This window comes from Bradyrhizobium sp. 154, from assembly GCF_023073875.1.
GTDB lineage: Bacteria > Pseudomonadota > Alphaproteobacteria > Rhizobiales > Xanthobacteraceae > Bradyrhizobium.
This window is the reverse complement of the sequence record NZ_JADPKG010000114.1, coordinates 1-111,922: the sequence shown is the minus strand read 5'-3', so window position 1 is coordinate 111,922 and position 111,922 is coordinate 1. Positions and strand designations below refer to the sequence as shown.

103 protein-coding genes and 4 pseudogenes (1 of these 107 cut by a window edge) are annotated in these 111,922 nt (G+C 64.4%); 56 read left to right on the top strand and 51 right to left on the bottom strand.

The features are described 5' to 3' along the window. From minC to IVA92_RS30620, 4 genes are all read left to right on the top strand, one after another. On the top strand, positions 1–585 hold the 3' portion of the coding sequence (minC, locus tag IVA92_RS30635; protein WP_247277291.1) for a septum site-determining protein MinC. The gene continues 114 nt to the left of window position 1, outside the view; 585 of the gene's 699 nt are visible here — the last part of the coding sequence; its start codon lies beyond the left edge, outside the window; it ends in the stop codon at positions 583–585. Positions 586–604: 19 nt separating this feature from the next. Beyond that, positions 605–1,420 carry a septum site-determining protein MinD gene (gene minD / locus IVA92_RS30630; RefSeq protein WP_247277290.1) on the top strand — a complete coding sequence of 272 codons (816 nt, stop codon included), beginning with the start codon at positions 605–607 and terminating at the stop codon, positions 1,418–1,420. Then, positions 1,417–1,701 (top strand): cell division topological specificity factor MinE, encoded by a 285-nt coding sequence (gene minE, locus IVA92_RS30625; protein WP_247277289.1) that lies wholly within the window; start codon positions 1,417–1,419, stop codon positions 1,699–1,701. The genes minD and minE overlap by 4 nt, the downstream gene beginning before the upstream one ends. A gap of 172 nt (positions 1,702–1,873) precedes the next feature. Next, on the top strand, positions 1,874–2,059 hold the full coding sequence (locus IVA92_RS30620; RefSeq protein ID WP_247277288.1) for a hypothetical protein: 186 nt from the start codon (positions 1,874–1,876) through the stop codon (positions 2,057–2,059). Positions 2,060–2,079: 20 nt separating this feature from the next. Here IVA92_RS30620 and IVA92_RS30615 read toward each other — a convergent pair whose 3' ends face one another. Together IVA92_RS30615 and IVA92_RS30610 are read right to left on the bottom strand one after the other, a co-directional pair. Beyond that, complete coding sequence (locus IVA92_RS30615) at positions 2,080–2,328, bottom strand: hypothetical protein (RefSeq protein ID WP_247277287.1); 249 nt, start codon at positions 2,326–2,328, stop codon at positions 2,080–2,082. A gap of 113 nt (positions 2,329–2,441) precedes the next feature. Continuing rightward, a complete protein-coding gene (locus IVA92_RS30610; protein WP_247277286.1) occupies positions 2,442–2,834 on the bottom strand; it encodes a hypothetical protein in 393 nt (130 codons plus the stop codon). A gap of 128 nt (positions 2,835–2,962) precedes the next feature. Between IVA92_RS30610 and IVA92_RS30605 the strand changes: the two genes are divergently transcribed. Then, positions 2,963–3,748, top strand: a complete 786-nt coding sequence (locus IVA92_RS30605; RefSeq protein ID WP_247277285.1) for an SDR family oxidoreductase — start codon at positions 2,963–2,965, stop codon at positions 3,746–3,748. Here the strand turns inward: IVA92_RS30605 and IVA92_RS30600 are convergent, their stop codons facing one another. Beyond that, on the bottom strand, positions 3,749–3,979 hold the full coding sequence (locus IVA92_RS30600; protein ID WP_247277284.1) for a hypothetical protein: 231 nt from the start codon (positions 3,977–3,979) through the stop codon (positions 3,749–3,751). It lies immediately after the preceding gene. 371 nt (positions 3,980–4,350) lie between these two features. Beyond that, positions 4,351–5,364, bottom strand: coding sequence for a hypothetical protein (locus tag IVA92_RS30595; RefSeq protein ID WP_247277283.1), 1,014 nt, complete (start codon positions 5,362–5,364; stop codon positions 4,351–4,353). Positions 5,365–5,652: 288 nt separating this feature from the next. Here IVA92_RS30595 and IVA92_RS30590 point away from each other — a divergent pair, with 288 nt between their 5' ends. After that, positions 5,653–6,306 carry a L,D-transpeptidase gene (locus IVA92_RS30590; protein ID WP_247277282.1) on the top strand — a complete coding sequence of 218 codons (654 nt, stop codon included), beginning with the start codon at positions 5,653–5,655 and terminating at the stop codon, positions 6,304–6,306. Positions 6,307–6,375: 69 nt separating this feature from the next. Here the strand turns inward: IVA92_RS30590 and IVA92_RS30585 are convergent, their stop codons facing one another. Beyond that, positions 6,376–6,804 carry a hypothetical protein gene (locus IVA92_RS30585; RefSeq protein WP_247277281.1) on the bottom strand — a complete coding sequence of 143 codons (429 nt, stop codon included), beginning with the start codon at positions 6,802–6,804 and terminating at the stop codon, positions 6,376–6,378. Positions 6,805–6,922: 118 nt separating this feature from the next. After that, positions 6,923–7,387 carry a MarR family transcriptional regulator gene (locus IVA92_RS30580; RefSeq protein WP_247277280.1) on the bottom strand — a complete coding sequence of 155 codons (465 nt, stop codon included), beginning with the start codon at positions 7,385–7,387 and terminating at the stop codon, positions 6,923–6,925. 101 nt (positions 7,388–7,488) lie between these two features. On the opposite strand from IVA92_RS30580, the gene IVA92_RS30575 reads away from it, so the two are divergent. The 5 genes from IVA92_RS30575 (at position 7,489) to IVA92_RS30555 (ending at position 11,837) form a co-directional block, all read left to right on the top strand. Next, complete coding sequence (locus IVA92_RS30575) at positions 7,489–9,411, top strand: FAD-binding monooxygenase (RefSeq protein WP_247277279.1); 1,923 nt, start codon at positions 7,489–7,491, stop codon at positions 9,409–9,411. A gap of 154 nt (positions 9,412–9,565) precedes the next feature. Beyond that, the gene (locus IVA92_RS30570) at positions 9,566–10,528 is read left to right on the top strand and encodes an SH3 domain-containing protein (protein ID WP_247277278.1); all 963 of its coding nucleotides are present in this window, start codon (positions 9,566–9,568) and stop codon (positions 10,526–10,528) included. 169 nt (positions 10,529–10,697) lie between these two features. Then, positions 10,698–10,976, top strand: a complete 279-nt coding sequence (locus IVA92_RS30565) for a hypothetical protein (RefSeq protein WP_247277277.1) — start codon at positions 10,698–10,700, stop codon at positions 10,974–10,976. Between the two features lie 68 nt (positions 10,977–11,044). After that, a complete protein-coding gene (locus IVA92_RS30560) occupies positions 11,045–11,446 on the top strand; it encodes a hypothetical protein (RefSeq protein ID WP_247277276.1) in 402 nt (133 codons plus the stop codon). Positions 11,447–11,516: 70 nt separating this feature from the next. Then, entirely contained in the window at positions 11,517–11,837 is a 321-nt protein-coding gene (locus tag IVA92_RS30555; protein ID WP_247277315.1) for a hypothetical protein, read from the top strand. A gap of 22 nt (positions 11,838–11,859) precedes the next feature. On the opposite strand, the gene IVA92_RS30550 is transcribed toward IVA92_RS30555, so the two are convergent. Both IVA92_RS30550 and IVA92_RS30545 read right to left on the bottom strand, forming a co-directional pair. Continuing rightward, on the bottom strand, positions 11,860–12,204 hold the full coding sequence (locus IVA92_RS30550; RefSeq protein ID WP_247277275.1) for a multidrug efflux SMR transporter: 345 nt from the start codon (positions 12,202–12,204) through the stop codon (positions 11,860–11,862). A gap of 207 nt (positions 12,205–12,411) precedes the next feature. Then, complete coding sequence (locus IVA92_RS30545) at positions 12,412–13,077, bottom strand: class I SAM-dependent methyltransferase (protein ID WP_247277274.1); 666 nt, start codon at positions 13,075–13,077, stop codon at positions 12,412–12,414. 97 nt (positions 13,078–13,174) lie between these two features. Between IVA92_RS30545 and IVA92_RS30540 the strand changes: the two genes are divergently transcribed. Beyond that, positions 13,175–13,807: a TetR family transcriptional regulator gene (locus IVA92_RS30540; RefSeq protein ID WP_247277273.1), complete on the top strand. Its 633-nt coding sequence runs from the start codon at positions 13,175–13,177 to the stop codon at positions 13,805–13,807. A 110-nt stretch (positions 13,808–13,917) separates the two neighbouring features. Next, on the top strand, positions 13,918–14,736 hold the full coding sequence (pdxY, locus tag IVA92_RS30535) for a pyridoxal kinase (protein WP_247277272.1): 819 nt from the start codon (positions 13,918–13,920) through the stop codon (positions 14,734–14,736). A 2-nt stretch (positions 14,737–14,738) separates the two neighbouring features. Here the strand turns inward: pdxY and IVA92_RS30530 are convergent, their stop codons facing one another. Continuing rightward, a complete protein-coding gene (locus tag IVA92_RS30530; RefSeq protein WP_247277271.1) occupies positions 14,739–16,040 on the bottom strand; it encodes a hypothetical protein in 1,302 nt (433 codons plus the stop codon). A gap of 345 nt (positions 16,041–16,385) precedes the next feature. Between IVA92_RS30530 and IVA92_RS30525 the strand changes: the two genes are divergently transcribed. The 3 genes from IVA92_RS30525 to IVA92_RS30515 all read left to right on the top strand — a co-directional run bounded on the left by IVA92_RS30525 (position 16,386) and on the right by IVA92_RS30515 (position 17,273). Next, positions 16,386–16,556 carry a Flp family type IVb pilin gene (locus tag IVA92_RS30525; protein ID WP_247277270.1) on the top strand — a complete coding sequence of 57 codons (171 nt, stop codon included), beginning with the start codon at positions 16,386–16,388 and terminating at the stop codon, positions 16,554–16,556. Positions 16,557–16,642: 86 nt separating this feature from the next. Then, on the top strand, positions 16,643–16,849 hold the full coding sequence (locus IVA92_RS30520; protein ID WP_247277269.1) for a hypothetical protein: 207 nt from the start codon (positions 16,643–16,645) through the stop codon (positions 16,847–16,849). 169 nt (positions 16,850–17,018) lie between these two features. Further along, on the top strand, positions 17,019–17,273 hold the full coding sequence (locus tag IVA92_RS30515; RefSeq protein WP_247277268.1) for a hypothetical protein: 255 nt from the start codon (positions 17,019–17,021) through the stop codon (positions 17,271–17,273). Positions 17,274–17,365: 92 nt separating this feature from the next. Here the strand turns inward: IVA92_RS30515 and IVA92_RS30510 are convergent. Next, positions 17,366–17,561, bottom strand: a pseudogene (locus tag IVA92_RS30510) (helix-turn-helix domain-containing protein); the annotation flags it as partial. 289 nt (positions 17,562–17,850) lie between these two features. On the opposite strand from IVA92_RS30510, the gene IVA92_RS30505 reads away from it, so the two are divergent. The 4 genes from IVA92_RS30505 (at position 17,851) to IVA92_RS30490 (ending at position 21,965) form a co-directional block, all read left to right on the top strand. Next, positions 17,851–19,257, top strand: coding sequence for an adenylate/guanylate cyclase domain-containing protein (locus IVA92_RS30505; RefSeq protein WP_247277267.1), 1,407 nt, complete (start codon positions 17,851–17,853; stop codon positions 19,255–19,257). A 113-nt stretch (positions 19,258–19,370) separates the two neighbouring features. Then, the gene (locus IVA92_RS30500; protein WP_247277266.1) at positions 19,371–19,772 is read left to right on the top strand and encodes a VOC family protein; all 402 of its coding nucleotides are present in this window, start codon (positions 19,371–19,373) and stop codon (positions 19,770–19,772) included. 252 nt (positions 19,773–20,024) lie between these two features. Beyond that, a complete protein-coding gene (locus tag IVA92_RS30495; RefSeq protein WP_247277265.1) occupies positions 20,025–20,660 on the top strand; it encodes a cell envelope biogenesis protein TolA in 636 nt (211 codons plus the stop codon). 798 nt (positions 20,661–21,458) lie between these two features. Next, positions 21,459–21,965 (top strand): hypothetical protein, encoded by a 507-nt coding sequence (locus tag IVA92_RS30490; RefSeq protein ID WP_247277264.1) that lies wholly within the window; start codon positions 21,459–21,461, stop codon positions 21,963–21,965. A 144-nt stretch (positions 21,966–22,109) separates the two neighbouring features. Here the strand turns inward: IVA92_RS30490 and IVA92_RS30485 are convergent, their stop codons facing one another. The 3 genes from IVA92_RS30485 to IVA92_RS30475 form a co-directional block, all read right to left on the bottom strand. After that, positions 22,110–22,907: a transglycosylase SLT domain-containing protein gene (locus tag IVA92_RS30485; RefSeq protein ID WP_247277263.1), complete on the bottom strand. Its 798-nt coding sequence runs from the start codon at positions 22,905–22,907 to the stop codon at positions 22,110–22,112. Positions 22,908–23,233: 326 nt separating this feature from the next. Beyond that, positions 23,234–24,214, bottom strand: a complete 981-nt coding sequence (locus IVA92_RS30480) for a hypothetical protein (RefSeq protein WP_247277314.1) — start codon at positions 24,212–24,214, stop codon at positions 23,234–23,236. Positions 24,215–24,500: 286 nt separating this feature from the next. Beyond that, positions 24,501–25,283: a class I SAM-dependent methyltransferase gene (locus IVA92_RS30475; protein ID WP_247277262.1), complete on the bottom strand. Its 783-nt coding sequence runs from the start codon at positions 25,281–25,283 to the stop codon at positions 24,501–24,503. Positions 25,284–25,392: 109 nt separating this feature from the next. Between IVA92_RS30475 and IVA92_RS30470 the strand changes: the two genes are divergently transcribed. Beyond that, complete coding sequence (locus tag IVA92_RS30470; protein WP_025575662.1) at positions 25,393–25,659, top strand: DUF2312 domain-containing protein; 267 nt, start codon at positions 25,393–25,395, stop codon at positions 25,657–25,659. Between the two features lie 117 nt (positions 25,660–25,776). On the opposite strand, the gene IVA92_RS30465 is transcribed toward IVA92_RS30470, so the two are convergent. Then, complete coding sequence (locus IVA92_RS30465) at positions 25,777–26,292, bottom strand: ParB N-terminal domain-containing protein (protein ID WP_247277261.1); 516 nt, start codon at positions 26,290–26,292, stop codon at positions 25,777–25,779. A 1,003-nt stretch (positions 26,293–27,295) separates the two neighbouring features. Further along, complete coding sequence (locus IVA92_RS30460) at positions 27,296–31,069, bottom strand: vitamin B12-dependent ribonucleotide reductase (RefSeq protein WP_247277260.1); 3,774 nt, start codon at positions 31,067–31,069, stop codon at positions 27,296–27,298. Between the two features lie 757 nt (positions 31,070–31,826). Between IVA92_RS30460 and IVA92_RS30455 the strand changes: the two genes are divergently transcribed. After that, a complete protein-coding gene (locus tag IVA92_RS30455) occupies positions 31,827–32,723 on the top strand; it encodes a DMT family transporter (RefSeq protein ID WP_247277259.1) in 897 nt (298 codons plus the stop codon). Here IVA92_RS30455 and IVA92_RS30450 read toward each other — a convergent pair. The 3 genes from IVA92_RS30450 to IVA92_RS30440 all read right to left on the bottom strand — a co-directional run bounded on the left by IVA92_RS30450 (position 32,689) and on the right by IVA92_RS30440 (position 36,291). Further along, positions 32,689–34,980, bottom strand: coding sequence for a CHASE3 domain-containing protein (locus tag IVA92_RS30450; protein ID WP_247277258.1), 2,292 nt, complete (start codon positions 34,978–34,980; stop codon positions 32,689–32,691). The two genes, IVA92_RS30455 and IVA92_RS30450, sit on opposite strands and share 35 nt — an antisense overlap. Further along, a complete protein-coding gene (locus tag IVA92_RS30445) occupies positions 34,977–35,399 on the bottom strand; it encodes a response regulator (RefSeq protein ID WP_247277257.1) in 423 nt (140 codons plus the stop codon). Before IVA92_RS30445 ends, IVA92_RS30450 begins: the two co-directional genes overlap by 4 nt. Before the next feature lie 226 nt (positions 35,400–35,625). After that, entirely contained in the window at positions 35,626–36,291 is a 666-nt protein-coding gene (locus tag IVA92_RS30440; protein ID WP_247277256.1) for a BA14K family protein, read from the bottom strand. Positions 36,292–36,531: 240 nt separating this feature from the next. Here IVA92_RS30440 and IVA92_RS30435 point away from each other — a divergent pair, with 240 nt between their 5' ends. Then, the gene (locus IVA92_RS30435) at positions 36,532–36,942 is read left to right on the top strand and encodes an NADH:ubiquinone oxidoreductase subunit NDUFA12 (RefSeq protein WP_247277255.1); all 411 of its coding nucleotides are present in this window, start codon (positions 36,532–36,534) and stop codon (positions 36,940–36,942) included. A 414-nt stretch (positions 36,943–37,356) separates the two neighbouring features. On the opposite strand, the gene IVA92_RS30430 is transcribed toward IVA92_RS30435, so the two are convergent. Then, a complete protein-coding gene (locus IVA92_RS30430) occupies positions 37,357–38,043 on the bottom strand; it encodes a DJ-1/PfpI family protein (RefSeq protein ID WP_247277254.1) in 687 nt (228 codons plus the stop codon). A gap of 91 nt (positions 38,044–38,134) precedes the next feature. Here IVA92_RS30430 and IVA92_RS30425 point away from each other — a divergent pair, with 91 nt between their 5' ends. Then, the gene (locus IVA92_RS30425) at positions 38,135–39,073 is read left to right on the top strand and encodes a GlxA family transcriptional regulator (RefSeq protein ID WP_247277253.1); all 939 of its coding nucleotides are present in this window, start codon (positions 38,135–38,137) and stop codon (positions 39,071–39,073) included. Between the two features lie 237 nt (positions 39,074–39,310). Here IVA92_RS30425 and IVA92_RS30420 read toward each other — a convergent pair whose 3' ends face one another. Beyond that, positions 39,311–40,048 (bottom strand): hypothetical protein, encoded by a 738-nt coding sequence (locus IVA92_RS30420; protein WP_247277252.1) that lies wholly within the window; start codon positions 40,046–40,048, stop codon positions 39,311–39,313. A 500-nt stretch (positions 40,049–40,548) separates the two neighbouring features. Here IVA92_RS30420 and IVA92_RS30415 point away from each other — a divergent pair, with 500 nt between their 5' ends. Beyond that, complete coding sequence (locus tag IVA92_RS30415) at positions 40,549–41,172, top strand: NYN domain-containing protein (protein ID WP_247277251.1); 624 nt, start codon at positions 40,549–40,551, stop codon at positions 41,170–41,172. A 1,113-nt stretch (positions 41,173–42,285) separates the two neighbouring features. Here the strand turns inward: IVA92_RS30415 and IVA92_RS30410 are convergent. Beyond that, a complete protein-coding gene (locus IVA92_RS30410; protein ID WP_247277250.1) occupies positions 42,286–43,293 on the bottom strand; it encodes a Na+-dependent transporter in 1,008 nt (335 codons plus the stop codon). Positions 43,294–43,304: 11 nt separating this feature from the next. Further along, a complete protein-coding gene (locus IVA92_RS30405) occupies positions 43,305–44,252 on the bottom strand; it encodes an alpha/beta hydrolase (protein ID WP_247277249.1) in 948 nt (315 codons plus the stop codon). Between the two features lie 208 nt (positions 44,253–44,460). On the opposite strand from IVA92_RS30405, the gene IVA92_RS30400 reads away from it, so the two are divergent. Then, entirely contained in the window at positions 44,461–45,486 is a 1,026-nt protein-coding gene (locus tag IVA92_RS30400; protein ID WP_247277248.1) for a DUF2155 domain-containing protein, read from the top strand. Between the two features lie 9 nt (positions 45,487–45,495). Here IVA92_RS30400 and aat read toward each other — a convergent pair whose 3' ends face one another. The 10 genes from aat to IVA92_RS30350 all read right to left on the bottom strand — a co-directional run bounded on the left by aat (position 45,496) and on the right by IVA92_RS30350 (position 55,426). Continuing rightward, positions 45,496–46,176 carry a leucyl/phenylalanyl-tRNA--protein transferase gene (gene aat, locus IVA92_RS30395; RefSeq protein ID WP_247277247.1) on the bottom strand — a complete coding sequence of 227 codons (681 nt, stop codon included), beginning with the start codon at positions 46,174–46,176 and terminating at the stop codon, positions 45,496–45,498. 62 nt (positions 46,177–46,238) lie between these two features. Then, positions 46,239–47,342, bottom strand: coding sequence for a histidine kinase dimerization/phosphoacceptor domain -containing protein (locus IVA92_RS30390; RefSeq protein ID WP_247277246.1), 1,104 nt, complete (start codon positions 47,340–47,342; stop codon positions 46,239–46,241). Further along, positions 47,339–47,779 (bottom strand): response regulator, encoded by a 441-nt coding sequence (locus tag IVA92_RS30385; RefSeq protein ID WP_247277245.1) that lies wholly within the window; start codon positions 47,777–47,779, stop codon positions 47,339–47,341. The genes IVA92_RS30390 and IVA92_RS30385 overlap by 4 nt, the downstream gene beginning before the upstream one ends. After that, positions 47,776–49,293, bottom strand: coding sequence for an ATP-binding protein (locus IVA92_RS30380; RefSeq protein WP_247277313.1), 1,518 nt, complete (start codon positions 49,291–49,293; stop codon positions 47,776–47,778). Before IVA92_RS30380 ends, IVA92_RS30385 begins: the two co-directional genes overlap by 4 nt. 97 nt (positions 49,294–49,390) lie before the next feature. Beyond that, the gene (gene accC / locus IVA92_RS30375; protein ID WP_247277244.1) at positions 49,391–50,749 is read right to left on the bottom strand and encodes an acetyl-CoA carboxylase biotin carboxylase subunit; all 1,359 of its coding nucleotides are present in this window, start codon (positions 50,747–50,749) and stop codon (positions 49,391–49,393) included. A gap of 49 nt (positions 50,750–50,798) precedes the next feature. Then, positions 50,799–51,287 (bottom strand): acetyl-CoA carboxylase biotin carboxyl carrier protein, encoded by a 489-nt coding sequence (accB, locus tag IVA92_RS30370; protein ID WP_247277243.1) that lies wholly within the window; start codon positions 51,285–51,287, stop codon positions 50,799–50,801. Positions 51,288–51,323: 36 nt separating this feature from the next. Next, positions 51,324–51,791 carry a type II 3-dehydroquinate dehydratase gene (gene aroQ, locus IVA92_RS30365; RefSeq protein WP_232956704.1) on the bottom strand — a complete coding sequence of 156 codons (468 nt, stop codon included), beginning with the start codon at positions 51,789–51,791 and terminating at the stop codon, positions 51,324–51,326. Positions 51,792–52,017: 226 nt separating this feature from the next. After that, positions 52,018–52,935 (bottom strand): DUF1236 domain-containing protein, encoded by a 918-nt coding sequence (locus IVA92_RS30360; RefSeq protein WP_247277242.1) that lies wholly within the window; start codon positions 52,933–52,935, stop codon positions 52,018–52,020. A gap of 223 nt (positions 52,936–53,158) precedes the next feature. Next, on the bottom strand, positions 53,159–53,926 hold the full coding sequence (locus IVA92_RS30355; protein ID WP_247277241.1) for a DsbA family protein: 768 nt from the start codon (positions 53,924–53,926) through the stop codon (positions 53,159–53,161). Between the two features lie 99 nt (positions 53,927–54,025). Beyond that, a complete protein-coding gene (locus IVA92_RS30350; RefSeq protein ID WP_247277312.1) occupies positions 54,026–55,426 on the bottom strand; it encodes a M48 family metalloprotease in 1,401 nt (466 codons plus the stop codon). A 193-nt stretch (positions 55,427–55,619) separates the two neighbouring features. On the opposite strand from IVA92_RS30350, the gene IVA92_RS30345 reads away from it, so the two are divergent. The 3 genes from IVA92_RS30345 (at position 55,620) to IVA92_RS30335 (ending at position 58,874) form a co-directional block, all read left to right on the top strand. Further along, a complete protein-coding gene (locus IVA92_RS30345; RefSeq protein WP_247277240.1) occupies positions 55,620–56,807 on the top strand; it encodes an aminotransferase class I/II-fold pyridoxal phosphate-dependent enzyme in 1,188 nt (395 codons plus the stop codon). 90 nt (positions 56,808–56,897) lie between these two features. Continuing rightward, positions 56,898–57,455: a biotin transporter BioY gene (locus tag IVA92_RS30340; RefSeq protein ID WP_247277311.1), complete on the top strand. Its 558-nt coding sequence runs from the start codon at positions 56,898–56,900 to the stop codon at positions 57,453–57,455. 84 nt (positions 57,456–57,539) lie between these two features. After that, on the top strand, positions 57,540–58,874 hold the full coding sequence (locus IVA92_RS30335; protein WP_247277239.1) for a dicarboxylate/amino acid:cation symporter: 1,335 nt from the start codon (positions 57,540–57,542) through the stop codon (positions 58,872–58,874). 102 nt (positions 58,875–58,976) lie between these two features. Here the strand turns inward: IVA92_RS30335 and IVA92_RS30330 are convergent, their stop codons facing one another. From IVA92_RS30330 to IVA92_RS30320, 3 genes are all read right to left on the bottom strand, one after another. Next, a complete protein-coding gene (locus IVA92_RS30330; protein ID WP_247277238.1) occupies positions 58,977–60,209 on the bottom strand; it encodes an FAD-binding oxidoreductase in 1,233 nt (410 codons plus the stop codon). 42 nt (positions 60,210–60,251) lie between these two features. Then, positions 60,252–60,389 carry a hypothetical protein gene (locus IVA92_RS30325; RefSeq protein ID WP_247277237.1) on the bottom strand — a complete coding sequence of 46 codons (138 nt, stop codon included), beginning with the start codon at positions 60,387–60,389 and terminating at the stop codon, positions 60,252–60,254. 128 nt (positions 60,390–60,517) lie between these two features. Beyond that, positions 60,518–62,854, bottom strand: coding sequence for a ribonuclease E/G (locus tag IVA92_RS30320; protein ID WP_346015570.1), 2,337 nt, complete (start codon positions 62,852–62,854; stop codon positions 60,518–60,520). Between IVA92_RS30320 and IVA92_RS36155 the strand changes: the two genes are divergently transcribed. The 7 genes and pseudogenes from IVA92_RS36155 (at position 62,849) to IVA92_RS30290 (ending at position 72,868) form a co-directional block, all read left to right on the top strand. Next, the gene (locus IVA92_RS36155; protein ID WP_346015569.1) at positions 62,849–63,706 is read left to right on the top strand and encodes a hypothetical protein; all 858 of its coding nucleotides are present in this window, start codon (positions 62,849–62,851) and stop codon (positions 63,704–63,706) included. The genes IVA92_RS30320 and IVA92_RS36155 overlap by 6 nt on opposite strands. A gap of 614 nt (positions 63,707–64,320) precedes the next feature. Next, a complete protein-coding gene (locus tag IVA92_RS30315) occupies positions 64,321–65,616 on the top strand; it encodes an N-acetylmuramoyl-L-alanine amidase (protein WP_247277235.1) in 1,296 nt (431 codons plus the stop codon). A 231-nt stretch (positions 65,617–65,847) separates the two neighbouring features. Further along, positions 65,848–68,349 carry a penicillin-binding protein 1A gene (locus tag IVA92_RS30310; RefSeq protein ID WP_247277234.1) on the top strand — a complete coding sequence of 834 codons (2,502 nt, stop codon included), beginning with the start codon at positions 65,848–65,850 and terminating at the stop codon, positions 68,347–68,349. A 105-nt stretch (positions 68,350–68,454) separates the two neighbouring features. Then, positions 68,455–69,586, top strand: a protein-coding gene (prfB, locus tag IVA92_RS30305) for a peptide chain release factor 2 (protein ID WP_247277233.1) whose coding sequence is annotated in 2 segments (ribosomal slippage) — positions 68,455–68,523 and positions 68,525–69,586 — 1,131 coding nt in all. Because the reading frame shifts where the segments join, the coding sequence is not laid out codon by codon here. Between the two features lie 2 nt (positions 69,587–69,588). After that, on the top strand, positions 69,589–70,470 hold the full coding sequence (locus tag IVA92_RS30300) for an NAD(P)-dependent oxidoreductase (RefSeq protein ID WP_247277232.1): 882 nt from the start codon (positions 69,589–69,591) through the stop codon (positions 70,468–70,470). A 143-nt stretch (positions 70,471–70,613) separates the two neighbouring features. Next, positions 70,614–71,523: pseudogene (locus IVA92_RS30295) on the top strand (DMT family transporter). Between the two features lie 110 nt (positions 71,524–71,633). Continuing rightward, positions 71,634–72,868 (top strand): annotated as a pseudogene (locus IVA92_RS30290) (ABC transporter substrate-binding protein). An 18-nt stretch (positions 72,869–72,886) separates the two neighbouring features. Here the strand turns inward: IVA92_RS30290 and IVA92_RS30285 are convergent. Beyond that, positions 72,887–74,254 (bottom strand): M23 family metallopeptidase, encoded by a 1,368-nt coding sequence (locus IVA92_RS30285; RefSeq protein WP_247277231.1) that lies wholly within the window; start codon positions 74,252–74,254, stop codon positions 72,887–72,889. Positions 74,255–74,364: 110 nt separating this feature from the next. Then, positions 74,365–75,045, bottom strand: coding sequence for a peroxiredoxin (locus IVA92_RS30280; RefSeq protein WP_247277230.1), 681 nt, complete (start codon positions 75,043–75,045; stop codon positions 74,365–74,367). 168 nt (positions 75,046–75,213) lie between these two features. Here IVA92_RS30280 and IVA92_RS30275 point away from each other — a divergent pair, with 168 nt between their 5' ends. Then, positions 75,214–79,050, top strand: a complete 3,837-nt coding sequence (locus IVA92_RS30275) for a DUF3971 domain-containing protein (protein WP_247277229.1) — start codon at positions 75,214–75,216, stop codon at positions 79,048–79,050. Between the two features lie 67 nt (positions 79,051–79,117). Here the strand turns inward: IVA92_RS30275 and IVA92_RS30270 are convergent. The 4 genes and pseudogenes from IVA92_RS30270 to tyrS form a co-directional block, all read right to left on the bottom strand. Further along, positions 79,118–80,810: pseudogene (locus tag IVA92_RS30270) on the bottom strand (methyl-accepting chemotaxis protein). A gap of 344 nt (positions 80,811–81,154) precedes the next feature. Further along, on the bottom strand, positions 81,155–81,592 hold the full coding sequence (locus tag IVA92_RS30265; protein WP_247277227.1) for a DoxX family protein: 438 nt from the start codon (positions 81,590–81,592) through the stop codon (positions 81,155–81,157). A gap of 218 nt (positions 81,593–81,810) precedes the next feature. Further along, positions 81,811–83,067 (bottom strand): MFS transporter, encoded by a 1,257-nt coding sequence (locus tag IVA92_RS30260; RefSeq protein ID WP_247277226.1) that lies wholly within the window; start codon positions 83,065–83,067, stop codon positions 81,811–81,813. Positions 83,068–83,124: 57 nt separating this feature from the next. After that, entirely contained in the window at positions 83,125–84,378 is a 1,254-nt protein-coding gene (gene tyrS, locus IVA92_RS30255) for a tyrosine--tRNA ligase (protein WP_247277225.1), read from the bottom strand. A 164-nt stretch (positions 84,379–84,542) separates the two neighbouring features. Between tyrS and IVA92_RS30250 the strand changes: the two genes are divergently transcribed. The 3 genes from IVA92_RS30250 to IVA92_RS30240 all read left to right on the top strand — a co-directional run bounded on the left by IVA92_RS30250 (position 84,543) and on the right by IVA92_RS30240 (position 86,755). Further along, positions 84,543–85,646, top strand: a complete 1,104-nt coding sequence (locus IVA92_RS30250; RefSeq protein ID WP_247277224.1) for an anhydro-N-acetylmuramic acid kinase — start codon at positions 84,543–84,545, stop codon at positions 85,644–85,646. 97 nt (positions 85,647–85,743) lie between these two features. Further along, positions 85,744–86,421 (top strand): glutathione S-transferase family protein, encoded by a 678-nt coding sequence (locus IVA92_RS30245; protein ID WP_247277223.1) that lies wholly within the window; start codon positions 85,744–85,746, stop codon positions 86,419–86,421. Positions 86,422–86,431: 10 nt separating this feature from the next. Beyond that, positions 86,432–86,755 (top strand): multidrug efflux SMR transporter, encoded by a 324-nt coding sequence (locus tag IVA92_RS30240; RefSeq protein WP_247277222.1) that lies wholly within the window; start codon positions 86,432–86,434, stop codon positions 86,753–86,755. Between the two features lie 14 nt (positions 86,756–86,769). On the opposite strand, the gene IVA92_RS30235 is transcribed toward IVA92_RS30240, so the two are convergent. Beyond that, a complete protein-coding gene (locus IVA92_RS30235; protein ID WP_247277221.1) occupies positions 86,770–87,060 on the bottom strand; it encodes a DUF1330 domain-containing protein in 291 nt (96 codons plus the stop codon). A gap of 64 nt (positions 87,061–87,124) precedes the next feature. Continuing rightward, positions 87,125–87,772 carry an alpha/beta hydrolase gene (locus IVA92_RS30230; RefSeq protein WP_247277220.1) on the bottom strand — a complete coding sequence of 216 codons (648 nt, stop codon included), beginning with the start codon at positions 87,770–87,772 and terminating at the stop codon, positions 87,125–87,127. 338 nt (positions 87,773–88,110) lie between these two features. Here IVA92_RS30230 and IVA92_RS30225 point away from each other — a divergent pair, with 338 nt between their 5' ends. The 8 genes from IVA92_RS30225 to IVA92_RS30190 all read left to right on the top strand — a co-directional run bounded on the left by IVA92_RS30225 (position 88,111) and on the right by IVA92_RS30190 (position 95,722). Beyond that, positions 88,111–89,250 carry a cysteine desulfurase family protein gene (locus IVA92_RS30225; protein ID WP_247277310.1) on the top strand — a complete coding sequence of 380 codons (1,140 nt, stop codon included), beginning with the start codon at positions 88,111–88,113 and terminating at the stop codon, positions 89,248–89,250. 122 nt (positions 89,251–89,372) lie between these two features. Next, positions 89,373–90,869: a Fe-S cluster assembly protein SufB gene (gene sufB, locus IVA92_RS30220; RefSeq protein ID WP_247277219.1), complete on the top strand. Its 1,497-nt coding sequence runs from the start codon at positions 89,373–89,375 to the stop codon at positions 90,867–90,869. Positions 90,870–90,931: 62 nt separating this feature from the next. Further along, complete coding sequence (gene sufC / locus IVA92_RS30215) at positions 90,932–91,684, top strand: Fe-S cluster assembly ATPase SufC (RefSeq protein WP_247277218.1); 753 nt, start codon at positions 90,932–90,934, stop codon at positions 91,682–91,684. Between the two features lie 11 nt (positions 91,685–91,695). Then, positions 91,696–93,000: a Fe-S cluster assembly protein SufD gene (sufD, locus tag IVA92_RS30210; RefSeq protein WP_247277217.1), complete on the top strand. Its 1,305-nt coding sequence runs from the start codon at positions 91,696–91,698 to the stop codon at positions 92,998–93,000. After that, the gene (locus tag IVA92_RS30205) at positions 92,997–94,244 is read left to right on the top strand and encodes a cysteine desulfurase (protein WP_247277216.1); all 1,248 of its coding nucleotides are present in this window, start codon (positions 92,997–92,999) and stop codon (positions 94,242–94,244) included. The genes sufD and IVA92_RS30205 overlap by 4 nt, the downstream gene beginning before the upstream one ends. Beyond that, positions 94,241–94,612 carry an SUF system Fe-S cluster assembly protein gene (locus IVA92_RS30200; RefSeq protein ID WP_063683732.1) on the top strand — a complete coding sequence of 124 codons (372 nt, stop codon included), beginning with the start codon at positions 94,241–94,243 and terminating at the stop codon, positions 94,610–94,612. Before IVA92_RS30205 ends, IVA92_RS30200 begins: the two co-directional genes overlap by 4 nt. Positions 94,613–94,730: 118 nt before the next feature. Then, entirely contained in the window at positions 94,731–95,072 is a 342-nt protein-coding gene (locus tag IVA92_RS30195) for an iron-sulfur cluster assembly accessory protein (RefSeq protein WP_247277309.1), read from the top strand. Positions 95,073–95,272: 200 nt separating this feature from the next. Next, the gene (locus IVA92_RS30190; RefSeq protein WP_247277215.1) at positions 95,273–95,722 is read left to right on the top strand and encodes a TfoX/Sxy family protein; all 450 of its coding nucleotides are present in this window, start codon (positions 95,273–95,275) and stop codon (positions 95,720–95,722) included. A 53-nt stretch (positions 95,723–95,775) separates the two neighbouring features. Here the strand turns inward: IVA92_RS30190 and IVA92_RS30185 are convergent, their stop codons facing one another. The 3 genes from IVA92_RS30185 to IVA92_RS30175 form a co-directional block, all read right to left on the bottom strand. Continuing rightward, positions 95,776–96,843 carry a GGDEF domain-containing protein gene (locus tag IVA92_RS30185; RefSeq protein ID WP_247277214.1) on the bottom strand — a complete coding sequence of 356 codons (1,068 nt, stop codon included), beginning with the start codon at positions 96,841–96,843 and terminating at the stop codon, positions 95,776–95,778. A 168-nt stretch (positions 96,844–97,011) separates the two neighbouring features. Then, on the bottom strand, positions 97,012–98,541 hold the full coding sequence (locus IVA92_RS30180; protein WP_247277213.1) for a DEAD/DEAH box helicase: 1,530 nt from the start codon (positions 98,539–98,541) through the stop codon (positions 97,012–97,014). Between the two features lie 297 nt (positions 98,542–98,838). Beyond that, complete coding sequence (locus tag IVA92_RS30175; protein WP_247277212.1) at positions 98,839–99,816, bottom strand: helix-turn-helix domain-containing protein; 978 nt, start codon at positions 99,814–99,816, stop codon at positions 98,839–98,841. 212 nt (positions 99,817–100,028) lie between these two features. Between IVA92_RS30175 and IVA92_RS30170 the strand changes: the two genes are divergently transcribed. Both IVA92_RS30170 and IVA92_RS30165 read left to right on the top strand, forming a co-directional pair. After that, positions 100,029–101,543, top strand: coding sequence for a caspase family protein (locus IVA92_RS30170; RefSeq protein WP_247277211.1), 1,515 nt, complete (start codon positions 100,029–100,031; stop codon positions 101,541–101,543). 261 nt (positions 101,544–101,804) lie between these two features. Then, a complete protein-coding gene (locus IVA92_RS30165; protein ID WP_247277210.1) occupies positions 101,805–102,005 on the top strand; it encodes a hypothetical protein in 201 nt (66 codons plus the stop codon). Positions 102,006–102,017: 12 nt separating this feature from the next. Here the strand turns inward: IVA92_RS30165 and IVA92_RS30160 are convergent, their stop codons facing one another. Next, complete coding sequence (locus IVA92_RS30160; protein WP_247277209.1) at positions 102,018–102,185, bottom strand: hypothetical protein; 168 nt, start codon at positions 102,183–102,185, stop codon at positions 102,018–102,020. Here IVA92_RS30160 and IVA92_RS30155 point away from each other — a divergent pair. Then, a complete protein-coding gene (locus tag IVA92_RS30155) occupies positions 102,184–103,431 on the top strand; it encodes an FAD-dependent oxidoreductase (protein ID WP_247277208.1) in 1,248 nt (415 codons plus the stop codon). The two genes, IVA92_RS30160 and IVA92_RS30155, sit on opposite strands and share 2 nt — an antisense overlap. A gap of 178 nt (positions 103,432–103,609) precedes the next feature. After that, complete coding sequence (locus IVA92_RS30150; protein WP_247277207.1) at positions 103,610–104,374, top strand: outer membrane beta-barrel protein; 765 nt, start codon at positions 103,610–103,612, stop codon at positions 104,372–104,374. 111 nt (positions 104,375–104,485) lie between these two features. On the opposite strand, the gene IVA92_RS30145 is transcribed toward IVA92_RS30150, so the two are convergent. The 3 genes from IVA92_RS30145 to IVA92_RS30135 form a co-directional block, all read right to left on the bottom strand. Further along, on the bottom strand, positions 104,486–105,256 hold the full coding sequence (locus tag IVA92_RS30145) for a glucose 1-dehydrogenase (RefSeq protein ID WP_247277206.1): 771 nt from the start codon (positions 105,254–105,256) through the stop codon (positions 104,486–104,488). A 32-nt stretch (positions 105,257–105,288) separates the two neighbouring features. After that, positions 105,289–105,474, bottom strand: coding sequence for a hypothetical protein (locus IVA92_RS30140; RefSeq protein ID WP_247277205.1), 186 nt, complete (start codon positions 105,472–105,474; stop codon positions 105,289–105,291). 222 nt (positions 105,475–105,696) lie between these two features. Continuing rightward, on the bottom strand, positions 105,697–106,527 hold the full coding sequence (locus tag IVA92_RS30135; RefSeq protein WP_247277204.1) for a porin family protein: 831 nt from the start codon (positions 106,525–106,527) through the stop codon (positions 105,697–105,699). Positions 106,528–106,639: 112 nt separating this feature from the next. Between IVA92_RS30135 and IVA92_RS30130 the strand changes: the two genes are divergently transcribed. Beyond that, the gene (locus IVA92_RS30130) at positions 106,640–106,921 is read left to right on the top strand and encodes a hypothetical protein (RefSeq protein ID WP_247277203.1); all 282 of its coding nucleotides are present in this window, start codon (positions 106,640–106,642) and stop codon (positions 106,919–106,921) included. A 41-nt stretch (positions 106,922–106,962) separates the two neighbouring features. Here IVA92_RS30130 and parE read toward each other — a convergent pair whose 3' ends face one another. Further along, on the bottom strand, positions 106,963–109,011 hold the full coding sequence (parE, locus tag IVA92_RS30125; protein ID WP_247277202.1) for a DNA topoisomerase IV subunit B: 2,049 nt from the start codon (positions 109,009–109,011) through the stop codon (positions 106,963–106,965). A gap of 273 nt (positions 109,012–109,284) precedes the next feature. Between parE and IVA92_RS30120 the strand changes: the two genes are divergently transcribed. From IVA92_RS30120 to argC, 3 genes are all read left to right on the top strand, one after another. Continuing rightward, positions 109,285–109,815: a DedA family protein gene (locus IVA92_RS30120; RefSeq protein WP_247277201.1), complete on the top strand. Its 531-nt coding sequence runs from the start codon at positions 109,285–109,287 to the stop codon at positions 109,813–109,815. Positions 109,816–110,040: 225 nt separating this feature from the next. Continuing rightward, a complete protein-coding gene (locus IVA92_RS30115; RefSeq protein WP_247277200.1) occupies positions 110,041–110,706 on the top strand; it encodes an FMN-binding negative transcriptional regulator in 666 nt (221 codons plus the stop codon). Beyond that, a complete protein-coding gene (argC, locus tag IVA92_RS30110; RefSeq protein ID WP_247277199.1) occupies positions 110,703–111,686 on the top strand; it encodes an N-acetyl-gamma-glutamyl-phosphate reductase in 984 nt (327 codons plus the stop codon). Before IVA92_RS30115 ends, argC begins: the two co-directional genes overlap by 4 nt. Positions 111,687–111,922 lie beyond the last annotated feature (236 nt).

Sequence of the window (111,922 nt, the reverse complement as noted above, 5' to 3'; positions counted from 1 at the left end):
GCGACGATCGCCCGCTCGCCGGGCTTCTTTGCCGGTCGGCCCGTAGTGATCGACCTGTCCTCGGTCGATCTGAGCCAAGCCGGCATCGGCCATCTCTTGACCAGCCTGCAGGACCGCAACATCCGCGTGCTCGGCATTGAAGGCGTGGAGGAGGCAAGGCTGACCCCGACGATGCCACCGCTGCTGTCGGGCGGACGCAGCTGTGTGGTCGAGCCGAACGCGCCCAAGAAGACCGAGACGAAGGCCGAGACCAAGCCGACCTCGCTGCTGCTCGAGGCTCCCGTGCGCTCGGGCCAGACCGTGATCTTCCCCGAGGGCGACATCACCATTCTCGGCTCCGTCGGCTCCGGCGCCGAGGTCGTCGCCGGCGGCTCAATTCACATTTACGGCGCGTTGCGCGGCCGCGCCATGGCCGGGGTCAACGGTCACACCAGTGCGCGCATCTACTGCCAGAAGATCGAAGCCGAACTGCTTGCAATCGATGGGTTTTATCAGACTGCCGACGATATCGACGCCGCCCTGCGCGGCCAGCCTGCCCAAGCCTTTCTGCAAGGCAACACCATGCGAATTACCGCGCTGAACTGACCAGAAGGAGATTTTTGAGATGGCTAAGGTACTGGTCGTGACATCAGGCAAGGGCGGGGTCGGCAAGACCACGACCACTGCCGCACTGGGGGCCGCGCTCGCGCAGCGCGGCGACAAGGTCGTCGTCGTCGATTTCGACGTCGGCCTGCGCAATCTCGACCTCGTGATGGGCGCCGAACGCCGCGTGGTGTTCGACCTCATCAACGTAGTGCAGGGCGTAGCCAAGCTGCCCCAGGCGCTGATCAAAGACAAGCGGCTCGAGAATCTCTGGCTGCTGCCGGCCTCGCAAACCCGCGACAAGGATGCGCTGACGGAGGAGGGCGTGGGCAAGGTCATCGCCGATCTGCGCAGCCGGTTCGACTGGGTGATCTGCGATAGCCCGGCCGGCATCGAGCGCGGCGCCTCGATGGCCATGCGCTTTGCCGACGAGGCCGTGATCGTCACCAATCCGGAAGTCTCCTCGGTACGCGATTCCGATCGCATCATCGGCATGCTCGATTCCAAGACGGTGCGCGCCGAGAAGGGCGAGCGCGTCGAGAAGCACATTCTCATCACCCGCTACGATCCCTCCCGCGCCGCGCGCGGCGAGATGCTGACCATCGACGACATTCTCGAGATCCTCGCCACGCCTTTGCTCGGCATCATCCCCGAGAGCCAGGACGTGTTGCGCGCCTCGAACGTCGGTACCCCCGTGACGCTGTCGAACGCGGACGGCGCACCCGCGCGGGCCTATATCGACGCGGCGCGGCGGCTGTGCGGCGACACCGTGCCGATGCAGGTTCCGACCGAGCGCAAGGGCTTCATGGATCGTCTGCTGCGACGGAGGGCTGCATGAGCATGGGTCTGCTCCGACTTCTGCGCGGCAACAAGGCCTCGTCTGCTCCCGTCGCTCGCGAACGGTTGCAGATCCTGCTCGCGCATGAACGAGGGATACGCGGCCAACCCGATCTGCTCGGGGTGCTGCGTGAGGAAATACTCGCCGTCGTGTCCAAGCACGTCAAGCTGGACCCGACCAAGGTCATCGTTCGGCTCGAGCGCGGCGACGACGTGTCGACCCTGGAGGTCGATATCGAGGTACCCAACGATTTCGAGCGCAAGCGCGTGGCGGTCGCGTAGGGGACGCGGCCGAAGACTTTCAATTGGGGTGGGTGAAGGCGGTCCGCCGGGCATGGCGGGCCGCCTTTGTCGTGAGGTAAGCGGAACGGGTCGCACGGCGAGATCGTTGTGGGAGACCCGCGCAGCGCCGCCGAGCCGGGCGCCGCGGTTTCCTTCAAACGGGAGAGCGCCCATGATGTCCGAGCTCCAGGTCCACACCGTCGCGCGGCAGATGCTGGAACAGCATGGATTCGCTGCGATTGCGAAGGCCGCCGAGCAGGCGCAGGCCTGCGAGGGCCGCGGCGAGGCCGAAGAGGCCAAGGAATGGCGTCACATCGCCGACGCCATGAAGATCATGCGCGGTCCGCACCAGAGCTGACGACTTAAGCGCGGACGTACTCAACGCTCGCCGTGATCGGTGGCTTGCGTCGAACGTCGATTCTGCGTCTGGGGCTGCGCCCGCTCGCCTGTGGCTTTGCAGGGAAGGGGTTCCCACGAGCCGTCCGGCGCCTGCTGATAGGCAGTACAGGGCGACGAAGTGGATTTTTCCTCGCTTCTCTGGGCGTCGGAATTCTTCGCCAGCACGGGCGCAGTCAACACCGTGGCGGCCGCAATCGCGCCGGCGAAAACGAAATGGATACTCCGCATGAGGGCTCTCCGGTTCGAATTCGAAGAGGCCGCATGCTGTGGAGAATTGTGACGATTTTTGGTCGGGAGCGTCGGCTGTTGGGAGCGTGCTTAACGCTGCAACAGCCGCCTTGTCAGCCGCCCTTGCTGCGGATCAATCCGGCGAGGTTGGTCTTCTGGGCCTCGCACCAGCCGGGCATGCCGAGGCGGCGCTGGTCCATGTCGGTCGCCTGGGTGGCGACGGCGACCTCCGCCATCAAATCATCGTCCTGCTTCTCGCCCATCTTGCCGCCGGTGTGCATCCAGGCGATCGCCTTGCGCACCTTCTCGGTGGTGCCATCAGGCAGGTGCATCTGCTGCGCCTTCTGCACGAGGTCCTGATAGACGAGATCCGTGTTGGGGCACTCGACCTTGGCGGCGAAGGCCTGCAACACCATCGTCACATAGGTCGACCGCGGCGGCGCGTCGGCCGCCTGGGCCGGCACGGCCAGCAGCAACAAGCCCGTCATCAGAAAACCGGTGCGCATCCTTGGTATCTCCTCCGTTTTTTGAGAGGCTAGCGTCCGCCGCGCTGCTCCGCAATGGTGCCGGGAGGCCATTGTCGTTCCTCGGCGCGGCGCGCTAGATTGGTCGTCCGCCGGCCCCGGAACGCGACATGAGCCTGTTCAGCACGCCATTCGATCCCGCACGCGACACCGCGCTCGTCACCGGCGCGGGCAACGGCATCGGCCGCGCGATCGCGCAGGCTCTGGTCGGCGAGGGCGTCCGGACCGTGTTTGCCGATATCAATGCCGAGCGGGTGAGGGTCGCGATCAGCGCGAGCAAGAGACCCGAACTGGCGGTGCCCTGGATCGGCGATCTCGCCAGGCTCGAGGCATGCGATGAGCTGCTGGCCGCGGCGCAGGCAGCGCTCGGGGACATCACGCATTTCATCCACAGCGCGTCTCCGCCGCGGCGAGAGGCGGACCATGCGCTCGCGGTCGATCGCCAGACCTGGCAGCAGATGCATGCCGTCAATCTCGATGCCGGCTTTCATCTGGCGCGCGAGATCGCGACACGGCTGATCGCCGCGAAGCGGCCGGGCTCGTTCCTGTTTCTCACCTCGCTGCATGCCGGCACGCCGCGCAACCTGCCGCACTATTCGACGGCGAAGGCGGCAATGGCGATGCTGGTGAAGGAGCTCGCCAAGACGTTCGGCCGCCACGACATCCGTGTCAACGCGCTGGTGCCCGGCGCGATCGCAGCCGGCGGGTTCGTCGCGGATGCCTCGCTGGCGCGGCACATTCCGCTCGGGCGCCTCGGCGAGGCCGATGACCTCGCACCGATGGCGCTGACCGTCTTGTCGAACAAGCTGTCCGGTTATGTCACCGGCGCAGCGTTCGTCGTCGACGGTGGATTGTCGCTGACGAATTGGTTCGAAGCGCCAGTGGTTGACGTATAGCTAGCGCTGCCACGCAGGGACGGGATCGAGCGGCGTGCGATAGACCTCGTTGTGATCGCGGTCCGTGACGCGCACCGAGCAACCCTTCTGCTGGAGCTCCGGCTTCACCTGCGACAGCTCGGTCGCCAATTGATCGGCCCGATCGGAGGCGACCTCGATGTCTTCGAGGATGATTCCACCCTGGTTCTTGAACTCTTCACCGACCACAAGATCGAAGGAGTAGTAAGGCATCCGAATTCCCCGGTGTGACGACCCAAGTTTGAAAAGCAAGTCTTCAACGGAAGTCTCGACACATCCGGCATGGTACCACTGAGTCGATCGTTTCGAATGAACCGGCCGCGCAATCTCTGTGCTTATGGCGCAGAAATGATGTGCAGCAAGCGGGTTCATTAAGAATTTATTAAATATGCGGCGTGATCATAAAGCATCGAATTGCAACAGAACCGGGCTCCGGGAACCGGCAGTTGCAAGAGAAGGCCGCCGGCATAGATCCCGACGGCCTTTTCTCTTCAGCGGAAGACACGCAAAGCATCGCTTCCCGTAATCGTCCGGACTCGTCGACTCGGACAGCGTAGGCGACGTTGCGACGCTGTGGTGTCGCGCTAGCGCAGCGGCATTGGCGGACGTACGACAGGTCCATCGTCATCGGCTACGGCTTGCGTCGTCGCAACCGGCGGCGGGACCGCGGCAGCCTGCGATGGCGGCGGAGGTGCAAGCGGTGCTGGCGTATAGGCCGGCATGTAGGTCTGGCTAACGGCCGGCTTGGGCTTGCGAACTGGCGGCGTCGCAGGCCGCGGCGGCAGCGCAGAGGTGCGGGCGCGCGGATCGGCCGGCTTGGTCTCAACAGCGACGGGCCTGGGCGCAGGCGGCTTCGCCATCTCGCGCGCCATCTGCTCCTGTCCGGCCTTCAGCTCGGCGATGTTGGCCTTGAGCTGCTCGATCTGCTGCGCCATCGCGGCGAGATCGTTCGTCATCGACTGCATCGACTGCATCGATTGCGCGGTGTCGGGCTGCGCTGTCGCGGGCGCGGCGGCAAGCTGGGTTGCAGGCGGCGTCGCAGATTGCTCCGCCGTTTGTTCGGCTGCCGCTGGTGCTGCGGGCGGGGCGGCCTGCGCCGCGGCGACGGGCGTCGTCTGCGACGTCGAAGACATCAGCGACGTCGAAGGCATCAGCGACGCCAATACCGGCGTCCATTCGGCGAACATTTGCTTTGCTGTGTCGCCATGCTTCTCCCAGGCAATCGCGGCAGCCGCGCTGCCTCCCGCGAACAGGAACGTGACGAACGCACCGCGCAGCCACTTGCCGACCCCGGATCGCTTCCGATGGCCGGCACCATCGCTGGCCGTCACGCGAACCGCCGTGTCGACTGAAGGTGCCGCGGCGGGTTTTCCGTAGACGACGTTGATGGTGGGCTCCGGCGCACGCGCCTGACTCGGAGCGAACTTCGGCTCCGGACGGCGCGCGAGCTCCGGCGCCAGCGCCGGTGCCGCGCTCCCCGGGCGCGAGTCCAGCACGATCTCGGGAGAAATCTGAACCGAGTCGTGCGGATCGTTGTCCTTGACCAAGTCCTTCACGATCTCGTCGACGATTTGCTTGCTGTTCAGCGTCGCCAGCATCGCAGCTCCTTTGAAGCCCAGATGTTTAAAGCCTTGGTCGTCCGCATTGGCGCGAGCCGATCATCTGTTGTGGTGGGCCCATCCCAAGTCCCAGGGAGCACGAGTCCAGCCGGGTTTGACCAAAGCAAGGCAAGGAGATGGAGATGATGCGACGCTCTCCTGCCGTTTGTGGTGATGGAACCCGCCTTGTCGAACACGTGTAATTGTTCCGCGTTCGCCTTGTTTTTTGCACGATTTTGACAGCATGTAGTGGCGCTGGGGGTGATATCCCGCTATCGGGGGCCAGCGGTGCCAAGATCTTTAATCGTTCTATTCGTTGCTGCTCTGCTGCCGCTCGGCGGCTGCATGCAGACGACTCTCTCCCCGTCGACCGACGCGAGCATGACACCGCGCGACCGGCAGCTGCTCGCGCATGTGCCTTACGCGAAGGCGAGCGTGCCCGAGCAATATCTGCGCCACATCGTCGACTACCATCGCAAGGAGCAACCGGGGACCATCCTGGTCGATACCGATGCGCGCTATTTGTATTTCGTGCTGCCCGAGGGCAAGGCGATCCGCTACGGCGTCGCGGTCGGCGAGGAAGCCATGGCGTTCTCAGGCGTCGCCCGCGTCGGCCGCCTGGCGGAATGGCCGGACTGGGTTCCGACGGCGGATATCCAGGCGCGGCTCGGGCCATATCCGGCGCGCGTTCCCGGTGGTCCGGCCAATCCGCTGGGGGCGCGGGGAATCTACCTCTATGTCGGCAACAAGGACACGCTCTACCGCATCCACGGTACCAATCAGCCCGAATATATCGGGCAGGCGATCTCTTCGGGTTGCATCCGGATGCGCAACGAGGACGTCATCGATCTCTATGAGCGGGTGAAGCTCAATTCGATGGTCGTGGTGCTGCCGCCCGGGCAGAACGCGCAGGCCGAGACGGGCACGCGCTGGCGCAGCTGAGGGCTGACCGATCGGTCGCTTCTGTCGCTCGCGATCATTGCCAGCAATCCGGCGACATGGGGCGTCGCGCTATTCCGGCCTGGCGATCCGCCATTGCAGCGTCGTGGCATTGCCGTTGGCATCGCCCGGCGCCTTGTCGGCGGGCGAGGTGTAGAGCGGGCGATAACGGTAGGCCCACATCTTGCTGCCGTCATTGCGGTTGATCACGGTGAAATCGCCGACGGCCTCGGCGTCGGCGGTCGCGGCGAGCGGAACCCAGCTCTCGGTGCACTTGCCGTTGCAGTTCGATGTCTTGCCGGTGGTGTCGCGCTCGTAATAGTAGAGCGTCATGCCCCTGAGATCGACCAGCTTGGGACCTTGCTTGGTCAGGACCACCTTCGCCGGCGCGATCGTCGCCTCAGGTTTCGGCGGAGGCGGAGAGTCGCCGCCATGGCCGTTTGCGAGCGCATGACTTGCCGAGAGCGCGATCGCCGCGGCCGCAACAACGAACCTGAACATCCGAAACCCCCGAGCCGCAAAGTTAACCGCGCGTTAAACGCCGAACGGGCCGACCGTAGCAGCCGAACGTTAGTTCCAAGTTTCGCGGCGCTGCGACAATACGTACAAAACGACGGGCTTATACCTCCACATCGCGCAGCGGCGCGCGACTGAGCTCGTTGCCGGCGGCAATCGCCTTGCGCAAGAGCCGCATCAGCTCCTCGCCTTCCTTCGCGGTGAGGCCGCGCAGCATGATGCGCTGCGCAGACTCGACGGCAGGCGTGATCTTGCGCAGCGTGCGCCGGCCTTCGTCGGTGATCTCGAGCTCGCGCGCGCGGCGGTCGCGGCTGGACGGGCGGCGCTCGGCAAGGCCCTTCTGCACCAGGCGATCGATCACGCCGGTGATGGTGGTGCGGTCGTAGGCGATCAAACCCGCGAGCGTCACTTGATCGAGCCCCGGATTGGCCTTGATGGTCGCGAGCGCGGCATATTGCACCGGAGTGAGATCGAAGCCGGCATCTGCGACTTCAGCCAGGAATACCGCGACCGCGATCTGCTGGAACCGGCGCGCCAGATGCCCGGGCATGTGGTTGTTGTCTTTCACTGAATTCTCCGTTTGGCAGGGACGGGGTCCGGTCATTTGACAAGTATACTGATAGTCAGCATACTGAGCAATATCCAAAGAAGCTGGCGGGAGAGGTGCTCATGCAATTCCATCTGAATGGATTTCAGCCGGGCGATCCCGAGATTGCGGATCCCGCCGAGCGCGTTCAAGCCTCGGGTGCAGCGGGCGCGGTGCCTGAAGAGGTCGATGTCCTCATCGTCGGCTGCGGGCCCGCCGGCCTCACGCTCGCCGCCCAGCTCGCGCAATTTCCGGATATCAGGACCTGCATCGTCGAGCAGAAAGCAGACCGCCTGCTGGTCGGCCAGGCCGACGGCATCGCCTGCCGCACCATGGAGATGTTTCACGCCTTTGGTTTCAGCGCGCGCGTGCTGAAGGAGGCCTATTGGGTCAACGAGACGACGTTCTGGAAGCCGGACGAGCGGCAGCCCAAGACGATCGTCCGCAGCGGCCGGGTCCAGGACGTCGAGGACGGGCTGTCGGAATTTCCGCACGTCATCCTCAACCAGGCCCGCATCCATGATGGCTTTCTCGACGTCATGCGGAAATCGCCGGCCAAGCTCGAGCCGTATTACAGCCGGCGCGTGCTCGATCTCGATGTCCATCCGGCCGCCGGTGCCGGCGATTATGCCGTGACGGTCCGCCTCGCCCGCGTCGATGCCGGAAGCGAGGGCAAGATCGAAACGATCAAGACGCGCTATGTCGTCGGCTGCGACGGCGCGCGCAGCACGGTACGAAAGTCGATCGGCCGGGAGCTGCACGGCGATTCCGCCAATCACGCCTGGGGCGTGATGGACGTGCTGGCGGTGACAGACTTCCCGGATATCCGCTTCAAGTCGCTGATCCAGTCCGCGAAGGACGGCAGCTTGCTGATCATCCCGCGTGAAGGCGGTTACATGGTCCGCCTCTATGTCGAGCTCGCCAAGCTCGAGATCGGTGAGCGCGTCGCCAATCGCAACATCAGTGCCGACGACGTCATCGCCAAGGCGCAGCGGATCTTGAGGCCGCATACGCTCGAGGTGAAGGAGATCGCCTGGTGGTCGGTCTACGAGATCGGCCAGCGCCTCACCGACAAGTTCGATGACGTGCCGGACGCCGAGATCGAAACCCGCCAGCCACGTATCTTCATCGCCGGCGATGCCTGCCATACCCACAGCCCGAAAGCGGGGCAGGGCATGAACGTCTCGATGCAGGACGCCTTCAATCTCGGCTGGAAGCTCGCCGCCGTCCTGCGCAGGCAGTGCGCCCCAGGCCTGCTGCATTCCTATTCGGCCGAGCGCCAGGCGGTTGCCAAGGAGCTGATCGACTTCGATCGTGAATGGGCGGGGATTCTCGCCTCCGCCGCGAAGGCCGGCGGTGCCGATGCGGCGAGGACGCAGGACTATTTCGTCCGGCACGGCCGTTACACGGCCGGGACCGCGACGCATTACCGTCCCTCGCTTCTCACCGGCACGGCCGCGCATCAGCATCTCGCGGCAGGTCTTGTGATCGGAAAGCGCTTCCACTCCGCGCCGGTGATCCGGCTGGCGGACGCCAAGCCGGTGCATCTCGGTCATGCGGCGCAGGCCGACGGCCGCTTCCGCATCTACGCGTTTTCGCCTGCGGAAGATCCCGCCGCAGCGGGCTCGGCCATTCGCGCCCTGTGCAATTTCCTCGCCGAAGCCAGGGCGTCGCCGATCAGGCGATACACGCGGGTCGGCGCCGACATCGACAGCGTGATCGACCTGCGCGCTATCTTCCAGCAAGATCATCGCGAGCTTGCCCTCGAGGCGATGCCGTCGCTACTGCTCCCGCGCAAAGGCCGCTACGGCTTGATCGACTACGAGAAGATGTTCTGTCCCGATCTCAAGAGCGGCAACGACGTCTTCGCCATGCGCAGCATCGACCGGAAAGCCGGCTGCATGGTCGTGGTGCGGCCGGACCAGTATGTCGCGCATGTGCTGCCGCTCGACGGCTTTGCTGCGCTTGCGTCGTACTTCGACGCCGTCATGTTGCCGGCGAATTGACGGCCCGGCTGCGCGCCGGAGCGCTGTGGCAATGAACGGCGAGTGAATATTGAACCGCGCGCGGTGTGCATTTCGATCTTTCGACCCGTGCGACCACCGTATGCGGAACGCCCGTTCCGCTTGCGCGTTCCGACTGGCAGAGGAGGAACACGCCATGAGACTCAAAAGCGTTTTACTTGCCGCATTGCTGCTCGCCCCGACGGCCGCGCTGGCCGCGCCGGGCATCGTCACCGTCTCGACCGGCCTGCGTGCCGGACCGGGCACGGGCTTTCCCTTGGTCGACCGCATCCCCGGTGGTGCCCGCGTCAACATCCATGGCTGCCTGCGCGGCAATGCCTGGTGCGACGTGAGCTTCTCCGACGATCGCGGCTGGGTATCGTCGCAATATCTCGAATACCTCTATCGCAACCACTACGTCTATCTCCCCGATTATGTCGAGGAGATCGACGTGCCCGTCGTCCCCTTCGTGTTGACCTCGTATTGGTCGAACTACTATGCGGGACGTCCCTGGTATCGCCGCCAGGCCTATTGGAATAATTACTGGACTTCGCATCAGCGTTTCGCGACGCGGATGACGCTTGATCCACGTGCGGCCCGTATCGGCCGCGCGGCAACGCGCGATGCGGCGATCGCACTCGAGCGCAGCGGCGTGCACGCCAGGGGTAATGTCGCGGTCACCGGACGGGATGCCGCCGTCGGGCGGCCCAATGCAATCGCCAAGCGCGACGCCGCGGTTACGATCGACCGGACCCGCGCCGCGCGGAGTGAGCGCATCGCGAATGAGCGAACCGTCGTGCAGAGCCGGAGTCCGCGCGACGCGCAGGCGCGCATGATGCACGACCATGCTGCGAGCCGTGCCGCCGTGCGCGCGCAGCCGATGGCGCGCGCCCATGAAGTGCCGCGCGTGTCGGCCGCGCCTGCAGCCCGGCCCGCGATGCCGCACGTCGCCCAGCCGAACGTCAGCCACGGCTCGCCGATGAATGCCCGAGCGCAGATGCCGGCGCCGCGCGCGGCGGCACCTGCGATGCCGCACCCCGGCGGCGGCGCTCCGCACATCAATGCGCCGCGTGGTGGCCCGCCAGCGGGCGGCCCCGGTGGCGGCCATCAGAAGCACTGACGTTGCTTAGGAAAGCCCGGCCCTTGCGCCGGGCTTTCTGCTTGTCGGACCCAGGTTCTCTGCGCATACAATTTAAGGAAGTTTTTCGCGAGCAGATTTCATCGATCGTAATATATCTACTCAAAGCTGTAAGCATCCACTCGGGGCAGCGGGGCACGGGAGGATGACGATGAGACAGAGTCAGGCGGAGACGCGCCGCCAAAATGTCGCGAAGCGGTCGATGACCAAGGAGGCCAAGCAGCTGTCCAGCCTGATTGCCGGACTGCGCAAATCTCTCGAAGCGATCCACAAGGAACGGGCGAGCGCAAAGCTCACCGGCGCCGAGATGGGCATGCTCGACGAGCGCCGCAACAATCTGCAGCTCACGATCGCAGCCCTCGACGATCGCCTGTCGGCGGTGCAGGGGCTGATCAATCTTGGCCGGCCGCACATCATCCGGGTGCACTAGCGACGCTCGCGCAGGCGCTATCGGTTCCGTGACAGTCGTGACGGCGCCGGGGGACGATTCGGCACGATGTGACGACGCGCCTGCGGCGCTGCACGCTTGGCGGCAAGCAAACCCGCAACAGCAGAAGCGCATCCCTGATGCGGCGCGCGCTCATCTTGTTACCGGGCTGCGAGCGCGCCGGCGCCGTACTGTCTGCGGATGGCACCAAATTGCCACGCTCCTGGCGAATTGCCGCCAAAGCCCGCTGCCACGAGAGGGGCGGGGTGCAGGGCAACGCCAGGGGATATGCATTGGCCTACAAAATGGTCGCAGAACGCGACAACGAGAAGTATAGCTTCGCCCGCGAGAGCCGGCTGCTCATCGTGGCCAAGGCCAGGGTGTGGGCCAGCGAGGGGTGGCAGGTCGTCATCACCGATCAGGACGGCAAGGCCTATGCGCCGCCCGAATTCGATCAGCTGTCGGCGGCGTGACCGCAAGGCGGTCCAGGGGACAATGTTGATTTCGCTGTTTCGACCGGGGCGCGGCTTGATCGCGCCCTTGATGAGTCTTGCCGCCGGCGCCGTCCTGACGGCGACGGCTGCAGCCGCGCAGAACCTTGACGCCGGCAAGTCACCCGCAAGGCTCTTTGCCGACGGTTGCGCGAGCTGTCACCGCACCCCACGGGGCCTTGCCAGGGGACGCTTCAGCCTGACGTTGTCCTGGTTCTTGAAGGACCACTACGCAACCAGTTCCGATTCCGCCAAGGCGCTCGCCGCCTATCTGGAGTCGGTCGATGGGCCGCCACCCCGTAATGCGGCCAAGCCTGGCGCAAAACCGCCGCGATCCGCGCAGCGTCCGCCCAAACCGGTGCAGGGCCAGTAGCGCGTGCCGGGACTGCCGGGCGTCAATGCACCGTCGTCTCCGAGAACAGGTTGATCACCACGACGCCGGACACGATCAGGGCGATGCCGACGAAGGCGGCGCCATCGAGCATCTGGCGGAATAGCACGAAGGACACCGTGGCGGTCAGGATGATGCCGGCCCCGCCCCAGATCGCATAGGCGATGCTCAGGGGGATGATGCGGATTGCCGCCGACAGCGCATAGAACGAGGCGACATAGAACAGCACCATCGCCAAGGTCGGCCAGGGTCGCGTGAACTGAGCGGATTGCTGCAGGAAGGCGGACGCCGTGACTTCGAACACGATGGCAAGTGCGAGCGCCGCGTAAGCATTGAAGGCGGAGGTCATGAGCCTCTCGGCGTAAGAAAGATTCTGTGCGGTATACGTCGAGCCCCCTGGAACGGGCTTTTGCCGTGAGCAGGTAACACGCGTGAGTGACGAACCTGCGACACCGATTGGAATGCGGACAGGACGATGACGCGGCCGAGGCAACACGAAGCCGCCGCGCGATCCATCGCGTGGCGGCACGAGATGCCGCGGTGCGTCGACACGGCGTCAGTTGATCCGCACCGACAGCTCGACGTCTTCGGCAAAGGCCGTGGACATGTAGCCGTTTCCGGGCTTGCGCACACGCGCCAGATAGTCGGGGCTGTCGTCGGCGTTGTCGGCGACGATGATCGCGCCCGGCCTGAGATGGCCTTCGAGCAGATCCAGGATATCCGAGTAGAGCGCCTTGGCACCATCGAGCAGCACGAGGTCGATCGTATCGGGCAGATCGGCACTGAGCGTCTTCAGCGCATCGCCCTCGCGGATTTCCACGAGGTCGATTACACCGGCGGCCGACAGGTTGTCCCGCGCCCGCGCTGCCTTGGACGGCTCGAACTCACTGGTGATGAGGCGGCCGCCGCCATTGTCACGCAGAGCTGCGGCAAGATGCAGGGTCGAGATGCCGAACGAGGTGCCGAACTCGACGATTGCCCTGGCGCGGGAGCTGCGGGCCAGCATGTAGAGCAGGCTGCCGGTCTCGCGCGAGACCGCGAGCGGAGCGTCCCTCAGGCGTCCATAGAGGTCGCGGTAAGCGGTCTTGCTGCGCATCATCCGCGCCCGGTCGGCATCGGACAAGTCGGCGATAGCGGCCAGCGTTGCGCTGCTTGCAGCTTCGGCCTCGTCGAACAGTCGATCCAGCAGCGGCGTAAGCGATGTGGTGGTTGGGGTGGTCATTTGGCGTCTCCAGAGTTCGCGGCGAAGCGCGTGCTTGCGCGGAGACCGAAATACGACTAATTCGTCGCATTTCCTATTCGCATTGCTCGCAGGCACCATGGCCGACCGTCGAAGTCGTTCAATTTCCTCGCGAAAACAGCCGCAACAGGCCCGCTCCACCGGGCTGGTGGCGGCCATCCTGGATGCCGCTATTCAGGTCTTGGCGAAGGAGGGGGCGCAGCGTTTCACGACGGCGCGGGTGGCGGAGCGGGCCGGGGTGAGCGTTGGATCGCTCTACCAATATTTTCCGAACAAGGCGGCGATCCTGTTCCGCCTCCAGAGCGACGAGTGGCGGCGCACCAGCGAGCTCCTGCGCGGCATCCTGGCGAACCGGGCGAGGCCCCCGCTGGCGCGGCTGCGCGCATTGGTCCATGCCTTCATCCGCTCCGAATGCGAGGAGGCTGCGATCCGCGTCGCGCTCAGCGATGCCGCGCCGCTCTATCGCGACGCGCCGGAGGCGCAGGACGCACGGGCGGCCGGCGAGGGCATCGTCGCCGCCTTCATGCGGGAGGCGCTGCCCAAAGCCTCGGATGCGACGCGCACCCTCGCCGGCGAGCTGATCGCGACGACGCTCAGCGAGGTCGGCAGGAGTTTTTCGGAAGAGACGCGGAGCGAGGCGGAGATCGCAGCCTATGCCGATGCCATCGCCGACATGTTCTGCGCCTATCTTACAAGGCTGGCGCGGCGCTGAGGCATTGCCGGCACGTGGTGCCGCAATCCTGTAGCTAGGATGGAGGTGCGCTCTATCTCGGCTATGATTGCTGCACTTGCCTTGCGTAGTATTTGCCCCTACGGACTCTGATGCTCGTCATCTCCATTCAAAGTCAGGTGGTCCACGGCCACGTCGGCAACAGCGCGGCTGCCTACGCCGTGCAGGCGGAGGGTGTGAATGTCGCGGCGGTGCCGACGACGCTGCTGTCGAACCATCCACGCTATCCGAGCCTGCGCGGGCGGGTGCTGGAGACCGAGCTGGTCGCCGATCTTCTCAGGGGCGTAGAAGAGCGCGATCTCGTCGACGAGGCGGCCGTGGTCGTCACCGGCTATCTCGGCTCGCCCGGCAATGCCGCCGTCGTTGCCGATTTCGTCGAGCGGGCCTTGGTGCGCAATTCGAAGCTCGTCTATCTCTGTGATCCCGTGATCGGAGACGATGGTCGCGTCTATGTCGCCGATGGAATTCTGGACGTGCTCCGGCGCCGGCTGCTGCCGGCCGCGAACCTGACCACGCCAAACCGGTTCGAGCTCGAGCTGCTTGCGGGCCTCACGATTGCCGATGCGCAGGACCTGCGCGCGGCCTGCGCGGCACTCGCGGGACAGGCCGGCCTCGACGTCGTCGCCACCGGCTGCACGCTGGCGGACACGCCCGAAGGACAGTTGGAGACGATCCTCTGCGCCGAGGGCCATTTGTCGCGCTTTGCCACGCTGCGTCTGCCGATCCGGCCCTATGGCACGGGCGACCTTCTCACCGGCCTGATCGCGGCGCATCTCGCCAAGGGGCTGACGACGGAGGTGGCAGTGCGGCTGGCAGTCGAAACCATCTTTGCGGTGCTGGTGCGCACGCAGGAGGCCGGCACAGCCGAGATGCGTCTCGTGCCGCTGCCCACGCCGGCCCGCAAGCCGTAGCTTCAGGTCGCGCGTTTGCCGGCCGATTGCGCCGCCTTCTGCGATTTTGCCGGGCTCTTCTGCTCACGCATGGCCTGTGCTTTGGGCGGCTTTGCGTGGGCCGCAGCGCGCACTTTGCTGGGCTTCGCGTTGGCGGCTTCCTTGCGCTCCGCCGTGCCCCGGCGCGAGATGTATTCCTGGCCGTCGATCGGGCCGACATGCGGCGGATCGCGGCCGAGATAGGGCCGGCCGATGCCGAATGCCTTGCCGTTGGCATCGACCCACTTCCACAGGATTTCAGTCGAGACCCAGCGCTGCGCGCGATTGCTACCCTGGGTGCTGACGATGTCGGCGGCCATGCCGTGCCCGTAACCACCACGCGTGCTGCCGCCGTGATAGGAGCGGTCGGAGGCGGCCTTCAGGCCGCTCGCGATCGACTGGCGATAATCGTCACGGAACGCGCTGGTGATGCCCGGCGAGAGGCCGGCGGCTTCGGCGGCGAGCAGCGTCCGAAACAGCTTTCGCTTGAAGCTCTTGTCCATGCCGCCGATGACGTAATCCATCATCGACATGCCGGCATGCTCGGCCGCCTTGGGATCCTTCCAGCCGAAATCCTCGTCGACCAGCTTGGTGAAGCTGCGCATCACGGTCACCGTCTTGCCCTTGCGCTTGACGGTGACGGCGCGGCGTTCCTGCACCTTGATCGAATCCTCCTTAGGCGTGCGCTGGTAGAGCGCCCAGAGATAGCGATCGATGCAGGCGTCCACGACGAAGCATTCGTCGAGCACGGCGACGGTGTCCGCGGGTGGCGACGCCTTGCTTGCAACGGGGGCGGATCCGCTCGCGATCGTGGCGGGGGACAACGCGTCCGTGGTCACGATCTCGGTGGGATCGGCAGATGCGAGTTTGAAGGGCTCTGGCGCCGGCGCAGGCGGAGCCTCGCTGACGCTCGGTGCTGGTTCAAGCGAAATTTGAGGCGCGGGCGGCTCCGCCGACAATATCAGCGCGGGATCGGCCGACGCGAGCTGGACGGCGGGGGCAGGTACCTCCGCCTCCGGCGTGGCTGCCGCTTCGATCGTTACGAGGCTCGCCGCAGCCGCCGCAATGTCGGCGGTCAAGGCGACACCGTCCTCGATGGTCGCAGCGCGCGGGACGTCGGCGAGGTCGAGGCGACCGAGATCCTTCGCGCGCGAGACGGCAGCCGCATTGGCGCCGCTGTTCTCGATAAGGGCTGGCGCGTAGGCCGACAGGGAGAGCACCAGCCAAGCAGCGAGAACAGCGGAGGGGCATGAGACCGCCACAAGAAGAGACCGCCGATCATTCATGATCCCTGCCTCCAAACGTTCTGTTCGAACCAGTCTTGTTCGAACAGTCATGATGCAAACAGACTTGATGCAAACAGTCTTGCACGGAAAGGCACGCAGCACGTCAATTGTTCGGAAGAGGGTGTGGCGGCGCAATGGCGTAAATCAACGAAAACGGGCTTTTCGAAGAGGTGTTGCGAAGTTGCAACGCGGGTTCCATGGCGGCCGCATGTGCGGCTGCGACGGAATGCCTGCAACCAGCCGGTTTGTCGTCAAATTGAGCGAACCCCATTTACTCAATCTTGGATTGCTTTAATGCACTTTTCGCGGGCCCGCAATTTCTGGTAGCAATAGGAAGGCACGTCAGTGAAGTTGAAATGCAAATGGGCCGAATTCGTCGCCAATGAATCCGGCGCCACTGCGATCGAGTACTGTCTGATCGCGGCCGGCATCGCACTCGCGATTATCGAGATCATCTATGCGCTCGGCACCAACCTTGTCGCAAAACTGCAATCGCTCGCGACCGCGCTGAAATAGGCGGTCAAGGGGTTCGCGATCGGCTGTTTGACAAGACGCCTGGCGCTTCGCGGCAACTTTGCGCACGGCCGTGCGTTGATCGGCCCATGAGCACGCATTCCTCGCTTCGTCCCATGGACGACTTCGATCCCACCGAGCCCGCCATCCTGCACGATCGTCTGTCCGACACGATCATTACCTGGCCCGCCGAACAGGCCGATGACTACCGGAAGGCCAGCCGGCCACGTGAGGATGGAACCGTAGCTTGGAAGGCCTACCTCTTCGATGGTTGGGGCAACGTGCTCGGCGGCTGACCTCCGCCCGCAAAGCGCGATGGCCCGGCCGGCGTGATTCGGCCAAGACTTTGTACGCATTAAGCATATCGCCATGCGCTGCGTGCGCTGTTGCAATGCAACAGCGGATGTCGCAATGCAGCATGACGCGCTTAAATGTGCTCGGAATCTTCCATCAGGAGCATCACCAATGAACAAGAAGACTTTGACGATCGCCGCCACCGTCCTGACGATCGCGGGCGCGACTTCGGCTTTCGCCGCTGAGCTGCCGACCTATGAGGCCAACGGATTTCCGGTCTCGCCCTTGCAGGTGCGCGTCCTCGGTGCGGCCCATGTCGAGCAGCAGGTCGCGGCGCCCACGACGGTTGCTTCAGTGCACCAACTGAAGGTGCTCAGCCCCCACAAGGTCAAGACTGCGGACGTCACGACGGGCGCAGCCCGCTGAGTTGACATCGCATGAAGGGCAGGCGGGTCTCGCCGCGCGCGCCATCCGCCCCCTCGTGCGACCATGAACGACGAAATTGGACGCGCGCGCAGGCTCGACGGCGAGCGGCCGAAGAGTTCGGCGAGCGGCGTTGAAGCGGCGCAGGCAGCCGAAGCCGGCCTGGAACGCGATCTCAGTTATAGTGTGATCACCGGCATCGAGCAGGCGCTTGGCGCGTTGCACGCGCAGCGTCTTGGCAAGCGGATGCGGCGTGGCGCCGACCTTGCGCTCGAACAGCCGCGCCAGATGGCCGCGACGCAGCACGCATCGCGGCGCTGTTCACCGATGACGCCGAATGGATCGCGCCGCAGGGCAACGCCACCGCAATCGCGCTCGGTCACACCGACCACTTGGTGGGCGCGCGAAGCGATAGCGGCGGGGATGGGGAAAACAAGGGAAATCCGGCCTTTGCCGGGCTCGGCAAACTCCCATCATCGTGACGCAGCAATTGACGACGATGGCTTGCGCTCCTCCTTACCCGGCATAGGTAATCGGAAAGCGGATGTCCGCGTCACCCCCTTCCATGTAACATCACGGCATGAGCGAGATCGAAACCCTGTTCGGTGTCCTGCGCCAGTCGGCCGACGCGCCCGTCGTCGACATGCTCGAGCGCATGGTGCGGGAGGGACCGGACCATGCCCTGTGCAAGATCAATGCGCTGCATCTGGCAAGGATGGCCAATCTCGGCGAAGAGCAGGTGATCGCGGGGCTGCTGCATGCGGTCGGGCTCGGCATCCTCGAGATGACCTGGAGCGTGATGTGCCCGAGCTGCGCCGGCGTGCTCTCGGCCAACAAGAGCCTGAAGACGGTCAACAGCCCGCAATATCACTGCGCCTTCTGCGCCGCCGGCTATGAGACGACGCTCGACAATTTGGTCGAGGTGACCTTCGCGGTCAGCCCGCGCGTGCGCAGGATCGCCGCGCACAATGCCGAGGAGCTGCCGCTCGCCGAATATTACCGCCAGGTGTTCTGGAGCTCGGCGATCGAGCTTCCGCCCGACCTCGACGGCCTGCTTCGCGAGCTGACCCTGGAATCCGTCGACCTGCCGCCGGGCGAGCGCGCCATTCTCTCGCTGCAAGTGCAGCCGGGCATGCTGATCGTGTTCGATCCCGTGACCCACACCGCACAGTATATCGAGGTGAAGGGCGAGGAGACGGCCGAGCGCCAGACCCTGTCGTTAATCTTGAACAGGACCGAGGTCCCGGTCGACGCCGTGAGCCTGCGCCCGGGCCCGCTGCGGCTGACGCTGGAGAACCGCACCGACGGCCGCGTACTGCCGGCGGTGTGGGTGATGAACCAGCGGCTCGATGATCTCCTGACCCGGCGCAAGCCGAGCCTCACCGCAAAGCGCCTGCTCACCAACCAGACCTTTCGCGATCTCTATCGCACCGATACGCTCGCGATCGGCCAGCGCCTCAAGATCCTCAGCCTGACCTTCCTGTTCTCGGACCTGAAGGACTCCACCGGGCTTTACGAGCATGTCGGCGACCTCGTCGCCTTCGATCTCGTCAATGAGCATTTCCGCCTGCTGCAGGAGATCATCGCCTCCGAGCAGGGCGCGGTGGTCAAGACCATTGGCGATGCCGTGATGGCGACCTTCGAGACGCCCGATCGTGCCATCGCCGCCGCGATCCGCATGCGCGAGGCCATGAGCGAGCTCGGCGCCCAGCGTCAGCACCAGGGCCTGCTGCTCAAGATGGGCATTCACGAGGGCTCGTGCCTCGCCGTCACCCTCAACGGCCAGCAGGATTATTTCGGCCAGACCGTGAACATCGCCTCCCGCGTCCAGAGCCTCGCCGCCTCGCGCGCGATCGTAGTGACGGAGGCGGTGGTCGACAACGCCGAGGCGCGGACGCTGCTGGAGGCCGGCGGCCTCAACCCGACGCGTCGCAGCGTCGCGCTGAGCGGGATCGCGGACAAGGTGTCGGTGTACGAAATCCCGTAAGACCGTCGCCCGGCGCGCAAGCGAAATCCGGGACTGCACCTGCGGCGCCATCCCGGATTGCGCGACGCTCCATTCGGGCTACGCTCGCTGCGCAACCGCGCAACGAGTCCATCATGACCTTCCTCCTCAACATCGACGTCCCCGACGTCGCGCAAGCGACGACCTTCTACACCGAAGCATTCGGCCTGACGGTCGGCCGCCGCTTCGACGCCGACTTCGTCGAGCTCTTGGGTTGGCCGGCGCCGGTGTATCTGCTCACCAAGCAGGCCGGCACAATCGGCGCCGGCGGCGATCGCCGTCGCTACGCGCGGCACTGGACGCCCGTGCATATCGACGTCGTCGTCGATGATGTCGATGCCGCCGTCGAACGCGCGCTGCGCGCCGGCGCGATCCTCGAAGTTGTCGCAAGCGATGCGCCCTATGGGCGGATCGCGATGCTGGCCGATCCGTTCGGGCACGGCTTCTGTCTGCTGGCGTTCAGCGAGCGCGGATATGACGCGCTGCTCGGGGCTTAGGTCGAGCGGGGCGGAGCCGGTCAAAGCAAAGTTGTGAAAACAACCCCATGCACAGTAGAAAACATGAGGGATTTCAGAGTTCTGCAAGTCCGAATATTTTTCCGATCGGGCGAGCAGGGCACGTGGCACCGATGCTCCGGGCCGACTTCGGCGATCCCGAATAGCGTTTGACTCGTCGGGCAAAACAGGGGCAGACTGGCATGATGGCGCCGGTGCGACGGAAGCTGGTGCGTCGCCAGGCCGTGGGGCGAGATGCCAAAAAAACTCAAAAGAAAACTGAAGACCTATCAGACTTCGCTCGGCTTCTACGACCAGGCGGTCGCCGCGCCCTCGATGAAGGCAGCGCTGGAGGCGTGGGGCGCCAGCTCCAACCTGTTCCATCAAGGCGTGGCGAAAGAGACCGACGACCCCGACATCGTCGCCGCGACCATGGCAAGCCCCGGGGTTGTGCTCAGGCGTCCGGTCGGCTCGGACGGCCCGTTCACCGAAAGCGCCGAACTGCCGACTGACCTCGGCGACGGCGAGGCCAGGCCGAAACGTAAACCCAAGCCAAGCAAGCGTCCGGCCAAGACGGCAAAGACACCGTCCCGCAAGATTGACGATCGACAGGCGCGCGAGGCCGCCGCGGCGTTCGAGAAGGAAGAGCGGCGGCGCGAAGCCGAGCGCAGGAAAGAGGAGACCGCCCGCGCCAAGGAGCGCGCACGCCGCGACAAGGCGGTCGCGAGCACGCAGGCGGCGCTGGACAAGGCGAGGCGCGAGCACGAGGCTCGCACCGAAGAGATCGAAGCCGAGCGGGCTGCCCTCGATGAACGTGCGGAGGCGGAGCAGAGCCGGTGGGACAAGCAGAGGATGAAGCTGGAGGAGGCGGTGCGTCGGGCGCGGGAGTAGGCGGCTGGTGGCGGAGCGGCCGGATTCGCCAAAGCCGGCAGCGGGCGTTCGAGCAGGTCGAAAACGAATTAGGCTTGCCTTGCTTTGCGTCCTTGCGCACTCTGGCGGGAAGGAGGCCAACGCATGAAGACAATGACCGCCGCGTGTGCGCTCGGAACGGCCCTGGTGCTGTGCAGCCTTGGAACGTCAGGTGCTGAAGCCCGGGCGCGGAAGGCGCAAGTCGTTCGTGAACCCCAGCAGAGACTTATCGTCACGGCGCCCGTGCTCAGGCCAACGCCGTGGGATTACTATATCGTTCCACGATATCGCTATCGTCCTGAAGACGACCGGGTCGATCCATACGGCCCGCCACTGGTTTCGTCGTGGGTCCGCTATGAGGGATGGCGGTGGCCATACTGGTGGTGAACAACCATCAGATTCTGCGGCATGTGGTGATCGGCCATCGACGGACGCAGAACTGACCGGCTTGCGGTCGGCGGAAAACGCCGGCCGATGATAGGCCCCGCGCCGAATGCGCGGGCACAACACCCGGATTTCGCCACGCGCGCTCCGGGCCACGCTCACACAACCGCTTATTTCTCGCTCGACAGCTCGAGTCCCTGCGCACCTCCCATCTCCGCCACCCGCGATCAGAACAGGTTGAGCACGTCCAGGTTCAACATCGCTGCGTGCGACGTCAGCGATTAGGAAAATGGCAAACCTGAGACTGTCAAGGATTCATTGAGGTAGAATGACATTTATCCCCGTAATAAACCCAATGCTGTTAAGGGTTCGGGGTGCGTATTGGGAGGATCAATCATGGCAAGTGTTGAACAATTGCGCAGACGGGACGGAGTGAATCTGGTCCAACTCGAAGCGGACATTGCGTCGGTACGCTCGGGAAGCTCTATTACTTCCATTGCTCTGCCTGATTACGTCGAGCACACCGCGGGCGTGTCGCGCGTCGGCGCGCTCAGTGCAGAGGCGGTCATCCGCGACTACGAGTCTGCTGCAAAAGAGATCGAGGCCATGGGCACCGAGTTGATCGACGCCGCGCACAAATGCGAGGCGCTGACAGCCCAGGTCCATGATGCGATCGCGTTCATGCGAGAGACGGCGGCGGGGTATCGTGAAGAGGGACGGAGGATCTTCAAGCGCATCGAAGAATGCGCGCTGTTCACCGAGGACGTCCGCAAGACTTGCGAACAGGTCAAGCGTAGAATGGCCGAAGTTTCGGTAGGCCCGTCTTCCGATGAGGAGCTTGCGCCGCAAGAGCCCGAGTTGAGCGGGATCGCCGGACAGGTGACGATGAGCGAGATACGGTGAGGCGCGCGTAGAGCGTAGTTCGTAGGATGGGTCGAGCTCTTGCGAAACCCGTCGTCGCGCGCAGCGTCGTTAGTATCGCTTCCGCTCGCCGAGTTACGGCGGACAAGTCGCTCCGCCCATCCTACGGTCTGCGAAACGCATCATCTAATCGCCGTCATCCGCCGCAAGGCGCTGAAACTGCCGCTTCATCGCGTTGACCCTGGCGACGTAGCTTGCGACGAGGTGATCGCCGCAGCGCTCGCCGGCCAGCATCTGAAACTTGCGGCGCGCATAGGCTGTGGCGGGACCTGCGCCGCAGAGATGGATGAAGGCGGCCAGATCCTGCTTCTGTTGCGCGCCTGCCTTGAGATCGCCCGCGAGGGTGAGAACCAAGGCCACTTGGCGGTCCAGATACACCGATGCCAGCTCGACGGCATGGCTCGGGATCGCGCGGATGTAGAAGCTGTTGAACCCGCAAGCCGTCTCCGTGACTGCGTTGCCGCGGACACAGAACCGGGCCGCTTCAGCGAAGGCGGGATCGGTCATCTGGTAGAGACCGACGGCGCTGGAGGCCGGCCGGTAGATCGCGAGCGGATTGAAGCTCCATCGCCAGCGCCAATAGGTGCGCGCGACGGGATTGCCGGAACTTTCGACCTGCGCCAGCGCAGCCAGCAATTCCGGCGTGACGACAGCGGTGGAATAGGTGCGGAAGAGCGACCCGTAATTCGCCCACGTCTCCGCCGGCTCCTTGTCGAGGGCATGTCCGAGAAGGACGAACAACTCGGTCGGCTTGCGGATCAACTGATAGGCCATGTTCAGAAGCGCGATGGCCGCAAGCAGGATTGCGACGCCAGCCGCGATCCGAACCATCCGCGGTGATCGCACGAACGTCTTGCGCATCCACCGGGCGCCTCGCCGGAGCTTGCGAAGGCGAGAGAGGAGGCGCTTGCTTTTCTTTGGCATGCCGTTTCGGGAGTGCGACCAGCGCAGATGATGGACTTGGTTAATGCAATCTAGGCTATTTGTTTGAGCATGATCTTTGCGGAAAACCGCTGCGCACTTTCGCTCGCGGCTCCATGGCGTCAACATCAGCAAGGCGGAGACCGTCAACGGATTCGGAATCGCATCCTCTCTGACATCCACGGTCGAAGCTACCGGATCATGAAGCGCAGCACAGGTACTCCGGCATCGCGATCGAGGACGACGATCGCCGGCACAGCGTGTCATACAAGGTGTTCTGGACCTTCAAATCCAATCGCGCCTTCGGGAAAAAAGCCCGCCCTGCGGGCTCACCAATCCGGATAGCCGTAAGGTTCGACCATGTAGGGCGGCGGAGGCATCCAGGGGCCTCGCGGCGGTCTGGGCCGTCGGGGTTCGGCCGCTGATACGTGCGGCCGGGCATGCGCAGCCGCATCGTTGTTCGTCACGCTTCGCACGACGGGCTTCGCGGCTGCAGACGCGGACGAAGCGGTGAGTTGCGTTTGCAGCGCCTGGACCTGCGCGGCGAGGCGCGCATTGTCCGCGGCATCCTTCTCCTGCGCCGCCTTGAGCTGTTGAATGGTGTCGGCCTGCTCACGCTGGGTCTGCTCGTTGCGGCTTTTCAGTTGTTCAAGCTTCCCGTTGATGCTCGCAAGCTCGCTCGTGATGGCCTTGAGCGATTGCGCAAGATCAGACGATGACGGGTCAGGCGCTGTGGCGCCAGGCTTTGGGGCGCTTTCCGTTTCCTTAGCTGTCGGCGGCGCGGGCAGCGGGCTCGACTCATCCGCAGCAGCCAGTTGCACTGCCGGCGGCTGCGCCGGAGTTTCCACCGCGGGCGGGGGCTTGCTCGCGGCCGACGGAACCCATCGTGCCATGATCGACGTGCTGATCGATTTGGCCTCATCGCGATATTGCGACGCGAAGGCGGCACCGAGAAGGCCGATTGCCAGCACCAGGCCGACCAAAGCGCGCACCATGGTCCGGTCTCCCTTCAAGCCGTGATCGCGAACCTTGGCATCAGGCGCGAGCGCCTTGCTTTCGGAAGTTGCGGCTGCCGTCGCACCGGCCCTGGCGTGCGAGGCCCGCTGGCCTTCGCTGTTGCGTTCCATTCCGGAAACCAGCCGGTCCAGCCGCGCAAGGTCTTCCTCTGCGCTCTTGATCCGGTCATAGGCTCGCGCCAGCCCGCCGTCGGCGCGCGCCTCGTCCGGCTTGGCGGTGTCAGGCTTGTCGGCATCAGGCTTGTGGGTATCAGGGTTGGGGTCGCTCGTTTCAGGCACCGATGCGCTCTCCATCCGGTCGGGCGTCAATGGGAGGCGGTCCGATCACTGGAAGGATAGGTCTCGCCGCTGTCCAACACAACGCGTGTGCAAAGGAAAAATTATGGCGGGCTCGGGAGCCGGGCGGAGCGAGGCCGCTAGCGTCTCCGGCGCATGAATTACGGTGACAGTGCACTTAATTGACACCGACCAAGCGTGAATCGAGCCGCAGATTCGGCAGGGCGGCGATGGCGGACGAATTTAGTGCACTGTCACCGCGATTCCTGCGGGTTGTCACAGGAATTCCTGCTTCCCCACATGTTCAGCGCGGCTTACGTCCGCTGATCGCGTGCGCGCGGGCGCTGCAGGTGATGCGGCCGTCCGCATCAGTGGGCAGGCGCGCCCTCACGCGCTGCATGAGTGCGGCGACGTCGGCCGCCGGCATGACCGCGATCACGGGTGCGGTGGAGGGGGCCTTCGTCTCCACATTCCAGAACTCGTCGAAATCGGCAAACGTCCGCTGCACGGCGATCTCGCGGGTCTCGATCTGCTGCAGCCCGGCCGCGCTCCAAAGGCTCTGAAGCGCTGCAAGAGTGGACACTTCCATATGCGGCGGACGCGTCGGCGACAGCCCCATCGCGTACATCTCATCGAGGATCGGATCGAGCGGAAATCCGCCGCCCAGCATGTCCCACATGTAGGTCGCAACGAGGCCGCCGGGACGAACGATGCGCGCCAATTCCGCGACACCTTGCGAGGGGGTCCGCACGAACACGAGAACCAATGCCATCACCGCGGCATCGAAACTTGCCGCCTCAAAGGGCAGTGCCATGGCATCGCCGGTTTGAAACACGGCCCCGCGCGCGCCGGGACGCCTGCGGGCAAAGGCGAGCTGTCCCTCGGAGGGATCGATGCCCTGCACGTCGCTGGGTGCGCAGCGTGCAAGAATGAGCTCGGTGAAGGCGCCATTGCCGCAACCGACATCGATCCAGCGCAGCCCTTGTGCCGGCTCAAGCCAGTCGAGAAAGACCTCGCCGACCGAACGGCTCCAGACTCCCATCACCTGCTCATAGGCGGCACCGTCATCGAAGCGAAGCTCGGGCATGCAACGGCTCCCTCGGCGTTTTTCAGCAGGCAATGGGCGGGCGACGAGGTTAACACATTGGTCATTTCTTTGCGGGCATTTTCACGATCCCAGTCAGCAAAGAGGCACCATGTCCGACATCACCATTCCCGGCGGCAAGATCCGTTCCTTCGTCGAGCGGATCGAGAACCTCGACAGCGAAATGCAGGAGTTGAGCGAACAGAAGAAGGAAGTCTTCGCGGAAGCCAAGGGCGAGGGCTTCGACGTGAAAATCCTCAAGGAGATCATCAAGCTGCGCAAGGAAGACAAGAACGAGCGCGATGAGCGCGAAAGCCTGCTCGATCTCTACATGCGCGCGATGGAGACGGCGTCGCCGGAGCAGGCGAAAGCGGCGTGAGAGGATCGCGGTAATGCAAGGAGAGATAGCCGCGGCTTGCGGCTATCTCTCCCGTAGGACGACGAACTGATCGATTTATGATGGGGCGTTTGGTTCAATCCCGCTGAAACCTGGCCATCAATAGCGGCCGCCGCTGCCCTTTTGTTGCGTGATCCAGTCCGACAATGTCTTGGGTTTCGCTTTCGCAGTCCGGCCCTGCGATGCCCTCGAATTGTCGCGGTCGCCTTTCGTTGGGCGGCTGCGCGGCGCTTCCGTTGCGCCAGCGCTCTTCAAGGTAGCCGTCGATGCCTCCGCGGCTTCTTTCTCCAGGCGCAACTGTTTCAATCGCGCCATCTTGATACGCTCTGCCTCGATTTCGGGTCGCTCGGCGCGCAGCGGCTTGTGCTCAGCAAGCTCCACTGTGACGACCACGCCGAGAATGGTCGTCTCTCCGAGCGCCTTGCAGGCTTCGAGCCGATGCAGTCCCTCGACAAGGACGAGGCGATCTCCATCGAGCCGAACGGAGATCGGGGTCTGTTGTCCGATGTCCAGGATACTTTCCGCGATCTCCCCGACGATCTCGGGCTTGAGTGCTTTCTTCTGCTTCGTGGGAACGAAGATCTTCTCGATCGGGAAGCTTTCCGGTTTGGGCATACTTGACTCCACATCTACCGGGCCCGTCCGAACCCATGCCGGTGAGGTTAGAAGTTTAGGAGGTGAGGGCTCGACAGCAAAAGAAATTTTGGCGGCGGGTCACGGAGACGATGTTGGATTGCGGTAACACCTACATGTCAGTCCGGCGGAACCGGGCAGCGTCGGTCCCGACGGGCGTCATCTCAGCGTCGAGGGCAGCAGGAAGATGGCGGCGGCGGTGGTGTGGATGATGAGATAGACGGGGATTTTCGGAGACTGAGGCTTGATCGCTCGGAGCGAGCCCGTCGTATAGATTAGCCGAAGGCGTAATCCACCGCCGCCTGCTGCTGCTCACTAAACATTAAAAGGTGATCTCGTCGTCGATATCTCGACCGAGAAGATCGAGCGGAGGCCAAGTCGGCGGCCGATCCGCATCTTGGGATGAACCGACCGCTGATTTGCTTTAAGTCCCCTTAGATCGTCTGGATAGAAGTCAATAACGTCCTGCAGGTCGATGTCACGGATCTCCCTGTCCGAATTCCTCACTTTCAATGGTAGGTTTCAGTTCTCTTGTCTGACCAAGTTGTTCGATGGCTCGAGAAAAAATCGATGTGTAATGAGTCTCTCTGTCGATATCAGTCTTGGCTTCACTGATTCTTGTTTGTTGACGAGAATCAGCAAGCGCCACACGATGAGTGGGAGACCCACTGCGCCTGCTAAGACGGGAAGGGCAGCCTTAGCAGCATCAGCAGCTCGCTTTTGATCTCCGCTCAGCAGATCTGCCAGCAGCCATCCGATCGCTAGAAAGCCAACAACAACAAGCAAAATGAAGAGAGCAATTCCGATAATGGTGACCGGGGGTCGAAATCTCAGACGTTGGCTGTTCGAGGGTGCCGATCAGTTTTAAAGGCCATCCACGAGTATCGGTACGCTTCTCCATTTGAGGCTCGCACAGGTTGTCAATTTGATTGCAATAAAGGCCGCTCGTTTGAGCGGCCTTTACATGTTCAACCCAAGTAAGAGTTCACGAACAACCCGTCGTACTTCCGCAAGTATCACACTTCATGCAGGTGCCATTCCGCACCAGGGTGAAGTTGCCGCACTCCGAGCACATCTCGCCCTCGTAGCCCTTGGCCTTGGCTTCCGCGCGGCGCTCGGCCTTGCTGGGGACCGCGACCGTTCCGGCGCTGCTGGCCTTGCTCCACTGAAGCTGCTCGAGCTTCTCCGTGGGGGAGAGATCGTGCTGGGCTTCCTGCTTCAGGGCGACGGCGCCTTCGAGGGCATCGCCGACACGAGCACTCGTGCTATGCGAGGCCATCGCCGTGACCTTGCTGCCGCCTGACGGCGCGCTGTCGTTGCCTTGCGAGACCGCGGTCGAGCCGCCGCGCATCACGACCAGCTTGTCGGTGCGCGAGCGGGTGAGGCCGCGCGAGACCAGCTTGGTCGCGTGGTGGCCGCCGTCCTCGTCCGGCTCCTTACCTTCCTCAACGCCCTTGCCGAGCGCGTCAAAGCCGGTCTCGTTGGGATCGACGTGGGCGAGGTCGAAGCGAGAAAGGTAGCTCACCGCCAGCTCACGGAAGACGTAGTCGAGGATCGAGGTCGCGTACTTGATGCTGTCGTTGCCCTGCACGGGTCCCGCCGGCTCGAAGCGGGTGAAGGTGAAGGCGTCGACATATTCGTCGAGCGGCACGCCGTATTGCAGGCCGAGCGACACCGCGATGGCGAAGTTGTTGATGAAGGAGCGGAGCGCGGCGCCTTCCTTGTGCATGTCGATGAAGATCTCGCCGAGACGGCCGTCGTCATACTCGCCGGTGCGCAAGTAGACTTTATGCCCGCCGACGACCGCCTTCTGGGTGTAGCCCTTGCGGCGATCCGGCATCTTCTCGCGCTCGCGCATCACGATGATGCGCTCGACGAGCTTCTCGACGATCTTCTCCGAGACCTGGGCGGCACGCGCCGCCATCGGCTTTTCGTAGAGCTGCTCGACCGCATCGTCCTCGTCCTCATCGTCGCTGATGAGCTGCGAGTTGAGCGGCTGGGAGAGCTTGGAGCCGTCGCGATAGAGCGCGTTGGCCTTCAGCGCGAGCTTCCACGACAGCATGTAGGCGGACTTGCAGTCCTCCACCGTGGCGTCGTTCGGCATGTTGATGGTCTTGGAGATCGCACCCGAGATGAAGGGCTGCGCCGCCGCCATCATGCGGATGTGGCTCTCGACCGAGAGATAGCGCTTGCCGATCTTGCCGCACGGATTGGCGCAGTCGAACACCGGATAGTGCTCGGCCTTGAGGTGCGGGGCACCTTCCACCGTCATCGCGCCGCAGATGTGGACGTTGGCCGCCTCGATCTCGCGCTTGGTGAAGCCCACGGCCTGGAGCAGGTCGAAGCCGGGGGCTGCAATGGCTTCAGCGCCGATGCCGAGCTGGTCGCGGATGAAGTCTTCGCCAAAGGTCCACTTGTTGAAGGCGAACTTGATGTCGAAGGCGGTCGGCAGGGCTTTTTCGACCTTGGCGATGGCTTCATCGGTGAAGCCCTTGGCCTTCAGGGTCGAGGCGTTGATGCCCGGCGCGTTGGAGAGCGAGCCGTGGCCGACGGCGTAGGCTTCGATCTCCGCGATCTCGCTCTCGCGATAGCCGAGCGCGCGCAGCGCTGCGGGGACCGCGCGGTTGATGATCTTGAAGTAGCCGCCGCCGGCGAGCTTCTTGAATTTCACCAGCGCGAAGTCGGGCTCGATGCCGGTGGTGTCGCAATCCATGACGAGGCCGATCGTGCCGGTCGGCGCGATCACCGTGGTCTGGGCGTTGCGATAACCGTGCTGCTCGCCGAGCTCGAGCGCCGCATCCCAGGCCGCCTTGGCATGCGCGACCAGGTCCTGCTGCGGGCACGAGGCGTGGTCGAGCGGCACCGGGTTGACGCTGAGCGCCTCATAGCCGGAGGACTCGCCATGCGCGGCGCGGCGGTGGTTGCGGATCACGCGCAGCATGTGCGCGGCGTTCTTCTTGTAGCCGGGGAACGTGCCGAGCTCGGAGGCGATCTCGGCCGAGGTCTTGTAGGTGATGCCGGTCATCACCGCAGTCAGGGCGCCGCAGAGCGCGCGGCCTTCCTTGCTGTCATAGGACAGGCCCATGGTCATCAAGAGGCCGCCGATATTGGCGTAGCCGAGGCCGAGCGTGCGGAACTCATAGGAGAGCTCGGCGATCGCTTTGGACGGGAACTGCGCCATCATCACCGAGATTTCGAGCACGAGGGTCCAGAGCCGGCAGAGATGCTCGTAGCCCTCGACGTCGAAATGCTTCGTCGTGGTGTTGTAGAACGTCAGCAGATTGGCGGAAGCGAGGTTGCACGCCGTGTCGTCCAGGAACATGTATTCCGAGCACGGATTGGACGCGCGGATGTCGCCGGACGCCTTGCAGGTGTGCCAGTCGTTCATCGTGGTGTTGAAGTGCAGGCCCGGGTCGGCCGAGGCCCAGGCGGCGTGGCCGATCTTCTCCCAGAGGTCGCGCGCTTTCAGCGTCTTCGTCACCTTCTTGGAGGTGCGAGCCGTCAGATTCCAGTCGCCGTCGGTCTCGACGGCGCGCAGAAAATCGTCCTTCAGCGAGACCGAGTTGTTGGAGTTCTGGCCGGAGACGGTGAGGTAGGCTTCCGAGTCCCAGTCCGTGTCGTAGGTGTCGAACTGGATGTCCTTGTAGCCTTGCTTGGCAAACTGGATGACGCGCTTGATGTAATTGTCAGGCACGAGGCTGCGGCGCGCGAGCTTGATCTCGCGGCGCAGGGCAGGGTTCTTCTCGGGATCGAAGCAATCGTCGCCCGAGCCTTCGCAATTGACGCAGGCCTTCAGCACCGCCTTGAGGTGCTTCTGGTTGATCTTGGATCCCGTGACGAGGGCGGCGACTTTCTGCTCCTCCTTCACCTTCCAGTCGATATAGGTCTCGATGTCGGGGTGATCGACGTCGACCACGACCATCTTGGCGGCGCGGCGCGTGGTGCCGCCGCTCTTGATGGCGCCGGCGGCGCGGTCGCCGATCTTGAGGAAGCTCATCAGGCCGCTCGAGCGGCCGCCGCCCGAGAGTTTCTCACCCTCACCGCGCAGGCGCGAAAAATTGGAGCCGGTGCCGGAGCCGTATTTGAACAGGCGCGCCTCGCGGACCCAGAGGTCCATGATGCCGCCCTCGTTGACGAGGTCGTCACCGACGCCCTGGATGAAGCAGGCGTGCGGCTGCGGGTGCTCATAGGCCGACTTGGACTTGGTCAGCTTGCCGGTGAAGGGGTCGACGTAATAATGGCCTTGGCCGGGCCCGTCGATGCCATAGGCCCAGTGCAGGCCGGTGTTGAACCATTGCGGCGAGTTCGGCGCGACCATCTGCATGGCGAGCATGTAGCGGAGCTCGTCGAAGAAGGCATGGGCGTCTTCCTCGGTCGAGAAATACTTGCCCTTCCAGCCCCAATAGGTCCAGCAGCCGGCGAGGCGATCGAACACCTGTTTTGCGCTGAGCTCGCTGACATAGCGCTCTTTCTCAGGTAGGACAGAAAGCGCCTCGGTGTCGGGCACCGAGCGCCACAGGAAGGAGGGGACGGACTCTTCCTCGACTTTCTTCAGGCGCGCGGCGACGCCGGCCTTGCGGAAATATTTCTGGGCAAGGACGTCGGAGGCGACCTGCGACCATTCGGTCGGCACCTCGACGTTCTCCAGCTTGAACACGACCGAGCCGTCGGGATTGCGAATCTCCGACGTGGTCAGCCGGAAATCGATTCCCGCATAAGGTGACTGTCCCGAAGTGGTGTGGCGCCGCTCAATCCGCATGGTCTTGCCCCGTCCTTAATCTTTGACCGAACCGCCTCCGTTCAGGCGTTCCCGTCGACATTTCGCTTCGCGAGTCCTTTTGGCCGTTCGGCCTCGGGCATCGCAGTTCAGCCGGTGAACCCGGCCCTTGTTCTCCCGACGCGATTGTTCGGTGCGCGCACCTCACATCCGCCGGCATGTCCAGGCCCATCCGCCCCAAGGGAATGAGCCCGACATGCGTTCAACGCCCCGCCGTCACTTCAACCGTTGCCATGCGAGCCTGTTGCCGGCCCGTTCTGGCGCCCGAAACGTCCTCCATCAAAGGGCAGACAAGCCCTCATCCGCTGCCTTTGGCTGGCGGGCGGAGTGTTGATTTGCGAGACCCTTTGGGGGAGTGCCGGCGGGACGCAAACTCACTCGCGCCGAACGGACCGAAAGCTAGGACTCTCCGCTGCGCCCGTCAAGAACTAGTGCGAGTTCCTGAATCAAATACTAAATATGGTGGATTGTGGGGGATAACAGGGGTCTCGGCCGCGCCTGCTGTGGAGCCAAGTATCAGTGAGTCCTCAGGGATTCCCAACCAAAAAAATTTGCATGCCGCACTGTTCGCAACTCTTCATCCCGCTGTTCACAGGGCAGGTATATTTTTGGCCGATGGGATTGCGTCAGCGGGACTCACGTAGCCCTACGGAAGGTGAGGGCAGGCATGCCCCCCGAGGTGGTGGTTTGCGCAGCGAATCCGCGCCAAGCTGACCTTCGATTTTGCCGGACCAACCCCATGCATGATTCGACCCGCCGGGATGCGCGGCCGCGCATCGCCCCGGCCGGACTGATGTTCCTCGCGATCACCTCGATCGGCTGGGGCTTCAACTGGCCGGTGACGAAATTCCTGCTCGCCGAGCTGCCGCCGCTGACGCTGCGCGGGGTCACCGGCGTGCTCGGCGCGGTGCTGCTGGCGCTGCTCGCGGTCGTGCGACGGCAGAGCCTGCGGGTCGAGGGCGTGGTCTGGCCGCGCTTACTGACCGCCGCGGTGCTCAACGTCACCGGCTGGATGGTGCTGATGGGTCTGGCGCTGCTCTGGCTGCCGGCGAGCGAGGCGGCGCTGATCGCCTACACCATGCCGGTCTGGGCCTCGATCATCGCCTGGCCGGTGCTGGGGGAGCGGCCGACCCTCTTGCGCACGCTGGGGCTGGCAATGGCCTTTGCCGGTCTTGCCTCGATCATGGGCGGCAATGGCATTGCCGCCAGCGCGGAAAAGCTGCCGGGCATTATCATGGCGCTGTGCGGCGCGTTCGGCTTTGCCGTCGGCACGGTGTTCTCGAAAAAGTACCCGATCCGCCTGCCGCCGATCACGGCGGCGGCCTGGCAGATCGGCATCGGCTGCCTGCCGATCTCGATCATCGGCCTCCTGGTCGAGACCACGCATCTGTCGCGGGTGACGCCGCTCGGCTGGTGGCTCTTGGTCTATTCGACCGTGGTGCAGTTCTGCATCGCCTATGTCAGCTGGTTCGCCGCGCTCGCGCGCCTGCCGGCCTCTGTCGCCGCGATCGGCACCATGGCCGTGCCGGTCATCGGCGTCGTCGCCTCGGCGATCGCGCTCGGCGAGCCGCTTGGCGCGGGCCAGATCGCCGCGCTGATCTTCACGCTGGCCGCCGTGGTGCTGGCGACGCGCTAATTTTGGTTGCCGCGATCCCGCCGCCCAGCGCCTTCCGGATCATCTCCGCGAGCTGGTTACGGCGGTAGGGTTTCGTCAGCAGCAACACGCCGTCGTCGAGCTTGCCGTGGTGGACGATGGCGTTGTCGGTATAGCCGGAGGTGTAGAGCACCTTCAGGCCGGGCCGGCGCTTGGCCACCTCCTCGGCGAGCTCGCGGCCGCTCATGCCGCCGGGAATGACGACGTCGGTGAAGAGCAGATCGAACGGCTGGCCGGCCTCGATTAATTGCAGTGCGGCGCGGCTGTCGGGCGCGGCCACCGTCTTGTAACCGAGGCTCTGCAGCTGCGCGGTGACGAAGTTGCGCACCAACGTGTCGTCCTCGACCACGAAGATGGTCTCGGCGCCGCCTTGGGCCTGCGGCGCGACGGGAGTGGCCACATCAACCGTGCCTTCACCCGGCGGCAGATAGAGCTTGATCGTGGTGCCGTAGCCTTCTTCGCTGTAGATCTTGATATGGCCGCCGGACTGCTTGACGAAGCCGTAGACCATGGACAGCCCAAGGCCCGAGCCCTTGCCGACTTCCTTGGTGGTGAAGAACGGCTCGAATGCCTTCTGCTGGACCTCGGCCGGCATGCCGGTGCCGGTGTCGCTGACGGCGAGCATCACGTAAGGGCCGGGCCGGACGTCCGGATTGTTCTGCGCATAGGCCTCGTCGAGCTCGACCCGGTGGGCCTCGAACAGCAACTTGCCGCCGTTCGGCATGGCGTCACGAGCGTTGATCGCCATGTTGAGCACGGCATTGGTGAGCCGGGACGGATCGATATGCGCCGTCATCGGCCCCTGCTCCAGCACGGTCTCGATCTGGATCTGCTCCCCGAGAGTGGGGCGCAGGAGCTTTGCGATATCCGCGACCGCGGCGCTGATCTCGACGTTGCGCGGCTGCAGCGGCTGCCTGCGCGCGAACGCCAGCAGATGCTGGATGAGATCGGCGCAGCGCTCTGCGGCATCGTCGATCAGCCGCGCCGTGCGCTGGAGCTCGGGCTGGTCCTTCAGGCTCGCCACCAGCGTCTCCGTGTTGCCGGAGATCACGGTCAGCATGTTGTTGAAGTCGTGCGCGACGCCGCCGGTCAGCTTGCCGATGGCATCCAGCTTCTGCGACTGATAGAGTTGGCGCTCTGTCTCGCGCGAGGTGGTGGCGTCGTGATAGACCAGCACAGCGCCGGAGATATTACCTTGCCCGTCCCGCATCGGCCGGCCGCTGATCATGAGATGGCGGGGAGAATTGTCACTGTGCGGGCGGACGATCATCTCCAGCTCTTCGAACTGCTCGCCGCGCAGCACGCGCGTCGACGGCAGCTCGTCGGCCTTCAGCGGCGTGACGCCGTCGCCGTGAAACACATCGGACAGCGCGCGCAGATTGCGCAAATTCATGCCGGCACGATGCAACAACATGCGCTCGGCGGCCGGATTGGATAGCAGGACGGTGCCCTCGGCATCGATAACCAGCACCGCCTCCGCCATGCTGCGAAACGTGCTCTGGAGCACGTTGACCGACAGGCGCAGCTCGTCATGGGCTGCGACCAGATGCTCGGTGCGCTCGGCCACCGCTGCCTCGAGCGCCTCCTTGGCGGCCGTGGTCTCGGTCAGCGTGCTCTGGAGCGCGACAGTGGTCCGCCGGCTCTCGCGCATCACCAGCGCGACAAGGAGCAGGATCAGCACGGCGCCCGCAACGTCGATGCCGAGCAGCACGATGCCGGTGCGGCGCGAATCCTGGGAGCGCGCGGTGAGCAGGCGTTCTTCCTCGGCGCTCAGATGGTCGAGATTGCGCATCACCGTGTCCATGAGGCCGCGGCCCTCGGCCTTGCCGTTAAGTGCGGCAATGCCGGCCTGGTCGTTCTCAGTGCGCAGGCGCATCGCCGCGGCGGCGATCTCGATCCGGCGCAGCGCCAGCGGCTCCGTGCCCTCCAGCAGCGCGACCTGATCCGGATGGTCGCGCACGTCGCGCTTGAGCTCGGCGAGGGCCGGCGCGATCCGGGCGCGGACTGCCTGGAACTCATCGCTGAAACCCGCGCTGCGATAGAGCTCGTAGCCGCGCGCGGCGCCCTCGGCACGGCGCAGCAGCACGCGCAGGTCGGAGATCTTCTTCTGCACCTGGACGGCGTGGTTGACCCAGGCCGCATCGGACCGCGACTTGAAGTCGAGGGCGATCGAGGCTGCGGTGATGATCAGGAGGATGGCAAGTCCAGCACCGAGAATGACGCGCTGCGTTGGGATCAAGGGGCTTCTTTCTTGTCCTTCGGCTGTGCGCTCTCGGCGGCACCGGCGAGGCATTCCCGGATCGTGGTCAGCAGCGCGTCCGGGGTGAACGGCTTGCGCAGGCAGCGGGTCGCGCCGAGCTCCAGCGCCATGCGGAGAAAGTCGGGGGAAGGCGAGGCGGATGAGGCGAAGGCGTAGCCGGACATCGCGATCAGCGGCGTGGCCGGCGCGCGCTCGTGAAAGATGCGGATGGACTCGAAGCCGCGCATGTGCGGCATGAAGATGTCGACCAGCATCACGTCGAAAGCCTGTGTTTCGAGCGCAGCCAATCCCGTTTCTCCGCCGTCGGTCAGCGTGACGTCGAAGCCCTGACGTTGGAGGAGGACTTCGATGGTTGCGCCGACCATCGGATCGTCATCAACCACGAGAATACGCGGCATGACACTTCCCAGCAATCGAGGTCCCCACTGTGATGGTGATATCCGCGAATCGTGGGTCGGGTCAATTTTGGATTGGATGGCAATTGATATGCACGGCGCGGTGAATAAAGGTCCATTTGAATGAAGCGTGATCCAAAAGTGGCGCGAAGCAAGTGAAGCGCACGACCAATACGAGAAAAGCGCCGCATCGCTGCGACGCCTTTTGCTTCAAATGCCGCAGATCGGCTTACGGGCAGGGATGCCGCTGGCCGTCATAGCCGAGATACGTACCCGAGGCCGGGTCGTACGACTTGTAGCGCTGCGCGCAATAAGCGTACGAGTCGCCGCCGCTGTCTGGCACCACGGCCACTGTCGGCTCATCATAATAGCTGTCGTAGTAATAGGGGTCGTCATAATAGCCATAGCCGCCGCCGTAATAGGCGTACGAGCCGAGGCCGCCGATCGCCGCACCTGCCGCGAAGCCGGGCCAGAAGCCGCCGCGCCGATGATGCCAGTGGCGACCGCTCCAGTTGCTCCCGCCCTGCCAGTTGCCCGCGGTTGCGACGCTGCGGCTGCCGCTGAAGGACGGCGACATCGCGGGGCGGCTCACCGTGCCGGCCGCGAAACTGCCAGCGCTGGGACGCATCGCAGTGCCGGCCGCGAAACTGCCGCCGCTCGGACGAACCGCTGCACCGGCCCCGAAATTGCCGCCACCGCCATGGAACGCGGCGCCGCCGCCGCCCATACGTGCACCGCCTCCGCCGAAATGAGCACCGCCACCACCGCCGCCACCGCCGACATGGGCGCCGCCCGCTCCGACCACGGCGGCACGACTCTGCGCGAAACTCGGGCTCGCCAAGGGAAGAACCAACGCCATCGCCGCGGCAGCACTCAGGTATTTCAGACTGTTCATGGTCAAACTCCTTTCCCGGAAGCAAACCCTATGAAAGCGTTGGGGTTCCTGGGATCACGCCGGTTTGCGTGCGAAAGAGAGCTTCAGCCGGTGCCGCTGTACCCGGGATGAATGGATCGCGGCCGCTTTGCGGCAGATCTTGCTCGGTAGCCGGATCTGCGGAGGCACCGACGCACCCTCCGAACTGGACATTTCGCCGTTCGGATGGCATCAGGACCCGAGGAAGCAGGGCCTTGCCGCATGAAACAATTCTTTCTCAAGTTCTTCACCTGGTGGAATGGCCAGACGTTTGGCACCCAGCTCTGGACCAAACGGTACGGCGAGCTGGTCGGCCAGGACGAGCAGGGCAATCTCTATTATCGCACTCGCGGCGGGGCGATTGATCCGACGCTCGGCTTCGAGCGGCGCTGGGTCGTCTATAACGGCTATGCCGAAGCGAGCCGCATCCCGCCGTCCTGGCACGGCTGGATCCATCACGTCGTCGATGTGCCGCCGACCGAGACCAACTATCAGCCGCGCGAGTGGGAAAAGCCGCACCAGCCGAATCTCACCGGTACGCCGAAGGCCTACCGTCCTTCGGGCTCGACCCTTGCCAGCGGGCGGCGGCCGAAGGCGACCGGCGACTATCAGCCCTGGACCCCGGCCAACTGAGCGTCTGCCCGGACGCGAATCTTTATCGCGACATTGGATGCACGCGCATCCGTTTCGCGCCGCTGGGGACAACGGGAACAGCGGGGATGCCGCCTGCGCCGGCGTTGCGCTCACGCCAGCGATGCGGCTCAATGGTCCCATCTTACGGAGATGGGAGACCATCGCGTTCGGTTCGGGCAACAGTTCGCGACTGTCCCGAGATGCAGCGGCCGCCGACCAGGACTCGATCGCGGAGATAGGCCCCCGGTCTGGAAGTTCGAAATCGCCCGATGGAATGTGCAGCCGCCGTAAGACAGGAAAGGCCGCTTGGGAAACCGAGCGGCCTTTTTCTTTGGGGGACCAGCACGAAGGTCACGTGCCCCAGACGCAGCGCAGCGCTACATGTTGGCCGCGTCGGGGACGCGAGAGCGCAGGCTACGCCATCCGCTCCGCTGCGCGCTTCACCGCCTCGAGCCGCCGCGCCTGGTTTTGCGCGCCGCGTTCGCGGAGCAGGGCCAGCACCTCGGCAGGCGCGGTGTCGGGCGAGCCTGAATTGAACGGCGGGGCGGGATTGTATTCCATCTGGAGCTGGATTGCTTCCGCCGTGGTGCGGTCGACCAGGATCGAGACCAGGGTCAGCGCGAAATCAATGCCGGCGGTGACGCCGCCGCCGGTGATGCGGTTGCGGTCGATGCAGACGCGTGTCCTGGTCGGCGTTGCGCCGAACTGGCTGAGCATCTCCATCGCGCTCCAATGGGTGGCGGCGCGGTAGCCCTTCAACAGGCCGGCGGCGCCAAGCGCCAGTGATCCCGTGCAGACCGAGGTGACGTATTTGGCGCCTTCGGCCTGCCGGCGCAGGAAATCGAGCACCTCCTCGTCGTTGAGCAGGTCGTTGGTGCCGCCGCCGCCGGGCACACAGATGACGTCAAGTTGCGGGCAGTCGGCAAAGGTCGTGGTCGGCGTCAGCGTCAGCACGGAATCGCTCGGCACGGGCTCGATCCGCTTCCAGATCAGGTGCAGCTTCGCGCCCGGAAGCATGGCGAACACCTGCAAGGGCCCGGTGAAGTCGAGCTGGGTGACACGCGGAAACACCAGGAGTCCGATCTGGAGCGGTGACGACATGGGAGCCTCCGAGGATGAGCTTGACGCCGGCAGGATCGCATGGTGCCCTTCCGTCCGAAATGACGTAATTCCCTCAGTTTCGGACATGACCATGATCGGCATCTTGATCTTCCCGGATTTTCAGTTGCTCGACGCGGCGGGCCCGATCTCGGCATTCGAGGTCGCAGCGCGCTGCACCGGCATGGCGCCGGGCATTCGCGTGCTGGCGGCGAAAGCGGGCCTCGTGCGCAGCTCCTCCGGGGTCGAGATGATGGCGCGCGATTTCAAGTCGGCGAATGCGATCACGACCCTGGTCGTGGCCGGCGGCGCGGGCGTCGCGGACGCCGCGCGCTGTGAGGTCACGCGCGCCTTCGTGCAGCGGCTGGCGCGGCGTGGCGTGCGGGTCGCCAGCGTCTGCTCGGGTGCCTACGTGCTGGCCGAAGCCGGCCTGCTCGACGGGCGCCGCGCCACCACTCATTGGGGGCGGACGCGCGATTTCGTCGCGCGATATCCCAAGGTGAAGTTCGAGCCGGACCAGATCTTCACCCGCGACGGCAATGTCTGGACCTCGGCAGGCATCTCCGCGGGCATTGATCTCGCGCTCGCGATGGTCACCGAGGACCACGGCGAAGAGATCGCGCAGCAGACCGCGCGCCAGCTCGTGCTCTATCATCGCCGCAGCGGCGGCCAGTCGCAATTCTCCTCGCTGCTGGAGCTGAAGGCGCCGAACGGCCGCTTCGGCGCACTGTTGTCCTGGGCGCGCGAAAATCTCGACGCGCCGCTGACGGTGGAGGACCTTGCCGATCGCGCCGGCATGAGCGCGCGACATTTCGCCCGTGCCTTTGCCGCCGAGACCGGCACGACGCCGTCCAAGGCGATCGAGCGGTTGCGGCTCGAAGCGGCACGCGAGCGCGTGCAGTCCTCGCGTGAGGCGATCGAGCTCGTCGCGGAAGTGACCGGATTCGGCGACCCCGAGCGAATGCGCCGCGCCTTCATCCGCGCCTTCGGCCAGCCGCCACAGGCGCTGCGGCGCGCGGCACGGGCAGGTTAGGGCGCGCGAGGACGAGGCCTCGCCGTGCGGTCCAACGCATCGGCATTTGAAAGGCGACGGATACCGTGCCTGAGACGTCGGCGCGAGTTCTCGAAGACGTGCGGAAAGTTTGCGGCCGTCACGCCGCCGGCGCTGCCTCGACCTCGAGATTGAGTTGCCGATCAGGCGACACGCCAGCCGCCAGTCCGCGCCGAACTGGGGCTCCTCCGCCTGGTGTGGCGCCAGGGCTTCGTTCCGTTAACTGCGCAACAGCACCGCTTCGCGCAGCACGCGGCTCGAGCTTAAGACAGAGCCGATTCCCAGGACCATCAGCAGCAAGCCCAGCCAGGTTGCTGTCCAGCCCTTTCCTCCATCGCCCGCCTCCGCAGGGGGCATGCCCACCGGAATAGCCGGTGGCACCGAGGCGGCGGCCGCGTCGCGTACCGCCGCGAGGGGCTTCTCCACGTCAATTTGGAACGGCACGGAATGTTCGGACGTGAACTGGCCGGTGGGAAGAGCGGTGAAAGGTGCGGCTGGCATCACGGCCGTCGTGCCCGTGCCGACAACGAGAGCGGCATCAGCTACCTTGACTTCGCGTGCAGGCGGCGGCGGCTGGACCCCCTCTGCCGGTGCGGAGCGTTGCAACTCCGCGCGTGCATCAACCACCGGGCTCCGCCTGAGCCGCGCGGCATCGTTCTGGTCGGGATTGGCGCCGCGGTTGGCCGCGCGACGATGTGCCGGCTTTTGCACCCTCGTGACACCCTCGGCCAGGAACCAACATTTGCGATGGCCGTCCCGCCGATAGACCCAGTGTTGGCCCGCGCCGGGCGAGTCGCCGGGCCGCGGCAAGCATTCCGCTTGCACGGGAGGGCTTGCTGCGGGCTCGCGCGAAGCGTTACCGAAAAAATCGGCAAAAGGGTTGGAAAACGCAGGTGTCGCTGCAAGAGCTCCAACAAGAACTAAACTCGTCAAGCAAAGCCGCAAATAACCGGACATCGAAAACTCCCGGTGTTGCGCCCCCCTACCAGTTCGACCCTTCGCGGCAAGATGGGCCGCGATGCGGCTCAAATCTGGCAGCGCCATGGATTCATTGTGTGCCCGCTGCGAGATCCTGAGCCGAATCCGAACGCGCTCCCAGCAGCTCACGCTTGCAAAATGCAGTGGCTAGTTCATGTGGTTGAGCCCCTCTTGCCGCCAGGCGGGTGGGCTAAATAGGTCAGCGGAAATGGCGCACTGAAGCGCATCAGGATTTGATTGCAGCGCTTGCGGACAGGTCGAGAATGCCCCGGGCTCACCCATCCACGGAGATGCGCTGTCTCATCCGAGACGTTTGTCCGTGCTTTGGATTTGCGAATTAATCTTCGGCTCACAGCAAATCGTTTGAAGGCTAATGATCGCCGGTATAGCATGAGCTTTTAAAGGGGTTTGAACGTGCCGCCTTCGTTAATGTGCACTCAGCCCGCGGCATGCCACCTCGTCCCAGAAGTCAAGGCATCATGTCATCTTCCAACCGGATTGCGCTCTTCATCGACGGAGCCAATCTCTATGCCACGGCCAAGACGCTCGGCTTCGACATCGATTACAAGCGCCTGCTGAAGGAATTTCAGAGCCAGGGGACGTTGCTGCGGGCGTTCTATTACACCGCCATCATCGAGGATCAGGAATACTCCTCGATCCGTCCCCTGACCGACTGGCTCGACTACAACGGCTACACTGTCGTGACCAAGGCAACCAAGGAATTCATCGACGCCTCCGGCCGCCGCAAGGTCAAGGGCAACATGGACATCGAGCTCGCCGTGGATGCCATGGAGCTCGCCGAGCATATCGACCAGATGGTGCTGTTCTCGGGTGACGGCAATTTCCGCTCCCTGGTCGAGGCCGTCCAGCGCCGCGGCGTGCGGGTCACCGTGGTCTCCACCATTGCCAGCCAGCCGCCGATGATCGCCGACGAGCTGCGCCGCCAGGCCGACGTCTTTACCGACCTCCTCGAGCTGCAATCCAAGCTCGGCCGCGACCCGTCTGACCGCCCGGCACCTCGCGAGCGCGAGTTGCGCTATCGCCCGGCACCAGGTCAGACCATCGCGGGACCCAAGGGAAATGATAGCTTGCTCGAGGAGTGAGCCCCGAACGAGACCGCTGGTGGAATGGCCGCCGGTAAGGCTCGGGTGCCGACGCACGTGGTCGTTCTTCGAGCTGGGCGCAGAGATGAGCATGGCGAATAAGCCCGGCATTTGCGCCGGGCTAAATCGCCAATAAGATTCAGGTTCTCAGCAACGGATCAATTAGAAAGGAGTTCGCGGGTGGCAGTCGGTTCGGTTTCTGACACTGGGATGCTCGCTCACGAGCTTGCATAGCTGTGTTGCCGCCCGGCACGCTCCGGCGGGGAGGCCCGATTGGGCGGAGATGCGCAATCGGCGCGCAACACGACCTAGTACTGAAGCATTCGAAATTGATGTGAAGCCAAAAGCGAAAATAGTTCACGCGTGGCACGCTGTCGGAACCTAATTAACTGCGACAAAATAACAAATTTAGTTATGTTCGATAATCGTGATGACTCCACCATAAAATAAAAAAATATGTTGGGGAAAACACGGGAGGTTGGAATGGAAGCTGCCCGCCGCTTTCGCGCAATGGCGTCACTTTGCCGGCAAACTGCCGCGCTTTACCCTGAGAGAAGCTGGAAATTGCTCGCAGAGGCAGAGTACTGGGAGCATCTGGCGACTGCAGCTTTAGCTCACTGAGTTTCGGCCTCGCGAATATTCACTTCCTTGGTGTTCTTGATGTTTTCGTCGACTTCTGAGTTCAAATCATATTCTGAGGCAGCGATGTCCAGCACTGATCAGGTTTATACTTGCGCTGTCCTGCGCGAACGTTTGCAAGCGATTGTGGCGGAGCTTAGAGAAGTGGAGACGCTTCGAAGAAGGCTCCGAAACGTAGAAGCGAGAACAATCAGCCGAAGACGGCGTGCCAAAGTGGGCCGCAGAGCAAGAGCCGTTTGAGGACGCTCAGTCATCGAAACATTGAGGGGGCGCGGGATACGCTCCGCCGGCGGCCTGCGAATTAAGGATCTAAGCAGGTTATATACGATTTAAACACTTAAACAGTGGCCGCGTTAACTGGCATTGTAGCTGAATGCTGCACTGAACGTCTGATTCGGCGTACAGAGGACATTCGCAGCGTGGGACCCCCGTCCGATTGCGCTCGAAAAGCAGACATCCGGAATTATGCGTTGCTTAAGTAGCGCTACTTGCCGTCGCCCCGTCGGAAGTATTTGCGCGCGCGGTCAATCGCCGCGCGATCGGCATCAGCATGTACGGCGCAAGATGAATCGGAAACTGCGTCAGCGCGAAATAGAGCCAGGTCGTCGCCGGCAGCGCGCCGGCGGTTGCTGCCAGCATCAGGCCCAGATTGCGCTGGGAGACCATTAGGCCGATCGCGAAGGCGCGCTCGGTGCCGATGCGACGGAAGATCAGCGTCGTCACGGCGAGCAGCGTGAAGTAGACCATAAACGCGAGCAGCGCGACGGCGATCGTGAACAGGGGATCGGCGATGAGGTCGGTGGCGACGTCGCCCATCACCGCAGAGGCGAACACCAGCAGGATAACGATGTTGAGGCCGTCGATCGGCCGCTTGTGGCGCTGGATCGTCTCGGTGCCGAACAGGCGACGGATGATCGTCGCGGCAAGCAGCGAGGCAGCGAGGATGCCGAGCAGCTTGAGGCCGAGCGTCAGCGGCCAGATGCTGAGCATGCCGCCGAGAAAGAGGCTCGCGAACAGGGACGCCGTGAAGGGCACGAGCGCGGTCGAGGTCACCAGCGTGACCAGCACCAAGGTGGCATCAAGGCCCATCAGCGCGGCGAGCGCCGGCGAGGCCATCATCGGCGAGGCCGTGCCCTGGAGCATCAGTGCAAGCGCAAGGCCGGGCGAGCTAGTGGTGAGCCCGCTCACGTAAGCGGCGAGGGCGACGATCAGCGGCACTCCGATCGTGGTCCAGGCGGTGGCAGCCGCGACCAGCGCCGGCCGGCGCAGATGTCCGTACAGCGCCACGAGATCGACGCGCATGAAGGAGATGCAGAGCAGAAAGAAGATCGCCTCGGTGACATAGGGGCGCAGGAGCGCGCCGAGCGGCGGCACGGCGACGGCGATGAACACGATGGCCGCCACCGCGCGGGTGCCCTGGCCGCCGAGCCATGTCAGCCCGCGCAGGGGGAGGGCGAAGAGGGATCGAAGATGAGAGGCCATGCAAACGGCGTTCAGCCCAATCCCTTCAACCACGCGCCGATCTCGCGCGCGGCGACATTGGCCTCTCGCAGCAATTTTCCCATGGTGAAGAAGCCATGGAATTGGCCGGGATAATGCTTGTAAGTGACGGGCACGCCGGCCTGCTTGAGGCGCGCGGCGTACTCGGCGCCTTCGTCGCGCAGGGGATCGGCACCGGCGGTGAGTACGTAGGCCGGCGGCAGGCCGGCAAGGCTCGTCGCGCCCGCCGGCGAGGCGCGCCAGTCATGGATGTCGGCGGCGCCATTGAGATAGTGGTCGCGAAACCAGCGGATCACCGAATGGGTCAGCAGCACGCTGGTCTCGGGCTCGCTGTGGGAGCCGTGCGTCATGGCGAAATCGGTCGCCGGATAGATCAGCACCTGTCCTGCGAGGGCGGGACCGTTGCCGTGGCGCGCGGCGAGCGCCACGACCGCGGTGAGATTGCCGCCCGCGCTGTCGCCGCCGATCGAGAGGCGCGAGGCGTCGATACCGAGCTCGCGCGCATTGGCGGCGACCCATCCGGTCGCGGCGATAGCGTCCTCGGGTGCGGCGGGAAACTTGTGCTCAGGCGCAAGGCGGTAGTCGACCGAGATCACGATCAGCGCGCCCTCGACCGCGAGCTGGCGGCAGACAACGTCGTGGGAATCGAGATCGCCAATCACCCAGCCGCCGCCATGGAAGAACACGAGCGCCGGCGACAGGCCGTCGTGCCGGCGCGGCTCGTTTGGCACGTAGAGGCGCGCAGGGATCACCCCATGCGGCGCTGGGATCGCGAGCTCTGCGACGCGGGCGAGCTCCGGCGGCTCGGGGTTGGTGGCAAAGCGCGCCTGCGAATAATAGGCGCGCGCCTCCGGTGCGGTCAGGGTCTCGTAGGCCGGGCGGCCGGCCTGCTGGAAGGCCTTGTAGACGGCAGCAGCATCGGGATCGAGCACAACGGGCATGGGCAGAGGCCTTCTGGGTTTCCAGTTCTGGTTGGACGTCGTTTTCGCACGGCGATGCCCGCCTGCCGGGAAGGGGGTGTCTTCCGACTATCCCATCCGGAAGCCGGTCTGGCCAGTCGGCGCCGGGGCGGGGCAGGGATGCCGCCCTTCCCCCGCCGTATTCGCCGTGTTAACCGGAGGGCCTGCGAGCGGCGGTATCCCCTATAAAATGTCCAACGAGCCCGATTCGCTGTTGAAGCCGCGCGAGATGTTCAAAACCTTTTCCCTGACAGGCCTTGCGGCACTGCTGGCCGCCACCGTGTTGACGGTTGCGACGCCTGCGCAGGCGCAGATCGGCACGATCTTCTCCGATCCGCCGCCGCTGCGGCCGCCCGGCAACATTCCGCGCGGCCAGCCGCAGCCGCAGCAGATCCCCGATGACGACGAAGAGGTGCCGGAGCTGCCGCCGCAGGGTCGCGTGCTCCCGTCGCGCCCGATGCCGCCGCCTCCGGGCCGGCAGGGGAACGTGATGCCGGGGCCGGTCGAGACCCAGCCTCTGGCGCCGCCGCCGGGCTCGACCGTGGCTCCGCCGAACCAGCCGCCATCCGCGGCGATCGCTCCGCCCGGTCCGCAAGGTGCCCCAGGTGGGCCCGGTCAGCGCCAGCCGCAGCAGAAGGGCGCAGTCCCGCAGGCGCCGGCGAGCCTCCAGCCGGGCGACGAGGTCGTCACCGAGCCGCCGGCCCAGAAGATCGTGAACAAGAAGGCGACCTTCTCCGGTCTCGACAAGATCACCGGACGCATTATCAATTTCGACGAGGAGATCGGCGAGACCGTCCAGTTCGGCGCGCTGCGGGTCAAGACCGACGCGTGCTATACGCGGCCGGCAACGGAGGCCACCAACACCGACGCGTTCGTCGAGGTCGACGAGATCACCTTGCAGGGCGAGGTGAAGCGCATCTTCTCGGGCTGGATGTATGCCGCAAGCCCCGGTCTGCACGGCGTCGAGCACCCGATCTACGACATCTGGCTCACCGACTGCAAAGAACCGCAGCAGACCATTGCGACCGCAGCGCCGGATCCCGCGGCCAAGCCGGCCCCGCCACCGCCTGCGCAGAAGAAGGCTGCGCCGAAGCAGGCCGTGCAGCAGCGTCCGCCGCAGCCCTTGCCGCCACCTCCGCAACAGCAGCCCGCGCCGCCACCGCCGCCGCCACAGCAGCAGCCGGGCCTGTTCAATTTCCCGGGCTTCAGCCGGTAAACTCAGTGATTATTGCCGCGAGGCGATGATATCGAGCGCGCGTGCGCCCGGGATCGGTTCGCCCGCAGAGAGCCTCAGGAAATCGCCGGGCTCGCCTGCGAGCGCCTTGTCGAGCAGCGCGGTGTAGCGCCGCCGCGAAATCTCGACCGCGCCGAAGCTCTTCAAGTGCTCGGTGACATATTGCGTGTCGAGCAGCTCGAAGCCGCCATGGATGAGCCGCGCGACCAGATGCACCAGCGCGACCTTCGAGGCGTCGCGCGCGGTGTGGAACATGCTCTCGCCGAAGAAGGCGCGGCCCAAGCTGACGCCGTAGAGCCCGCCGACGAGATCGTCGCCTTGCCAAGCCTCGACGCTGTGGCAATGGCCGAGCTCGTACAGGCCGCCATAGAGATCGCGGATGCGCTTGTTGATCCAGGTGTCCTCGCGCCCGGCCTGCGGCGCCGCGCAGCCGGCGATGGTCGCCTTGAACGCGGTGTTGACGGTCACGCGAAACGTATCCGAGCGCACCGTGCGCGCGAGGCGCGAGGCGACGCGAAATCCCTCCAGCGGGATCACGCCGCGCAGCTCCGGCTCGACCCAGAACAGGGTCGGATCGTCGGCGCTTTCCGCCATCGGAAAGATGCCGCAGGCATAGGCACGCAACAGCACGGCCGGCGTGATTTCAGACGAGGCAGAGTCGCGAGACGTCATGGCGCGCGACAATAGCAGGATCGCAATGTGGTTGCGATGGGTGACGCAAAGCCTCGCGCCCGTCAGCCCGCGGCGGCGTGGTTGGTCTTGCCGGGGGCCGTGGGTACGCGGCGGAACCTTAGCACGATGCGGGTCCCGGAATGGGCGGGATCACGCTTCACGGAGGCGTCGAGCTTGGCGGCCATGGCCGCGACGATGCGCTGGCCCATGCCGGTGGAGCGCGGATCCGCCTTGCCGTTGTCGCCGACACCATCGTCGGTGATCGACAGCAGGAGATCGTCGTTGTGCGAGGTCAGCTCGACATGGATCGGGCCGGCGCCATCGGGATAGGCATATTTCACCGCATTCATCACCAGCTCGTTGACGATGATGCCGACGGCGACGGCGCGGTCCGGATCGATCTCGATCGGCTCGGCCTTCAGCGTCAGGCGCGACATCCGGTTGCCTTCGGCCGAGCGCCTGAGATCCTCGAGCAGCGAGTCCAGATACTGGTTCAGAACCACGCTCTTCAGGTCCTGCGAGGTGTAGAGGCGGCGGTGCACCTGCGCGACCGCGGCGACGCGACCCATGGCATTGGTCAGCGCCGCCTTGACCTCGTCCTGCGCGGCGGAGCTCGCCTGAAGGTGCAGCAGCGAGGCGATGATCTGGAGGGAGTTGCCGACGCGGTGGTTGACCTCGCGCAGCAGCAGCTCGCGTTCGGCGGCGAGCGCCGCGTAGCGGTCGCGCGAGGCGTGGATCTCGGCTTCGGCTTCCTCGCGTGCCCTCTGCAATTCGGCCTGGCGCAGCGCGCCTTCGGCGGCGACGTGGAGGAGCGGGATGAAATCGCCCTGGACGTCCTTGACCAGGTAATCGGCCGCCCCGGCCTTCAGCGCGGTGACCGCGATGCTGGAATCCTGCGACGCGGTGACGAACACCACCGGGGGCGCGTCCGGGATCGCCATGATCTGCTCCAGCGTCTCCAGCCCGTCGAGGCCCGGCATGTACTGATCGAGTGCCACGACATCGATGCCGCCCTCGGCGCCCGCGCGGCGGATGCGCTCAAGGCCTTCCTCGCCGCTCGCGGCATGAACGACCCTGTAGCCGCGCCGCGTCAGGCCGCGATCGACCAGGCGCGCCAGCGCGTCGTCGTCGTCGATGTAGAGCAGTGTTGGCGTGTGCTGATTCATGTGGCGGCGGGCGGGACCTGGATGACCGAGAAGAACAGGCCGAGCTGCCGGATAGCATTGGCGAAGTTCTCGTAGTTGACCGGCTTAGTGACGTAGACGTTGCAGCCGAGCTCGTAGCAGCGCTTGATCTCCTGGGTATCATCGGTGGTGGTCAGCACCACCACGGGCGAAGCCTTCAGATATTTATTCTCCTTGATCTGCTTCAGGATGTCGATCCCGGTCATGTCGGGGAGGTTGAGGTCGAGCAGGATCAGGAGCGCATTGCCCTTCTGCACGAGCCCGGAGCCGTCGGCACCGAACAGGTGCCTCATCGCGTCCGTGCCGTTGGCAAAGGAGACGATCTCGTTGTTGACGCCGGACCTTCGGATATTGCGCTCGATCAGGCGGGCGTGGCCCTCGTCGTCCTCGATCATGATGATGGTAACTGGCTGAGTCATCGATCTGCGTTCCGGTTGCTCACGTTCCAGGCGATCGGCAGCGTGATCGTGAAGGTGCTGCCAGCGTTCAGTTCCGATGATACCGACATGGTGCCGCCGAGGCGACGCACAAGTGCACGCACATGTGCAAGACCGATGCCCTGGCCGGGCTTGTCCTGGGTTCCCGCGCGGCGGAACAGGTCGAATATCCGCTGGTGATCCTTCGGATCGATGCCACGGCCGTTGTCGCTGATCTCGAAGATCGCGTAGCCGAGTTTGGTGCGCCCGCGGATTCTGATCTCGCCGGGCACGCCGCTCTTCAGGTATTTGATCGCGTTGTCGATCAGGTTGGAGAAGATCTGCTCGAGCGCGAGGCGGTCGCTGACGAGGTTTGGCAAGGGCTCGACGTGAATCTCAGCCTGTGCCTCGGCGGCCTGGTGCGCCAGCGTCGACACGATGGCTCCGATCAGCTCGCTTGTATCGATTTTCACCGGCTGGAATTCGCGGCGGCCTTCGCGGGTGAGGTTGAGGATGGCGGAGATCAGCCGATCCATCTTGGCGATCGACGTCTTGATGAAGCCGAGCGCCTCGGAGAAGTCCTCCGAAAGCTGCTTGTCGGCGCCTTCGAGCACGATCTCGCCGGAAGCGGGCGGCGGCCCGTCGGCGGGGACATGGGTGAGACCGCCGATACGACGGAAAATGTCGCCGCCGAGCTCTTCGAGCTCGCTGGTAAAGCCCATGATGTTGACGAGTGGCGAGCGCAGATCATGGCTGATGATGTAGGCAAAGCGCTGAATCTCGTCATTGGCTTCGCGCAGGTCCGCGGTGCGCTCATCGACGACCGTCTCGAGGTTGGCATAGGCATCGCGCAGGCGGTTCTCGGCCTCGTCGCGGGCCCGCGCCGAGCGCCGCACCAGCCAGATTGAGATCATTGCCAGTAGCACGACGAGGCCGGAGCCAATGCCGGTCATCGATGCGGCGAGGGTCTGGCTGCGGTCGGAATTGACCGTACGGAGGCGGAACAGCCGTTCCTCTTCCTGAAGCATTCCGGTCGCGATTTCGGCGATCGCGGCCGTGGCGTCGGTAGAGGCGAACTCGCGAACCAGCGCTGTGGCCTTCTCCGGCTGATCCTGGCGGATGAAATCGATCTCCTGCGCCAATTGGCCGAGCCGCGTCTCGATCGCCGAGCTCAGCTTGTCGATGCTTTTGCGTTGTTCCGGATTATCGCCGATCAGGTGCGTAAGCCTGTCGAGGGCAGGTACGATGGCCGCTACAGCTTTGTCATGGTCGGCTTTGAAATCCGCCCCTCGCGTCAGCAGGTAGGCCCGGGCGGCGCTTTCGGCACGCCGGATTTCCAGCAGGAGGGCGTTGATCTGGTTCTCCGCCTCGATGGTGTGGATGACCCATTTGCTGTCATCCCTGGCCTTGTTGACGAGGTAAACGGAGCCGGCGCTGATCACGGTCAGCACCAAAAGGCCCGCCGAGAACAGCAGGATCTGCCAAAATGCGCGCCGTCGCTGCGCCCAAGCCTTCACGACGGTCTTAGGTTCAGCAGAATTCAAAACGCCCCCTTGGAACTGTCCCCGCGGTCCAGAACGCAATCAGGGCCAAACGGTTCCAGAAGCAGGAAGATTATCTGGGGGTAGGTTCCGCCTTGCCGGCCAGGTACTGTTCCAGCCAGTGGATGTGATAGTCGCCGTTGATGATGTCGTCCTCGCGCACCAGCGCGCGGAACAACGGCAGCGTGGTCTCGATGCCCTCGACAACCATCTCGTCCAGCGCCCGGCGCAGTCGCATCAGGCATTCGGCGCGGGTCTTGCCGTGCACGATCAACTTGCCGACCAGGGAATCGTAATAGGGCGGGATCGTGTAACCCTGGTAGACGGCGGAATCGATGCGGACGCCGAGGCCGCCGGGCGGGTGATATTGCAGGATCCGGCCGGGCGAGGGGCGGAAGGTTTGCGGATTTTCGGCGTTGATGCGGCACTCGATCGCGTGGCCGATGACCTGGACCTCGTCCTGCCGCGCCGGCAGATCCCCGCCCGCGGCGATGCGAATCTGCTCCAGCACGAGGTCGATATCGGTGATGCTCTCGGTGACGGGATGCTCGACCTGGATGCGGGTGTTCATCTCGATGAAGTAGAACTCGCCGTCCTCGAACAGGAATTCGATGGTCCCGACGCCGAGATATTTCATCTCGCGCATCGCTTTCGCGCAGGTCTCACCGATCTTGGCGCGCGCAGCCGCGGCAAGTACCGGCGAGGGGCCCTCTTCCCAGACCTTCTGGTGGCGGCGTTGCAGCGAGCAGTCGCGTTCGCCGAGATGAATGGCGCCGCCGCGGCCGTCGCCGAGGATCTGGATCTCGATGTGACGCGGCTTCTGGAGGTATTTTTCGAGGTAGACGGAGGCGTCACCAAAGGCGGACTTGGCTTCGTTGGCCGCTGTCGACAGCGCCACCTGGAGGTCGGTCTCGCTGTGGGCGACCTTCATGCCACGGCCGCCACCACCGGCCGCAGCCTTCACCAGCACGGGGAAGCCGATCTTCTTCGCGATCGAAAGCGCATCGTCATCGGGACCGACGGCGCCGTCGGAGCCGGGCACCACGGGGATGCCGAGGCGCTTGGCGGTCTTCTTGGCCTCGATCTTGTCGCCCATCAAGCGGATGTGCTCGGCCTTTGGGCCGATGAAATGCAGGTTGTGCTCTGCGAGGATTTCCGCAAAGCGCGCGTTCTCGGACAGGAAACCGTAGCCGGGATGCACCGCATCCGCGCCGGTGATCTCGCAGGCCGCGAGCAGTGCGGGCACGTTGAGATAGCTGTCCTTCGAGGGTGGCGGCCCGATGCAAACGCTCTCATCCGACAGGCGCACATGCATGGCGTCGGCGTCGGCGGTGGAGTGCACCGCCACGGTCGCAATCCCGAGCTCCTTGCAAGCCCTGAGGATGCGAAGAGCGATCTCGCCGCGATTGGCTATGAGGATCTTGTCGAACATGATGTCCTTATGGGGACGGAAAGCGACAGGGCGGCAACCGCCCTCAACGTTATTCGATGATGACGAGCGGCTCGCCGTATTCGACCGGCTGGCCGTCCTCGACCAGGATCTGTGTCACCGTGCCGGCGCGCGGTGACGGGATCTGGTTCATCGTCTTCATGGCTTCGATGATCAGCAGCGTCTGGCCGACCGAGACCTTGGTGCCGACTTCGATGAACGGCTTGGCGCCGGGCTCCGGCGCCCAATAGGCGGTACCGACCATCGGCGAGGTCACGGCGCCGGGATGTTTCGACAGGTCGGTCGCGGCCGTTGCGGGCGCGGCGGCGGCCGGCTGCAGCGTGGCGGGAGTGGCCGCCACTGGCATCGGCATGGTTGCAGCAACGCTGACATTGCGGGCGACGCGCAGGCGCAGGCCCGCACGTTCGATCTCGATTTCGGTCAGGCTGGTCTCATCGAGCAGCAGGGCAAGCTCGCGAATGAGCGCGGAGTCCTCGCTGGAAAACTTTGCGGCTGCTTTGTCGTCTGGCTGGCGCGCCATGTTGTTTGATCCGAATGTTCTGTTGGAAAGGGGGCGTCAGGCTTTGGGTTTGATGCCGAGCTTGGCGGCAAGACCCTGGATGGCGAGGCGGTAGCCCTCGATGCCGAAGCCGCAGAGCGAGGCGAAGGCCGCGCGCGCGGTGTAGGAGTGATGACGGAAGCTCTCGCGGGCGTGGATGTTGGTCACGTGCACTTCGACCGTGGGAATCTGCACCGCGAGCAGTGCGTCATGGAGCGCGATCGAGGTGTGGGAGTAGCCGCCGGCATTGATGATGATGCCCTTCATCTTGCGCGCATGCGCCTCGTGGATGAAATCGATCAACTCGCCTTCGCGGTTGGACTGCCGGCAGTCGGCCTTGAGGCCGAAGCTCGCCGCCGTCTCTCGGCACAGTGCCTCGACGTCAGCCAGCGTCGCATGGCCATACTTTTCGGGCTCGCGCGTCCCCAGCATGTTGAGGTTCGGCCCGTTGAGGACGAGGATCGTGTCGGTTGCAGGTTCAGCCATTCCAATCCCGGGAGAGGTGCTTCGGCGTGGCGGGGTTATAGGTAACAAAGCGGGCGAGGGGAAGAGTTGAAGGGCCTCCCCGCTGGCTTCAAGGACCTCATCCAGTGGGCAAAAACCTGTGCGGAAGCTGCGGAAATTGCTTGTTAACCAGTCCAAAGCATGGCTGCCGGCCGAACGCAAAGGGGCGGGCATCGCTGCCCGCCCTTGAGGTTGCCGTGATCCGGTCTTAGACGTTCAGGACAGCCACGATCTCGTAGGTGTCCGGATTGATGATCACGATCTCATCGCGAACCAGGACGTACTTATAGGTCCGCCACTCCGGATAGATCGTCACGACCCGCGACGGCAGGGCGTGCAGCGTAATGCCCTCGCGCGGAATGCGGGTGCCGACCGACACCTGGAAGTTCACATTCGTCACGGGGGCGACACGCTCCTCGCGGATCACGGACGTGATCTGAGTCCGCTGCTCGGTCGAGAGTTTCGCAGCGGCGCCTGCCTGGCCGACCGTGGTCGAGGTCGAGCTCTGGCCCTGCGCGTTCTGGGTCGAGCTGGTGCCGGCCTGACCCTGCGCGTTCTGGGTGCTGCTGGTGCCGGTCTGACCCTGAGCATTCTGATTGGTGCTCGTGCCGGTGCCCGGACGGTTCTCGGCATTGTTGGTCGAGGTGCCGCTCTTGCTGCCCTCAGCCTTCATGTCCTTCTGGTCCTTGCTGCCGGATTTCGTCGAGTCCTTGCTCGTGTCCTGGCTCATGCTCTTGGACTTGTCCTGCTGGGACTTGTCCATCTGGCCCTGCGCGCGTTCGTCGGTGCGCTGGCCCTTGGTCGCGCCAGACTTATCCTCGGCCGCGTTCTTGTTCATTGCGCCGCCGGAGTGCTCGTCCTTCATCGCGCCGGAAGACTTGTCCTCAGAGCTTCGATCGGACTTCATGCTGGAGCCGCCGGCCTGGCCGACAGTTCCCTTCTCGGCGCCAGAGGACTCCTTGCCCATGGAGCCGCGCTCAGCGGCGCCGCCCGAGGGCTGCGAGTGCTGCATCTGCTGCGAGCCACCAGCGCCGCTATCGCGGCCCGTGGTGTTTTGTGCGTTCGCCAGACCGGTGCCCGCGACGAGTGCGACTGCGGCAACCGAGATCATAAAGCGGTTCAACATCGAAATTCTCCTCACGTGTTCTTTGCGTCATTGCCCGCGCCGACAACGAAAGGAGATTTGAGTTGTTCCGGAACTTCGCCTGTTCCGCAGCATTTGTTTCTTGAATACCAGATGAATGACCTTGCACGAAGGCGCCACTGTTCGGCGCACGGAAAAGGCCGGCTTTTCAGCCGGCCTTATTCCGTGTGCGAGTTGTGAAGGGCGCGATTGGCAAGTCGCCTCTTCAACAAGTCGCCTTGCCGCAGCGGGCAATGCCGATCTTTTCCCTGAGGCTTTCGACCCCGACGGCGCCGATCACGATCTGCTTGCCGATCACGTAGCTCGGCGTGCCGTTCATGCCCATCGCTTCGGCGAGCTTGAAATTCTCCTCGATGGTGGCGCGCACTTCGGGGCTGGCGATGTCCTTCTCGATTCTGGCGGTGTCGAGACCAGCCTCCTTGGCGGCCTGAATCGCGCGGGCCTTGTCCGCCGCGCCGCGACCGCTGAGCAGTCTCTGGTGGAAGTCGAGATATTTCTTGCCGGAGGGATCTTGCATGCGCACGGCGACGGCGACCTGGGCCGCCTCGACCGAGCCTTGGCTCAGCACGGGAAATTCCTTCAGCACGACCTTCAGCTTCGGATCGCTCTTCATGAGGTCAAGCATGTCGCCCATGGCGCGTTTGCAATAGCCGCAATTGTAGTCGAAGAATTCGACGAAGGCGACGTCGCCGTCCTTGTTGCCGAGCACGACTTGGCGCGGCGAGTTGAAGATCGCGTCGGCATTCTGCGCGATGCTGGCCTCGCGCTTCTGGGTTTCGGCCGCGGCCTGGCGCTTGCCGAGCTCGGCCATGGCCTCCTCGAGCACCTCGGGATGGCTGACGAGATAATTCTTGATGATCGCCTCGATGTCGGTGCGCTGGGCATCGGAGAAGCTGTCGGCCGACGCGGGCGCGGCTGCGCCGAACAAGGCGAGCGCAAACAGCGCGGGAGCTAGCAGGCGCAGCGAAGGCATGGGCAAATCCTCTTATCCAAGGCAGGTTTCGGTAAAACGTCGCGGCGGACTAAAGCTCGATGTCGTGACGTCGTGGTGTCGGGCGTCGATTGCGTTGCGTCAGTTGCGGGGCGGCTTGGCCGCCAAGATGTCGTCGGCCTTGACCCAGCCGGGTGTGCCGACAGCGAAACGGGTTTTCGCGCGCGTGGCGAGCTCGCGGGCGGTCTTGTTGTCACCGCGCAAGTAGGCGGCCTGCGCCGACGCGAGATCCGCCTCGGCATAATCTCCCTTTCGCCCATAGGCCATCGCGAGCTGGGTATAGCCGAGCGCGGCCTCGGGCTCTCGTGCCACCGCGGCGCGGAGAATCCGAACGGCGTCGTCGGTGTAGGCCTTATTATCGGTTCCAACCAGAGCCTGCCCAAGTAACATCTCGATGAGGGGTGCATTGTTCGAAAGCTGCACCGCCTTGCGCAGGGGAGCTATCGCCTCGGCGGGCTTGCCGCTCTCCAGCAAGGCCTGCCCGCGCACCTCGTAGAAATACGGATTGTTCGGCTGGACCTGGATCAGCGCGTCGATCTGGGTGAGCGCGCTGCGCAAGTCCCCATGCAGATAGGTGCTGATGGCACGGGCATAGCGCGCCGGCATGCTGTCGTTGGTCTGGGGATAGCGGCGGTACACCGTCTCTGGCCGCTCCATGAACGCCGAGATCTTGGCGCGCACCATGTCATGGCGGAGCTGGAGCGCGGGATCGTCCTTCTTGTCCCAATAGGGGCTTGAGCTTGCGAACTCCTGGAGCGAGGCGACGCGCTCGGCCGGCATCGGATGCGACTGCAGATAGGGATCGGCGCCGCGCGCGGCGAACAGGCTCTCGCTGGTGAAGCGCTTGAAGGTCTCGTACATGCCCTTCGGCGACTGCCCCGTCGCGGTGAGGAATTTCACGCCGGCACGGTCGGCGTTCTCCTCCTGCTGGCGCTGATAGGACAGCAGCGTGCGGCGGATCATCTCCTGCGGGCCGGCGATCGCGGCCGCGCCGGCATTGGCAAGGCCGTTGTTGCCGGCGCTCGAGCTGCGGGTGCTGCCGGCTGCGATCGCGCCGGCGCCGAGCAGCATCGCGATGATCATCTGGGTCTGGGCCGTGGCGAGCTGCTCGCGCAGCTTGGACAGATGGCCGCCCGCCAGATGCCCGGTCTCGTGCGCGAGCACGCCGATGATCTGGTTCGGTGTCTCCGACTGGAGGATCGCGCCCCAATTGACGAAGATGCGGCGGCCGTCCGCGACGAACGCGTTGAACGAGCCGTCGTTGATGATCACCATCTGGATGTTGTGCTTCTCTAAACCGGCGACGCGCAGGATCGGGCGGGTATATTCGCGCAGGAGCTGCTCGGTTTCGGTGTCGCGTAGGACCGGCGGCCCCTTGACCTGCGCACGCGCAGCCGAGAACGGCGTCAGCGCGATCGCCGCGGCCGTGGTGAGGGCAGTGAGGGCGGAAGCCTTCTTGCCCGATGCGATCTGGAGCAACATCAATCGGTCTGGGTCAACGGTCTTGGTCAAGCAGTTTCGTGATTGGTTTTTGGCGATTGGCGGCGGACCGGATACGCGATATGCCCTTGTGAACCGTACCCCTTATGAGCCGTACAATGCGGCTAGTCTGGGGCGCAAGCGCTCCGTTTTCCTGACCGGACGGGCCGGTCTGCCAGCGAAATAGCGGAAATCGATGCACGATGCGAGATTGAGGAACCGGTTGGCGCAGTGGCTCGAGCCCTCCCGCCGCAGCGATGTTCCCCCGTTCATGGTGATGGACGTCATGGCCGCGGCGGCCCGAATCGAGGCCGCAGGTGGCCAGGTCATCCACATGGAGGTCGGTCAGCCCGCGGCCGGCGCGCCCAGGACCGCGATCGCGGCCGCCCATGCCGCGCTCGAAGCGGGACGGATCGACTACACCTCCGCACTCGGCATCCCCTCACTGCGCGAGCGCATCGCGCGGCATTATCGCGATGTCCATGGCTGTGACGTCAGCCCCGAGCGGATCGTGGTGACGACCGGCTCCTCGGGCGGATTTATCCTGGCCTTCCTGTCGATGTTCGAGCCCGGCGATCGCGTCGCGGTGACCGTGCCGGGCTATCCACCCTACCGCCACATCCTTACCGCGCTCGGCTGCGAGCCGGTGCTGATCGAGACCACGAACGAGACGCGCCACGCGCTCACCGGCGAGGCGCTGCTTGCCGCCCATCGCAAGGCGCCGCTGAAGGGCGTGCTGGTCGGCAGTCCCGCCAATCCGACCGGGACCATGATGCACCGCGAGGCGCTCGCTAGCCTGATCGCAGCCGCGCAGGATGCAGGTATCCGCTTCATTTCCGATGAGATCTATCACGGGCTCGATTATGCGTTTCCGGCCGTGACGGCGGCGGCGCTGTCGGAGCACACGCTCGTGATCAACTCGTTCTCGAAGTATTTTTGCATGACGGGCTGGCGCGTCGGCTGGATGGTCGTGCCTGAGATCCTGGTGCGGCCGATCGAGCGGCTCCAGCAGAACCTCTCGATCTCGGTGCCGTCGCTGTCGCAGATCGCGGCGGAGGCCGCCTTCGACGGCGCGGCCGAGATGGAGGAGATCAAGCACGGCTATCAGGAAAACCGGCGTATCCTGATCGATGGATTGCCGAAGGCTGGACTGACGAGATTCCTGCCGGCCGACGGCGCCTTTTATCTCTATGCCGACGTCTCCGACTTCACCGCCGACAGTTTCGAGTTTGCCAAGCAGATGCTGGAGCAGGCCCATGTTGCGGCGACGCCCGGCCTCGATTTCGATCCCATTCACGGACGCTCGTTCGTTCGCTTTTCCTACGCACGTTCGCCCGAAGAGATGCAGGAGGCAGTTGACCGGATCGCCCACTGGCTTAAATAGCCGCGAGTTTTGACCAGCCTTCCGGAGTTCATCTTGTCTGAACGATCTGCCGCGCCCGCTGCCACGTCGCATTCTCCTCTCGCCGCATTGATGTGGCCGACCCGGCCGGGTGAATCCGTCGGCGCTTTGCGCGCCTTCGTGCTGATTGCGCTCGGCACCGCATTGATGGCGCTATCAGCCAAGGTCAGCCTGCCGCTGCCTTACGTCCCCATGACGCTGCAAACGCTGGTGGTGTTGATGATCGGCGCTGCCTATGGCTGGCGCCTTGGCAGCGCAACCATGATTGCCTACCTCGCCGAGGGCGCCCTGGGGCTTCCCGTATTTGCCGGCCCGGTAGCCGGAATCGCTCCGCTGGTCGGGCCGACCGCGGGCTATCTGTTCGGTTTTGTTCTGGCAGCCTTCGTGACCGGCTGGCTCGCCGAGCGCGGCTGGGATCGCAGCGTGGTCCCGCTATTTGCGGCAATGGCCGTTGGCCATATCGTCATTCTCGCCGCCGGGTTTGGCTGGTTGGCCCTCGGCCTCGGCCTCGGTGCCGCGAAGGCCTGGCAGGTCGGAATTGTGCCGTTCATTGCGGCTTCGCTGGTGAAGAACGCGCTCGGCGCGGCGTTGATGCCGGCTGCGCGCCGGATCGTCGATCGCCGCGGGTAATACGCGCAGCAATGACCAGTTCCAATTGACAGGGCCGGCCAAGTTGATCTTGGCTGGTCCGATAGTTTGAGGGGGAGTGAAACGATGACGACGACAACGATCGCGGAGGCGCCGGTCGCGCCGCCTGCGGCCAAGCCGTGGTACAAAGTTCTCTATGTTCAGGTGCTGATCGCGATCGTGCTCGGCGCCATCGTCGGCTGGTTGTGGCCATCGCTCGCCACCAACGAGTGGATCAAGGCGCTCGGCGACGGCTTCATCAAGCTGATCAAGATGGTGATCGCTCCGATCATCTTCTGTACCGTCGTCTCGGGCATCGCCCACATCCAGGATGCCAAGAAGGTCGGGCGCATCGGCGTCAAGGCGCTGGTCTATTTCGAAATCGTCTCGACCTTCGCGCTGGTGATCGGACTCGTCATCGGCAACTTGGTGAAGCCCGGCGCGGGCTTCGGCAGTGGCGCAGCAAACGAGGCGGCTGTCGCAAATTACGCTAAGCAGGCCGCCGGTCAGAAGTCGGTCGACTTCGTGCTGCACATCATTCCCGACACCGTGGTCGGCGCCTTCGCGCAAGGCGAGATCCTCCAGGTGCTGCTGTTCTCGGTGCTGTTCGGCTTTGCTTTGATGAGCCTTGGCGAGCGCGGCCATACCATGCGCAGCTTCATCGACGATGCCGCGCATGCCGTGTTCGGCGTCATCTCTATCGTCATGCGTGCAGCACCGATCGGCGCGTTCGGCGCGATGGCCTATACGATCGGCAAGTTCGGCACTGGCGCCATCCTCAACCTGGTCGGGCTGATCGCCACGTTCTACCTCACCGCGGCGCTGTTCGTGTTCGTCGTGCTCGGCATCATCGCCCGTATGGCGGGGTTCTCGATCTTCAAGTTCCTAGCCTACATCAAGGACGAACTGCTGATCGTGCTCGGCACCTCGTCGTCGGAAAGCGCGCTGCCGTCGCTGATGGAGAAGCTGGAGCGGCTCGGCTGCTCCAAGTCGGTGGTCGGCCTCGTGGTGCCCACCGGCTACTCGTTCAATCTCGACGGCACCAACATCTACATGACGCTGGCAACGCTCTTCATTGCGCAGGCGCTCGGTTACGATCTCTCCTTCAGTCAGCAGCTCACGATCCTCGTCGTGGCCATGCTGACCTCGAAGGGCGCCTCCGGCATCACCGGCGCGGGCTTCATCACGCTCGCGGCGACGCTCGCCGTGGTCGATCCGCGGCTCGTCCCGGGCATGGCGATCGTGCTCGGCATCGACAAGTTCATGAGCGAGTGCCGCGCGCTGACCAATCTGTGCGGCAACGGCGTTGCCTGCGTGGTCGTCGCCTGGTGGGAGGGTGAGCTCGATCGCGACAAGCTCAACGCCAACCTCTCCAAGCAGATCGATCCGACCGACATGGAGACGGCGATCACGACGGACTGATCTGCGCGACGCGCCGCCGGGCTTCGAAGTCGTAGGGCTGGTCGAGACTCCTCGGTCAGCCCTTTTCCTTTCGGCGCATCCGAGTAAGGCGCCCGTCGACAGCTAGAACCGCTCTGGCCGGTAGGGCGCCGGATCGATCGCCGGCGTCTCGCCGCTCATGATTTCGGCGAGCAGGCGTCCTGTCGCGGGACCCAGCGTAAAGCCCTGGTGGCCGTGGCCGAAATTCATCCAGAGGCCCGGATGTCGCGGAGCTTGCCCAAGCACCGGGAGCATGTCGGGCGTGCAGGGGCGCGTGCCGAACCACGGATCCGGCTCGACCCGCTTGCCGAGATCGATCAGCTCGCGCGCGGAGGCTTCGGCGCTGGCGAGCTGCACCGGGGTTGCCAGCGCGTCCATGCCGGTCAATTCCGCGCCGGTGGTGATGCGGATGCCCTTGGCCATCGGGCCCATGGCGTAGCCGCCGCCCTTGTCGACGAGGGGCAGGTCGAGCGAGGCGCCGCCGCTGTAGTGCATGTGGTAGCCGCGCTTGCGGACCAGCGGAATGCGATAGCCGAACTTGTGCAACAGATCGGGTGACCACGGGCCGAGCGTCACGACGGCGTGGGCCGCGTCGAGACGTCCCTGGTCCGTATCGACGGACCAGCCGGTTGCGGTTTGCCGCAGGCTCTGGGCGTCACCGAGCACAACGGTGCCGCCGAGGCGCTCGAACAGCTCGGCATAGGCCGTGACGAGGGCACCTGGATCGGACACGGTCCAGGTGTCGCGCCAATGGATCGCGCCGGGGAGATCGTCGCGCAGGATCGGCTCGGCCTTGGCAAGCTCGCTGCCGGAGAGCACGCGGAAATTCACGCCGAATTCGCGCTGGTCTTCCTCTGCGGTCTTGATCGCGAGATCGAATGACGCAGGGTCGCGATGCAGCATGCGATAGCCGGCGCGGCGGATGAGATTGTCAGCGTGGGCTTCGCGAATGAGGATGTCGTGCTCAGCCGTCGCATAGGCGATCAGCCGGGCCCAGGCCTCGATCGCCTCGCGATGCCGCTTCGGCGCCGAATGCCACCAATAGCGGAGCAGGGGCTCGATATGGAGATGAAGCGACGACAGGCTGTAGCGCACGTCATTGGTGCGGCCGGTCGCGATCTTCAGCAGCGTGGCGAGGTCGCGCGGCATCGGGTAGGGGCGGACCGCTTCCGCCTGGATCATCCCCGCATTGCCGTAGCTGGTCTCGCGGCCCGGCTCCCTGCGGTCGACCAGCGTGACGGACCAGCCGCGCTGCCGCAGGTGCAGCGCCGCGCTGACGCCGATCATGCCGCCGCCGAGAACGATCGCGCTTTGCATTGGCAGATTTCTCCTGTCAGGCTGGTTGTGGGCGAGGTCGGGTCAGTCCCAGGCGAGGAACCCTGGTGCGGCCGACAGCGGCGGCGCCGCGGCGAGCCGCGCCGGATCGGTCACGTCGGTCGTTTCGAAGAAGCTCTGATTGGCGCGAGCACTGGAATCGCAAAGCTTTGACAACGCCATTCCCATTCAAAATGACGAAAGCGATCTAGCATATCGGAAACGGCCCGGGCAGGTGATCAGCGCGCATAGGAGCGCATCGAAACAAAAACGCCCGGCTGTGCCGGGCGTTTTGCATTGGATGCTCGGCTTTATTCGCCGCCACCGAAGCGGCGCGACCACCAGCCGGCACGGCGCGGGGCGGCCCGAGTTTCGTTTGCGGCTTGCGGTGCGGGCTCAGCTGCTGGGACGGGCGCAGCAACCGGTTCGGTCGCCTGCGCAACCGGTGTTACGGGCTCGGGCTGGCTGTTCAGCAGGAAGCTGACCTTTTCCCGGACGGTGGAGCGGCGTCGCGCGGCCTTGTCGTCGGCGGGCTCTTCGACCGGCGCTGCGGTCGTCGCTGCGGGAGCGGGCTCGGCTGGTACCTCGCTCTGCGCGTCGGCGCGCGATGCAGGCTCCGCCGCCTGCGGTTCGGCCCTGTGTTCAGGCTCTGCGATCGAAGGCGCGGCCTCGTTGCTGAAGCCATCGAAATCGGCGACGGCGTCGGTTGCTTCCGGCGGCGCGTTGGCTGCGAGCTCGTCGCCGATGGAGCCGGCGAGACCTTCCTCGTTGCCACCGCGACGACGGCGTCCGCCACGGCGACCACGCCGGCGGCGGCGATCGCCGCTACCCTGCTGCTCGCCGCGGGCCACCTGTTCCTCTCCTTCCTCGCCGTCCTGCTCGGACTCGGAGTCCTCTTCGCCTTCGCCGGCTGCCGTGGCGGCCTCAGGAAGCGTGTGTGCGCTATCCTCGCGCAAATCGCCGTCGCGCTGGCCACCGCGGCCGCGGCGGCGGCGGCGGCGCTTGCGGCGCTGACCGTCCTGCTCGACGGCTGCCTCGCCGGCAGCTTGTTCCTCGCTGAGACCTTCGGTCTCCTCGGTCTCGATCTCGGATTCCAGCTCCGGATCGAACTCCTCGTCCTCATAGGCCTCTTCGACCATGGGCGGCGGACTTGCAGCCGCCTGCGCCGCCAGCAGCGCCTTGGCAGCTTCCAGCGTATGCACCTGCTCGCCGCGGTCGATCACATAAGCCTGAGGTCCGCTGACGCTGGGATCGGCGATGACCGACAGCGTGACCTTGAAGCCGTTCTCGAGGTCGCGCAGATGACCGCGCTTGTGGTTCAGCACGTAGAGCGCCACGTCGGTGCGGGTGCGGACCACGAGATTGTGGGTCGCGCCCTTCATCAGGATCTCTTCGAGGCCGCGCAGCAACTGGAGCGCCACCGAGGAGACCGAGCGGACATGGCCGGTGCCGCCGCAATGCGGGCACGGATCGGTCGAACTCTCCAGCACGCTGGCGCGAATGCGCTGGCGCGACATTTCCAGCAGGCCGAAATGCGAAATGCGGCCGACCTGGATGCGCGCGCGATCCTGCCGCAGGCAATCGGACAGCTTGCGTTCGACCGCGCGGTTGTTGCGCTTCTCGTCCATGTCGATGAAGTCGATGACGATCAGGCCGGCGAGGTCGCGCAGGCGGAGCTGGCGTGCGACCTCTTCGGCCGCTTCCAGATTGGTCTTGAGCGCGGTGTCCTCGATATGGTGCTCGCGGGTCGAGCGGCCCGAGTTGACGTCGATCGAGACCAGCGCTTCCGTCTGGTTGATGACAATGTAGCCGCCGGAGCGAAGCTGCACGGTCGGCGAGAACATCGCATCCAGCTGGCTTTCGACGCCCATCCGCGAGAACAGCGGCTGGCCGTCGCGATACTGCTTCACCGCGCTGACATTGGCGGGCATCAACATCTTCATGAAGTCGCGCGCTTCCCGGTAGCCGGCCTCACCGGCCACCTGGATCTCGTCGATCTCCTTGTTGTAGAGGTCGCGCAGCGAGCGCTTGATCAGCGAGCCTTCCTCGTAGACGAGGGTCGGGGCCTGCGACTTCAGCGTCAGGTCGCGCACGGTCTCCCACATCCGGATCAGATATTCGAAGTCGCGCTTGATCTCGGGCTTGGTGCGGGCGGCGCCGGCGGTGCGCAGGATGATGCCCATGCCCTCGGGCACGTCGAGATCCTGCACCACTTCCTTCAGACGGGAGCGATCCTGCGCGCTGGTGATCTTGCGGCTGATGCCGCCGCCGCGCGCGGTGTTGGGCATCAAGACGGCATAGCGGCCGGCGAGCGACAGATAGGTCGTCAGCGCCGCCCCCTTGTTGCCGCGCTCTTCCTTGACGACCTGCACCAGCATCACCTGACGGCGCTTGATGACTTCCTGGATCTTGTACTGGCGGCGCGGACGGAAGGTGCGCTCCGGCACTTCCTCCAGCACGTCGTCGCCGCCGACGGATTCGACGACTTCCTCTTCGGCTTCTTCGTCCTCGTCCTCGTCCTCGTCGTCTTCGCCGGCTGCTTCTGGGGCCTCGGCGTGCGGCGCCTCGACGCTCTCGCCGGCGGCGTAAACGGCATCGGCCGGCTCGGCAGTAGAGGTCACGGTCTCGGCCAGAGCCTCCGCGTGCACCTCGAAGGCGACGGCCTCCTGCGGCTCGGCACCGGTCTCGGCCGCAACTACGGGCTCGACGCCGACGGCCGCGACAGGCGCGGGCGTCGCCTCGGTATGATCATGGTCGTGATGATCGTGCTCACCGTGATGACCATGATCGTCATGATCGTGGGCGTGATGGTGATCGTCATCATGGGCATGATGATCGGCGTGATCATGATCGCCATGACCGTGTTCGTGATGATCGTGGCGGTCGTGCTCGTGATACTCGGCATCGGTGTGCAGGTGCTCGCCTTCGTGCGAGGCGCCCTCGCTCAGCGCCGGCTGGAGCTCGCCCTCGACCGGCTGGGCCGCGGGATCGCCGCCGGCATCGAGGCCTTCGACGATGTCGCTGCGGACGCGTTCGCCATGACCGCGGCGGCGGGCGTTGCGGTGGCGCGAACGGCGGCGGCCATGGGAGCGGTTCTCGCTCTCTTCCTCGGCCTCGCGATGGGCCTGTTCCTCGGCCTCGATCAGCGCCTGCCGGTCGGCGACCGGGATCTGGTAGTAATCAGGATGGATTTCGCTGAAGGCGAGGAAGCCGTGGCGGTTGCCGCCATATTCGACGAAAGCGGCCTGAAGCGAGGGTTCGACCCGGGTGACCTTGGCGAGGTAGATATTCCCGCGCAGTTGCTTGCGTTGTGCGGTCTCGAAGTCAAACTCTTCGACGCGATTGCCGCGGACCACGACGACCCGGGTCTCTTCCGGGTGGGTGGCATCGATCAACATCTTGTTGGGCATGTCTTAACTCTTGGCGGCGGCGGGCGCGATTCACCGTGGGCGCGTATCGCGCCGCCGGGTGACGCGACGGTCCACCTGATTCGGGGGTGAGGGGAAGGCCGAAACGCCGTCTCTTTCGCCTTGCCGAACCGGAAGCTTCAGGACCAATGCGGCGCGCGGGATTTTCAATCCGCAGCGTCGCGAATGGTCCTTCAGAGTTCGTCGGCACAGTCTGGCGCATCAAGCGTCGGCCCGTATGAAACATTGGGCGGCGAGGCCGCCCCTCAATCAGTTGCTGCTGGCCAGGCATGGCGCGAGCGCGCTCGCCTTGGGATCACGAACCGCTCCCTTGGGATCAAGGGCTCGGGTAATGGGTCACGTCGCTGTCAGAACCGCCCGGGTGACGTGAGTGGTAACCCAGGACCGTCCGCCGCCGGAGCTTGACCCGCTCCCTCTCGTTGCCGCGCACCGCGCTGGTCTTGGAGGGGAACGGAAAACGCTGGAATTCCCAAACGTTGAGAGTTCCGGCGCTGCACCGGGAGGCTGAATGCGACACAACCGGAAATATCGGCCGTCAGCAGTCCGTACATACGAGGAATGAGCCATCCGTGCAAGGGAGCGTCGCACGGCGGTCACAGTCAGCGAGTTTCGCGCATCCGTCATTAAGCATCGTTTAACCCTGTGGTTCTATTGCGTTAAAAGGGCTGCTCGGAGGCACGGAATCGGTGGCGAGCCGCACAAATCAAAGGGTTTTGCTGGGATGCGTGCTGCTGTGCGCCGCGGCATTGCCATGTGCTGATTCCTCCCGCCTGAGCGCAGCGGAAAGCCAGCCGCAACCCTCTGTTGCGGTGGCGAATTTTCCAATCGCCTCGGCCGCCCGTCTGGCCGGCGACGGGAAGCAGACCCGCTTCATCCTCGACATCGACCAGACCGTTACCTTCCGTGCCGTGACGCTCGCCGACCCCTACCGCGTCGTGGTGGACGTGCCGCAAGTCAATTTTCAGCTGCCCGCCGGTACCGGCAGCGGGGGCCGGGGGCTGGTCAAGGCCTTCCGCTATGGGCTCGTCATGCCGGGCGGCTCGCGAATCGTGTTCGATCTGACCGGACCGGCGAAGATCACCAATTCGTACGTGGTCGACGCAGCCAACGGCCAGCCGGCCCGGCTCGTGGTCGAACTGGAGGAGGTTGACCGGGCCGCCTTCGTGCCGTCACCCGCGCCCGAACACCGACCCGAGCTGCGGCCCGCGATCGCCGAAGCGCCGCCTGCCGCGGTTCCCGCTACGGCAACTCCGGATGCCGCACAGCAGAAGGCCGATGGCCGTCCGGTGGTCGTGATCGATCCCGGCCATGGCGGCATCGACAATGGCACGCAGTCGAGTGGCGAGAGCGAAAAGAACCTGGTGCTCGCGTTCGGCCTTGCACTACGCGACCGGCTGGAAAAGGCCGGCAAATATCGCGTGGTCATGACGCGGGACGACGATACTTTCATTCCCCTCAATGACCGGATCAAGATCGCCCGCAATCTCAAGGCCGCCTTGTTCGTCTCCATTCATGCCGATGCGCTGCCTCGTGCCGAGGGTGACGCGCAAGGCGCGACCATCTACACGCTCTCAGACAAGGCGTCCGACGCCGAGGCCCAGCGGCTCGCGGACGCCGAGAACCGGGCCGACGCGATCGCCGGCTTCAACCTCGCGGAGGAGCCGACCGACGTCGCCGACATCCTGATCGACCTCACCCAGCGCGAAACTCGCACCTTTTCAAACCGTTTTGCCCGTCTCCTGATGGGGGAAATGAAGTCGACGGTGCGGATGCACAAGCATCCTCTGAAATCCGCGGGCTTCCGGGTGCTGAAGGCGCCCGACGTGCCCTCGGTGCTGGTCGAGATCGGGTATGTCTCCAATAAGGGGGACCTTGAGCACCTGGTCTCCGAGGGGTGGCGGTCCCGCGCCGTGGGCTCCATGGCGCAGGCGATCGACGGGTTTTTGACAAAGCGGATGGCCACGGCCGGATCTTCGAATTGAAAGGGTTTTTCCGTCTCGCCGCAAAAGCCCTAGTTTGGCCACAGCGGGCGCTTTATAAAAATGCCGTAGGGGGTTCCGGAATCGGAGAGAATCCCGCTCGGCAAGCGTCTAAAATCCGGCACTGATGTGATTGCGTAAGCCGGTGAATGCGCGACGTAAGGTTGGCCCCTGTTTGGGGTGCCAAGGGCACTGATACTGGGCTGATCCAGAATTTGAACGGATAAACACATAATGCGCTTGCTGGTGCGGTTCATGGGCTTCCTGTTCGCCGCGGGAACAGTGGTGTTCCTTGTCGGTGTAGGGGCCGTGGCAGGCCTGATCTGGCATTTCTCCAAGGACTTGCCGGACTATTCTCAGCTTCAGGATTACGAACCGCCGGTGATGACACGCGTGCACGCGGTCGACGGTTCGCTGCTCGGCGAATACGCCAAGGAGCGACGGCTGTATCTGCCGATCCAGGCGGTGCCGAAGCTCGTGATCAACGCGTTCCTGGCAGCCGAGGACAAGAATTTCTACGAGCATGGCGGCATCGACTACACCGGCATGGCGCGCGCAGGTCTGGTCTACATCCAGAACTACGGCTCGAACCGGCGTCCGCAGGGCGCCTCCACCATCACCCAGCAGGTCGCCAAGAACTTCCTTCTGACCAATGAGGTCTCCTTCGCCCGCAAGATCAAGGAAGCCTTGCTGGCGATGCGCATCGAGAAGACTTACTCGAAGGACAAGATCCTCGAACTGTATCTGAACGAAATTTATCTCGGCCTTGGCGCCTACGGCATCGCGGCGGCGTCGCTCGTCTATTTCGACAAATCGGTGAACGAGCTCACCGTTGCGGAAGCCTCCTATCTGGCGGCACTGCCGAAGATGCCCGCGACCCTGCATCCGGTGCGCAACCGCGACCGTGCCGTCGAGCGCCGCAACTACGTGGTCGACCGTCTGCTGGAGAACGGCTGGATCAAGCAGGCCGACGCCGAGAAGGCGCGCAAGGAGCCGCTGGCCGTCACCAGCCGGTCCAATGGCGCCCACACGTTCGCCGGCGAATATTTCGCGGAGGAAGTCCGCCGCGATATCTTCGAACGCTATGGCGAGAAGAAGCTGTATGAGGGCGGTCTCTCTGTCCGCACCACGCTCGATCCCAAGATTCAGGTCATGGCGCGCAAGACCATGGTCGCCGGCCTCGTGAACTATGACGAGCAGCAGGGCTATCGCGGCGCCATGAGCAAGCTCGATATTTCGGGCGACTGGGGCGTGAAGCTTGCCGAGATCAAGTCGCTCTCCGACATCTCGCCATGGCGTATGGCGGTGGTGCTGGAGACCAGCGACCAGTCGGCGCGCATCGGCTTCCAGCCGAGCCGTGAACTCGGCGGCGCCGTGAGCAAGCAGCGCGAGACCGGCCTCGTCACACTCGACGGCGTTCGCTGGGCGCGGGCCGTGCAGGGCGGCACAAAGGGCAAGACGCCGACGGCGGTGTCGCATGTGCTCCAGCCCGGCGACGTCATTTATGCCGATCCGCTCTACAAGGACGGCCAGCCCGTCGAAGGCCAGTACCGGCTGCGCCAGATCCCAGAAGTGTCGGGCGCGATGGTGGTGATGGACCCCTGGACCGGCCGTGTGCTCGCGATGGTCGGCGGCTTCTCGTTCGATCAGAGCCAGTTCAATCGCGCCACGCAGGCCTATCGACAGCCGGGTTCGTCGTTCAAACCGATCGTCTATTCGGCCGCCCTCGACAACGGCTATACGCCGTCGACCGTGGTGCTCGATGCGCCGATCGAAATCGACCAGGGCCAGGGCGCCGGCGTGTGGCGGCCTGAAAACTTCTCCTCGGGCAAGTTCCAGGGGCCGGTGACGCTGCGCAACGCGCTGCGGCAGTCGCTGAACACCGTGACGGTGCGCCTCGCGCAGGACATCGGCATGCCCCTGATCGGTGAATATGCCCGCCGCTTCGGCGTCTATGACGAGCTGCCGAACTATCTGTCCTACGCGCTCGGCGCCGGCGAAACGACGGCGATGCGCATGGTCACGGCGTACTCGATGCTCGCCAATGGCGGCCGCCGGGTGAAGCCGACTTTGATCGACCGCATCCAGGACCGCTACGGCCACACCATCTTCAAGCACGACCAGCGCGAATGCCGCGGTTGCGACGCGCCGGGCGGCTGGAAGAACCAGCCCGAGCCGCAGCTGATCGACCGCCGCGAGCAGGTGCTGGACTCCATGACCGCCTATCAGATCACCGAGCTGATGGAAGGCGTGGTTCAGGCCGGTACCGCGACCGTGGTCAAGGAAGTCGGCAAGCCGATCGCAGGCAAGACCGGCACCACCAACGAGGCCAAGGACGCCTGGTTCGTCGGCTTCTCGCCCGACGTCGCCGTCGCCATCTACATGGGCTACGACAAGCCGCGTCCGCTGGGTAAGGGCAATGCCGCAACGGGCGGCCATCTGGCAGCTCCCATAGCACGCGATTTCCTCAAGCTCGCGCTCGCCGACAAGCCCGCCGTTCCGTTCAAGGTGCCGGCCGGCATCAAGCTCGTGCGCGTCGCGGCCAAGACCGGCATGCGCGCCGGCCCGGGCGAGACTGGCGGAACCATCCTCGAAGCCTTCAAGCCGGGCACGGCGCCGCCGGACAACTACGCAGTCATCGGCGTTGCTGACGCCGATGGGCGCATGCCGGCGTCGCAGCAGCAGCAGCCGGATTCCGGCTTCTTCATGCGGCCGGGCACCGGTGGGCTGTATTAGCTGATAACGCCGACGTTTGATGGTGGGCGGTTGCGCTTTGGCGCCGCCGCCGCTACATCCCGTTGCAATCGTAAGCGGAACAATTCCGCGACATCAGAGAGCGATATGCGCGCCGAAATCGAGCGGTTGGTAGAAGAGATCAAGCAGTCAGTCGGGCTGCTGAGGAGGCATCTTTGACGTCGAGAAATCGACGGCGCGCCTCGCTGAGCTGAACAAGCTCGCAGAAGATCCCAACCTCTGGAACGATCCCCAGAAAGCCCAGAAGCTGATGCAGGAGCGCACCTCGCTCGAGGATGCGTTGTCGGGCATCGGCAAGGTCGAGCAGGAGCTCGAAGACGATATCGGCATGATCGAGCTCGGCGAGGCCGAGGGCGATGACGGCGTGGTCGCCGAGGCCGAAGCCGCGCTGAAGAACCTGAAGAAGGAAGTGGCGCGGCGCGAGCTCGAGGCGCTGCTGTCGGGCGAGGCCGACCGCTTCGATTCCTATCTCGAAGTCCATGCCGGCGCCGGCGGCACCGAGAGCCAGGACTGGGCGCAGATGCTCTTGCGCATGTACACGCGCTGGGCCGAAACCCACGGCTTCAAGGTCGAGGTGCTGGAAGAATCCGAGGGTGAAGAGGCCGGCATCAAATCCGCGACCATTCAGGTCTCCGGCCACAACGCCTATGGCTGGCTGAAGACCGAGGCTGGCGTGCATCGCCTGGTGCGCATCTCGCCTTTCGATTCCAACGCGCGGCGGCACACCTCGTTCTCGAGCGTGCAGGTGTTCCCCGTCATCGACGACAGCATCAAGATCGACATCAAGGAATCGGACGTCCGCACCGACACAATGCGTTCGGGGGGCGCCGGCGGTCAGCACGTCAACAAGACCGAATCCGCGGTGCGCCTGACGCATATTCCGACCGGTGTCGCGGTGGTCTGTCAGGCCGGTCGCTCCCAGCACAAGAACCGGGCGCAGGCCTGGGACATGCTGCGTGCGCGCCTCTACGAGATCGAGCTGAAGAAGCGCGAGGAGAAGGCCGCCGCCGACCAGGCCGCCAAGACTGACATTGGCTGGGGCCACCAGATCCGCTCCTACGTGCTGCAGCCCTATCAGATGGTGAAGGATCTGCGCACGGGTGTGCAGACCTCCGACACCTCGGGCGTGCTGAACGGCGAGCTCGACGAGTTCATGGCGGCGACCCTGGCGCAGCGCGCCTTCGGCACCACCACCGGCGAGATCGAGGACGTGGACTGATCATGCCCCGCGTCGCCTTCATCGGGCTTGGACGGATGGGCCATGGCATGGCCGGGCGCTATCTCGATGCCGGCTTCACGGTGACGTTGTGGAATCGTACCAAGTCCAAGGCCGAATACCTGATCGCGCGTGGCGCCCATTGGGCAACGTCCCCTGAGGACGCCGCGATCGATGCCGACGCCGTCGTGACCATGGTTGCCGATGACGAGGCCTCGCGTGCGGTCTGGCTTGGGCCCAAGGGTGCTGCCAAGACCGCGAAGGCAGGCACCATCGCGATCGAATGCTCGACCGTCTCCTATGACCATGCCCGCGAGATGGGCCGCGAGCTGAATGCGCGCGGCCTCATCTACATCGACTGCCCCGTGACCGGATTGCCCGATGCGGCCGCAGCCGGGAAGCTGACACTCTTGGCTGGCGCCGATCCGGCCGATCTCGCTCGCGCGCGGCCTTATCTCGACCCAATCGGCTCGACCATCCGCCATTTCGGTGCGGTCGGCACCGGGACGGTCTACAAGCTCATCAACAATCTGATGGGCGCGATCCAGATCGCCGGCCTCGCCGAGGGCCTTGCCATCGCCGAGCAGGCCGGACTCGACATGAATCTGGTGCTGGAGTCGATTCTGTCAGGCGTCGCGGCAAGCCCGCAGGTGCAGCGCCACTCCAAGCGCATGGTTGCCCGCGATTTCAGCGGTGCGACCTTCACGTCGGCGCTGCGGCACAAGGATGCCGCTTATGCCGTGAATTTGGCGGAGAGCCTGCTGGCCAGCAAGCCGCTGGTCGCGCGCGCCGCCGTCGAGGCCTACGCGCAGGCGAAAGCGACGATGCCCGACGATGATGAAGGCAGGATGATCGAACTGGTGTCGCGGCCGAAGACATCCTCCTAGCCAAGTGCACCCAACATGGGGCCACCTTGGCAGCTCCATTCATTCCGAGCGCCGGTTTTGTAAACCATGGCTTCGTCGGAAATCGGGTGGCACTGTCCACCGCACCGTTCTAGGGAATAGGCTCGCCGCCAAGCTGAGACGCCATGTCCCGGAACGACAACCGCATCGATGCGCGCGACTGGTCGCTGCTCGCCGTGCTCTCGGTGCTCTGGGGTGGCTCGTTCTTCTTCAACAGCGCGGGCTTACGGGAATTGCCGCCGCTGACGCTGGTGTTCCTGCGCGTCGCGCTTGGCGCGGCCATTCTCCTACCGTTGCTCCGTATGCAGGGGATCGGCTTCCCCTCGGGCACGATGGGATGGAGACCGTTCGTCGCGATCGGGCTGCTCAACAACGTGATTCCGTTCTCGCTCATTGTGATCGGCCAGACTTTCATTCCGAGCGGCCTGGCGTCGATCCTGAACGCGACCACGCCGCTGTTCACTGTGGTGGTGATGGCGGCGGCCGGCGACGAGGCCTTGCAGATGCGTCGTATTGTCGGGGTGGCGCTGGGGCTTGCCGGCGTGATCGTCCTGCGCGGAGGGGGTTTCGAGACAACGCCGGGGCCGGGACTCGGTATCCTGCTCTGCCTCGGCGGCGCCTTCAGCTATGGTCTTGCGGCTCGCGGCGCGGCGGTTGCTGAAGGACACGCACCCGCTTGGAACGGCGACATTTCAACTGATGGCATCCACCGTGATGATGGCGGTCGTCGCCGGCGCGGTGGAGCGGCCCTGGCAGCTACCGCTACCGAGCCCGACGACCTGCCTCGCCGTGCTTGGTCTTGCCGCGCTTTCAACGGCGCTCGCCTACATCGTCTTCTTTCAGATCGTGCGGCGCTCGGGCGCGAGCAATGTCATGCTGGTGACGCTGCTCATTCCCGTCACCGCGATCCTTCTGGGATGGCTGGTGCTGGGTGAGCCGATCTCCACGCGCGAGATCGCCGGCGCCATCGTCATCGGCAGCGCATTGCTGGTGATCGACGGACGCGTGCCCGGCCTGCTGCGCCGCGGCGCGTAAGTTCCCGCTCTATCGTTTCATCTTGCGGAAAATCCCGGCGCTTGCCAGCGGCAGGGCGCCTTGCGACACTCCCTGCATAACAAGACTACAAAAATACAGGGGAGAGAACGATGCCGGGTCGTCGCACCAACCTTGCTGCCCTCGCCATGCTTGCTGCCGGAGTGCTCGCCACGACACCGGCCTCGGCGCAGAAAAAATACGACCCCGGCGCCAGCGACACCGAAATCAAGATCGGCAACATCATGCCCTATAGCGGGCCGGCGTCCTCCTATGGCGTGATCGGCAAGACCGAGGCCGCCTTTTTCAGGATGATCAACGATCAAGGCGGCATCAACGGGCGAAGGATCAACTTCATCAGCTATGATGACGCCTATTCGCCCCCGAAGGCGATCGAACAGGCGCGCAAGCTCGTCGAGAGCGACGAGTTCTCTTGATCTTCCAGTCGCTCGGCACGCCCTCGAACTCCGCGATCATGAAATACATGAACGCCAAGAAAGTGCCGCAGCTCTTCGTGGCCTCCGGTGGCACCAAGTTCGGCGATCCCAAAAATTTCCCCTGGACCATGGGCTTCCAGCCCAACTATCAGAGCGAGGGGCGGATCTATGCAAAGTACATCCGCGATCATTTCCCCGACAGTAAGATCGCGGTGTTCTGGCAGAACGACGATGCCGGCAAGGACCAGTTCAAGGGACTGAAGGACGGGCTTGGCGACAAGGCCAGCATGATCATCGCGGACAAATCCTATGAAGTCAGCGATCCCTCGATCGACTCGCAGATCGTTGCTCTTCACGATTCCGGTGCGGACATATTCTTCTCATGGGCCGCGCCAAAAGGGTCGGCGCAGGCAATCCGGAAGGTGGGTGAACTCGGCTGGAAGCCAAAGTTCTTCCTGGCCAACACCGCGACCTCGGTTGCCTCGGTGCTCAAGCCGGCCGGGCTGGACTATTCCAAGGACATCATCTCGACAGTCTATCTGAAAGACCCGACCGATCCGACCTGGGACAAGGATCCGGCTGTGGTGAAATGGCGCGCGTTCATGGACAAATATTATCCCGATGGCGACAAGACTAACGCCAACAATGTCTATGGCTACGTCCAGGCCGAAGCGATGGTCCAGGTCCTGAAGCAGTGCGGCGACCATCTCACCCGCGAGAACGTGATGAAGCAGGCTGCGAACCTGAAGGATTTCCACACTGACCTGATGCTGCCGGGCATCATGGTCAACACCTCGCCCGACGATTATTTCCCGATCGAGCAGATGCAGCTGATGCGCTTCAACGGGCAGGCGTGGGAGCTGTTCGGTGACGTCATCACCGGTGAGGTCGGCCACGAGCGCAGCCAGTAATCCGCCGCTGTATCAGCGTTAGCCCGCGCTGAGCCGCACGCCGGCGCGCAGAAACTTCTGCGGATCGACCGCTTCGCCCTCGATGCGGGTCTCATAGTGTAAATGCGGACCGGTGGAACGGCCGGTCGAACCAACGAGACCGATCACCTGGCCGATCTTGACGACCTCGCCGATCCTGACGTTGATCTCGGAGAGATGGCCATAGCGGGTCGAAAGCCCGTTGCCGTGATCGACCTCGACCATGCGGCCGTAGCCGCCGGACCAGCCGGCGGAAATCACCTTGCCGTTGGCGGTGACGCGAACGGGATCGCCGGTGGCGGCGCGGAAGTCGAGCCCGGTATGCATTGCGGGCCGGCCGAGGAAAGGATCGCTGCGCACGCCGAAGCCGGAGGTGAACTCGACCTCGCCAATGACGGGCTTGCGATAAGGCACCAGCGCCAGCGTGCGATTGAGCCGGTCCAACTCGGAGCGCGTGGTGTTGATGCGATAGAGCTGCTTCTCGAACGGCCCGGCGTTCGGCGTCAATTTGACGGGTACGTAAGGCCCGCCCATTGCGGTGCGCGGTACGGCGGCTTCGAGAGTGGCGAGGCTGAGGCCGAGATCGCTGACGACGCCGCGCATCCGGCGCATGCGTGAATCCATGCTTTCCTCAACGGCGTTGAGCGCCGCCATCTGGCGACGCTCGACCTGATCAAGCGAAGCCGTGAGCCGGACCAGGACGTTGTCGAAGCCCTGGCTCTTGGCGAATTGGCTGGTCGGCGGCGCCGCGACGGTCGGCGCGCGCGACTCGAGCCGCGCTTCGCGATCCGGCGGCGCCACGAAGATCACGGTGTCGCTGATCGGCGACGGCTTCGGCGTGCCCTGGGTTGCGTTCTGGCCGGCGTCACCACGCTGCGGTGTCGAGCGCGGGATCGACCCGGTCACGTCGGGCATGGCGCCGAGCGCCGTCGCCCGGGATTCCAGCGCCGTCTGGCGATTCATGATCTGGTCGAGCTTCTGATCGAACTGCTCCTGGTCGAGCAGCTGCCGGCTGGTGGTGCGGTCAACCTTGGCGCGCAGCTCGGCGATACGGTCTTCATAGGCGTACTGCATCTCGGCCTGGCGGGCGATCAGCCGGGTCAGGACGTCGTCGCGGAAGGCGAAGTAGGTGGCGGTGGCGGCCGACCACAGTCCGAGCAGCACGACCGTGCCGACCACGATCCAGAACACCACGGGTCCGAAGCGGACTTGCTTGCCGGCATGGACGATGGTGTAGGCGTCGTCGGTCGCGGGAAGGGGAATCGCAACCGCCGCCGCTGGGGCGGCTGGATGGCGATGGAAGGCCCGTCCGTGGTGATGAGGATGATGTTGGGGGTACTGCGAGTATTGGGCAGAACTTTTCGACATCGGCACTCCCGCGCCGGTCGGATGAGTCCGTACGGCCTAATTGCCGCAGCAATCTGGGCCGGTCATGGTTAATTTTCCGGAAACGGGAACATTCGAATTTAAAGGACTGGTTAAAGACTTCTTGCCGCTTCCAGGACCTCATCGGCATGGCCGTCGACCCGGACCTTGCGCCAGATCCGGGCCACCTTGCCATCGCTCCCGACCAGCACCGTGGTGCGAAGAATTCCGAGGAAACTCTTGCCATACATGGACTTTTCGCCCCAGGCGCCGTAGGCCTCCAGCATCTCGTGCGTCTCGTCCGAGACGAGTGGAATGGTGAGCTTGTGCTTGTCGCGGAACTTTTCCTGGGCCTTTAACGGATCCGCGGAGATGCCGAGCACGGCCGTGCCGGCAGCCGTGAAGGCGTCCGCCAGCCGGGTGAAGTCGATGGCCTCCCTGGTACAACCGGGCGTGTCGGCGCGGGGGTAGAAGAACAGCACCAGCTTTTGCCCGGCATAGTCCGCCAGCGTGACCACATCGCCGCCGTCGCGGGGCAGACGGAAGGCCGGAGCCTTCTGGCCCTCGGTCAAGGCGACCTTCGCCGCCGCGGGCGACTTGGAAGAATTTAACTGTTTCGAGGCGGCCTTATGCGATCCTGCTTTTGCTACGGTCTTGGTTGATTTGCTCGCCGGCGTCCGCTGTGTTTTCGCGGACCTTGTTTGAGTCGCTGCCCGCGTTTTCAGGGTCTTCTTTTTAGCCGTCGGACTGCCGGAGGGCGTTTTGGACGATTTCTTTTGGGATTTCTTGGACATACGCCTTCCTTTCGTCGCTTTCGGCAGGTCAACCAAAGCGGTATTGCAGCTCTCGTCCGGTGTGCCGGAATCGCGCCCTCGGCTGGGCAAGTCTGACGACGCCGGAGTATGGTTACAAGGAATTCCACGCACCACCCCACTGCTCGTTGAACGCGCTGCCGGGGCGAAATGACGAACAGCAGGAATATTCGAAGTACGGCGGCATTGCCGGCGCAGGGGCCTTCGCTCCCCGTCGACGGCTGCGGTCCCGGCGGCGCTCAATCCGACGATGGACGCCTGTATCGAGAGGCAATGGCAAGGAATAAGTCGCCCCAGGATTACACGCGGGACTTCGATCGGCGCGGCGGTCAATCACAGCCGCAGGAATGGGATGACGCCGATTGGGATCCGGATCAGGAGGAGGCGGCGGGCCATCGCGCGCGCCGGCTGTTATCGCGTTCCAATTCGGGTTTCCATCGCCTCGGTGACGGGTTTGGATCTTTGCGTCGCTGGCTGGGCGGCGGCCGCTGGCTGAAGCGGCTGGCCGTCGCCGTTGGCGTCCTCGTCGTCATTTTCGTCGGCTGTTTCGGCACGCTGTGGTGGCGGCTCGGCGCCGGTCCCATCAATCTCGACATTGCAACGCCGTGGCTGGCAGCCGCCATCGAGGACAATATCGGCCACGGCAACACCGTAGAGGTGGGCGGCACCCAAATCGAGCGGGCGGGGCGGGTCCGGATCGCCGTCCGCATCCGTGACATCGTCGTCCGCGACCGCGATCACGCCATCGTCGCCAGTGCGCCGAAGGCCGAGGTCAAGCTGTCGGGTACGGGTCTCCTCATGGGGCGCCTGCGCGCAGAAAGCCTCAATCTCGTCGATGCCGAGCTCGCGATCCGCATCGCACCTGACGGCACCGTCACGGTCTCGGCCGGCGATACCGCAAAGCCGCTGGCAACCGGCGTGGCCTCCAAGAAAGAGGCAGGCTTGCCGCCGACATTCCCACGCAATGGCGTCCCGCCGCCGCCATTCGCCACAGCGCCTGCGGGCCCGGACCCATCCCAGGCTGCTCCCCAGGCGACCGCACAGAGCGGAATTCTTCAGGGCCTCGATTGGCTCGACAGTCTGAGCATGACCGGCCTCGACGGCCAGAACCTCAACGAGATCGGCCTGAAGAACGGCAATCTGATCGTCGACGACCAGCAGCGCGGCAGCAAATGGTCGTTCGAGAACATCACGCTCAGCCTGCGCCGCCCGAGCAGTGGCGGCGTCGCGCTCAGTCTCGGCGAGGAGGGCGCGCGCCCGTGGATGCTGCGCGCCACGATCGGGCCGGCCGAGAACGGCGTGCGCTCGGTCGACATCCGCGCCGACAAGGTCTCGACCTCCAACATCCTCTTGGCGCTGCGGGTCAAGGATCTCACCTATACCGCGGACCTGCCGCTGACGGGCGAGCTGAAGGGCGAACTCGGCCGCGACGGCGTGCCGACCTACTTCCGCGGCAAGATTGCGGTCGGCGCGGGCAACATCATCGACACGGACACGCCCGATTATCCGATGGCGATCGACTCGGCCGAGATCAACGTCGAGTGGGACGCGAACCGGCGGGTGCTGGTCGCTCCGTTCAAAATTCTCTCCGGCGCCAACCGCCTGACCTTGCTCGGGCATCTCGAGCCACCGAATGGCGCCACCAATGACTGGCAGCTCGGCTTCAATGGCGGCTCAATCCTGCTTGGTGGCATCGACAACGAGCCGCCGCTCGTCTTCAACCGTATTGCGATCGGTTTCCGTTTCGACACTGACCACAAGCGCCTCTTGCTGACGCAGGCCGATATCAGCAATGGCGAGATCGGTGTCGCCGGCACCGGTGCCATCGACTATTCGGGCGAGCCGCGGCTGACGCTCGGCTTTGCGGGAACGCCGATGTCGGCCTCCGCGCTGAAGCGGATGTGGCCCACATTGATCGTTCCCGAGCTGCGTGAATGGGTGATCGAGCGGATCGAGCGCGGCACGCTCCAGCGCATCGAGATCGGCGTCAACTCGCCGGTGAAGAACCTTCCGCGCAAGGGGCCTCCCATCCCCGACGACGGCCTATCGGTCAACATCGTGGCAGGCGGTGTCGCGGTGCGTCCGGTGGACGGCATGCCGGTGGTGCACGATGCCGATCTGAAGGCGCGCGTGACCGGCCGCACTGCGACCGTGAACATCGGGCAGGGCATTGCCGATACGCCCGCCGGCCGCAAGATCACGATCTCCGACTTCACTTTCGAGGTGCCGGACATGGCGCCCAAGCCGTCGCCGTCGCGCACGAGATTTCGCGTCGACGGACCGGTGCCCGCGGCGGCCGAAATGCTCTCCAATGATCGCCTGAGCGATCTGTCTTCGACCGTCGTCGATCCCAATACCAGCAAGGGGACGTTCTCGGCGAACATCCAGCTCGGCATGCCGGTCAAGGGCGAGCTGACCAGGGCCGACACCACCTATGCCGTGACAGCCGAGCTCAACGGCTTTGCCGCCGACAAGCTGGTGATGAACCAGAAGCTGGAGGCCAACAACCTCAAGATCATCGCGAGCAACCAGGGCTATCAGGTCAAGGGAGACGTCAAGATCAACGGGCAGGCCGCCTCGCTCGACTATCGCAAGCCGGCCGAGGGCGATGCGGACGTCAGATTGCAGGCGACGCTGGACGATGCCAGCCGCGCGCGCCTGGGGTTCGATCTCAGCCCTGCCGTGAGTGGATCGTTGCCGATCAAGCTGTCGGGCAAGATCGCGAGCGGCGCGGATCAGACGACGAAGCTCGGCGTCGAGGCCGACCTGACCTCGGTGAAGCTCGACAACATCTTGCCCGGCTGGGTCAAGCTGCCGGGCAAGTCCGGCAAGGCCAGCTTCAAAGTGGTGCCGGCGGCGCAATCGACGCGTTTCGAGGACATCGTCATCGAGGGCGGTGGCGCCTCGATCAAGGGCTCGCTCGAGATCGATGCGAATGGCGACCTCATCAACGCAAACTTCCCGACCTATTCGCCCTCCGACGGCGACAAGGCCTCGTTGAAGGTGGAGCGCAGCCAGGACGGCGTGGTGCGCGGCACCATGCGCGGCGACGTGTTCGATGGCCGCGGTTTCCTGAAGTCGGCGATCTCAGGCAATTCCAAGGACGATGCCAAGAACAAGCTGAAGAACATCGATTTCGACATCGACGTGAAGCTCGGCGCCGTCGCCGGCTTCAACGGCGAGGCGATGCGCAGCGTCGATGCCAAGATGTCGAAACGCAACGGCGCCGTCAAAGCCTTCACGCTGAGTGGCAAGATCGGCCGTGATACGCCGGTGGCAGCCGATTTGCGCGGTGGGCGCGCGCAGGGCAGCCGTGAAGTGATCTATCTCCAGACCAACGATGCCGGCGCGCTGCTGCGCTTCACCGATACCTATACCAAGGCGGTCGGCGGCCAGATGGTGGTGGCGATGGAGCCGCCGACATCCGAGCCGAACACGTCGCGCGAGGGTCTCATCAACGTGCGCGACTTCACAGTCAAGGGCGAGGCGCAGCTCGAGCGCGTTGCTGCCGGCGCGCCCAACGGCACCGGCAACGGCGTCTCCTTCAGCGCGCTCCGCGCCGAGTTCACCCGTCAGAATGGCGCGCTCACGATCCGCGACGGCGTCGTCAAGGGACCGATGATCGGCGCCACCATCGAGGGCTCGATTGACTATCCCGGCAACCAGGTGTGCATGAGCGGCACCTTCGTGCCGATGTATGGCGTCAACAACATCTTCGGCCAGATCCCGTTGTTCGGCATCTTCCTCGGCGGCGGCAACAACGAGGGGCTGATCGGCGTGACCTACGAGGTCGTCGGCACCCCGGCCGCGCCCGTGATGCGCGTCAATCCGATCTCGGCAATGGCGCCGGGCCTGTTCCGCAAGATCTTCGAGTTCAACACCGGCAAGCAGAACTCGCCATTCGAGGAATTCCAGTCGCAATCGAACGACGGGTCGACCGGTTCGACGCGGCAGCTGTCGAGCGGTTGCAGCCTGGCGCGGCGATAGAAGCGGGACTCAAGAGTCCGTCACGCCCGGGCCTGTCCCGGGCATGACGCATGTGGGGGTCGGAAACTTACGCCGCGCGCACGCCAGCCAGGAACGTCCCGACCTCGCCGGAGAGCTGTTCGGCCTGCTTGGAGAGGCTCGAGGCGGCCGCGAGCACCATGCCGGCAGCGTTGCCGGTCTCGTTCGCAGCCGTGCTAACGGCGCTGATATTGGTCGTGACCTCCTGGGTCGCTTCTGCGGTCTGCGACACGCTGCGGGCGATCTCGGCGGTGGCGGCACCTTGCTCCTCGATGGCCGCGCCGATCGAGGTCGCGATGCGACTGACCTCCTCGATGGTGGCGGTGATGCCGCCGATTGCGTCCACCGCTTCTTTGGTCGCGCCCTGGATCTGGGCGATCTTGTCCCCGATCTCGCGGGTGGCTTCCGCGGTCTGGCTCGCGAGCGACTTCACCTCGGAGGCGACCACGGCAAAGCCACGACCGGCTTCGCCTGCGCGTGCAGCCTCGATAGTGGCGTTGAGCGCGAGCAAATTGGTCTGTGCCGCGATGCTGGAGATCAGCTCGGCGACGTGCTCGATCTGCTGGGCACCGTCGGACAGCGCGCGCACGATCGTGTCGGTGCGGCGCGCACTGTCCACCGCGCGTCCGGTGACTTCGGCGGACTGCGCGACCTGACGGCTGATCTCGGTGATGGAAGAGGAGAGCTCTTCGGCGGCGGCCGCGACGGTCTGGACGCGCTGGCTGGCCTCCGTAGCGGCCGAGCCGACCACGGCGGCGCGGCGGTTGGTGCCTTCGGCGGTGGAGGACATCGACTTGGCGGTCGCCTCGAGTTCGCCGGAGCCCGAAGCCATCAGCCCGACCAGCTGGCCGACGGACGCATCGAAGCGGTCGGCAAGCGCGATCAAGGCATCGCGTTTCTCCTGCTCGTTACGGGCCTTGGTGGCGACCTGCTCGGCCTCCAGGTTACGCGCGGTCAGCGCGGTTTGCCGGAGCACTTCGAGCGTCTCGGCCATGCGGCCGATCTCGTCGCCGCGATCGGTCTCTTCGACCGCCTTGTCGATGGCGCCTTCCGAGATCTGATGCATGCGGTTCTTCTGGCGGTCCAGCGCGGCGAGCACGTCGCGGGCGATCAGCCAGGACAGCATCGCCATCAGCAGCATCAGGCCGACGCCGATGGCGGCGAGCTCCAGCGTCAGCGCGCGCACGTCGGCGTCGATGTCGTCGACGTAGAGTCCGTAGCTGATGGTCACGTTCCAAGGCGCGAATCTGCGCGCGAACACGGTCTTGCGGACCGGCTCAGTCTGGCCGGGGCGGGGATAGAGATAGGAGGTCACGCCACCCTGCGCGGTGTCGGTGCCGGCCCTGATGATGGCGTCGGCAATCAACACGCCGTTGGAATCCTTGGCGCCGGTGATCTTGCCTTCGAGCTGCTGATTGGCGCCGTTCACGACCAGGGAGGTGTCCTGATTATAGACCACCGGGTAGCCTTGACCGCCGTTGAAACTCATACGGCGGCCGCGTTGATGGAACAAGCTCTTGGCCTCGGCTTGCGTGAGCTTGCCGGCTGTCACCTCGTCCTGGAGCGATTGCGCGTAGTTATAGAGGAGCTCCACCGCCGTCCGCATCTGCTGGACGCGGTCCTCCATCATGCGGCCCTTGCTCAGCACGGCCGATACCCCGATGATGGCCGTGACCGTGAGCGCCGCGAGGCAGACCATGCTGGCAAGCTTGGCGGATCTTCAGATGACTGAGCAGTTGCATCACGGTCTCAACGAATGGTGGTTATTGCTCGCGTCGGTAGCATGAAGTTCTTACCAATCATGAACGGACGCGGGCAACGCGCTGCCATGCATGCGGCGTTCGCAGTCGCATGCGCAAACGCGCCGCGCCTGCGCATGGCGCATCCAATCGCGGGAAGAATTGATGCTGGATTTTGGTGTGGCCGAGCCTTGCCGGGACAGCAATGAGTCGATTCGTTCACCGCATCATCATGTCGGTGCTGCTCGTGGCGGCTCTCGTTCTCATCTGGAACGTGCTGGGCGCGCGTTGAGCCGGCACCGGCAAATGCGCCGGTGCCCTGTCTTTCCTTCGAATCCGCGAGCGCGTCAGCGCCGCGCGTAGGCGCCGCCGGTCGAATCGCTTTCCTTGCCCATCGCCGCATCGACGCTGACCGAGCCGCCGCCGGCTGCCGAGAGGTAGAGGCAGGCGAAGCAGAACAGGATGGCGGCGGTGCCGCCGTTGAGCAGCGGCAGGAACACCGGCGTTTCGCCCTTGAACATGTGGCCCATGAAGTAGGCGAAGGCCATCTCACCCGAGAGAATGAAAGCCGCGAGGCGGGTGAACAGACCGAGCATCAGGAGCGCACCGAGCACCAGCTCGATCGCGCCTGCCGTCCAGATCAGCGGCGGGATGTTGGCGAAGTAAGGAAGCACTGGAAACTTGAAGATCTTCGCAACGCCGTACTGGAACAGCAAGAGGCCGGTGATGAAGCGAAACAGGCTCAGGAGAACCGGTTGAAAGCGAGTGAGATAGGGAAAGTTCATTGGTTTGTGCCCTCCATCCAATGCGCGACTTGGACCGTATTCGATTCCGCCTCGCAAGCCATCAGGATCAATTCCGCGCTGACATTTTCGTCATGTCGGACAAAACACCGCAGGCTCCGCCCTCAGTCGCGCGCGATCCGGATTTTTTCCTGTGTTGGCGTCGTGCCCATCCGTAATTTTCCGGTGACGCAAACGAACTCAAGTTACCCCTGGGAAACCTACCGTCGCAAGGCAGGCACGACCAGGAATGGAATCATCCCGAGCACCACACTCGCAAGTGCGAAGGCGAGCAGCGCGTTGTAGCCATGGGTCGCGTCATGGATCAGGCCGCCGCTCCAGGAGCCGAATGCTGAGCCGAGGCCACTGCCGATCGAGATGGTGCCATAGATGGTGCCCACCCGTTTTCCCTGGAAGATTTTCATCGCGGTTGCGGTGATCAGCGGCCCGCGCGAGCCCATCATGCTGCCGAAGCAGACGACGAAACCGGTGAGCAGGATGATGTTCGGATAATACTGCAAGAGCCAGAGCAGGAAGATGCCGAGCATCGAGATCGCGTAGCTCAGCAGCACCGACGGCCGGCGCCCGATCAGCCCGTCGAGCGCGGAGACCCCCAACATCCCGAACACCAGCACGACGCCGGAGAAGCCCCAGGCAGTCGCGGCCTGAAGCGGCGGGAAACCGGCATCGATCAGATAGGCCACGATCTGCGCCGCGATCGCGTACATGCCGACCGCGGTGAAGAAGAAGGTCGAGAACAGCGCCCAGAAGGCGTGATGGCGCATGGCGCCAACAAGCGTCCAGCCGTTGTCAACGAAATCTGGATCGGTCTTCTTGGTCACGTGCGGCGAGCCGGCAGCGAACAGCGGCCATGGCAGCAGCATGAGCGGCACCAGCAGGCCCAGCGCAGCGAAGCCGAACAGCTGATAGGTCTCGCGCCAGCCGATGTGATCGATCAGGAGCTGCGAGGCCGGCAGCAGCGCCAGCACGCCGCCGCCCATTGCCGAATAAACCACGGCCATCGCGGTCGGCAGCCGCGGCCCGAACCAGCGGCCGAGCAGAATCGAATTCGGCACGTTGCCGATGAAGGCGACCCCGATCCCGACACACAGTCCGATCGAGAGCTGGAATTGCCAGAGCGCTTGCGCATGGCCCGCAATCAGGAAGGCCGAGCCGAGCAGGAACAGTCCGAGCGCATAGACGACGCGGGGACCGGAATGGTCGAATAGCCGCCCGACCAGAGGCGCGGTCAGTCCGCTGACGAGCCAGGTCAGCGAATAGATCGAGACGACCTGCGCGCGATCCCAGCCAAAGCTTTCGGAGATGGGCTTGAGGAAGACGGTGAAGCTCTCGCTGAGGCCGCGGCCAAGGACAGCCAGCGCGAAACACAGCGCGAGCACGACGAGCGCGGTCCGCACGGCACCTCCCGGCGCAGCCGCTGCGCGGTCCTCGGCCTGCCTGGGCGTGTTCTGGTCCATTGCCGGTCAAGGAGCGCGCTTCGCCGCGCCCTGACAAGCAGCGAAAAGCTCATACGCCTATGCAGGCTTGATGAGGACGTGCTTCTTCTTGCCGAACGACAGCTTGATCACGCCTTCCGGTGTCAGATTGGCCACCGAGAGTGCCATCTTCTCGTCGGTGACGGGGGCGTCGTTGATGCGCAGGCCGCCCCCCTTGATCTGGCGGCGGGCTTCGCCGTTTGAGGCAACCAAGCCCGCCCGAACGAAGGCGCTGAGCACGCCGAGACCATCGTCGAGCTCGCCACGCGGAATTTCCACAGTCGGCAGGCTTTCGGCGAGCGCACCTTCCTCAAAGGTGCGGCGCGCGGTCTCTGCTGCCTCGTTCGCGGCATCGCGGCCGTGCAGCAGCGCAGTCGCCTCGGTGGCGAGCACCTTCTTGGCCTCGTTGATCTCCGAGCCGCCGAGGGTCTCGAGCTTCTTGATCTCGCTGATTGGCAGCGTCGTGAACAGCTTCAAGAATTTGCCGACGTCGGCATCCTCGGTGTTGCGCCAGTACTGCCAGAAATCATACGGCGAGAATTGGTCGGCGTTGAGCCAGACCGCGCCCTGCGCGGTCTTGCCCATCTTGGCGCCGGACGCGGTCGTCAGCAGCGGCGTCGTCAGCGCGAACAACTGGTGCGTGCCCATGCGGCGGCCGAGATCGACGCCCATGATGATGTTGCCCCACTGGTCCGAGCCGCCCATCTGGAGGCGGCAGCCGGTGCGCTTGGCGAGCTCGACGAAGTCGTAGGCCTGGCAGACCATGTAGTTGAACTCGATGAAGCTCATCTCCTGCTCGCGCTCGAGGCGCAGCCGCACGGAGTCCATGGTCAGCATGCGGTTGACCGAGAAATGCCGGCCGACGTCGCGCAGCATCTCGATCCAGTTCAGCTTGGTCAACCACTCGGCGTTGTCGAGCATGACAGCGTCGCTCTTGCCTTCGCCATAGCGCAGCACCTTGGCGAACACGCCGCGGATCGAGGCCTTGTTCGCCTCGATCTCGGCGACCGTGCGCATCGCGCGCGTCTCGTCCTTGCCGGAGGGATCGCCGACCATGGTGGTGCCGCCGCCCATCAGCGTGATCGGCTTGTTGCCGGATTGCTGCAGCCAGTGCAGCATCATCATGGTCAGATAGTTGCCGATATGTAGCGAGGGGGCGGTGCAATCGTAGCCGACATAGGCGGTCGCCTCGCCCCTAGCGGCGAGCGCGTCCAGCCCCTCGAAATCGGAGCACTGGTGGATGAACCCACGTTCCTGCAGGGTGTTGAGGAAATCCGATTTGAATGCAGTCATTTGTCGGCGTGCCTGACAATTCTTGGTTTACTGTTTTGGGAGCAATTTAAGGATCTTGCGTGGGAACTCGATTGCCACCCGCCACTTGGCGCAGTGGCATTATAAGATGTGTCCCTCTGGCACAAGATCGGCATGCCAGGGTGGGCCTTTGAGGACGCTGGTCCATGATGTTGACGGCACTCGGTCTGATGAGCGGCACCTCGCTGGACGGGGTGGATGTCGCGCTGATCGAAACCGACGGAAAGCACGTCAAGGCGTTCGGACCGACCGGCTACCGGCCCTATGGTCCGGCCGAGCGCAACCTGCTGCGCCAGGCGCTGAGCGAGGCCGTGCACCTACGGCAACGTGATGCCCGGCCTGGGATCCTGACCGAGGCTGAGCGCGCAGTGACGCAGGCCCATGCCGAGGCGGTCGCCGCTTTCGTCGCGCAGAACCGGATGAGGCCGGAGGACATCGACATCGTCGGCTTCCACGGCCAGACCGTGCTGCACCGGCCCGAACAGCGGCTGACGGTGCAGATCGGCGATGGGCCGGCGCTGGCCAAGGCGATTCATATCCCGGTCATGTATGATTTCCGCGCCGCCGACGTCGATGCCGGCGGGCAGGGCGCGCCGCTCGTGCCGGTCTATCATCGGGCGCTCGCCAATTCGCTGGAGCGCGAGGGCCCGATCGCGGTGATCAATATCGGCGGCGTCTCTAACATCACCTATATCGACGGCAGCGACACGCTGATCGCTTGCGACACCGGCCCCGGCAATGCGCTGCTCGACGACTTCATGTACCGCACCATGAACCAGGCGTTCGATGCGGAGGGAAGGTTCGCCGCGCTCGGCAAGGCTGATGAGGCCTGGATCGCGCGGGCACTGGCGCTGCCGTTCTTCGCAGCGCCGCCGCCAAAGTCGCTCGATCGCAACGACTTTGCCGCGCTGAAGCTCGGCGACATGGCACCGGCCGACGGCGCCGCGACGCTGACCGCGTTCACTGCGGCCGCGATCGCCCGCATCATACCGCTGCTGCCGCGACGACCGCGCAGCTGGATCGTTTGCGGCGGCGGGGCCCGCAACCTCACGATGCTGCGGATGCTCCGGGAGCGGGTGGGCTCGGCGACGGTCGAGGCCGCGGAGACGCTCGGCTGGGCCGCCGACGCTATCGAGGCGCAGGCCTTCGGTTTCCTTGCCGCGCGCGGCCTCAAGGGCCTGCCGCTATCCTATCCGGCAACGACGGGCGTGCCGATGCCGATGACGGGTGGGGTGATTGCACGGCCTTGAAGATCACGGGCAGTTGACGGAAGTGCATTGATCTTGACATGTGCATGCATCTGCATCTATCTAGATGCAGTTGCATTTAACTGTCGGGATCGCCACCATGACCGCTCCGCTCAAACTGATCAGTCACAAGCTTTGCCCCTACGTGCAGCGCGCCGTGATCGCGCTCAAGGAGAAGGGCGTGCCGTTCGAGCGGATCGATATCGATCTCGCTGACAAGCCGGACTGGTTCTTGAAATTGTCGCCGCTCGGCAAGGTGCCGGTGCTGGTGGTTGCGACAGACAAGGGCGAGGTTGCGTTGTTTGAGAGCAACGTGATCTGCGAGTACATCGAAGACACACAAGGCGGTGCGAAGCTGCACCCGACGGATGCGCTGAAACGTGCCGAGCATCGCGCTTGGATGGAGTTCGGCTCGGCGATCCTCGGCGACCTCTGGGGGCTGGAGACGACGACCGATCCGGCAACATTCGAGAGCAAGCGCCAGGCGCTCGCGGCCAAATTCGCGCGCGTGGAAGCCGCGCTTGGTGTAGGGCCGTATTTCGCGGGCGACGCGTTCAGCCTCGTGGATGCAGTGTTTGCCCCGATCTTCCGCTATTTCGACGTGTTCGATGAATTGATTGAGCTCGGAATCTTCAACGATCTGCCCAAGGTCCGCGCGTGGCGGGCCGAGCTCGCGAAGCGTCCGAGCGTGCGCTCTGCGGTCGGCGCGGACTATCCGCAATTGCTGCGGGCGTTCCTGGTGCGCCACGACGCGCATCTCTTGAAGCTCGCGGCCTGAGGCTACGCCGATGTCGCAGTCCACGGCCTGGCTCATGCTGGTGATCGCCGGCGCGCTTGATGTCGGCTGGGCGATCGCAATGAAATATGCGGAAGGATATACGCGCGCAGGCTGGAGCATCGCCTCGCTCGTACTGCTTGCCGCCTTCGTCTTCCTGCTCGGGCGTGCCTTGAAAGTGCTCGAGGTCGGCGTTGCCTATTCGGTGTGGACCGGCATTGGCGCGGCCGGCACGTTCCTGATGGGCGTCGTGCTGTTCGGCGAGACCTTGAGCGCGGTGAAGCTTGCGGGCATCGCACTCGTGCTGACGGGGATCGTCGCGCTCAAGCTGGCGTAGTCAGCCCATACTGATCAGGTGCAACCGTCGGCAAGCAGCAGCCTGCTTGTCGTCGTTGCGTGCCGCACCCTGAAGAGATCCTGAATGTCGGGATCGTCGAGGAACGCTTGCGCCTTCTCGCGCTCCGCAAATTCGATGATGACGAGGCGCTCGGGCGCCCAGTCGCCTTCGATCGTGGTCGGCTCGACGCCGCGCACGATGTACCGCCCTGAATGCTTGGCAATGAATGCCGGGATTTCAGCGATGTAAGTCTTGAAACCGACGTGGTCGTTCACCGACAGGTCAAGAACCAGATACGCCTTCATCGCTCGCAATCTCCAGCGTTGACGGTCCGCAGCCATGCCACGAACACGTCTACGCCGGAAGGCCTCAGCGCACGCTGGCGAGGCGCATGTCGAGGTAGGCCGTGATGGTTTCCATCAGCGGCTCGAGCTTGGCGTCGAAGAAGTGATTGGCGCCGGGAATGACCTGCTGGTCGATCACGATGCCCTTCTGCGTCTTCAGCTTCTCGACCAGCGTGTTGACATCCTTAGGGGGCACCACGGCATCCTTTTCGCCATGCACGATCAGGCCCGAGGACGGGCAGGGCGCAAGGAACGAGAAGTCGTAGAGGTTGGCCGGCGGCGCGATCGAGATGAAGCCTTCGACCTCCGGGCGGCGCATCAGCAGCTGCATGCCGATCCAGGCGCCGAAGGAGAAGCCGGCGACCCAGCAGGCGCGCGCCTCGGGATTGATGGTCTGCGCCCAATCGAGCGCTGCCGCCGCATCCGACAATTCGCCGGTGCCATGGTCGAACGAGCCCTGACTGCGGCCGACGCCGCGGAAATTGAAGCGCAGCACGGAGAAGCCGCGATGCGCGAAGGCGTAGTAGCACTGGTACACGATCTGATGGTTCATCGTGCCGTGGAACTGCGGATGCGGATGCAGGATCATCGCGATCGGCGCGTTCTTCTGCTTGGCCGGGTGGTAGCGGCCTTCGAGACGGCCAGCGGGGCCGGTAAATATGACTTCGGGCATCGACGATCTCTTGATTGATTTCCTGGAGACGACCTCGGCAATCAACCGATTGTGGCCTCACCGGCAGATGCCGACGAAAGCGCGAATGAAGGGCGAGGAGGCGCGCGCAGCGGTGATGCGCTGACGGCGCGCGGTGACTTGACGGTGCGCGTTCTAACATAGGCTGAGGGTCAAAAAGCAAGCATCTTGAACATCAGCCAACGGGTTCAAGACGTTAGCGTGTCATGACCGCGTCAACTGTGGCCGCACATTCGCAAATCATGGTTGCCAAGGGCGTGCCCGCGGCCCATGTCGAGATGGCGCAACGCCGTCTGCGATGTGAGGTAATATATTACTCAATGCCGACCCGCGTCTATCTCGATTGGAACGCGACCACGCCGCTCCGCGCTGAGGCGCGGGCAGCGATGCTGGCTGCATACGACCTGATCGGCAATCCATCCTCCGTCCATGCCGAGGGGCGGGAGGCACGACGGCTGATCGAGGAGGCGCGTGCCGCGCTGGGACCGGCGGTCGGCGCTCAGCCGCGCAACGTCGTCTTCACATCCGCTGGAACCGAGGCCAATGCGCTGGCGCTGTCGCCCGGCCTGCGGGGGCCGTCCGGCGGACCCGTCGAGCGACTGCTGGTCTCCGCGGTCGAGCATGCCTCGGTGCTGGCGGGCGGCCGGTTCCCGGCGGATAGGATCCGACAGATACGGGTAACGCGCTCCGGTGTCGTCGATCTCGACGATCTGTGGGCCCAGCTCAACGCTGGCCCGCCGACGCTGGTCTCCATTATGGCCGCGAACAACGAGACGGGCGCGCTTCAGCCTGTCGCTGAGGCTGCGCGGATCGTTCATGAGGCCGGCGGTCTCCTGCATGTCGATGGGATCCAGGCGCTTGGCAAAATTCGGTTCGATATCAAGGCTGTGGGTGCAGACCTTGCGACCTTTTCTGCGCACAAGATCGGTGGCCCCAAGGGAGTTGGCGCGCTGGTCATGGCAGAAGGGCTCGCCGGTCTGGCGCCGGTCCTGCGGGGGGGCGGGCAGGAGCTCAACCGCCGGGCGGGCACCGAGAATGTCGCGGGGATCGCCGGCTTTGGCGCGGCGGTCAGACGGGCGCTTCAGACTCTGCCGGAGGATCTGAAACGAATGGCAACCCTCAGAGATCATTTGGAAAATGGGCTTCGCGCCACGGCCGGGGCGACAATCCTCGCCGACGGTGTGGAGCGGTTGCCAAATACCGTACTTTTCACCGCACCAGGGCTGAAGGCCGAGACTGCTGTGATCGGCTTCGACCTTGCAGGCGTCGCCGTGTCGTCAGGTTCGGCCTGCTCATCGGGAAAGGTCCAGCCCTCCCACGTGCTCTCGGCCATGGGGTACGATCCCATCGTGGCCCAAGGAGCGGTGCGCCTCAGTCTTGGCTGGTCCACGGAACTGGAAGAGATCAATAGGGCGTTGGAGGCTTGGCGAAAGCTCGGTAATAACCTACTTAAGAGCTAGGCGACGAAACACAGCTTGAACGATTCTAGGCGCGTGCTTTCCGCCAGAGAACATCGTAATAAACGTAATACTCGTCCGAGTTTGATCCACCGCGGTCCTTGAAACCGCGAGCGGAGGATGGAATGCCAGCCGTACAAGAGACGGTCGAGCGCGTGAAGCGCATCGACGTCGACCAATATCGTTATGGGTTTGAAACCCTGATCGACTCCGAGAAAGCCCCCAAGGGGCTATCGGAAGAGACCGTAGAGTTCATCTCGCAAAAAAAGAATGAACCCGCCTGGATGCTCCAGTGGCGGCTGGAAGCCTATCGGCGCTGGCTGACCATGACCGAGCCGACCTGGGCGCGGGTCGACTATCCCAAGATCGACTTCCAGGACCTCTATTACTACGCGGCGCCGAAGCCGAAGAAGACGGTCAGCTCCCTCGATGAGATCGATCCGGAGATCCTGAAGACCTACGAAAAGCTCGGCATTCCCCTGCGGGAAGTCGCCATGCTCGAAGGCGTCGAGCCGAAGGTTGGCGAGGAAGATCCGGCCCGCCGTAAGATCGCGGTCGACGCGGTCTTCGATTCGGTGTCGGTTGCGACCACGTTCAAGGCGGAGCTGAAGAAGGCCGGCGTGATTTTCATGCCGATCTCGGAGGCGATCCGCGAGCATCCCGAGCTGGTGCAGAAGTATCTCGGCACCGTGGTGCCCACCTCGGACAATTTCTACGCGACGCTGAACTCGGCGGTGTTCTCGGACGGCTCGTTCGTCTACGTGCCGCCCGGCGTGCGCTGCCCGATGGAGCTGTCGACCTATTTCCGCATCAACGAGCGCAACACGGGTCAGTTCGAGCGCACGCTGATCATCGCGGACAAGGGCTCCTACGTCTCCTATCTCGAGGGCTGCACTGCGCCGCAGCGCGACGAGAACCAGCTGCACGCGGCCGTGGTCGAGCTCGTCGCGCTCGACGACGCCGAGATCAAATACTCGACGGTGCAGAACTGGTATCCGGGCAATTCGGAAGGCAAGGGCGGCATCTACAATTTCGTCACCAAGCGTGGCGACTGTCGCGGTGCCAATTCAAAGATCTCCTGGACCCAGGTCGAGACGGGCTCGGCGATCACCTGGAAATATCCGAGCTGCATCCTGCGCGGCGACAATTCGCGGGGCGAGTTCTACTCGATCGCGATCTCGAACGGCTTCCAGCAGGTCGATTCGGGCACCAAGATGATCCACCTCGGCAAGAACACGTCGAGCCGCATCATCTCCAAGGGCATCGCCGCCGGCAAGTCGCAGAACACCTATCGTGGGCTCGTCACCGCGCATCGGAAAGCCACCGGCGCGCGCAACTTCACCGCCTGCGATTCCCTGCTGATCGGCGACAAATGCGGCGCGCACACCGTGCCGTACATCGAGGCGAAGAACTCCTCGGCGACGTTCGAGCACGAGGCGACGACGTCGAAGATCTCCGAGGACGTGCTGTTCTACTGCATCCAGCGCGGTCTCTCGCAGGAAGAGGCGGTTGGCCTCGTGGTCAACGGCTTCGTCAAGGATGTGCTTCAGCAGCTGCCGATGGAGTTCGCGGTGGAAGCGCAGAAGCTGATCTCGATCTCGCTTGAAGGGTCGGTCGGTTAACACCGACCCTCGCGGTGCGCTTAGGCGCTCCATGCCTCATTTGAATAGACTGGACACCAACAATGCCTTTGCTTGAAGTGAAAGACCTGAAGGTTCGTGTCGAGGAGCGTGAGATCCTCCACGGGCTGACGCTGACCGTGAACGAGGGCGAGGTGCACGCCATCATGGGGCCGAACGGCTCCGGCAAGTCGACGCTCTCCCATGTCATCGCCGGCAAACCCGGCTATGAGGTCACCGACGGCCAGATCCTGTTCAGGGGCGAGGATCTCCTGGAGATGGATCCCCACGAGCGCGCCGCCAAAGGCGTGTTCCTGGCGTTCCAGTATCCGGTCGAGATTCCCGGTGTTACCACCATGAATTTCCTCCGTACCGCACTAAATGCCCAGCGCAAGGCTCGCGGCGAGAGCGAACTGATGGTGCCCGACTTTTTGAAGAAGGTCCGCGAGGTCTCGAAGTCGCTGAACATCCCGCAGGACATGCTCAAGCGCGGCGTCAATGTCGGCTTCTCCGGTGGCGAGAAGAAGCGCAACGAGGTGCTCCAGATGGCGCTGTTCGAGCCCAGCCTGTGCATCCTCGACGAGATGGATTCCGGCCTCGACATCGACGCGCTGCGCATCGCGGCCGACGGCGTCAACGCGCTGCGCTCGCCGAAGCGCGCCATGGTCGTCATCACCCACTATCAGCGGCTGCTGAACTACATCGTGCCCGACGTCGTGCACGTGATGTCGAAGGGCCGCGTCGTGAAGAGCGGCGGCAAGGAGCTGGCACTGGAGCTGGAAGCGTCCGGCTATGCCCAGTTCGAGGACGCCGCGTAAGGAATTTTGCAATGAACGTTGCTGTGGCAAAGACCGGAAAGGGCCGTGCGGTGAGCGATCTCTTCGCCAGCGTCGAAGGCCGCTTGCCGGGTCCGCCTGCTGTGATCGCGGCGCGCCGCGAAGCCTTCGAGAATTATGAGCGGCTCGGCCTGCCGCACCGCCGGCTCGAGGAATGGAAATACACGGATCTGCGCGCGCTGGTCAGCGAGGTGCTGCCACTGGCGGCCAGCCCCGACGCGGCCGCGCTGAAGCGCGCCGCGGACGCGGTGAAGGCCCATGCCATCGCGGGCGCCCGCAAGCTGGTGCTGGTCGACGGCGTGTTCGCGGCCGATCTGTCCGACGTGAAGGCGCTCGGCTCCGAGACGAGCCTCAAGACGCTGCGGGAGACGCTGGAGACCGATGCCGGTCTCCTCAACACGGCGCTCACCGATGCCGTGATCGCGCTGAACGCCGCCATGGCAACCGACGGCGTCGTGCTGTCGATCGCTGACGGCGCGCAGCTGTCCGCGCCGATCCAGATCATCCACATCGCAACCGCGGCTTCCGCCTCGAGCTTCACCCGTTCGCAGGTTGCGATCGGGAAGGGCGCTCGCGCCACCATCGTCGAAAGCTTCGTTGCGGCAGGTAGCAAGGCCTACCAGGTCAACGATGCCGTGCTGGTGAAGGTTGGCGACGACGCCGATGTTGCACACATTCGCCTGATGGACGATGCGCCTGACGCGGTGAACGTCACCTCGCAGTTCGTGACGGTCGGCGCCAATGTGAAGTTGAACTTCTTCAACATGACCAGCGGCGCGGCGGTCAGCCGCTTGCAGGGCTTCATCACACTGGCGGGCGAGGGCAGCGAGCTCTCCGTCAACGGCGTCAACCTTTTGAAGCAGACCGAGCATGGTGACACCACACTGGTCGTCGACCACGCCGTGCCGAACTGCGTCAGCCGCGAGACTTTTCGCGCCGTGATCGACGATCGCGCTCATTCGGTATTCCAGGGGCGTATCATCGTTCGTCCCGATGCGCAGAAGACCGACGGCAAGATGATGACCCGCGCGCTGCTGCTCTCGGACGAGGCGGAAGCCGACAACAAGCCCGAACTGGAAATCTTTGCCGATGACGTCTCTTGCGGCCACGGCGCCACTGCCGGCGCGCTGGACGACAGCCTCTTGTTCTATCTGAAGGCGCGCGGCCTGCCGGAGAAGCAGGCCCAGGCGCTGCTGATCCAGGCCTTCGTGGGCGAGGCGATCGAGCAAATCGCCGACGACGGCTTGCGCGAGCATGTGATCGGCATTGCCGAGCGCTGGCTGGAGCGCCGGTCATGAGCACGCATCCGGCGGTCAAGAACGGCGCCTACGACGTTGCGCGCGTGCGCCAGGATTTTCCCGCGCTCGCCATGCAGATCTACGGCAAGCCGCTGGTCTATCTCGACAACGCCGCCTCGGCGCAGAAGCCCGGCGCCGTGCTCGACCGCATGACGCAGGCCTATACGAGCGAATACGCTAACGTGCATCGCGGCCTGCATTACCTCGCAAATGCGGCGACGGAGGCCTATGAGGGCGCGCGGGCAAAAGTCGCGCAATTCGTCAATGCCCGCCGCACAGAAGAGATCATCTTCACCCGCAACGTCACCGAGGCCATCAACCTCGTGGCGTCGTCCTGGGGCGAGCCGAACATCAAGCAGGGCGACGAAATCGTCCTCTCGATCATGGAGCACCATTCCAACATCGTGCCCTGGCATTTCCTCAGGGAGCGCCATGGCGCGGTGATCAAATGGGCGCCCGTCGATGACGAAGGCAACTTCCTGATCGACGAGTTCGAGAAGCTGCTGACGCCGAAGACCAAGCTGGTCGCCGTCACCCAGATGTCGAACGCCCTCGGAACCTTCGTTCCCATAAAGGAGGTCGTGCGACTGGCCCACGAGCGCGGCATTCCCGTGCTGGTCGACGGTGCACAGGGCGCGGTGCATCTGCCCGTCGACGTGCAGGATCTCGACTGCGATTTCTACGCATTCACCGGCCACAAGATTTATGGCCCGACCGGTATCGGCGCGCTCTATGCCAAGCATGAGCATCTTGTCGCGATGCGCCCCTTCAACGGTGGCGGCGAGATGATCCGCGAGGTTGCGAAGGACTGGGTCACCTATGGCGACCCGCCGCACAAGTTCGAAGCTGGCACCCCGCCCATCGTCGAAGCGATCGGCCTCGGTGCCGCCATCGATTACGTCAATTCGATCGGCAAGGAGCGTATCGCCGCGCACGAGCGCGATCTCGTCACCTACGCCCAGGACCGGCTCCGTGAGATCAACTCGCTGCGGCTGATCGGTACTGCGCGCGGCAAGGGGCCGGTGATCTCCTTCGAGCTCAAGGGCGCGCATGCCCACGACGTCGCCACCGTGATCGACCGTCAGGGCATCGCAGTGCGCGCCGGCACCCATTGCGTGATGCCGCTTTTAGAGCGGTTCAACGTCACCGCCACCTGCCGGGCGTCGTTCGGCATGTATAATACGCGGGAAGAAGTCGATCATCTGGCACAAGCGCTTCTGAAGGCGCGGGATTTGTTCGCATGAGTGACACGGCCGAAATCAAAGCCAATCCGATGGAGACCCATTCGGCGCTGCCGCCGGAGGAGACCGAGCGTCTGACCACCGAGATCATCGCGGGCCTCAAGACCGTATTTGATCCGGAAATCCCGGCCGACATCTACGAGCTCGGCCTGATCTACAAGGTCGAGATCAAGGACGACCGTTCGGTCGACGTGCAGATGACGCTGACGACACCGAACTGCCCGGCTGCGGGCGAGCTGCCGACCATGGTCGAGAACGCGGTCGCCAGCGTCCCGGGCGTCGGCGTGGTCGACGTCAAGGTCGTCTGGGAGCCGCCGTGGTCGCCCGAGCGCATGAGCGACGAGGCGCGCCTCGTGCTCAATATGTGGTGACGGTCTCAGCTCGCATTGAATTCGCCTCGCAACGGACCACATAGATAACATGACCCAGATCTCGTCAGGCTCGACACCAGCTTCGACACCAAAGCCCCGGCGGGCGCGCCCGCAGGTGATGCGGCTGACGGACGCCGCCGCGCAGCGGATCACGGAGCTGACCCAGCGCGCGGACTCCGAGATCGTCGGCCTGCGCGTCGGCGTGAAGAACGGCGGCTGCGCCGGCCAGTCCTACACGGTCGAATACGCCCACGAGATCCGGCCGACTGACGAGGTCGTCGAGGACAAGGGCGTCAAGATACTGGTCGATCCCAAGGCCGTGCTGTTCCTGCTCGGCACCGAGATGGACTACAAGGCCGACAAGATGCAGGCCCAGTTCGTCTTCAACAATCCCAACCAGGTCTCCGCCTGCGGCTGCGGCGAGTCGGTCGAGCTGCGGCCGGCGAAGGTCGACGGGTAGTTTTCCCCGCCCTTGCGAGGAGCTCGCGACAAAATTGCGTAGCAATTTTGCGCTGATGCGACGGAGCAATCCAGACTGTCTCTGCCTCGGCAGTCTGGATTGCTTCGCGGAGCCTGTCATCGGGCCGCGCTTCGCGCGGACCCGTTGGCTCGCAATGACGGCAGTGGTATAGTGGCTGGCCTGCTCGCTCCGGGATACCCATGGACCGCGAATTCCTGATCGACCTGTTCGCCGATTTCGGTCCCGTCACGATCCGCAAAATGTTTTCCGGCTACGGCATCTCCGCCGAGGGCATCAACTTCGCGCTGTCCTTGCGCGCCGGGCTGTTCTTCCGCGCCGACGAGATGACGATCCCGAATTTCGAGGCGGAAGGCTCAAGGCCGTTCCAATACTCGACCCGCGCCAAGACAGTCACAGTGAACTCCTACTGGCAGTTGCCCGCGCGCTTGTTCGACGATTCCGAGGAGCTGGCACAATGGGCGAGGGCAGCGCTCGCTGCCGCCCAGCGCGCCAAGGTCAAGAAGCGGCCGAAGACGAAGAAGGTCAGCAAAGCTGCCAAGGCGCCCGCCGGAAAGCCCAGCCAGAAAACTTCGTCAAAAAGATCGCTCAACAAGTTTGCGGTGCGCAAGCGTGCAAAGCGAAAGGCGTAATTCTCGGGGCTCGCGCCAAGAGGTGCGCTCCGGAATGACAGCGAGGGTCGGGCCTACGCCACCCGGTTGTGCGTCTCGACCGCGTATTCCGGATCGACTTCACAGATCACGCGGTTGCGGCCGTTGCGCTTGGCGGCGTAGAGGCAGGCATCCGCGCGTTCGATCAGGGCGTCGGTGTCGTCGCCCTGCCTGAGCATGGAGACGCCGACGGAGATGGTGACGCGGCCGAGAATCTCGCCGGTGGATTTCTTCTTCAGTTCCTTCGCCATCACCGCGCGGCGGATGTGATCGGCCACCGTGAGTGCCTGGCGCAGCGCCGTGTTGGGCAGCACGACCGCGAATTCTTCGCCGCCATAACGCGCGGTGATGTCCTGGCCCTTGATGGTCTGCTTCAGGGACAAGCCGACAAGGCGCAGCACCTGGTCGCCGGTGAGGTGGCCGTAGGAATCGTTGAATGACTTGAAATGATCGATATCGAACAGCAGCAGCGACAGCGGCTCCCCGGAGGCGAGCGCGCTCTGCACCGCCATGCCGATCATGCGATCGAAATATTTGCGATTGCCGAGGCCGGTGAGCGGATCGGTGAGGCTCTCGGCGCGGATCGCCTCCAGGCTCTGCTGGAGATTGCTGATCTCGTTCCTCGATAGTATCAGGCGGCCTTCCAGCGCCTTGTTGGCCTCGCGCATCTCGCTGGTCGAACGCAGCAGCGTCTCGACGATCGCCTTGATCTGGTCGCGGCCCTTGGCCGACGACAGTTTCTCGGTCGCACCCGACAGGCTGGCGTCGTAGGCGCCGCTCATCCCGAGCGCATCGCCGAGAACCTTCATCACGTCGTCGATCTCGCCGATGACGCGCGCGCCCACCTTATCGATGCGGTCGGTGGTCTTGATATGGGAGAGATAGGTCTCGTAGATCTGCTCGAGATCGGCTTCGGTCAGCTTGCCGTTGCGCGCCAGCGTCTCGTTGATGATCTTGTTGAGCGGTGCGTTGTAGCCGGTGGCGTAGACGTACCAGATCTCGTAATTGCGCGGAATTGCCGTCTGCCGGAGCGATCGAATCTGGCCGAGCGCCACTTCGGCGAACGCCATCGTGCGTTCGTGTTCGTCGAGAACCTTGACCACGGAACATACCCCGCAGCGGTCGGTGCGCCCCCGACCGCAGCAATGCTTAAATTATGTTCCTAGGCTAACGGACGATCGTGAACGCCCCGTAAATATACGTTCGCCAATGCATCCGAAAAAAGTGTGGGGCGTTTTTCCTCAACCGAAACCAAAAGCGCGTGTCGCGCTTCAGGCTCCGGCGGGGGAGCGAACCGGCCGCAGCAGAAATGCCGGCAGATGCGAGTGATCGCCCGGCTCGGCGTCGACCTCCCGCTGCCGGCGCGGTTCGGGACGGCCGATCGAGGGCACGTGCGACGGATTGGCCTGATGGCGCGCGCTCTGACGCGGCTCAGATGACGGCCGTGCTTCGCGGGGAGGCCGCGCTTGGCGTGCAGCCCTTGGCTCGCGAGCGGGCCGGGCTTCGGCCGCGGGGCTTGCATCGACCGAAGGCCTTGCCTCGGAGGGCTGCGGCGCGTCGCCACGCGGCTCGTGGCCGCGACGCGGCTTGCCCCGTCCGCCACGGGAGCGCTCGCGGTCCCGTCCGCGAGACTCGCGCGGGCGCTCGCTGTGTTCGGTCGTGCTCCCGTGCACCTCGAAGTCACCCTCGGCGCGCGGAATGCTCTGGCCGATCAGCTTCTCGATCGCCGCCATCGACTTCTGGTCGAGCGGTGTCACGATCGAGATCGCCGTGCCGGTGCGGCCGGCGCGGCCGGTGCGGCCGATGCGATGGACGTAGTCGTCAGCGTGGTGGGGGACGTCGAAATTGAAGACGTGGCTGACCTCGGGAATGTCGAGGCCGCGAGCGGCGACGTCGGAGGCGACCAAGAGCGGCAACTCACCCTTGCGGAACTGTTCGAGCGCCGCCGTGCGGGCCGATTGGTCCATGTCGCCGTGCAGGGCGCCGACGCTGAAGCCGTGCTTCTGAAGGGATTTGTGAACGATGGCGACCTCGCGCTTGCGATTGCAGAAGATGATCGCGTTCTTGAGATCCTTGGCCTCGCGCAGCAGGCGGCGGAGCAACTCGCGCTTCTCGTGCGCCTCGCGCCCAGCGGGCACCTGGGCCTGCGTGACGGTCACGGCTGTCGTGGCGGGTTTGGAGACCTCGATCTTCTGCGGATTGTGCAGGAAGGCCTCGGTGATGCGCCGGATCTCCGGCGGCATGGTCGCGGTGAAGAACAGGGTCTGCCGCGTAAACGGGACGAGCTTGCAGATGCGCTCGATGTCGGGGATGAAGCCCATGTCGAGCATGCGGTCGGCTTCGTCGATGACGAGCAGCTCGACGCCGGTGAGCAGGAGGCCACCGCGCTCGGTATGGTCGAGCAGGCGGCCCGGCGTTGCGATCAGCACGTCGACGCCGCGCGTCAGCTTGGCATCCTGGTCGCCGAACGAGACGCCGCCGATCAGAAGCGCGACGTTGAGTTTCTGGCCCGCGCCGTAACGGTCGAAGTTTTCCTTCACTTGCGCCGCGAGTTCGCGGGTCGGCTCGAGGATCAGCGTGCGCGGCATGCGCGCCCGGGCTCGACCCTTTTCGAGGATGGTGAGCATCGGCAGCACGAAGGCCGCGGTCTTGCCGGTGCCGGTCTGGGCGATGCCGAGCACGTCCTTGCGTGCGAGGACGTGGGGGATCGCCTGTTCCTGGATGGGAGTGGGGGTGGTGTAACCGGTGGCCGCCACTGCGGCGAGGACTTTTTCGGATAGTCCGAGATTGGTGAAGGACATTGAGCCTCTGGTCGAAACCGCCGTTCGGAATCGAGGGTAAAAAGGCTGTCGCGTTCCACCCCAAAACGGCGTGCTCTCAAAGAAGCTGGGGGTGCTGACTCACGCGAACAAAGCGCCAGGCTCGAGAATCGATCTTCGATTTGAGCCGCGTCGCCCCGGAACATAGGCAGGAATCCGCCAAAGTCAATGGAGCGGGCGCGGGAAGACCCTAAAAAACCTGAGGTTTTTGCCCAAATAGCGGGCGCGGCTGCGGTTTTCCGCCCAAGCGGCGGACTGACCAGAGCCGGCAAACGGCGGCTAATGCCCCGCCCGAACCTGGGCCCGGAAGTCGCCTGGGGCGATGCCATAGGCAGCGTTAAAGACTCGGTAGTAGGTCGCCAAGCTCTCGAAGCCGCAGGCGGCCGCGATGTCGGCAATCAGCCGCTCCGGAGCCTCGCGGATCAGGCGGCGGCTCTGTTTCAGCCGCTCTTCGGTGATCGTCTGCGAGAAGCTCTTCTCCGCCGTCTCGAACAGCATATGCAGGTGACGCACGGAAATGCCGAGCCAGTCGGCCACCATCGTCGGCGCGAGATTGGGGTCTTGCAGGTGACGCGCGATCAGGCGCCGGGCCTGCGACAGACGGGCGGTCCGCAGCGCGGCCTGCCCGCGGCGGCCGCCGGGCCGCACGATGCCGCGCTCGATCAGCGCCAGGTGGGCCAGGACCTGAACAAGGGAGGCCTGCACCGGGGAGGCGGCGTCGAAGCAGCCGTCATTGCCGGCAACATCGTCGAGATCGGCAAAGCAGGTGCCGAGCAGGGGCGCCAGGGTGGGATCGTCAAACGTCCGCGGTGCAAGCTCGCGCATGCGTTTGTCCTGCGCCGGGATGTTGCTCACCGGGATCTTCAGGATTCGCAAATGGAAGCCGCCTGCGCCCAGCGGCGCGGTACGATAGGGCAGGTCGATATGGCTGGTGGCAAAGCCGCCGTTTGCGATCGCAAAGTCGCTGCCGCGCATGCCGCCGAACCAGCCGCCGCTGCCAAGCTGCTGGTAGACGCAGATGGCGTCGCCCGGTGCGGAGGCGATGTCGGATGCGCTACGCTCGACCGTGTAGGCGGAGGCCTTCAACTCGACGAGGCTGGCGCCGCCAAGCTGGCGCAGCGAGAATTCGCCGAAGAAATCGGCGCGGCGTTCGCGCTCGAGCTCGGCCGTGACGCCGAACAGACCCTTGGCGCGCACCTCGCGCCAATAGTCGAAGCGGTCATGCGGCTCGACCTCGTCGGTGCACCAGCGATACACGATACCTCTCGCTTCCAATGGGATTACCCAGAGACATTGCTAAGGAAGAGCAGATTCCAGCGGAATCTGCCATAGGACCGACGATGGAATCGGGGACCGAGGCCCTTGAACCCTCGATATGTCTGGACCGACTATCACATCAACGGCTGGGTTTCCCATGAACGACCTTTCGAGGGGGCCGGCGGAGGGCCGTTCTGCAACGGGGTATTCCAATGACGCGTCGGCTTTTCAGAATTCTGGCGGCACTCGGCCTCGCAGCGGGCCTGAGCGGATTCGCGCTTCCCGCGCATGCCGAGAAGCGGGTCGCGCTCGTCGTTGGCAACAACGACTACAGGAACGTGCCGAAGCTGCTCAAGGCCGTCAACGACGCACGCACCATGGGCGACACGCTGAAGCAGCTCGGGTTCTCGGTGATGGTCGCCGAGAATCAGAACCGGCAGCAATTCTCCGAGACGTTGCTCGCCTTCGACAAGGCGATCGAGCCCGGCGACACCGCGTTCTTCTTCTATGCCGGCCACGGTTTCGAGATCGCGGGCCAGAACTACTTGCTGCCGACCGACGTTCCGGCGGCGACGGAAGGGCAGGAAGAGCTCGTGCGCGACGCCTCCATCCTGGCCGACCGCATCGTCGAGCGCCTTCAGAACAAGAGGGCGCGGACCTCGATCTTGGTGTTCGACGCCTGCCGCAACAACCCGTTCGAGCGCAAAGGTACCCGCGCGGTCGCCGGTGGCGGCGGGCTCGCGCCGATGACGCAACTGCCGGAAGGCGTGTTCTCGGTGTTTTCGGCAGGTCCCCGCCAGACCGCGCTCGATCGCCTCTCCAACGACGACGCCAACCCCAATTCAGTGTTCACGCGCACTTTCGCCAGGGAGCTGCTCAAGCCCGGCGAGAACCTCGTGCAGGTGGCGCAGCGCACCCGCCGTGCCGTCAGTGAGATGGCCGATACCGTGAAGCACAAGCAGGTGCCGGTCTATTTCGATCAGATGGTCGACGACGTCTTCCTTAGCGGCCTCGCCAAGGATGCCGCCGCGCGCGCGGACGATCCGCCGCCGCAGAAGCTCGCCGCGCTCCCGCCGGTATCGGTGCCGCACCTGCCGAAGGAGGAGACCACCAACGCGCCGATCGCGAGCTTCTCGCGGCACAATGGCGGCTGGAGCGTGGTGTTCTCCTTCGCTGATCCGACGCTTGGCATCTCCTGGCGCATGGCCGGCAAGGGCGATTTCCGCGAAACCGGCTTCATCGACACGCTCGATCCGCGCACGCGCAAGCGGATGCCGAACCCGTCGGTCGAATTGCCGCCGGATGCGCAAGCCGGCACCATCGAGGTCCGCTATGTCGATCAGTCCGGCGAGATGCAGGGGCCGTTCCCGATCAGGTTCGATCCCGAGGCCGCGCTGATCCGCGACCAACGCAAGATCCTCGACATGACCGCGACAAGCTGGCTGTCATTCCGCGAGTTCAATGGACTGCTGGTCTACTACACGCATCTCGTGTCCTACCGCTGCGCCATTCGCGAGGTGCGCATTGGTGTCGACACTGCCGTGCCGAACCAGGTGCTGAAGATGCCTCCTTGCGACATGCGCGATCCCAGCGCGATCAGCGCCGGCATGCCGCTCTACATGAAGCTCGCCCCGGCGACGCAGTCCGTCTCGGTTGAGCTGACCTACCGCGACGGCAGCGTGTCGGAGATCAAGAGCTTTCGCAGCGCGAACCGCAGCAATAATTGAGATCGTCGTCGGCCGCGACAGGAGAGGAACAACTCCTGCTGACCTGGATTGTCAGTCAAACCAGGGAGACGATCCATGATCCGCAGATCCATCTTCGTAACGATCGCTTGCGTTGCACTTTCGACGGCGGCTTTTGCCCAAGGGGGCGGTGGTGCGGCGGGCGGCGCCGGTGGCGCCAGCGCCGGATCGGGGGCCAGCTCAGGTGCAGGGGTGGGCACGTCACCCAGCAGCGCCAACTCCGGGCCGTCGGCTCCCTCGGGGATGGGGACGCATGACACCACCACGGGGGCCAACGTCAACACCAATACCGGCCCGGTCAACCCGAACGTTCAGTCCCCAACCGCAAATGGTAAGACGCCGTCAGCAGCACAAGCCGAGCGGAACATGGGTGTCGGTCATGCGACCAATGGGTTGCCGATCGGCAGTCCAGGCACCGGGACCAGCAACGAGGACCAGAAATAGTCGATCCCGTCCTCACCCAAGGCCCGCGCTCTGCGGGCCTTTTTTTTGGCGCTTGTTTGCTGCAGCAAAGCGGCCCCGGTGAGCTTTTGTCTGCAAATTGAGACTGCACTCGGCCTGGATCGCGTTAGTATCGTCCGGCATATCTTCATCGATACTCACATCGCGGATCGCGGCTGCCATGACATCCGACCAACAATCAAACCGGACCATGAAGGTCCGCTGCTGCATCGTCGGCGGCGGGCCAGCGGGCATGATGCTCGGCTATCTCCTGGGCCGCGCCGGCATCGAGGTCGTGGTACTGGAGAAGCATGCGGATTTCTTCCGCGATTTCCGCGGCGACACCGTGCATCCCTCAACACTTCAGGTGATGGACGAACTTGGCCTGATCGACGGCTTCCTGAAGCTGCCGCATCAGCGCTTGCAGAAGATGGACGGCCTGTTCGGTGGCACGCCGGTGCGCATCGCCGATCTCAGCCGGCTCCACACCAAGTACCCCTTCATCGCTTTCATGCCGCAATGGGACTTCCTGAATTTCCTGCGCGAGGCCGGCCGGCGCTTTACCTCGCTCAAGGTGATGATGAGCACGGAGGCGGTCGATCTGATCCGCCGCGGCGAGACGGTCGCCGGCGTGCGGGCGAGGACGCCTGAGGGCATTATCGACATCGAGGCGGATCTCACCATTGCCTGCGACGGCCGGCATTCGACGGTGCGCGAGCGCGCCGGCCTTGCCGTCGAGGAGATCGGCGCGCCGATGGACGTGCTGTGGTTCCGCGCCGGCCGCAGACCCGACGAGACGGAGAATGTGTTCGCGCGCGTCGAGCCCGGCAAGATGATGATCACCTTCGATCGCGGCGACTATTGGCAATGCGCCTACGTCATCGCCAAGGGGCAATTTGATGCGGTGAAGGCGAGGGGATTGACGGCGCTGCTCGACGACGTCGTGCGCATGGCGCCGATCCTGAAAAGCGGCATCGCGGACGTGAAGAGCTTTGACGACATCAAGCTGCTCACCGTCGCGATCAACCGCCTGACGCGCTGGACGCGGCCCGGCCTGCTTCTCATCGGCGACGCCGCGCACGCGATGTCGCCGGTCGGCGGCGTCGGCGTCAATCTCGCCGTGCAGGACGCGGTCGCAACCGCAAACCTGCTGGCGGATGAGCTGCAGCACGGTTGTCCCTCGGAGAACGAGCTCGATGCGGTGCGACGCCGGCGCGAGTTCCCGGTGAAGATGACGCAGCGAATGCAGGTCGTCGTGCAGAACAACATCATCAGCGGCGCCTTGCTAGGCAGCGACCGGCCGTTGAAGGTGCCGCTGATCGTGCGCCTCATCACTGCGCTGCCCTGGCTCCAGGGCATTCCGGCGCGCCTGCTTGCGCTCGGCGTTCGGCCCGAGCACGTGCAGTCGAAGGCGGCGCCGCCATCGTAGCGCAAGACTCGGTAGGGATAACGCTGCATTAAATTACGCTCGGTGCGTTGCACGCTTGCAACATCGCGAATGCATTCAAGGCGCAACGTGTGCTCATCCGCCACATTAACCGTGTTGATTTCAATTTTGGTAAGGGCCGTCTGTGAGCGTGCGCCCATCAACGGACACGGGGTCTACCATGCGTACCAAATTGATTGCCGCCTTCGCCTGCACGACCGCTCTGGTTTCGATCGGCGCGGCTTCCGCTGCCGATCTCGGTGCGCGCTACACGAAGGCGCCCGCCTATGTCGAGCCGCTGTTCAACTGGACCGGCTTCTATGTCGGCGGCCACATCGGTGGCGCGTGGACCAACGAGCAGTTCATCAACAACGGAACCGGCGCGCCGTTCGGCGATCTTTCGCCGGGCGAAGGCTTCCGCCAGCGCAAGTCGGGCATCATGGGCGGCGCCCAGATCGGCTACAACTGGCAGGCCAACAATTACGTGTTCGGCATGGAAGGCACGATCTCCGGCCTCGACAACAAGGGCACGGTGGTAAACAACGTGTTTGGCGCCGCGGACGACGTGTTCTCCTGGCGTGCCAACGTGCTCGCGACCATCGTCGGCCGCGCTGGCTTCGCCGTGCAGAACAACCTCTTCTACATCAAGGGTGGCTATGCCGGCGCGAACAACCGTCTGTCGGTCAGCGACACCGTCGGTGTGTCGGGCTCGGGCGGACAGACCCACTGGGCCAACGGTTGGACCGTCGGCGCCGGCTGGGAATACGGCGTCACCCGCAACTGGATCGTTGGCCTCGAATACAACTACGCGGCCTTCGGCAGCCAGACCTATCAGCTCGGCGGCACCTCGGGTAACTACACCTTCGATGCCAAGCCGCGCGACATCCAGTGGGCCGTCGTGCGCGCGAGCTACAAGTTCGACGCCCCGACCATCGCCCGTTACTGAGCACGTCGACGCAACGCGACCAACGATCAAAAAAAGCACGGCCAAAATTCAAAGCCCCGGCATGGTCCGGGGCTTCTTTTTTGCGTTGGTGGATTGCGGCCACGGCCGGCCTCAGGCCATCACCGAGAAGCCGCCGTCGACCGGGATCGCGGTGCCGGTGAGGAAGTTCGAGGCGGGCGATGCGAGGAACACGGCGATGCCGGCGAAGTCGTCGATGTCGCCCCAACGTCCTGCAGGCGTGCGCGCCAGCACGCGCTCGTGCAGCCCTGAGACCTGCTGTCGTGCGCCGCGGGTGAGGTCGGTGTCGATCCAGCCCGGCAGGATGGCGTTGACCTGGATGTTGTCGGGCGCCCACGCATTGGCGCAGGCGCGTGTGTACTGCACGATGCCGCCCTTGCTCGCCGCATAGGCGGTCGCGAAGCTCGCGCCGAAGATCGACATCATTGAGCCGATATTGATCACCTTGCCGTTGCCGGACGCCTTCAAGGCTGGATAGGCCAGCTTCGAGCAGACGAAGGCGCTGGTGAGGTTGGTGTCGATCACCTTGTTCCACTCGTCGAGCTCGAGTTCGTGCGGGGGCTTGCGGATGCTCATGCCGGCATTGTTGATGAGGATGTCTATCCGGCCGAGCTCGCTGACGACACCGTCGACCATGGCCGCCACGGCGGCCTTGTCGGTCACGTCGGTGGTGACCGCGATCGCCTTCACGCCGCGCCGTCTGAGATCGGCCACGGCTGCGGCGGACTTGGTTTCATTGCGTCCCACCACGGCGATGTCGGCTCCGGCATCGGCAAGGCCGCGGGCCATGCCAAGCCCGATGCCGCCATTGCCTCCTGTTACGACAGCGACCTTGCCGCGAAGGTCGAATCGGCTGGATGTCATGCTCTCAGTACCTTTTCTTGTCCTGGTTTGTTCTATTGGCTGCTCTGCCAGATCAGCACCAGCCCGAAGCCGGCCATGGCTGCGCCATAGCCAGCCCATTGCAGCTGGTCGACCATGAAGCTCGATCCCGGCCAGGCGAGCGTGCCCGTGCCTTGTCCGATCCAGAGCAGCCCGACGGCAGTCGCAAACAGGCCTGCGATCAGCAGAAATCGGCGCATGCGTTCCTCCCATCAGTCCGCTTCTGTCGCGACGCGGCATGAACGATTGCCGTGCACCCGCGAACTTGGACGCAGACTAGCCGTAGCTTCGGCTCCGATACAATGGGCCGCGATTGACACGCGGGGCGCCGGCTCATGCAGGAACGTCATTGACGGTGAGGAGATCACAACGAAAAAGCCCCGGACGATGCCGGGGCTTTGACGTTTGGTCCTGAGACCAGATCAGTACTTCGCGACGACCGGGCCGCTCCAGTTGAAGCGATAGACCAGCGAGGTGCTGATAGTCTGGACCCAGGGCTTGAAGGTGGCGGCCGTGCCAAGCGGCGCAACAACACCGCAACCGGCAACAGTACAGGTCTCAGGCAAGCTGATCCGATCGTAGAAGGCGGACCGATATTCGGTCTTCATGAACCAACCAGGGGCGCTGATCCCGAAGATGTTGAGGTTGTTCTCAACACCGCCGCCCACGAACCAGCCGTCACGCCGGAAAGACGACGTATTCAGGAGGGTCGGGCCTCCACCGGCAGTCAGTGTGGACAGGCTGGTGCCAGACCATTCCGATCCGGAATAACCGGCGTTCACGTAGGAAAGGACGTTCGGGGCAACCAAATAACCGAGCCTGACGCCAGCGGCGTAGCTGGTCCGGAGCTTTTCGCGTCCTTCCACGAAATTGAAGGGATCGCTGAGGGAACCACGAATGTCACCAAATTGACCATCGGCGAAGACGCCCGCCACCCAGCTCGGGGTGAACTGCCAGTCATAACCAAGACCGACCGTTCCGAACCAGCCGCTACCGCCCAAACGCTGATCGCGGGTCAGCGCAGTGCCTGCCGCACCAAAGGCGCCGAACGGCCCGACAACACCAGTGCTCTGAACGTTGCTGTCCGCGTTCCAGAGCCCGCCGCCGGCACCGCCGAAGATGTAGAAGCCGGTCCAGTTGGCGACCGGCGCGGGCGCCGGAGCCTTCACGTACGGACGGGCCCCAAGGTCGGCCGCCGAGGCCGAACCGGTCAAAGCCGCAACCGCGGTCAGAGCAAGCAAAATCTTCTTCATTTCCAAATCCCCAACCTTGGTTCGCTTAGCAGGTGCGAGCGCCGTTCCGTTCAAATTCGATGGTTGGACTATAGACGGATTCTGCTGAAATGCTGTTGCTGAGCGGACACAGATGACTGAAAACGATCCGGTGTTGTACGGAGGACACAGGGACCCCGGAGTGATGTCGTCCGCCTTAAAAATGAACGCCTACAATAACTTACGCGATGACTTCCATTACACGCTAAAGATGAAGGTCGTCGCGAAAATCACCATATTCGACGTAGAGGGAGAAAGTTGCTTCAGCCGCCGGCGAAAAAGCGAAAATCAAATCGCCCCCGATTCTTATCTTTGCGGCGCGGTCTGGGATGAGTCGGAGCTGGACTGTTCATCTCTCGCCATCGCGACGCGATGAGCAGATGGAAACCGCAAGCGGCTGGCCCGCTGCTTCCCGCTCTAGACGTCCAGCAGCTCTTCGCTGGCAAATTCGGCCTTGTCCGAGATGAACGCGAAACGTGCCTCGGCCTTGGTGCCCATCAGGCGCTCCACCGAATCCGCCGTGGTGTCGCGATCGTCGGCGAGCAGCACCACCTTGAGCAGCGTCCGCTTGGCCGGATCCATGGTGGTTTCCTTGAGCTGCGCCGGCATCATCTCACCGAGGCCCTTGAAGCGGTTCACCTCGACCTTGGCGTTGGCATTGAACGCGCTCTTGATCAGCTCTTCCTTGTGCTTGTCATCGCGCGCATAGACCGATTTGGTGCCGTGGGTCAGCTTGTAGAGCGGCGGCACCGCGAGGAAGAGGTGCCCTTCGTCGATCAGCCGCGGCATCTGCCGGTAGAAGAAAGTGATCAGCAGCGAAGCGATATGCGCGCCGTCGACGTCGGCGTCGGTCATGATGATGATGCGCTGATAGCGCAGATCCTCTTCGCGATAATGGGCAAGCGTGCCGCAGCCGATCGCCTGCACGAGATCGGAGAGCTGGGCATTCGCCGTCAGCTTGTCCTTGCCGGCTGAGGCGACGTTGAGAATCTTGCCGCGCAGCGGCAGCACGGCCTGGGTCTTGCGGTCGCGCGCCTGCTTGGCGCTGCCGCCGGCCGAGTCGCCCTCGACGATGAAGAGCTCGGAACCGTCGGTGCCGGCATCGGTGCAGTCGGCGAGCTTGCCGGGCAGACGCAGCTTCTTGCCGGCGGTCTTGCGCGCCGTCTCCTTTTCCTGGCGACGGCGCAGCCGCTCCTCGGCGCGGTCGATCACGAAATCGAGCAGCCTGTTGGCCATGTTCGGATTGCCCGACAGCCAATGATCGAACGGATCTTTGATCGCCTGTTCGACGATGCGCTGGGCCTCGGCGGTGGCGAGGCGATCCTTGGTCTGGCCCTGGAATTCAGGCTCGCGCACGAACACCGAGAGCATCACGGCAGCGCCCACCATCACGTCTTCGGAGGTGACGGAGGCCGCGCGCTTGCCCTGACCGACGCGCTCGGCGTGATCCTTCAGACCGCGCAGCAGCGCGCTGCGCAAACCCGATTCATGCGTGCCGCCATCGGGCGTCGGCACGGTGTTGGTGTAGGAGGAGAGAAAGCCGTCGGCATCCGCAGTCCACGCCACCGCCCATTCGCAGGCGCCATGAGCACCGTTGCGGCCGGACTTGCCGGAGAAGATGTCGGGATGCACCAGCGTGTCGGCGTGGATCGCCGCGGCAAGATAATCCTTGAGACCGCCGGGGAAGTGGAACGTCGCCTCCGCCGGCACGTCCTCGACGCCCTTGAGCAGCTCGGGCGCGCAGTTCCAGCGGATCTCGACCCCGCCGAACAGGTACGCCTTCGAGCGCGTCATCTTGAAAAGGCGCTGCGGCTTGAACGCGGCCTTGGCGCCGAAGATGTCGGTGTCGGGCTTGAAGCGCACGCGCGTGCCGCGGCGGTTGTTGACCTTGCCGAGATCCTCGAGCTTGCCTTTGGGGTGCCCGCGCTCGAACGTCATGCGGTAGAGCTTCTGGCTGCGCGCGACCTCGACCTCGAGACACGAGGAGAGGGCGTTCACCACGGAGATGCCGACGCCGTGCAGACCGCCCGAGGTCTCGTAGACCTTGGAGTCGAACTTGCCGCCCGAATGCAGCGTGCACATGATGACTTCGAGCGCCGACTTCTTCGGGAACTTCGGATGTGGATCGATCGGGATGCCGCGGCCGTTGTCGGTGACGGTCAGGAATCCGTCGGCGCTCAGATCCACCTCGATGAAGGTCGCGTGCCCGGCCAGCGCCTCGTCCATGGAATTGTCGATGACTTCGGCGAAGAGGTGATGCAGGGCCTTCTCATCGGTGCCGCCGATATACATGCCGGGTCGGCGCCGCACCGGTTCCAAGCCCTCGAGCACCTCGATGTCGGCCGCCGTATAGTCGGCTTCCCCGCCACCGCCGCGCGAGGCCGTCTTGGCGGCGGGCGCGCGAGACTTTGCCTCGTCGGCGCCGAACAGGTCGTCTTTCGCTTTGGTTTTCAATTGCTTGGACATATATCTTGATACGCTTTGAAGGCCGCATGGGCGGCGAATCGGTTAGGCCGACTATGCCACTTCTGGCTTGGAAAGGTTACCGCCGGGCGGGCCGGGCCGTGTGGTTGGGAGCCAATCCCGGCGATTTTACGCCGTAGGCCCGCCAATTCCCGGCAATTTGACGTCCCGCCCGCCTTGGGCCGGGCTTTGTGACTTGATGTCACACAAGCCCTTGGCTTACCAGTCCTTTTCATCGAGCAGCACCTTGAGACAGGGCGGGAAGGCTAATCTGGAATGGAGCAGTTTGCGCACGCCCTGGCCGACTTCGTGCGCGCTCACCAGGCTTGGGCCGCGCCGATCGTGTTCCTGCTCGCCTTCGGGGAGTCGCTTGCCTTCATCTCGCTGCTGGTCCCGGCCTGGGGCGCGCTGGTGGGGATCGGTGCGCTGATCGGAGCGAGCGGCATCAGCTTCTATCCGGTCTGGATCGCCGGCGGTATTGGCGCGGCGCTGGGCGACTGGGTCTCCTACTGGTTCGGCTACCGCTACAAGGAGAGGGTCGCGCAGATGTGGCCGCTTTCGCGCTATCCCGAACTCCTGCCCAAGGGCGAGGCTTTCGTGCGCAGCTGGGGCGTGCCCAGCATCTTCATCGGCCGCTTTTTCGGCCCCTTGCGCGCCTCGGTGCCGCTCGCAGCCGGCATCTTCGAGATGCCGTATTGGAGCTTCCAGGTCGCCAATTTCGTCTCAGCCCTGGTCTGGTCGGCGGCACTGCTGCTGTTCGGCGACGTGATCGCGAAGCTGATGGAATGGATCTGGCGCCTCATCTGATGCCATGAACCTTGACGGGAACCGGATCTGGCTTTATAGCCGCGCGCCATGATCAACGCTGCGACCATTCTGTTCGCCCGTCGCCGCCGCCGCTCTTTCGCGGTTTGGGCGGTCGATCGCGTTTGAGATCATCGTCTTTGCCGCTGGATCCGGTCCGCGGCATTCTCTCTCCTGTCAGCGCGATCTGATCCGGCGGCCCCCAAGGAGGCCCAGCAGGAGACCACGATGTACACGCCAGTCTTTTTCAAGCAGGACCGCGCCGCGAGCCTGAAATTCGCCGAGGAGCGCGGCTTCGGCACGATGTGCGCCTTCGACGGCCACAAGCCGGTTGCTTCCCCGCTGCCGTTCTATCTGACCTACGCCGCTGACGGCACGCCGCAGGCCGCCTTTCATGTGGCCCGTCAAAATCCGCTGCTAAAGCTCGCGGGCGGTGATGCGTCCTGGCTGCTCGCGGTCAACGGCCCCGATGCCTATGTATCGCCGGACTGGTACGTCTCGCCCGACCAGGTGCCGACCTGGCTCTACCAGTCGGTGCATCTCAGCGGGCCGGTACGGCTGCTGTCGGACGACGAGCTGGCGGTGCAGATCGATACGCTCAGCGACAAGTTCGAGAGTTGGCTGCTGCCGAAAAAGCCGTGGACATCAGGCAAGATGACGGCGGGGCGGCTGGAGACGATGAAGAAGGCGATCGTTGGGCTGGTGATGACGGTTGAGGAGGTCGAAGGCAGCTTCAAGCTGAACCAGCACAAATCGGATGCCGACTATACGGCGATCGCCAATGCGCTTGGCGCCGGCGACGCCGATGCGAAGCAGATCGCACATTTGATGCGGCAGGCCCGGCCGCAGCCTTTTGCAGACGATACGAACATGCTCGAAGGGAGCGCGCCATGAACCTCGCTGACACCACCAAAGCCCCGACCCCCGGCACGGCGAAAAAGCCGGCCACCGTCTTCGTCGACGGCGGCTCCGGCACCACCGGGCTCGGCATCAACGAGCGGCTGAAGCTCCAGGGCGACGTCGCGGTGAAGACCATCGCCGACGACAAGCGCAAGGACCCCGCGGCCAAGAAGGCGCTGATGGAGGAGGTGGATCTCGTCATCCTCTGTCTGCCCGACGATGCCGCCAGGGAGACGGTTGCTCTCGTGGACGGCATGGGCGCCTCGGCGCCGAAGGTGCTGGACGCTTCGACCGCCTACCGCGTGGCGCCCGACTGGGCCTATGGCTTTCCCGAGCTCACGCCCGATCAGGCCGGCAAGATCAAGGCCGCGAAAAAGGTCTCCAATCCCGGCTGCTATCCGACCGGCGCGATCGCCCTGCTGCGGCCGATCGTCGATGATGGCCTGCTGCCGCAGGATTATCCCGTCACCGTCAACGCCGTGAGCGGCTATTCCGGCGGCGGCAAGTCGATGATCGCGAGCTTCGAGGATGGCAGCGCGCCGTCCTTCGAGCTGTACGGTCTCGGCTTCGAGCACAAGCACCTGCCGGAGATGCAGCTCTACTCGAACCTGACGCGGCGGCCGATCTTCATTCCATCGGTCGGCAATTATCGGCAGGGCATGCTGGTCTCGGTGCCACTCCAACTCGACACGTTGCCCGGCAAGCCGGGCGGCGCCGACCTGCAAGCGGCGCTCGCCAAGCGATACACCGGCTCGAAATACGTCAAGGTGATGCCGCTTCAGAACGAGGCGACCAAGGGTGCTCGGCTGGAGCCGGAGGCGCTGAACGAGACCAATATGCTCGAGCTCTACGTCTTCGCCAGCGACAAATATCGCCAGGCGTTGCTGGTCGCCCGGCTCGACAATCTCGGCAAGGGCGCCTCGGGTGCAGCCGTGCAGAACATGCGGCTGATGCTGGGATTGCCGGAGGAGTAGGGCTGGGACCTATCCACCGTCATTGCGAGCCAACGGGTCCGCGCGAAGCGCGGCCCGATGACAGGCTCCGCGAAGCAATCCAGAGCTCCCACCGTGGAAATAGTCTGGATTGCTTCGTCGCAAAAGCTCCTCGCAATTGTGCATGTTCACTAATTCGCTGATTGGATCGCTCCAGCGGAGGACGATCCGATGCGCGACAACAGCTATGACCGGACGATTGAGCGCAACTATCTGCA

What these genes read in the sequence shown, in the direction of transcription:
- IVA92_RS30385 (WP_247277245.1), bottom strand. Translation starts at nt 47,779, where the DNA reads ATGACTCAGCCAGTTACCATCATCATGATCGAGGACGACGAGGGCCAC.
- IVA92_RS30475 (WP_247277262.1), bottom strand. Translation starts at nt 25,283, where the DNA reads ATGCCCGAGCTTCGCTTCGATGACGGTGCCGCCTATGAGCAGGTGATG.
- IVA92_RS30540 (WP_247277273.1), top strand. Translation starts at nt 13,175, where the DNA reads ATGGCCGACCGTCGAAGTCGTTCAATTTCCTCGCGAAAACAGCCGCAA.
- IVA92_RS30610 (WP_247277286.1), bottom strand. Translation starts at nt 2,834, where the DNA reads ATGCGCACCGGTTTTCTGATGACGGGCTTGTTGCTGCTGGCCGTGCCG.
- IVA92_RS30620 (WP_247277288.1), top strand. Translation starts at nt 1,874, where the DNA reads ATGATGTCCGAGCTCCAGGTCCACACCGTCGCGCGGCAGATGCTGGAA.
- IVA92_RS30515 (WP_247277268.1), top strand. Translation starts at nt 17,019, where the DNA reads ATGAACAAGAAGACTTTGACGATCGCCGCCACCGTCCTGACGATCGCG.
- IVA92_RS30170 (WP_247277211.1), top strand. Translation starts at nt 100,029, where the DNA reads ATGACGCGTCGGCTTTTCAGAATTCTGGCGGCACTCGGCCTCGCAGCG.
- IVA92_RS30530 (WP_247277271.1), bottom strand. Translation starts at nt 16,040, where the DNA reads ATGAATGATCGGCGGTCTCTTCTTGTGGCGGTCTCATGCCCCTCCGCT.
- aat (WP_247277247.1), bottom strand. Translation starts at nt 46,176, where the DNA reads ATGACGTCTCGCGACTCTGCCTCGTCTGAAATCACGCCGGCCGTGCTG.
- minD (WP_247277290.1), top strand. Translation starts at nt 605, where the DNA reads ATGGCTAAGGTACTGGTCGTGACATCAGGCAAGGGCGGGGTCGGCAAG.
- IVA92_RS30465 (WP_247277261.1), bottom strand. Translation starts at nt 26,292, where the DNA reads ATGCCCAAACCGGAAAGCTTCCCGATCGAGAAGATCTTCGTTCCCACG.
- IVA92_RS30600 (WP_247277284.1), bottom strand. Translation starts at nt 3,979, where the DNA reads ATGCCTTACTACTCCTTCGATCTTGTGGTCGGTGAAGAGTTCAAGAAC.
- IVA92_RS30120 (WP_247277201.1), top strand. Translation starts at nt 109,285, where the DNA reads ATGGAGCAGTTTGCGCACGCCCTGGCCGACTTCGTGCGCGCTCACCAG.
- IVA92_RS30200 (WP_063683732.1), top strand. Translation starts at nt 94,241, where the DNA reads ATGAGTGACACGGCCGAAATCAAAGCCAATCCGATGGAGACCCATTCG.
- IVA92_RS30250 (WP_247277224.1), top strand. Translation starts at nt 84,543, where the DNA reads ATGATGTTGACGGCACTCGGTCTGATGAGCGGCACCTCGCTGGACGGG.
- IVA92_RS30145 (WP_247277206.1), bottom strand. Translation starts at nt 105,256, where the DNA reads ATGACATCCAGCCGATTCGACCTTCGCGGCAAGGTCGCTGTCGTAACA.
- IVA92_RS30410 (WP_247277250.1), bottom strand. Translation starts at nt 43,293, where the DNA reads ATGGCCTCTCATCTTCGATCCCTCTTCGCCCTCCCCCTGCGCGGGCTG.
- IVA92_RS30415 (WP_247277251.1), top strand. Translation starts at nt 40,549, where the DNA reads ATGTCATCTTCCAACCGGATTGCGCTCTTCATCGACGGAGCCAATCTC.
- IVA92_RS30115 (WP_247277200.1), top strand. Translation starts at nt 110,041, where the DNA reads ATGTACACGCCAGTCTTTTTCAAGCAGGACCGCGCCGCGAGCCTGAAA.
- IVA92_RS30345 (WP_247277240.1), top strand. Translation starts at nt 55,620, where the DNA reads ATGCACGATGCGAGATTGAGGAACCGGTTGGCGCAGTGGCTCGAGCCC.
- IVA92_RS30430 (WP_247277254.1), bottom strand. Translation starts at nt 38,043, where the DNA reads ATGTCGTCACCGCTCCAGATCGGACTCCTGGTGTTTCCGCGTGTCACC.
- IVA92_RS30195 (WP_247277309.1), top strand. Translation starts at nt 94,731, where the DNA reads ATGCGGCTGACGGACGCCGCCGCGCAGCGGATCACGGAGCTGACCCAG.
- IVA92_RS30265 (WP_247277227.1), bottom strand. Translation starts at nt 81,592, where the DNA reads ATGAACTTTCCCTATCTCACTCGCTTTCAACCGGTTCTCCTGAGCCTG.
- IVA92_RS30190 (WP_247277215.1), top strand. Translation starts at nt 95,273, where the DNA reads ATGGACCGCGAATTCCTGATCGACCTGTTCGCCGATTTCGGTCCCGTC.
- IVA92_RS30285 (WP_247277231.1), bottom strand. Translation starts at nt 74,254, where the DNA reads ATGTCGAAAAGTTCTGCCCAATACTCGCAGTACCCCCAACATCATCCT.
- IVA92_RS30485 (WP_247277263.1), bottom strand. Translation starts at nt 22,907, where the DNA reads ATGCCAAAGAAAAGCAAGCGCCTCCTCTCTCGCCTTCGCAAGCTCCGG.
- IVA92_RS30325 (WP_247277237.1), bottom strand. Translation starts at nt 60,389, where the DNA reads ATGGCGTTGTCAAAGCTTTGCGATTCCAGTGCTCGCGCCAATCAGAGC.
- IVA92_RS30420 (WP_247277252.1), bottom strand. Translation starts at nt 40,048, where the DNA reads ATGTCCGGTTATTTGCGGCTTTGCTTGACGAGTTTAGTTCTTGTTGGA.
- IVA92_RS30565 (WP_247277277.1), top strand. Translation starts at nt 10,698, where the DNA reads ATGAGACAGAGTCAGGCGGAGACGCGCCGCCAAAATGTCGCGAAGCGG.
- accB (WP_247277243.1), bottom strand. Translation starts at nt 51,287, where the DNA reads ATGGCGCGCCAGCCAGACGACAAAGCAGCCGCAAAGTTTTCCAGCGAG.
- IVA92_RS30405 (WP_247277249.1), bottom strand. Translation starts at nt 44,252, where the DNA reads ATGCCCGTTGTGCTCGATCCCGATGCTGCTGCCGTCTACAAGGCCTTC.
- IVA92_RS30520 (WP_247277269.1), top strand. Translation starts at nt 16,643, where the DNA reads ATGAGCACGCATTCCTCGCTTCGTCCCATGGACGACTTCGATCCCACC.
- IVA92_RS30615 (WP_247277287.1), bottom strand. Translation starts at nt 2,328, where the DNA reads ATGCGGAGTATCCATTTCGTTTTCGCCGGCGCGATTGCGGCCGCCACG.
- IVA92_RS30470 (WP_025575662.1), top strand. Translation starts at nt 25,393, where the DNA reads ATGTCCGACATCACCATTCCCGGCGGCAAGATCCGTTCCTTCGTCGAG.
- IVA92_RS30235 (WP_247277221.1), bottom strand. Translation starts at nt 87,060, where the DNA reads ATGAAGGCGTATCTGGTTCTTGACCTGTCGGTGAACGACCACGTCGGT.
- IVA92_RS30155 (WP_247277208.1), top strand. Translation starts at nt 102,184, where the DNA reads ATGACATCCGACCAACAATCAAACCGGACCATGAAGGTCCGCTGCTGC.
- IVA92_RS30500 (WP_247277266.1), top strand. Translation starts at nt 19,371, where the DNA reads ATGACCTTCCTCCTCAACATCGACGTCCCCGACGTCGCGCAAGCGACG.
- tyrS (WP_247277225.1), bottom strand. Translation starts at nt 84,378, where the DNA reads ATGACTGCATTCAAATCGGATTTCCTCAACACCCTGCAGGAACGTGGG.
- IVA92_RS30435 (WP_247277255.1), top strand. Translation starts at nt 36,532, where the DNA reads ATGAAACAATTCTTTCTCAAGTTCTTCACCTGGTGGAATGGCCAGACG.
- IVA92_RS30165 (WP_247277210.1), top strand. Translation starts at nt 101,805, where the DNA reads ATGGGGACGCATGACACCACCACGGGGGCCAACGTCAACACCAATACC.
- IVA92_RS30595 (WP_247277283.1), bottom strand. Translation starts at nt 5,364, where the DNA reads ATGCTGGCGACGCTGAACAGCAAGCAAATCGTCGACGAGATCGTGAAG.
- IVA92_RS30150 (WP_247277207.1), top strand. Translation starts at nt 103,610, where the DNA reads ATGCGTACCAAATTGATTGCCGCCTTCGCCTGCACGACCGCTCTGGTT.
- IVA92_RS30425 (WP_247277253.1), top strand. Translation starts at nt 38,135, where the DNA reads ATGATCGGCATCTTGATCTTCCCGGATTTTCAGTTGCTCGACGCGGCG.
- IVA92_RS30340 (WP_247277311.1), top strand. Translation starts at nt 56,898, where the DNA reads ATGTGGCCGACCCGGCCGGGTGAATCCGTCGGCGCTTTGCGCGCCTTC.
- sufD (WP_247277217.1), top strand. Translation starts at nt 91,696, where the DNA reads ATGAACGTTGCTGTGGCAAAGACCGGAAAGGGCCGTGCGGTGAGCGAT.
- IVA92_RS30180 (WP_247277213.1), bottom strand. Translation starts at nt 98,541, where the DNA reads ATGTCCTTCACCAATCTCGGACTATCCGAAAAAGTCCTCGCCGCAGTG.
- IVA92_RS30390 (WP_247277246.1), bottom strand. Translation starts at nt 47,342, where the DNA reads ATGAATCAGCACACGCCAACACTGCTCTACATCGACGACGACGACGCG.
- IVA92_RS30245 (WP_247277223.1), top strand. Translation starts at nt 85,744, where the DNA reads ATGACCGCTCCGCTCAAACTGATCAGTCACAAGCTTTGCCCCTACGTG.
- IVA92_RS30280 (WP_247277230.1), bottom strand. Translation starts at nt 75,045, where the DNA reads ATGTCCAAGAAATCCCAAAAGAAATCGTCCAAAACGCCCTCCGGCAGT.
- IVA92_RS30300 (WP_247277232.1), top strand. Translation starts at nt 69,589, where the DNA reads ATGCCCCGCGTCGCCTTCATCGGGCTTGGACGGATGGGCCATGGCATG.
- IVA92_RS30260 (WP_247277226.1), bottom strand. Translation starts at nt 83,067, where the DNA reads ATGGACCAGAACACGCCCAGGCAGGCCGAGGACCGCGCAGCGGCTGCG.
- IVA92_RS30440 (WP_247277256.1), bottom strand. Translation starts at nt 36,291, where the DNA reads ATGAACAGTCTGAAATACCTGAGTGCTGCCGCGGCGATGGCGTTGGTT.
- parE (WP_247277202.1), bottom strand. Translation starts at nt 109,011, where the DNA reads ATGTCCAAGCAATTGAAAACCAAAGCGAAAGACGACCTGTTCGGCGCC.
- IVA92_RS30585 (WP_247277281.1), bottom strand. Translation starts at nt 6,804, where the DNA reads ATGTTCAGGTTCGTTGTTGCGGCCGCGGCGATCGCGCTCTCGGCAAGT.
- IVA92_RS30570 (WP_247277278.1), top strand. Translation starts at nt 9,566, where the DNA reads ATGAGACTCAAAAGCGTTTTACTTGCCGCATTGCTGCTCGCCCCGACG.
- IVA92_RS30460 (WP_247277260.1), bottom strand. Translation starts at nt 31,069, where the DNA reads ATGCGGATTGAGCGGCGCCACACCACTTCGGGACAGTCACCTTATGCG.
- IVA92_RS30225 (WP_247277310.1), top strand. Translation starts at nt 88,111, where the DNA reads ATGCCGACCCGCGTCTATCTCGATTGGAACGCGACCACGCCGCTCCGC.
- argC (WP_247277199.1), top strand. Translation starts at nt 110,703, where the DNA reads ATGAACCTCGCTGACACCACCAAAGCCCCGACCCCCGGCACGGCGAAA.
- IVA92_RS30545 (WP_247277274.1), bottom strand. Translation starts at nt 13,077, where the DNA reads ATGACCACCCCAACCACCACATCGCTTACGCCGCTGCTGGATCGACTG.
- accC (WP_247277244.1), bottom strand. Translation starts at nt 50,749, where the DNA reads ATGTTCGACAAGATCCTCATAGCCAATCGCGGCGAGATCGCTCTTCGC.
- IVA92_RS30335 (WP_247277239.1), top strand. Translation starts at nt 57,540, where the DNA reads ATGACGACGACAACGATCGCGGAGGCGCCGGTCGCGCCGCCTGCGGCC.
- IVA92_RS30455 (WP_247277259.1), top strand. Translation starts at nt 31,827, where the DNA reads ATGCATGATTCGACCCGCCGGGATGCGCGGCCGCGCATCGCCCCGGCC.
- IVA92_RS30555 (WP_247277315.1), top strand. Translation starts at nt 11,517, where the DNA reads ATGAGTCTTGCCGCCGGCGCCGTCCTGACGGCGACGGCTGCAGCCGCG.
- minE (WP_247277289.1), top strand. Translation starts at nt 1,417, where the DNA reads ATGAGCATGGGTCTGCTCCGACTTCTGCGCGGCAACAAGGCCTCGTCT.
- IVA92_RS30135 (WP_247277204.1), bottom strand. Translation starts at nt 106,527, where the DNA reads ATGAAGAAGATTTTGCTTGCTCTGACCGCGGTTGCGGCTTTGACCGGT.
- IVA92_RS30495 (WP_247277265.1), top strand. Translation starts at nt 20,025, where the DNA reads ATGCCAAAAAAACTCAAAAGAAAACTGAAGACCTATCAGACTTCGCTC.
- sufC (WP_247277218.1), top strand. Translation starts at nt 90,932, where the DNA reads ATGCCTTTGCTTGAAGTGAAAGACCTGAAGGTTCGTGTCGAGGAGCGT.
- aroQ (WP_232956704.1), bottom strand. Translation starts at nt 51,791, where the DNA reads ATGGCTGAACCTGCAACCGACACGATCCTCGTCCTCAACGGGCCGAAC.
- IVA92_RS30550 (WP_247277275.1), bottom strand. Translation starts at nt 12,204, where the DNA reads ATGACCTCCGCCTTCAATGCTTACGCGGCGCTCGCACTTGCCATCGTG.
- IVA92_RS30490 (WP_247277264.1), top strand. Translation starts at nt 21,459, where the DNA reads ATGGCAAGTGTTGAACAATTGCGCAGACGGGACGGAGTGAATCTGGTC.
- IVA92_RS30350 (WP_247277312.1), bottom strand. Translation starts at nt 55,426, where the DNA reads ATGTTGCTCCAGATCGCATCGGGCAAGAAGGCTTCCGCCCTCACTGCC.
- IVA92_RS30130 (WP_247277203.1), top strand. Translation starts at nt 106,640, where the DNA reads ATGACTGAAAACGATCCGGTGTTGTACGGAGGACACAGGGACCCCGGA.
- IVA92_RS30230 (WP_247277220.1), bottom strand. Translation starts at nt 87,772, where the DNA reads ATGCCCGAAGTCATATTTACCGGCCCCGCTGGCCGTCTCGAAGGCCGC.
- IVA92_RS30575 (WP_247277279.1), top strand. Translation starts at nt 7,489, where the DNA reads ATGCAATTCCATCTGAATGGATTTCAGCCGGGCGATCCCGAGATTGCG.
- pdxY (WP_247277272.1), top strand. Translation starts at nt 13,918, where the DNA reads ATGCTCGTCATCTCCATTCAAAGTCAGGTGGTCCACGGCCACGTCGGC.
- IVA92_RS30445 (WP_247277257.1), bottom strand. Translation starts at nt 35,399, where the DNA reads ATGCCGCGTATTCTCGTGGTTGATGACGATCCGATGGTCGGCGCAACC.
- IVA92_RS30400 (WP_247277248.1), top strand. Translation starts at nt 44,461, where the DNA reads ATGTCCAACGAGCCCGATTCGCTGTTGAAGCCGCGCGAGATGTTCAAA.
- IVA92_RS30505 (WP_247277267.1), top strand. Translation starts at nt 17,851, where the DNA reads ATGAGCGAGATCGAAACCCTGTTCGGTGTCCTGCGCCAGTCGGCCGAC.
- IVA92_RS30140 (WP_247277205.1), bottom strand. Translation starts at nt 105,474, where the DNA reads ATGCGCCGATTTCTGCTGATCGCAGGCCTGTTTGCGACTGCCGTCGGG.
- sufB (WP_247277219.1), top strand. Translation starts at nt 89,373, where the DNA reads ATGCCAGCCGTACAAGAGACGGTCGAGCGCGTGAAGCGCATCGACGTC.
- IVA92_RS30605 (WP_247277285.1), top strand. Translation starts at nt 2,963, where the DNA reads ATGAGCCTGTTCAGCACGCCATTCGATCCCGCACGCGACACCGCGCTC.
- IVA92_RS30310 (WP_247277234.1), top strand. Translation starts at nt 65,848, where the DNA reads ATGCGCTTGCTGGTGCGGTTCATGGGCTTCCTGTTCGCCGCGGGAACA.
- IVA92_RS30360 (WP_247277242.1), bottom strand. Translation starts at nt 52,935, where the DNA reads ATGTTGAACCGCTTTATGATCTCGGTTGCCGCAGTCGCACTCGTCGCG.
- IVA92_RS30355 (WP_247277241.1), bottom strand. Translation starts at nt 53,926, where the DNA reads ATGCCTTCGCTGCGCCTGCTAGCTCCCGCGCTGTTTGCGCTCGCCTTG.
- IVA92_RS30160 (WP_247277209.1), bottom strand. Translation starts at nt 102,185, where the DNA reads ATGGCAGCCGCGATCCGCGATGTGAGTATCGATGAAGATATGCCGGAC.
- IVA92_RS30330 (WP_247277238.1), bottom strand. Translation starts at nt 60,209, where the DNA reads ATGCAAAGCGCGATCGTTCTCGGCGGCGGCATGATCGGCGTCAGCGCG.
- IVA92_RS30480 (WP_247277314.1), bottom strand. Translation starts at nt 24,214, where the DNA reads ATGGAGAGCGCATCGGTGCCTGAAACGAGCGACCCCAACCCTGATACC.
- IVA92_RS30240 (WP_247277222.1), top strand. Translation starts at nt 86,432, where the DNA reads ATGTCGCAGTCCACGGCCTGGCTCATGCTGGTGATCGCCGGCGCGCTT.
- IVA92_RS30205 (WP_247277216.1), top strand. Translation starts at nt 92,997, where the DNA reads ATGAGCACGCATCCGGCGGTCAAGAACGGCGCCTACGACGTTGCGCGC.
- IVA92_RS30275 (WP_247277229.1), top strand. Translation starts at nt 75,214, where the DNA reads ATGACGAACAGCAGGAATATTCGAAGTACGGCGGCATTGCCGGCGCAG.